At 71.7% G+C, this 115343-nt stretch carries 88 protein-coding genes, 13 tRNA genes, 1 rRNA gene, 1 other RNA gene, 11 pseudogenes and 1 riboswitch (2 of these 115 running past the window's edge); of the genes and pseudogenes, 61 read left to right on the top strand and 53 right to left on the bottom strand.

Annotated features, from left to right (window positions below):
• From KKZ08_RS18945 to KKZ08_RS18920, 6 genes are all read left to right on the top strand, one after another.
• A protein-coding gene (locus KKZ08_RS18945; protein ID WP_223775577.1) for an acyl-CoA dehydrogenase family protein crosses the window boundary here: on the top strand, window positions 1-12 show its end. The gene continues 1032 nt to the left of window position 1, outside the view; only the last 12 of its 1044 coding nucleotides appear in the window; its start codon lies beyond the left edge, outside the window; the stop codon is at window positions 10-12.
• Window positions 13-223: 211 nt separating this feature from the next.
• Window positions 224-631, top strand: coding sequence for a MaoC family dehydratase (locus tag KKZ08_RS18940; RefSeq protein ID WP_223779106.1), 408 nt, complete (start codon window positions 224-226; stop codon window positions 629-631).
• Entirely contained in the window at window positions 628-1794 is a 1167-nt protein-coding gene (locus tag KKZ08_RS18935; protein WP_223775576.1) for a lipid-transfer protein, read from the top strand. The genes KKZ08_RS18940 and KKZ08_RS18935 overlap by 4 nt, the downstream gene beginning before the upstream one ends.
• Before the next feature lie 67 nt (window positions 1795-1861).
• A complete protein-coding gene (locus KKZ08_RS18930) occupies window positions 1862-2767 on the top strand; it encodes a DUF1906 domain-containing protein (protein ID WP_223775575.1) in 906 nt (301 codons plus the stop codon).
• Window positions 2768-2949: 182 nt separating this feature from the next.
• Window positions 2950-3531, top strand: coding sequence for a SigE family RNA polymerase sigma factor (locus tag KKZ08_RS18925; RefSeq protein ID WP_223775574.1), 582 nt, complete (start codon window positions 2950-2952; stop codon window positions 3529-3531).
• A 158-nt stretch (window positions 3532-3689) separates the two neighbouring features.
• On the top strand, window positions 3690-5339 hold the full coding sequence (locus tag KKZ08_RS18920) for a long-chain fatty acid--CoA ligase (RefSeq protein ID WP_223775573.1): 1650 nt from the start codon (window positions 3690-3692) through the stop codon (window positions 5337-5339).
• Between the two features lie 27 nt (window positions 5340-5366).
• Here KKZ08_RS18920 and KKZ08_RS18915 read toward each other — a convergent pair.
• Together KKZ08_RS18915 and KKZ08_RS18910 are read right to left on the bottom strand one after the other, a co-directional pair.
• Window positions 5367-10117, bottom strand: a pseudogene (locus KKZ08_RS18915) (PAS domain-containing protein).
• A gap of 320 nt (window positions 10118-10437) precedes the next feature.
• A complete protein-coding gene (locus KKZ08_RS18910; protein ID WP_223775572.1) occupies window positions 10438-10875 on the bottom strand; it encodes an SSI family serine proteinase inhibitor in 438 nt (145 codons plus the stop codon).
• Between the two features lie 215 nt (window positions 10876-11090).
• On the opposite strand from KKZ08_RS18910, the gene KKZ08_RS18905 reads away from it, so the two are divergent.
• The 10 genes and pseudogenes from KKZ08_RS18905 (at window position 11091) to KKZ08_RS18860 (ending at window position 17818) form a co-directional block, all read left to right on the top strand.
• A tRNA-Ser gene (locus KKZ08_RS18905) sits at window positions 11091-11181 on the top strand.
• Between the two features lie 212 nt (window positions 11182-11393).
• A tRNA-Arg gene (locus tag KKZ08_RS18900) sits at window positions 11394-11466 on the top strand.
• 108 nt (window positions 11467-11574) lie between these two features.
• Window positions 11575-12030: a hypothetical protein gene (locus KKZ08_RS18895; protein WP_223775571.1), complete on the top strand. Its 456-nt coding sequence runs from the start codon at window positions 11575-11577 to the stop codon at window positions 12028-12030.
• A gap of 85 nt (window positions 12031-12115) precedes the next feature.
• A pseudogene (locus KKZ08_RS18890) lies at window positions 12116-13025 on the top strand (DUF2797 domain-containing protein).
• A gap of 120 nt (window positions 13026-13145) precedes the next feature.
• Window positions 13146-13402, top strand: a pseudogene (locus KKZ08_RS18885) (antibiotic biosynthesis monooxygenase); the annotation flags it as partial.
• A gap of 113 nt (window positions 13403-13515) precedes the next feature.
• Window positions 13516-14310, top strand: a complete 795-nt coding sequence (locus KKZ08_RS18880) for a response regulator transcription factor (protein WP_223775570.1) — start codon at window positions 13516-13518, stop codon at window positions 14308-14310.
• Window positions 14311-14370: 60 nt separating this feature from the next.
• Window positions 14371-14783: pseudogene (locus KKZ08_RS18875) on the top strand (HAMP domain-containing sensor histidine kinase); the annotation flags it as partial.
• A 183-nt stretch (window positions 14784-14966) separates the two neighbouring features.
• Window positions 14967-15314, top strand: a pseudogene (locus KKZ08_RS18870) (glycosyl transferase); the annotation flags it as partial.
• A 124-nt stretch (window positions 15315-15438) separates the two neighbouring features.
• Window positions 15439-16941: an MFS transporter gene (locus KKZ08_RS18865; protein WP_223775569.1), complete on the top strand. Its 1503-nt coding sequence runs from the start codon at window positions 15439-15441 to the stop codon at window positions 16939-16941.
• 49 nt (window positions 16942-16990) lie between these two features.
• Window positions 16991-17818, top strand: a complete 828-nt coding sequence (locus KKZ08_RS18860) for a TetR/AcrR family transcriptional regulator (RefSeq protein WP_223775568.1) — start codon at window positions 16991-16993, stop codon at window positions 17816-17818.
• A 47-nt stretch (window positions 17819-17865) separates the two neighbouring features.
• Here KKZ08_RS18860 and KKZ08_RS18855 read toward each other — a convergent pair whose 3' ends face one another.
• The 3 genes from KKZ08_RS18855 to KKZ08_RS18845 all read right to left on the bottom strand — a co-directional run bounded on the left by KKZ08_RS18855 (window position 17866) and on the right by KKZ08_RS18845 (window position 21965).
• Complete coding sequence (locus KKZ08_RS18855) at window positions 17866-18684, bottom strand: YceI family protein (protein ID WP_223775567.1); 819 nt, start codon at window positions 18682-18684, stop codon at window positions 17866-17868.
• A 196-nt stretch (window positions 18685-18880) separates the two neighbouring features.
• On the bottom strand, window positions 18881-21445 hold the full coding sequence (locus KKZ08_RS18850; protein WP_223775566.1) for an MFS transporter: 2565 nt from the start codon (window positions 21443-21445) through the stop codon (window positions 18881-18883).
• A gap of 13 nt (window positions 21446-21458) precedes the next feature.
• Complete coding sequence (locus KKZ08_RS18845; protein WP_223775565.1) at window positions 21459-21965, bottom strand: MarR family transcriptional regulator; 507 nt, start codon at window positions 21963-21965, stop codon at window positions 21459-21461.
• 175 nt (window positions 21966-22140) lie between these two features.
• On the opposite strand from KKZ08_RS18845, the gene KKZ08_RS18840 reads away from it, so the two are divergent.
• Window positions 22141-22344 carry a hypothetical protein gene (locus tag KKZ08_RS18840; RefSeq protein ID WP_223775564.1) on the top strand — a complete coding sequence of 68 codons (204 nt, stop codon included), beginning with the start codon at window positions 22141-22143 and terminating at the stop codon, window positions 22342-22344.
• 81 nt (window positions 22345-22425) lie between these two features.
• Here KKZ08_RS18840 and KKZ08_RS18835 read toward each other — a convergent pair whose 3' ends face one another.
• From KKZ08_RS18835 to KKZ08_RS18795, 9 genes are all read right to left on the bottom strand, one after another.
• Window positions 22426-23241: a hypothetical protein gene (locus KKZ08_RS18835; protein WP_223775563.1), complete on the bottom strand. Its 816-nt coding sequence runs from the start codon at window positions 23239-23241 to the stop codon at window positions 22426-22428.
• Window positions 23242-23353: 112 nt separating this feature from the next.
• The gene (locus KKZ08_RS18830; RefSeq protein WP_223775562.1) at window positions 23354-24217 is read right to left on the bottom strand and encodes an RNA polymerase sigma factor SigF; all 864 of its coding nucleotides are present in this window, start codon (window positions 24215-24217) and stop codon (window positions 23354-23356) included.
• Between the two features lie 244 nt (window positions 24218-24461).
• The gene (locus KKZ08_RS18825; RefSeq protein WP_223775561.1) at window positions 24462-25298 is read right to left on the bottom strand and encodes an RNA polymerase sigma factor SigF; all 837 of its coding nucleotides are present in this window, start codon (window positions 25296-25298) and stop codon (window positions 24462-24464) included.
• Between the two features lie 267 nt (window positions 25299-25565).
• Window positions 25566-25859 carry a Dabb family protein gene (locus KKZ08_RS18820; RefSeq protein WP_223775560.1) on the bottom strand — a complete coding sequence of 98 codons (294 nt, stop codon included), beginning with the start codon at window positions 25857-25859 and terminating at the stop codon, window positions 25566-25568.
• A 46-nt stretch (window positions 25860-25905) separates the two neighbouring features.
• Window positions 25906-26085 (bottom strand): hypothetical protein, encoded by a 180-nt coding sequence (locus tag KKZ08_RS18815; RefSeq protein WP_223775559.1) that lies wholly within the window; start codon window positions 26083-26085, stop codon window positions 25906-25908.
• A gap of 405 nt (window positions 26086-26490) precedes the next feature.
• A tRNA-Ser gene (locus KKZ08_RS18810) sits at window positions 26491-26575 on the bottom strand.
• Between the two features lie 69 nt (window positions 26576-26644).
• Window positions 26645-27088 carry a tRNA adenosine(34) deaminase TadA gene (gene tadA, locus KKZ08_RS18805; protein WP_223779105.1) on the bottom strand — a complete coding sequence of 148 codons (444 nt, stop codon included), beginning with the start codon at window positions 27086-27088 and terminating at the stop codon, window positions 26645-26647.
• Window positions 27089-27184: 96 nt separating this feature from the next.
• Window positions 27185-27739 (bottom strand): hypothetical protein, encoded by a 555-nt coding sequence (locus KKZ08_RS18800; RefSeq protein WP_223779104.1) that lies wholly within the window; start codon window positions 27737-27739, stop codon window positions 27185-27187.
• A 204-nt stretch (window positions 27740-27943) separates the two neighbouring features.
• Window positions 27944-28114 carry a hypothetical protein gene (locus KKZ08_RS18795; RefSeq protein ID WP_199809524.1) on the bottom strand — a complete coding sequence of 57 codons (171 nt, stop codon included), beginning with the start codon at window positions 28112-28114 and terminating at the stop codon, window positions 27944-27946.
• A 99-nt stretch (window positions 28115-28213) separates the two neighbouring features.
• On the opposite strand from KKZ08_RS18795, the gene upp reads away from it, so the two are divergent.
• Complete coding sequence (gene upp / locus KKZ08_RS18790) at window positions 28214-28849, top strand: uracil phosphoribosyltransferase (RefSeq protein ID WP_223775558.1); 636 nt, start codon at window positions 28214-28216, stop codon at window positions 28847-28849.
• A gap of 9 nt (window positions 28850-28858) precedes the next feature.
• Here the strand turns inward: upp and KKZ08_RS18785 are convergent, their stop codons facing one another.
• From KKZ08_RS18785 to KKZ08_RS18775, 3 genes are all read right to left on the bottom strand, one after another.
• Complete coding sequence (locus KKZ08_RS18785) at window positions 28859-29524, bottom strand: LytR C-terminal domain-containing protein (protein ID WP_223775557.1); 666 nt, start codon at window positions 29522-29524, stop codon at window positions 28859-28861.
• Window positions 29525-29658: 134 nt separating this feature from the next.
• Window positions 29659-29955, bottom strand: coding sequence for a type II toxin-antitoxin system VapB family antitoxin (locus KKZ08_RS18780; RefSeq protein ID WP_003999914.1), 297 nt, complete (start codon window positions 29953-29955; stop codon window positions 29659-29661).
• 216 nt (window positions 29956-30171) lie between these two features.
• On the bottom strand, window positions 30172-30753 hold the full coding sequence (locus tag KKZ08_RS18775) for an HhH-GPD-type base excision DNA repair protein (RefSeq protein ID WP_223775556.1): 582 nt from the start codon (window positions 30751-30753) through the stop codon (window positions 30172-30174).
• 183 nt (window positions 30754-30936) lie between these two features.
• On the opposite strand from KKZ08_RS18775, the gene KKZ08_RS18770 reads away from it, so the two are divergent.
• Both KKZ08_RS18770 and KKZ08_RS18765 read left to right on the top strand, forming a co-directional pair.
• Complete coding sequence (locus KKZ08_RS18770) at window positions 30937-32538, top strand: ABC-F family ATP-binding cassette domain-containing protein (protein ID WP_223775555.1); 1602 nt, start codon at window positions 30937-30939, stop codon at window positions 32536-32538.
• Between the two features lie 47 nt (window positions 32539-32585).
• The gene (locus KKZ08_RS18765) at window positions 32586-33146 is read left to right on the top strand and encodes a GNAT family N-acetyltransferase (RefSeq protein WP_223775554.1); all 561 of its coding nucleotides are present in this window, start codon (window positions 32586-32588) and stop codon (window positions 33144-33146) included.
• Here the strand turns inward: KKZ08_RS18765 and KKZ08_RS18760 are convergent.
• The 4 genes and pseudogenes from KKZ08_RS18760 to KKZ08_RS18745 form a co-directional block, all read right to left on the bottom strand.
• A pseudogene (locus tag KKZ08_RS18760) lies at window positions 33101-33405 on the bottom strand (GNAT family protein); the annotation flags it as partial. The gene KKZ08_RS18765 and the pseudogene KKZ08_RS18760 sit on opposite strands and share 46 nt — an antisense overlap.
• A gap of 143 nt (window positions 33406-33548) precedes the next feature.
• Window positions 33549-34307, bottom strand: coding sequence for an ankyrin repeat domain-containing protein (locus tag KKZ08_RS18755; protein ID WP_223775553.1), 759 nt, complete (start codon window positions 34305-34307; stop codon window positions 33549-33551).
• A gap of 104 nt (window positions 34308-34411) precedes the next feature.
• Window positions 34412-35869 (bottom strand): FG-GAP-like repeat-containing protein, encoded by a 1458-nt coding sequence (locus KKZ08_RS18750; protein ID WP_223775552.1) that lies wholly within the window; start codon window positions 35867-35869, stop codon window positions 34412-34414.
• 142 nt (window positions 35870-36011) lie between these two features.
• Entirely contained in the window at window positions 36012-36731 is a 720-nt protein-coding gene (locus KKZ08_RS18745; protein WP_223775551.1) for a GAF and ANTAR domain-containing protein, read from the bottom strand.
• A 233-nt stretch (window positions 36732-36964) separates the two neighbouring features.
• Here KKZ08_RS18745 and KKZ08_RS18740 point away from each other — a divergent pair, with 233 nt between their 5' ends.
• The gene (locus KKZ08_RS18740; protein WP_223775550.1) at window positions 36965-37474 is read left to right on the top strand and encodes a DUF5949 family protein; all 510 of its coding nucleotides are present in this window, start codon (window positions 36965-36967) and stop codon (window positions 37472-37474) included.
• 297 nt (window positions 37475-37771) lie between these two features.
• On the opposite strand, the gene KKZ08_RS18735 is transcribed toward KKZ08_RS18740, so the two are convergent.
• The gene (locus KKZ08_RS18735) at window positions 37772-38059 is read right to left on the bottom strand and encodes a hypothetical protein (protein WP_223775549.1); all 288 of its coding nucleotides are present in this window, start codon (window positions 38057-38059) and stop codon (window positions 37772-37774) included.
• Between the two features lie 282 nt (window positions 38060-38341).
• Between KKZ08_RS18735 and KKZ08_RS18730 the strand changes: the two genes are divergently transcribed.
• Both KKZ08_RS18730 and KKZ08_RS18725 read left to right on the top strand, forming a co-directional pair.
• A complete protein-coding gene (locus KKZ08_RS18730) occupies window positions 38342-38623 on the top strand; it encodes a hypothetical protein (RefSeq protein WP_223775548.1) in 282 nt (93 codons plus the stop codon).
• Window positions 38624-38886: 263 nt separating this feature from the next.
• Entirely contained in the window at window positions 38887-39168 is a 282-nt protein-coding gene (locus KKZ08_RS18725; protein ID WP_223775547.1) for a hypothetical protein, read from the top strand.
• 166 nt (window positions 39169-39334) lie between these two features.
• Here KKZ08_RS18725 and KKZ08_RS18720 read toward each other — a convergent pair whose 3' ends face one another.
• Complete coding sequence (locus KKZ08_RS18720) at window positions 39335-39550, bottom strand: hypothetical protein (RefSeq protein WP_223775546.1); 216 nt, start codon at window positions 39548-39550, stop codon at window positions 39335-39337.
• A 322-nt stretch (window positions 39551-39872) separates the two neighbouring features.
• Window positions 39873-39957: transfer RNA gene (locus tag KKZ08_RS18715), tRNA-Ser, on the bottom strand.
• 120 nt (window positions 39958-40077) lie between these two features.
• On the opposite strand from KKZ08_RS18715, the gene ffs reads away from it, so the two are divergent.
• The 3 genes from ffs (at window position 40078) to KKZ08_RS18700 (ending at window position 42470) form a co-directional block, all read left to right on the top strand.
• Window positions 40078-40176, top strand: an RNA gene (gene ffs / locus KKZ08_RS18710) — signal recognition particle sRNA small type.
• A gap of 44 nt (window positions 40177-40220) precedes the next feature.
• Window positions 40221-41960 (top strand): DNA polymerase III subunit gamma and tau, encoded by a 1740-nt coding sequence (locus KKZ08_RS18705; RefSeq protein WP_223775545.1) that lies wholly within the window; start codon window positions 40221-40223, stop codon window positions 41958-41960.
• Window positions 41961-42206: 246 nt separating this feature from the next.
• The gene (locus KKZ08_RS18700) at window positions 42207-42470 is read left to right on the top strand and encodes a hypothetical protein (protein WP_223779381.1); all 264 of its coding nucleotides are present in this window, start codon (window positions 42207-42209) and stop codon (window positions 42468-42470) included.
• A gap of 392 nt (window positions 42471-42862) precedes the next feature.
• Here the strand turns inward: KKZ08_RS18700 and KKZ08_RS18695 are convergent.
• Window positions 42863-43047: pseudogene (locus KKZ08_RS18695) on the bottom strand (LLM class flavin-dependent oxidoreductase); the annotation flags it as partial.
• A gap of 140 nt (window positions 43048-43187) precedes the next feature.
• Between KKZ08_RS18695 and purD the strand changes: the two are divergent.
• The 4 genes from purD to KKZ08_RS18675 all read left to right on the top strand — a co-directional run bounded on the left by purD (window position 43188) and on the right by KKZ08_RS18675 (window position 49835).
• The gene (gene purD, locus KKZ08_RS18690) at window positions 43188-44441 is read left to right on the top strand and encodes a phosphoribosylamine--glycine ligase (protein ID WP_223775544.1); all 1254 of its coding nucleotides are present in this window, start codon (window positions 43188-43190) and stop codon (window positions 44439-44441) included.
• A gap of 316 nt (window positions 44442-44757) precedes the next feature.
• A complete protein-coding gene (locus KKZ08_RS18685; protein WP_223775543.1) occupies window positions 44758-47142 on the top strand; it encodes a hypothetical protein in 2385 nt (794 codons plus the stop codon).
• Between the two features lie 170 nt (window positions 47143-47312).
• On the top strand, window positions 47313-48800 hold the full coding sequence (locus KKZ08_RS18680; protein WP_223775542.1) for a N,N-dimethylformamidase beta subunit family domain-containing protein: 1488 nt from the start codon (window positions 47313-47315) through the stop codon (window positions 48798-48800).
• 138 nt (window positions 48801-48938) lie between these two features.
• The gene (locus KKZ08_RS18675) at window positions 48939-49835 is read left to right on the top strand and encodes a phosphoribosylaminoimidazolesuccinocarboxamide synthase (protein WP_223775541.1); all 897 of its coding nucleotides are present in this window, start codon (window positions 48939-48941) and stop codon (window positions 49833-49835) included.
• A 58-nt stretch (window positions 49836-49893) separates the two neighbouring features.
• Here the strand turns inward: KKZ08_RS18675 and KKZ08_RS18670 are convergent.
• The 8 genes from KKZ08_RS18670 to KKZ08_RS18635 all read right to left on the bottom strand — a co-directional run bounded on the left by KKZ08_RS18670 (window position 49894) and on the right by KKZ08_RS18635 (window position 54430).
• Window positions 49894-49966, bottom strand: a tRNA-Gly gene (locus KKZ08_RS18670).
• A gap of 23 nt (window positions 49967-49989) precedes the next feature.
• A complete protein-coding gene (locus KKZ08_RS18665) occupies window positions 49990-50598 on the bottom strand; it encodes a response regulator transcription factor (protein ID WP_223775540.1) in 609 nt (202 codons plus the stop codon).
• A complete protein-coding gene (locus KKZ08_RS18660; protein ID WP_223775539.1) occupies window positions 50595-51899 on the bottom strand; it encodes a histidine kinase in 1305 nt (434 codons plus the stop codon). Before KKZ08_RS18660 ends, KKZ08_RS18665 begins: the two co-directional genes overlap by 4 nt.
• Window positions 51872-52651 carry an ABC transporter permease gene (locus KKZ08_RS18655; RefSeq protein ID WP_223775538.1) on the bottom strand — a complete coding sequence of 260 codons (780 nt, stop codon included), beginning with the start codon at window positions 52649-52651 and terminating at the stop codon, window positions 51872-51874. Before KKZ08_RS18655 ends, KKZ08_RS18660 begins: the two co-directional genes overlap by 28 nt.
• Window positions 52648-53625 carry an ABC transporter ATP-binding protein gene (locus KKZ08_RS18650; protein WP_223775537.1) on the bottom strand — a complete coding sequence of 326 codons (978 nt, stop codon included), beginning with the start codon at window positions 53623-53625 and terminating at the stop codon, window positions 52648-52650. The genes KKZ08_RS18655 and KKZ08_RS18650 overlap by 4 nt, the downstream gene beginning before the upstream one ends.
• A gap of 135 nt (window positions 53626-53760) precedes the next feature.
• Window positions 53761-53836: transfer RNA gene (locus tag KKZ08_RS18645), tRNA-Gly, on the bottom strand.
• 79 nt (window positions 53837-53915) lie between these two features.
• A tRNA-Gly gene (locus tag KKZ08_RS18640) sits at window positions 53916-53987 on the bottom strand.
• 125 nt (window positions 53988-54112) lie between these two features.
• Window positions 54113-54430 carry an Lsr2 family protein gene (locus KKZ08_RS18635; protein ID WP_223775536.1) on the bottom strand — a complete coding sequence of 106 codons (318 nt, stop codon included), beginning with the start codon at window positions 54428-54430 and terminating at the stop codon, window positions 54113-54115.
• A 354-nt stretch (window positions 54431-54784) separates the two neighbouring features.
• Between KKZ08_RS18635 and purS the strand changes: the two genes are divergently transcribed.
• The 10 genes and pseudogenes from purS to purM all read left to right on the top strand — a co-directional run bounded on the left by purS (window position 54785) and on the right by purM (window position 63962).
• Window positions 54785-55036, top strand: a complete 252-nt coding sequence (purS, locus tag KKZ08_RS18630) for a phosphoribosylformylglycinamidine synthase subunit PurS (RefSeq protein ID WP_223775535.1) — start codon at window positions 54785-54787, stop codon at window positions 55034-55036.
• Window positions 55033-55713, top strand: a complete 681-nt coding sequence (gene purQ, locus KKZ08_RS18625; RefSeq protein ID WP_223775534.1) for a phosphoribosylformylglycinamidine synthase subunit PurQ — start codon at window positions 55033-55035, stop codon at window positions 55711-55713. Before purS ends, purQ begins: the two co-directional genes overlap by 4 nt.
• Window positions 55710-57454, top strand: a pseudogene (gene purL / locus KKZ08_RS18620) (phosphoribosylformylglycinamidine synthase subunit PurL); the annotation flags it as partial. The gene purQ and the pseudogene purL, both read left to right, overlap by 4 nt.
• A gap of 114 nt (window positions 57455-57568) precedes the next feature.
• A complete protein-coding gene (locus KKZ08_RS18615) occupies window positions 57569-57985 on the top strand; it encodes a helix-turn-helix domain-containing protein (protein ID WP_223779103.1) in 417 nt (138 codons plus the stop codon).
• A 36-nt stretch (window positions 57986-58021) separates the two neighbouring features.
• Window positions 58022-58861 (top strand): M23 family metallopeptidase, encoded by an 840-nt coding sequence (locus KKZ08_RS18610; RefSeq protein ID WP_223775533.1) that lies wholly within the window; start codon window positions 58022-58024, stop codon window positions 58859-58861.
• 5 nt (window positions 58862-58866) lie between these two features.
• Window positions 58867-59505, top strand: a complete 639-nt coding sequence (locus tag KKZ08_RS18605; RefSeq protein ID WP_223775532.1) for a TetR/AcrR family transcriptional regulator — start codon at window positions 58867-58869, stop codon at window positions 59503-59505.
• A gap of 9 nt (window positions 59506-59514) precedes the next feature.
• Entirely contained in the window at window positions 59515-60315 is an 801-nt protein-coding gene (locus tag KKZ08_RS18600; RefSeq protein ID WP_223775531.1) for a maleylpyruvate isomerase family mycothiol-dependent enzyme, read from the top strand.
• Between the two features lie 54 nt (window positions 60316-60369).
• Complete coding sequence (locus KKZ08_RS18595) at window positions 60370-61206, top strand: META domain-containing protein (RefSeq protein ID WP_223775530.1); 837 nt, start codon at window positions 60370-60372, stop codon at window positions 61204-61206.
• Window positions 61207-61316: 110 nt separating this feature from the next.
• A complete protein-coding gene (gene purF / locus KKZ08_RS18590; RefSeq protein WP_223775529.1) occupies window positions 61317-62843 on the top strand; it encodes an amidophosphoribosyltransferase in 1527 nt (508 codons plus the stop codon).
• A gap of 45 nt (window positions 62844-62888) precedes the next feature.
• Window positions 62889-63962, top strand: coding sequence for a phosphoribosylformylglycinamidine cyclo-ligase (gene purM, locus KKZ08_RS18585; RefSeq protein WP_223775528.1), 1074 nt, complete (start codon window positions 62889-62891; stop codon window positions 63960-63962).
• Between the two features lie 89 nt (window positions 63963-64051).
• On the opposite strand, the gene KKZ08_RS18580 is transcribed toward purM, so the two are convergent.
• Window positions 64052-64309: a DUF3073 domain-containing protein gene (locus KKZ08_RS18580; protein WP_223775527.1), complete on the bottom strand. Its 258-nt coding sequence runs from the start codon at window positions 64307-64309 to the stop codon at window positions 64052-64054.
• Between the two features lie 284 nt (window positions 64310-64593).
• Complete coding sequence (locus KKZ08_RS18575) at window positions 64594-65670, bottom strand: Glu/Leu/Phe/Val dehydrogenase dimerization domain-containing protein (protein ID WP_223775526.1); 1077 nt, start codon at window positions 65668-65670, stop codon at window positions 64594-64596.
• Between the two features lie 231 nt (window positions 65671-65901).
• On the opposite strand from KKZ08_RS18575, the gene KKZ08_RS18570 reads away from it, so the two are divergent.
• Together KKZ08_RS18570 and bldC are read left to right on the top strand one after the other, a co-directional pair.
• A complete protein-coding gene (locus KKZ08_RS18570) occupies window positions 65902-66753 on the top strand; it encodes a hypothetical protein (RefSeq protein ID WP_223775525.1) in 852 nt (283 codons plus the stop codon).
• Between the two features lie 468 nt (window positions 66754-67221).
• Window positions 67222-67428, top strand: coding sequence for a developmental transcriptional regulator BldC (gene bldC, locus KKZ08_RS18565; protein ID WP_003949541.1), 207 nt, complete (start codon window positions 67222-67224; stop codon window positions 67426-67428).
• A 545-nt stretch (window positions 67429-67973) separates the two neighbouring features.
• Here the strand turns inward: bldC and KKZ08_RS18560 are convergent.
• The 3 genes from KKZ08_RS18560 to hrpA form a co-directional block, all read right to left on the bottom strand.
• Entirely contained in the window at window positions 67974-68249 is a 276-nt protein-coding gene (locus tag KKZ08_RS18560; RefSeq protein WP_223775524.1) for a DUF6274 family protein, read from the bottom strand.
• A 265-nt stretch (window positions 68250-68514) separates the two neighbouring features.
• A tRNA-Asp gene (locus tag KKZ08_RS18555) sits at window positions 68515-68589 on the bottom strand.
• A gap of 94 nt (window positions 68590-68683) precedes the next feature.
• Complete coding sequence (gene hrpA / locus KKZ08_RS18550; RefSeq protein ID WP_223775523.1) at window positions 68684-72688, bottom strand: ATP-dependent RNA helicase HrpA; 4005 nt, start codon at window positions 72686-72688, stop codon at window positions 68684-68686.
• Window positions 72689-72771: 83 nt separating this feature from the next.
• Between hrpA and KKZ08_RS18545 the strand changes: the two genes are divergently transcribed.
• From KKZ08_RS18545 to KKZ08_RS18530, 4 genes are all read left to right on the top strand, one after another.
• The gene (locus KKZ08_RS18545) at window positions 72772-73131 is read left to right on the top strand and encodes a hypothetical protein (protein WP_223775522.1); all 360 of its coding nucleotides are present in this window, start codon (window positions 72772-72774) and stop codon (window positions 73129-73131) included.
• 142 nt (window positions 73132-73273) lie between these two features.
• Window positions 73274-74059, top strand: coding sequence for a DsbA family protein (locus tag KKZ08_RS18540; RefSeq protein WP_223775521.1), 786 nt, complete (start codon window positions 73274-73276; stop codon window positions 74057-74059).
• Window positions 74056-74913, top strand: a complete 858-nt coding sequence (locus KKZ08_RS18535; RefSeq protein WP_223775520.1) for a cytochrome c biogenesis CcdA family protein — start codon at window positions 74056-74058, stop codon at window positions 74911-74913. The genes KKZ08_RS18540 and KKZ08_RS18535 overlap by 4 nt, the downstream gene beginning before the upstream one ends.
• A 33-nt stretch (window positions 74914-74946) precedes the next feature.
• Window positions 74947-76059, top strand: coding sequence for an ABC transporter permease (locus KKZ08_RS18530; RefSeq protein WP_223775519.1), 1113 nt, complete (start codon window positions 74947-74949; stop codon window positions 76057-76059).
• A 756-nt stretch (window positions 76060-76815) separates the two neighbouring features.
• Here the strand turns inward: KKZ08_RS18530 and KKZ08_RS18525 are convergent.
• From KKZ08_RS18525 to KKZ08_RS18510, 4 genes are all read right to left on the bottom strand, one after another.
• Window positions 76816-76889 (bottom strand) — tRNA-Phe (locus KKZ08_RS18525).
• 24 nt (window positions 76890-76913) lie between these two features.
• Window positions 76914-76988: transfer RNA gene (locus tag KKZ08_RS18520), tRNA-Asp, on the bottom strand.
• 39 nt (window positions 76989-77027) lie between these two features.
• Window positions 77028-77100 (bottom strand) — tRNA-Glu (locus tag KKZ08_RS18515).
• 80 nt (window positions 77101-77180) lie between these two features.
• On the bottom strand, window positions 77181-78710 hold the full coding sequence (locus tag KKZ08_RS18510) for a metallophosphoesterase (protein WP_223775518.1): 1530 nt from the start codon (window positions 78708-78710) through the stop codon (window positions 77181-77183).
• Between the two features lie 71 nt (window positions 78711-78781).
• Between KKZ08_RS18510 and KKZ08_RS18505 the strand changes: the two genes are divergently transcribed.
• Window positions 78782-79132, top strand: coding sequence for a metallopeptidase family protein (locus tag KKZ08_RS18505; RefSeq protein ID WP_223775517.1), 351 nt, complete (start codon window positions 78782-78784; stop codon window positions 79130-79132).
• A 96-nt stretch (window positions 79133-79228) separates the two neighbouring features.
• Here KKZ08_RS18505 and KKZ08_RS18500 read toward each other — a convergent pair whose 3' ends face one another.
• Window positions 79229-79429 carry a hypothetical protein gene (locus KKZ08_RS18500; RefSeq protein ID WP_223775516.1) on the bottom strand — a complete coding sequence of 67 codons (201 nt, stop codon included), beginning with the start codon at window positions 79427-79429 and terminating at the stop codon, window positions 79229-79231.
• A 592-nt stretch (window positions 79430-80021) separates the two neighbouring features.
• Here KKZ08_RS18500 and KKZ08_RS18495 point away from each other — a divergent pair.
• From KKZ08_RS18495 to KKZ08_RS18485, 3 genes are all read left to right on the top strand, one after another.
• A complete protein-coding gene (locus KKZ08_RS18495; RefSeq protein ID WP_223775515.1) occupies window positions 80022-82334 on the top strand; it encodes a DEAD/DEAH box helicase in 2313 nt (770 codons plus the stop codon).
• Window positions 82335-82565: 231 nt separating this feature from the next.
• A complete protein-coding gene (locus tag KKZ08_RS18490; RefSeq protein ID WP_223775514.1) occupies window positions 82566-85634 on the top strand; it encodes a VCBS repeat-containing protein in 3069 nt (1022 codons plus the stop codon).
• A 187-nt stretch (window positions 85635-85821) separates the two neighbouring features.
• Window positions 85822-85894: transfer RNA gene (locus KKZ08_RS18485), tRNA-Lys, on the top strand.
• A 60-nt stretch (window positions 85895-85954) separates the two neighbouring features.
• Here KKZ08_RS18485 and KKZ08_RS38850 read toward each other — a convergent pair.
• Window positions 85955-86248 carry a chaplin gene (locus KKZ08_RS38850; protein WP_223775513.1) on the bottom strand — a complete coding sequence of 98 codons (294 nt, stop codon included), beginning with the start codon at window positions 86246-86248 and terminating at the stop codon, window positions 85955-85957.
• 297 nt (window positions 86249-86545) lie between these two features.
• Here KKZ08_RS38850 and KKZ08_RS18475 point away from each other — a divergent pair, with 297 nt between their 5' ends.
• On the top strand, window positions 86546-88102 hold the full coding sequence (locus KKZ08_RS18475; RefSeq protein WP_223775512.1) for an MFS transporter: 1557 nt from the start codon (window positions 86546-86548) through the stop codon (window positions 88100-88102).
• A gap of 187 nt (window positions 88103-88289) precedes the next feature.
• On the opposite strand, the gene KKZ08_RS18470 is transcribed toward KKZ08_RS18475, so the two are convergent.
• Window positions 88290-89033 (bottom strand): MerR family transcriptional regulator, encoded by a 744-nt coding sequence (locus KKZ08_RS18470; RefSeq protein ID WP_223775511.1) that lies wholly within the window; start codon window positions 89031-89033, stop codon window positions 88290-88292.
• 92 nt (window positions 89034-89125) lie between these two features.
• Window positions 89126-90052, bottom strand: a complete 927-nt coding sequence (locus tag KKZ08_RS18465; protein WP_223775510.1) for an alpha/beta hydrolase — start codon at window positions 90050-90052, stop codon at window positions 89126-89128.
• A 180-nt stretch (window positions 90053-90232) separates the two neighbouring features.
• On the opposite strand from KKZ08_RS18465, the gene KKZ08_RS18460 reads away from it, so the two are divergent.
• The 4 genes from KKZ08_RS18460 (at window position 90233) to KKZ08_RS18445 (ending at window position 94175) form a co-directional block, all read left to right on the top strand.
• Window positions 90233-90306 (top strand) — tRNA-Met (locus KKZ08_RS18460).
• Between the two features lie 222 nt (window positions 90307-90528).
• Window positions 90529-91689: a PP2C family protein-serine/threonine phosphatase gene (locus KKZ08_RS18455; protein ID WP_223775509.1), complete on the top strand. Its 1161-nt coding sequence runs from the start codon at window positions 90529-90531 to the stop codon at window positions 91687-91689.
• A gap of 230 nt (window positions 91690-91919) precedes the next feature.
• Window positions 91920-92067: riboswitch (cyclic di-AMP (ydaO/yuaA leader) on the top strand.
• An 11-nt stretch (window positions 92068-92078) separates the two neighbouring features.
• Entirely contained in the window at window positions 92079-93155 is a 1077-nt protein-coding gene (locus tag KKZ08_RS18450) for a M23 family metallopeptidase (RefSeq protein WP_223775508.1), read from the top strand.
• A gap of 75 nt (window positions 93156-93230) precedes the next feature.
• A complete protein-coding gene (locus KKZ08_RS18445; RefSeq protein WP_223775507.1) occupies window positions 93231-94175 on the top strand; it encodes an aldo/keto reductase in 945 nt (314 codons plus the stop codon).
• Here the strand turns inward: KKZ08_RS18445 and KKZ08_RS18440 are convergent.
• The 4 genes from KKZ08_RS18440 to KKZ08_RS18425 form a co-directional block, all read right to left on the bottom strand.
• Window positions 94172-95554: a PrsW family intramembrane metalloprotease gene (locus KKZ08_RS18440; protein WP_223775506.1), complete on the bottom strand. Its 1383-nt coding sequence runs from the start codon at window positions 95552-95554 to the stop codon at window positions 94172-94174. The two genes, KKZ08_RS18445 and KKZ08_RS18440, sit on opposite strands and share 4 nt — an antisense overlap.
• A 44-nt stretch (window positions 95555-95598) precedes the next feature.
• On the bottom strand, window positions 95599-96456 hold the full coding sequence (gene trmB / locus KKZ08_RS18435) for a tRNA (guanosine(46)-N7)-methyltransferase TrmB (RefSeq protein ID WP_346657885.1): 858 nt from the start codon (window positions 96454-96456) through the stop codon (window positions 95599-95601).
• 336 nt (window positions 96457-96792) lie between these two features.
• A complete protein-coding gene (lhgO, locus tag KKZ08_RS18430) occupies window positions 96793-98001 on the bottom strand; it encodes an L-2-hydroxyglutarate oxidase (RefSeq protein ID WP_223775505.1) in 1209 nt (402 codons plus the stop codon).
• Window positions 98002-98089: 88 nt separating this feature from the next.
• On the bottom strand, window positions 98090-99535 hold the full coding sequence (locus tag KKZ08_RS18425; protein WP_223775504.1) for an MFS transporter: 1446 nt from the start codon (window positions 99533-99535) through the stop codon (window positions 98090-98092).
• Window positions 99536-100346: 811 nt separating this feature from the next.
• Here KKZ08_RS18425 and KKZ08_RS18420 point away from each other — a divergent pair.
• A pseudogene (locus tag KKZ08_RS18420) lies at window positions 100347-102430 on the top strand (asparagine synthase-related protein).
• Window positions 102431-102557: 127 nt separating this feature from the next.
• Window positions 102558-105798 (top strand): annotated as a pseudogene (locus KKZ08_RS18415) (BTAD domain-containing putative transcriptional regulator).
• Window positions 105799-105842: 44 nt separating this feature from the next.
• Here KKZ08_RS18415 and KKZ08_RS18410 read toward each other — a convergent pair.
• A pseudogene (locus KKZ08_RS18410) lies at window positions 105843-107536 on the bottom strand (sigma-70 family RNA polymerase sigma factor).
• A 413-nt stretch (window positions 107537-107949) separates the two neighbouring features.
• Window positions 107950-108723, bottom strand: coding sequence for a helix-turn-helix domain-containing protein (locus tag KKZ08_RS18405; protein WP_223775503.1), 774 nt, complete (start codon window positions 108721-108723; stop codon window positions 107950-107952).
• A gap of 425 nt (window positions 108724-109148) precedes the next feature.
• Here KKZ08_RS18405 and KKZ08_RS18400 point away from each other — a divergent pair, with 425 nt between their 5' ends.
• Entirely contained in the window at window positions 109149-110492 is a 1344-nt protein-coding gene (locus tag KKZ08_RS18400; RefSeq protein WP_320590545.1) for an NAD(P)/FAD-dependent oxidoreductase, read from the top strand.
• Between the two features lie 185 nt (window positions 110493-110677).
• Window positions 110678-112360, top strand: a complete 1683-nt coding sequence (locus tag KKZ08_RS18395; protein ID WP_223775501.1) for an ATP-binding SpoIIE family protein phosphatase — start codon at window positions 110678-110680, stop codon at window positions 112358-112360.
• 4 nt (window positions 112361-112364) lie between these two features.
• Here the strand turns inward: KKZ08_RS18395 and KKZ08_RS18390 are convergent, their stop codons facing one another.
• A complete protein-coding gene (locus KKZ08_RS18390; protein WP_223779101.1) occupies window positions 112365-113651 on the bottom strand; it encodes an MFS transporter in 1287 nt (428 codons plus the stop codon).
• Between the two features lie 122 nt (window positions 113652-113773).
• Here KKZ08_RS18390 and KKZ08_RS18385 point away from each other — a divergent pair, with 122 nt between their 5' ends.
• Entirely contained in the window at window positions 113774-114322 is a 549-nt protein-coding gene (locus tag KKZ08_RS18385; RefSeq protein ID WP_223775500.1) for a MarR family transcriptional regulator, read from the top strand.
• A 679-nt stretch (window positions 114323-115001) separates the two neighbouring features.
• Window positions 115002-115343, top strand: a 16S ribosomal RNA gene (locus tag KKZ08_RS18380); it runs 1174 nt beyond the window's last position.

The following is a 115343-nucleotide window of genomic DNA, read 5'->3' as shown; positions in this document are numbered from 1 at the left end:
GTGGAAGGGTGATGGAGGGGTGACGCATACGACAGGTACGGCGGATACGACAGGTACGGCGGATACGACAGCTACGGCGGATACGACAGCTACGGCGGCTACGGCGGCTACGACGGAGACGGCGGAGACGGCGGAGACAGGAGGGGCCCCGGTGGCGAGCGAGAAGACGGTGGCGCGCTCGGCGGGGGCCGGCGCGTTCACGGAGGGCGGGCCGAGTGTCCCCATGCGGGCGGGAGAGGAGCTGCCGTCGCTGGAGATTCCGGTCACCCGCACCCTGATCGTCGCCGGGGCCATCGCGTCCCGCGACTACCAGGACGTGCACCATGACGCGGAGCTCGCGAAGGCCAAGGGCTCCCCCGACATCTTCATGAACATCCTGACGACCAACGGCCTGGTCGGCCGCTACATCACGGACCACTTCGGGCCCACGGCGGTCCTGCGCAAGGTGGCGATACGCCTCGGCGCGCCCAACTACCCGGGGGACACGATGGTGCTGCGCGGCACGGTCGAGACGGTCGGCACCGGCCCCGACGGCGAGACGGCCACGGTCAGGGTCGTCGGAGCCAACGGCATCGGCAAGCACGTCACCGGCACGGTGACCGTGACCCTTCCCCCGGGGGCCGCCGCATGAGCGTCCGTACGCGCGACGACCTCGGAGGCAGGGCCGCGATCGTCGGCATCGGGGCGACCGAGTTCTCGAAGGACTCCGGACGCAGTGAGCTGAAGCTGGCCGTGGAGGCGGTGCGGGATGCGCTGGACGACGCCGGGCTGTCCGCCGCCGATGTGGACGGCATGGTCACGTTCACCATGGACACCAACCCGGAGATCACCGTCGCCCAGGCGGCCGGGATCGGGGAGCTCTCCTTCTTCTCCCGCGTCCACTACGGCGGCGGTGCGGCATGCGCCACCGTCCAGCAGGCGGCGCTCGCGGTGGCGACCGGGGTGGCCGAAGTCGTCGTGTGCTACCGCGCGTTCAACGAACGCTCGGGGCGGAGATTCGGCTCCGGGGTGCAGCAGCGCGAACCGTCCGCCGAGGGTGCGGCGCTCGGCTGGGCCCTGCCGTTCGGGCTGCTGACCCCCGCGTCCTGGGTGGCGATGGCGGCCCAGCGCTATCTCCACACGTACGGCCTGACCCCGGACGCCTTCGGCCACGTGGCCGTGACGGACCGGAAGTACGCGGCGACGAACCCGGCCGCCTACTTCCACGGCAAGCCGATCACGCTCGCCGATCACGCCGCGTCACGCTGGATCGTCGAACCCCTGCGGCTCCTGGACTGCTGCCAGGAGACGGACGGCGGCCAGGCGATCGTCGTCACCGGCGTGGAGCGGGCCCGCGACCTCCCGCACGCCCCTGCCGTGATCACGGCGGCGGCCCAGGGGGCCGGGCGGGCGCAGGAGCAAATGACCAGCTTCTACCGCGACGATCTCAGCGGGCTGCCCGAGATGAGCGTCGTGGCCCGCCAGCTGTGGCGCACCTCGGGGCTCGCACCCTCCGATGTCGATGTCGGCATCCTCTACGACCACTTCACGCCGTTCGTACTGATGCAGCTGGAGGAGTTCGGGTTCTGCGCGCCGGGCGAGGCCGCAGGGTTCGTCGCCGAGGAGCGGCTGCCGCTGAACACCCACGGCGGGCAGCTCGGAGAGGCGTATCTCCACGGGATGAACGGCGTGGCGGAAGCCGTCCGGCAGATACGCGGCACGTCCGTGAACCAGATACCGGGCGCCGCGCACACCCTGGTCACCGCGGGCACCGGAGTCCCCACATCGGGGCTGATTCTGGGGTCGGACGGATGAACGCGCCGCGTGTCCCGGCTTGAGCCGAGGGGCGGGACCGTTCACTCACCGTATGCGTCACCAAAAGATGATCATTGGACTTGTCCTCGCGCTGGCGACCCTGACCGTCGACCTGACCGCGTCGCCACCGGGCGCGGCGGCAACCCCGGGCCGGGCCCGGGCAGCAGCGGACCCGGCCCCCGTCGAGGAGTACATGGGGCTCCCCGGGCCCGGTGCCACCGGGTCCACCGCGTGGCCCGCCCGGCTGCCCGCCGGGGTGCGGACCTTCCGTGGGCGGGCGTTCGACACCTGTATCGCCCCGTCCGCGGACACCATGCGGCGCTGGCGGAGTTCGCAGTACCGCGCCGTGGGTGTCTACTACGGAGGCCGCGGCCGGGCCTGCAAGAACCAGCCGCACCTGAGCCGGAGCTGGGCACGCGCGGTGAGCCGGATGGGGTGGCGGCTGCTGCCGGTGTACGTGGGTTCGCAGTCGCCCTGTGTCATCGCGAGGAACAAGAAGGGAGTACGCATCGGACGGGACCCCTGGAGCCAGGGGAAGCGGGAGGGACGTGACGCGGTCCGCAGGGCCAAGACGGTCGGCATCCAGACGCGCAGCCCGCTCTACCTGGACATGGAGGCGTATGCCTACCGGAAGAAGGCGTGTGCCCGCACCACGCTCTCCTTCGTACGGGCCTGGGACCGCGAGGTGCGCAGATCCGGTTACGTACCCGGCTTCTACAGCAGCGCCGACTCCGGTGTGCGGCACATGGAGCTGTCGCGGCGGGCGGGTGTGCGGGACCTGCCGTCGGTGATGTGGTTCGCGCGCTGGCGCGTCCGGCCGCACCTGTACCGCGAGCCCTCGCTGAGCCGAGCCGCCTGGAACCCGGCACGACGCATCCACCAGTACGCGGGGAACGTGAAGGAACGGCACGGGGGACGCACGCTGGTGATCGACCGCAATCTGATGCACGCTCCGGTGGCGCGCGTCCGCTAGGCGGCCCCGTCTCCCGGCGGCCGTGCGCCGGGGCGGCTCTCAGGGGTGAACCCTCAGGGGTGCGCTGCACCTCCTCCACCTGTAGGAGGTGCAGCCGGCACCCCTCGTACAACCTGAGGCGGACACCGCTTCGGGACTTGGGGCCGATCCGCAGTGGTAGGGGGCGCTTCTAGCGTGGAGCCATGACCGCATCCATGGTGTCCGTGTGCACCAGCGCATCGAAGGCCGCGACGCGGGGCACGGGTCCGACGCGGGCCGCCGGGCCCTTCGCGTACCCGTCGTTCGCGTCCTATGTGCGGGCCCGCCAGCCCGTACTGCTGCGTACCGCCCGCTCGCTGACCGCGAATCCGAGCGATGCCGAGGACCTGCTGCAGACCGCGCTGACCAAGACGTATGTCGCGTGGGACCGGATCGAGGACCATCGCGCGCTCGACGGCTATGTGCGCCGGGCCCTGCTGAACACACGCACGTCGCAGTGGCGCAAGCGCAAGGTCGACGAGTTCGCGTGCGACGAGCTGCCGGAGCCCGACGTGCTGCCGACCGGGGACCCGGCCGAGCAGCAGGTGCTCCGGGACGCGATGTGGCGCGCGATCATGAAGCTGCCGGACCGGCAGCGGGCGATGGTCGTCCTCAGGTACTACGAGGACCTCAGCGAGGCCCAGACCGCCGAGGTGCTCGGGGTCTCGATCGGGACGGTGAAGAGCGCGGTGTCGCGCGCGCTCGGCAAGCTGCGCGACGACCCGGAACTCACCCCGGTCCGCTGACCCCTCCGCTGACCCCTCCGCTGACCAGTCCGCTGACCCGTCCACCGGGACCGGCAGTTGATCGATCATCCCCTGGAGTAGTGACATACCAAGCGGTATGCGCGCAGAATCAGCGCAACCCTTACCGCCGCGTAGGCGATGTCGCCCAGGAGGACGCCGTGCTGAGCACGATGCAGGACGTACCGCTGACCGTCACCCGCATCCTCCGGCACGGGTCGACCGTGCACGGGACGTCGCAGGTCATCACCTGGACCGGGGAGGGCTCCCCGCAGCGCCGCAGCTACCGCGAGGTCGGCGAGCGCGCGGCCCAGCTCGCCCACGCGTTGCGCGAGGACCTCGGGGTCACGGACGACGAGCGCGTCGCCACGTTCATGTGGAACAACGCCGAGCACGTAGAGGCGTACTACGCGGTTCCGTGCATGGGCGCCATCCTCCACACCCTCAATCTGCGGCTGCCCGCCGAGCAGCTGACGTGGATCGTGAACCACGCCGCCGACCGCGTCATCATCGTCAACGGCTCCCTCCTCGGCCTGCTCGCACCGCTGCTCCCGCAGATGACGACCGTCGAGCACATCGTGGTCTCGGGGCCCGGCGACCGCTCGCTCCTGGCGGGAACCCACGTGCGGGTGCACGAGTACGAGGAGCTGCTCGCCGGCAAGCCCACCGCCTACGAGTGGCCCGAGCTGGACGAGCGTGCCGCCGCCGCCATGTGTTACACCTCCGGCACCACCGGCGATCCCAAGGGCGTCGTCTACTCCCACCGCTCCATCTACTTGCACTCCATGCAGGTCAACATGACCCAGTCGATGGGCCTGACCGATGCGGACACCAGCTTGGTGGTCGTCCCGCAGTTTCACGTCAACGCCTGGGGGCTGCCGCACGCCACCCTGATGACCGGCGTGAACATGCTGATGCCGGACCGCTTCCTCCAGCCCGCACCGCTCGCCGAGATGATCGAGACGGAGCGGCCCACTCACGCGGCTGCCGTCCCCACCATCTGGCAGGGGCTGCTGGCCGAGCTGACCGCGAAGCCGCGGGACGTCAGCTCGCTCGGGCAGGTGACCATCGGCGGCTCGGCCTGCCCGCCGTCCCTGATGGAGGCGTTCGACCGCCTCGGCATGCGGGTCTGCCACGCCTGGGGCATGACCGAGACGTCCCCGCTGGGCACGGTCGCCCGCCCGCCCGCCCACGCGATCGGCACCGAGGAGGAGTTCGGCTACCGGCTCACCCAGGGCCGTTTTCCCGCGTCGGTCGAGGCCCGCCTGGTCGGCCCCGGCGGCGAACACCTGCCCTGGGACGGCGAGTCGGCCGGTGAGCTGGAGGTGCGCGGCCCCTGGATCGCGGGCGCCTACTACGGCGGCGCGGGCGGCGACGTCCTCAGGCCCGAGGACAAGTTCAGCGAGGACGGCTGGCTGAAGACCGGCGATGTCGGTGTGATCAGCTCCGACGGCTTCCTGACCCTCACCGACCGGGCGAAGGACGTCATCAAGTCGGGCGGCGAGTGGATCTCTTCGGTCGAGCTGGAGAACGCCCTGATGGCGCACCCGGACGTCGCCGAGGCCGCGGTGGTGGCCGTGCCCGACGAGAAGTGGGGCGAACGGCCGCTCGCCGCAGTCGTGTTGAGGGAGAACGCGAGCGCCGACTACCAGGCCCTGCGCGCCTTCCTCGCCGAGAGCATCGCCAAGTGGCAGCTCCCCGAGCGCTGGGCGATCATCCCCGCCGTCCCGAAGACCTCCGTCGGCAAGTTCGACAAGAAGGTCCTGCGCAGGCAGTACGCCGACGGGGAACTTGACGTCACCCGGCTCTGACGCCGGGGACCTCGGGCGTCGCGGGCGTCAGTTGGTGCCGATCTTCGCCAGCAGGTCCACGATGCGGCTCTGCACCTCGGTGCTCGTGGACCGCTCGGCGAGGAACAGCACCGTCTCGCCCGCGGCGAGGCGCGGCAGTTCCGTCTCGTCGACGGCGGCGGTGTAGACGACCAGCGGGGTGCGGTTCAGCTGGCCGTTCGCGCGCAGCCAGTCGATGATTCCGGCCCTGCGGCGGCGCACCTGGAGCAGGTCCATCACCACGAGGTTCGGCCGCATCTGCGCGGCGAGCGTCACCGCGTCCGCGTCGCCGACGGCCCGCGCGACCTGCATGCCCCGCCGCTCCAGCGTCGAGGTCAGGGCGAGCGCGATCTCCTCGTGCTCCTCGATGAGCAGGACGCGCGGCGGGTGCTGCTCGCTGTCGCGCGGTGCGAGGGCCTTCAGGAGTACGGCGGGGTCGGCGCCGTACGCCGCCTCGCGCGTCGCCTGGCCGAGGCCCGCCGTGACAAGGACGGGCACCTCGGCGGCCACCGCGGCCTGACGGAGCGACTGGAGTGCCGTGCGCGTGATCGGCCCGGTCAGCGGGTCCACGAACAGCGCCGCGGGGAACGCCGCGATCTGGGCGTCGACCTCCTCGCGCGAGTGCACGATCACGGGGCGGTAGCCACGGTCGCTGAGCGCCTGCTGGGTGGTGACGTCGGGCGCGGGCCACACCAGGAGGCGGCGCGGGTTGTCCAGCGGCTCGGGCGGCAGTTCGTCGTCCATCGGCTGGGGCTGGGGCCGGTTCGAGACCTCGACCGCGCCGCCCGGGCCGTCCAGCGGCTCCGGGCCCTCGTCCGCGTCCTCGTCCGGGGCGCCGATGGCGTACGAACGTCCGGCGCCCTCGGTGGCGGCCGCGATACGCGACTGGGGGTGGCCCGGGGGCGGGGTGTGCGGCTGGGGGTGCGGGCGCGCCGAGGTCTCGGGACGCTCGGCACCCGCGGGTTCGGGCTCGGGAGGCGTGGCGAGGCGACGCCGGCGCCCGGAGCCGCTGGGGGGCTGTGCGTGCGGGGCGGAGGCCGGGGCCTGTTGCGGGGGCTCCCCGGCGCCTTCCGGCACGGGTGACGCCGGAGCCGGGGCCTGCGGCATCGGGCCCGGCATCGCCGTGGGCTGCTCCGGCTGCGCGGCCTGGGGCGGCAACGGAGGCTGCGGTGCCTGCGGCGCCTGTCGGCCCTGCTGCTCGGCGATCTGCTGGCCGAACGGCACGCCCTGTCCGAGCGTACGCACGCTGAAGGCGCGCCCTGCGTCGAGTTGGGGTCACCGGGCCCGGCCTCGGCGGGCAGCGGCTGGGCCGCCGCACGCGCTTGGGTGCCGCGCTCGGGCGGCAGCGCCGTGCCCGCGGCGGGCGACGGAACGCCCGGCGCGGGGTGCCCGTGGAGTGCGGGTTGCCCTGCGCGGGCACGCCACCGGCGGGCGTGGCGCTGTCGGGCCACGGCTGCGGTGCGGGCAGCGGCCCGGCTTCGGCAGCCGGGCGGCTCTTCGGGACGCCGGGGGTGGAAGGGGTTCCGTGGGCGGGCGTTCCTTGGGTGGGCGTCCCCTGGGCGGGCGTTCCCTGAGCGGGGGCGGTCGGGGCCGCTGGGGCCGCCGGGGCAGGCGGCATGCCGGGGGCTGCCGGTGCGCCTGGAGCCTGGGGGGCTTGGGGGACTCGGGGGGCCTGAGGAGCCTGCGGGGCTTGCGGAGCCTGGGGGGCTTGCGGAGTCCGCGGAGTCTGCGGGGCCGCCGGGGTCTCCGAAGCCGCCGGGTCCGTGATCGGGCGGCGGGAGCGGCGGCGGCCCGTCGGAGCCTGCGTGGGGTGCGGCTGCGGCGGGGTGTGGTCGTCGGCGGGGCCGTGCGGGGCGGTGGCGTGCTGCCCGGTGTCCCCCGGGGCCGCCGGGTACCCCTGGCCGAGGGGGCCCGCGACACCAGGCCCCGGGGTCACGGCGCCCTGGCCCACAGAGCCTCGGCTTACGGCGGCCTGGTTCACCACGGCCTGGCCGACCCGGCCCTGGCCTGCGGCACCCTGGCCCTGGCCCACGCCACCGGGGTTCATGCCACCGGGGTTCACGTCGGCGGGGCCCGTGCCGGCGGGGTTCACGGCCGTCGGGTTCACGCCCGCCGGATTCATGACGCCCTGGTCCACCATGCCCTGGCCCACGGCCACAGCGCTCTGGTTCAGCACGGCGTGGCCGACGGTGCTCACCGTCGCCTGGGCGCCCGGCTCTTGGCCCGACGTGTCGCGGTCGGCCGCGGCCGGGGGCAGCGCGAAGACGCGGCCGCTGTTGGCCTCCTCGGCGGCGGCCCGTTCCTGGCCGCGGCCAGCGCGCGTCGCGCCCGCCGCCCCGAGGGCGCGCGGCGTCGCCGTGACCGGCCTCCACCGCGGCGAGTTCTGTGCCCGGGGTGGTGCCGGAGGCCTCGGACGGGCCCGAAGCCAGGGCGGGCAGCGCGTGCTGCTCACCGGCCCGCCGCGCGCGACGCCCGGTCCCGGCAGCGGGAACCGGTACGCCCTGCGGCGGCACGGTCTGACCCAACGCCGCAGAACCGGCCGCGTGTTCGGCCGCCGTCACCACGGAGCCCACGGAACCCACGGAGTTCACGGAACCCACGGAATTCTCGGTGTTCTCGGCGGCACTTGGCCGCCCGCGCCGCCGCCCGGTACCGCCCGAAGCGCCACCGCTCGTCTCCGGAGACTGCGCCTGCGGCACCTGCGCGCCGGAACCGCCGACCGCGCCGTTCGCCGGACCGGCCGCCGAACCGACCTCCGGCCCAGCCTCCGAGAAACCGCCCCCGAGAGTGGCCGGGTTCCCCGAAGCCGAGTCCGCCGCCTCTGCCGCGCGCCGTCCCCTGCGTCGGCCCGTACCGGTCGGCGCCGCGCTCTCCGTACCGCCGGAGGAGTCCGTGGCGCCGGGAACGCCGCTTCCCAGGAAGGAGTCCACAGAGGGACGCCGGGCCCGCCGCCGCCCGCCGCCCGCAGCACCGGCGCCGGAGCTGCCGGACGCCTGCTCGGGCACCGCGACCGCCCCACCGGGGACGGCGACCGCCCCCAAAACGGCACTCTCCGTAGAGCCCACAGACCCCACGGAACCGGCAGACCCCACAGAACCCGCCGAGCCGGAAGCCTCCCCCGACCCCGCCCCCATCGGAACCTCGAGAACGTACGCACTGCCGCTCATACCCGGCACCTCGTGCGTCTGCAGCACGCCTCCGTGGGCCCGCACGATGCCCCGCACGATCGGCTCGTGCACCGGGTCCCCGCCTGCGTAGGGCCCCCGCACCTCGATGCGGACGACCTCGCCGCGCTGTGCCGCGGCCACCACGATGGTCGAGTCGACGTAACCGCCCGCCGCGACGACCCCGGCGTCCGCGCGCGTGTTGCCCGTCGCGTCGATCCCCGCCACGTCGGCGACGAGATGGGCCACCGCGGTGGCGAGCCGCCCCGCGTCGACCACGATCTCTATCGGCGGCGCGTGCACCGCGAACTGCGCCCGCCCGGGCCCGATCAGCTCGACCGCGCCCTCCACGCCGGCGGCGACGACCGCGTCGAGCATGACCGGCGTACGGGAGAGCTGTTCGTCGCCCGCGTCGAGCCGCTGGAAGCCGAGGACGTTGTCGACGAGGGTGGTCATCCGGGCGTACCCGGCGGAGAGGTGATGCAGGACCTGATTGGCCTCGGGCCACAGCTGGCCCGCGTCGTCGGCGGCGAGCGCGGACAGTTCGCGGCGCAGTTCGTCGAGGGGCCCGCGCAGGGACGAGCCGAGGACGGCGAGGAGCTGCTCGTGTCGCGCGGCCAGGCTCTCGTACCGCGTCGTCTCGCGCTCGGCCAGCTCTTCGAAGCGGTCCTTCTCGCGCTCGGCGAGCGCTGCGTACCGCTCCTGTTCGGCGGCGAGTTCCTCCGCGCGCTGCTCCTCGGCGGCCCGGATCTCCTCGGCGCGCCGCTCCTCGGCGGCCTTGACCGCCTCCGCGTGCCGCTCCTCGGCCGCGCGGATCTCCTCGGCGTGGCGGGCGAGGGCGGCCTCGTACTTCTCGGCCAGCTCGTCGTAGGGCCTGCGGTCGGTGAACGTCATCACCGCGCCGACCAGTTGGTCGCCGTCGCGCACCGGGGACGTCGTCAGGTCGACCGGCACCTTGGCACCGCTCTTGGACCACAGGACCTGCCCGCGCACCCGGTGCTTGCGACCGGAGCGGAGGGTGTCCGCGAGCGGGGACTCCTCGTAGGGGAAGGGTTCGCCGTCGGCGCGCGAGTGCAGCACCAGGGGGTGCAGCTCCTGTCCGCCGAGGTCGCTCGCCCGGAATCCCAGTATCTGCGCGGCGGCCGGGTTGACGAGGACGACCCGTCCGTCGGTGTCCGTGCCGACGACGCCCTCGGCCGCGGCCCGCAGGATCATCTCGGTCTGCCGCTGCGAACGCGCCAGCTCGGCCTCGGTGTCCACGGTGCCCGAGAGGTCGCGCACGACGAGCATCAGCAGCTCGTCGCCGGTGTAGCCGTGGTTGTCGTACGCGTGCCTGCCGTCTTCCAGCGGGGAGCTGGTGACCTCGACGGGGAACTCGGTGCCGTCCGTGCGCCGCGCCGTCATGCGCGTGGGCTTCGTCCGGCCGCGTTCGTCGATGGTGTCCGGGCGCCGCATCGAGCCGGGGATGAGCCGGGAGTCGAACTCCGGCAGCAGATCGAGCAGACCGCGCCCCACGAGCGCGGTGCCCGGCGTCTCGAACGCCTCCAGCGCGATCGCGTTGGCGTTCACGACGGTGCCGTTGGCGTTGACGAGCACCAGCGCGTCAGGGAGAGCGTCGAGTATGGCTGCGAGGCGAGCAGCGCCTCGGGATGGCCTGCTGCTCACGACGACGCTTCCTCCCTGGTTACCGCTGCTTGCCGACCCGCTCAGGTCATCTTGCCCCTCGACCCGTGGCGTGTCACGGGAGGGAGTCTACGGGGAGTGGTTGCCCGCGCGACGCCGGATGAGAGGGAGGTCGCACGCAGAAGATGTGAGTTTTCAGTACTGCCTGGTCACAGGAGGGTGGAGGTCACCGGCCGGAGAACGGCGGCGTCACCCTTCATGGCGCTTCATCGCGGGACGACTTCACCCGCCCATCACGAGGTGTGGGGGAGCACCGGCGCCATGCGGTCCCAGCGGGAGATCTCGCAGCCGTTGCCGCGGTTGTACGTCGCGTCCACCGGCCGGCCCTGCCAGGTTCCCGTGATGCGCGCGGTGGCGGGGCCGCCGTACTGCATCGTGCACATCCTGTCGGACGGTACGGGCGCGAACGGGTCGGTCCCATAGACGGTGACCTCGTCCAGCCGCGCGCACGCCTTGGCGGCGGCCGGGTGGGTGCCGCCGGTGGGGTGGCATTTCAGTACGTACGTTCCCTCGCCGTCGCCTCCCGAGTCGGAGACGGTGATGGTCAGCCGGTCGGTCGGGCCGGGGGCAGAGGGATAGGACGGGGCGGCGTGTGCGGTGACGGGGAGGAGGGGGAGGACGGACAGCGCGGCGGCGGAGGCGGCGGCGGTGAGGACGAGGCGGCGCAGCATGGGGTCTCCATGGAGGTCGGAGTGGCGGCATGGACGTCTGGGCCCACGGATGGACCCACCGCCTTTAACGCCGTCCGCCGCGTGACGTTGCGGGGCGGCTGAGGCTTTGCTCTGCGGGCCGCGCGACTAGTACCGTGGAGGACGCGATTGGTGACACCCCGCCTGGCTGTGTCATCATCTGCACGCACCCCCGCGCTCGCGCAGGTGTGCAAGCTGGAGGCGTCGCCTAGTCCGGTCTATGGCGCCGCACTGCTAATGCGGTTTGGGCCTTAAAGCCCATCGAGGGTTCAAATCCCTCCGCCTCCGCAGGTTGAACCCGAAGCCCCGGTCGTCCTCGACCGGGGCTTCGGTCGTGTCCGAGGCGGGACGGGCGCCTGCCCGGGCGGCCGGGCGTGGTGACCCTGAGGTCGTTTGCCCAGCTCAGAGCGGGTGTGGGAAACGGATTTCGCCTCACGGCGCAGGTCATGTAATGTTGTTCTCGCAACGCCGACGGGGCAGAAAAAACCCCGGAAGCACAAGCACTCGTAGCTTAACGGATAGAGCATCTGACTACGGATCAGAAGGTTGCAGGTTCGAATCCTGCCGAGTGCACAGCAGGCGAAAGGCCCCTGGAGATGATCCGGGGGCCTTTCGCGTTGCCCGTGCCCCAGCGAATACTCATCCCGGGACGTGACGGCCGGCGGGCGCACGGGGGTGGCAATGGCTGACGAGGGTGAAGTCGAGGCGCTGCTGCAGATGTGGCGGGAGCAGCATGACCAGGCCCGGCAGTTGGAGGCCCAGCGCGCCACGCTCACCAACATCGTCATCGTCGTGGCGTCTGCCGCGCTGGGGTTCGTCGCACAGCATGGCCTCGAAATGACCATGCTGGTCGTGACGGTGCCCCTGGTGGGACTGGGCTGCTACGGGGTGCTGGCCTGCCTGAAGTACCACGAGCGCCTGGTGCTGCATCACAAGGCGGCCCGCCGGTTCAGCGGCGGGATCGAGGCGCGTCTGCCATCGCTGCTGATCAACGAGACCTGGGCCGAGCTGCACGCGGAGCAGCGACTGCGCTTCCCGAGGTCCTTCAGAGTGCGCTTGTACGTCGTGTGGACCGCGCTGCACGTCGGGGTGGCGATGAGCGGGGCCACGCTGTCGGTCTTGATCCTCGTGGGATGAGGCTGCCCGCCGGGCATCGCGAGGCCGCGGGCCCGATGTCAGTGGCATGCGGCATCGTGGATCGCCTCTCGGGAGGAGTACGGCGATGGAGTGGCGTTGTGCGGGGCTCGGGTGGCCGGGTGGGGGGCCCGTGCTGCGGTGGGCGGGGGCAGGGCAGTGCCCTCGCGTACGGGCGGGTGATCGGCTTCCGGGCCGTCGGTGAGCGGCGGTGCGTGGGAGCGCGCGGCAACCCGTGCCCCCTGCGGGCCGTGGTGCCGGCGCGGGCCACGCAGGCGCGGTGCCCCGAGTGCGCGCGGCTCGACCGGGCGTTCTCCGTGGCGGCGGACGGGGTGCCGGACGATCCGCGTCCGTACCGGGTGTACCTCGCGTGGTTCGGGGCGGGGCTGCTCAAGGTCGGGATCACGGCCGAGGAGCGGGGTGCCGTGCGGCTCCTGGAGCAGGGGGCCGTGGCGTTCTGCTGGCTGGGTCGGGGGCCGCTGATGGCGGCCCGGCGTACGGAGGAGTTGCTGCGGGCGGCCCTCGGGGTGCCGGACCGGGTGCCGTACGCGCGCAAGCGGGCGGTGCGGGGGGCGCTGCCCGGGTGGGCGGAGCGGGCACGGGAGGTGGAGGGGCTGTACCGGCGGGCGGTCGTGCTGGAGGGGTGGGCCGAGGCGCTGGAGCGGGTGGAGTTCGAGGCGGTCGACCACTCGGCGGCGTTCGGCCTGGAGGAAGGGGGGCAAGTGGTGTCCGGCCTGGGGGAAAGGGCGCGCGGGGCCGCCGACGGGGTCGTGCGGGAGGTGGTCGACGGCGGGGTCCTCGCGGGGCGGCTCGTCGCCGCGGCCGGGCCCGATCTGCACCTGGCGGTCGCGGACGGGCGGGTGCTGGTCGTCGATACGCGCGTCCTGGTGGGCTGGGAGCTGGCGGGGGTCGACGCGGGGCCTGGCACCGAGGTGACCGTCCCGGTGGAAGCGCTGGTAAGCGCCGGGGGCGGGAGTGAGCAGGATGGACTCTTCTGAGGGGGGGCGGCCCGTTGTCCTGCCGTGGTTGCTGACCGAACGGTCAAGTCCGGGTGACCGGAGGGCAAGGAGTGGCGGCCAAGGGTGGACACCGCGTGGCCGCGCTCCGAGTGTGGAGGCATGAGTGATCACGCGACGGGGTCGGTCGGGCCCTTCGAACCGCCTTACTACGCCGTCGTCTTCACCTCCGTCCGTGGCGGGGACGGCGAGGGGTACGACGAAACCGCCGGGCGCTTGGACGAGTTGCCGCCGTACCGGGGTTCCTCGGGATGGAGTCCGCCGGGACGCCGGGCGGGCTCGGCATCACCGTCGGGTACTTCCGCGACGAGGAGGCGATCAAGGCCTGGCAGAGCGATCCCGAGCACCGCGTGGCGCAGCGGAGCCACGGCTTCGTGCGCGGGGTGACGGAGGAGAAGGCCGCGCGGAGTTTCTCAGGGAATTCACAGGTTGACGCAAGAGTGCTCTCAGGGGCGCGGCCCACGCTGTGGGTATGACCACGACCACGCCTCAGGCGCGTACCGAACTGCTCAGGGCGGACGGGAGCCCCGTCCGTGTACTCGTGGTGGACGACGAGGCGTCGCTCACCGAGCTGATGTCCATGGCCCTGCGGTACGAGGGCTGGCAGATCCGCAGCGCGGGCGACGGCGCGGGCGCGGTGCGGGTGGCGCGCGCGTTCCGGCCCGACGCCGTGGTGCTCGACATGATGCTGCCCGACATGGACGGTCTCTCCCTGCTCGGCAGGCTGCGCCGGGAGCTGCCGGACGTGCCCGTGCTGTTCCTGACCGCGAAGGACGCGGTGGAGGACCGCATCGCCGGGCTCACGGCCGGCGGCGACGACTACGTGACCAAGCCCTTCAGCCTGGAGGAAGTGGTGGCGCGGCTGCGCGGCCTCATCCGGCGGGCCGGGGCCGCGGACAAGCGCAGTGAGTCCACCCTGGTGGTGGGGGATCTGACCCTCGACGAGGACAGCCACGAGGTGACGCGCGGCGGGGACTCCATCCATCTGACCGCCACCGAGTTCGAACTCCTTCGCTACCTCATGCGCAATCCGCGGCGCGTGCTCAGCAAGGCGCAGATCCTCGACCGGGTGTGGAACTACGACTTCGGGGGCCAGGCCAACGTCGTCGAGCTCTACATCTCGTATCTGCGCAGGAAGATCGACGCCGGACGGGAGCCGATGATCCACACGCGGCGCGGGGCCGGGTATCTGATCAAGCCAGCCGCAACACCCGCCGCAGCGCCAGCCGCAGCACCCACCCCAGCACCCGCCGCCACGCCTTCCTGAGACGCACCGCCCGCCTCGTGAGACGCCCCGGCGGGTGACGGCAGCGGGCGGGCACCCTCCGCGGACGCCAGTCATGAGCTGCGTACGCCGCTCGCCTCGATCCGCGGATACGCCGAGCTGACGCGCCGGGTGCGGGAGTCCACCGGCCGCGACACGCGGCACGCGCTCGGCCGGGTCGAGTCCGAGGCCGAGCGGATGACGGGCCTCGTCGAGGACCTGCTGCTGCTCGCGCGGCTCGACGCCGAGCAGCCGCTGTCGTACCGGAGCGGTGATCTCGCGCCGCTCGTCGTCGACGCCGCCGGCGACGCGCGCGCCGCCGGGCCCGACCACGTCTGGCGGCTGGAGCTCCCCGCCCCCGACGAGCCCGCCCTCGTCCGCGCCGACACCGCCCGCCTCCACCAGGTCGTCGTCAACCTCCTCGCCAACGCCCGGACCCACACCCCTCGCCAGGCACGATGGTCACGGCCCGGGTGCGCGGGGTCACGGGCCGCGCTCGGCGCGGCGTCGGGCGACTCTGCGCACTCCACGGAGCTGGCGGTGCTGATCGCGGCGAACCTCGCGGCGACCGTGCTGCGGTTCCTGCTGCTGCGGGCCTGGGTGTTCCCGGACCACCGCCGGGGCACCACATCCGCCCCCGGGGAAGAACCGAGGAACGCCTGATGACGACCGCCTCCGCCACAGAGGCGAAGAAGCTCCTGGCGGCGGGCGCCGACGACCACACGTGGGCCGCGGCCACCATCGGTGCGCAGAACGCGGCGAGCTGCCAACTGACCACCGGCGAGCCGGTGATGGCCATCGGCGGGTTGAACGGCAGCGACCCGTCCCCGACGCTCGCACGGTTCAAGCCGTACGTGGCGGACGGCGGGATCCGCTATCTGATCGCCGACGGCAAGAGCGGCGGCGAGGGCACCTCGTCCGCGATCACGTCGTGGGTCGAGTCGGCCTTCACCAAGGTGACGGCGGGCAGCGCGACGTTCTACGACCTGACCCGGACGAAGAAGTAGCGACGCCGCGGCCCTGCGCCCCCCTGGGCCGGATAACGGCTTGTACGCCGTATGGGAGCTGTCCTACGGTGTATGAGTCACGCAGCCTCGTACACCGTATAACCACCGAGACCAGGAGCCCCGCATGACGGCGACGACCGCCGAGTCCTCGGCCGCCCCACCCCGGCACCCGCAGCGCTGGCTGATCCTCGGTGTCATCTGCCTCGCCCAGCTCACCGTGCTGCTCGACAACACCGTCCTGAGCGTCGCGATCCCCTCCCTCACCCGGGAGCTGGACGCGTCCACGTCCGACATCCAGTGGATGATCAACGCCTACTCGCTCGTGCAGTCCGGGCTGCTGCTCACCGCGGGCAGCTCCGCCGACCGCTACGGCCGCAAGAAGATGCTGCTCACGGGCCTCGCGCTGTTCGGCATCGGCTCGTGCGTCGCGGCGTTCGCGCAGTCCTCCGCGCAGCTCATCGCCGCCCGCGCGGGTATGGGGGTCGGCGGCGCGCTCCTGATGACCACGACGCTCGCGGTCGTCGTACAGATCTTCGACGAGACCGAGCGCGTGAAGGCGATCGGCCTCTGGTCGACCATCAACTCCCTCGGCTTCGCGGCCGGACCGCTGCTCGGCGGCTTCATGCTGAACCACTTCTGGTGGGGCTCGATCTTCCTGATCAACCTCCCCGTGGCACTGCTGGGCCTCCTCGCGGTCGCCAAGCTCGTGCCCGAGTCGAAGAACCCCCAGGGCGACCGCCCCGACCTGCTCGGCGCGCTGCTCTCCACGATCGGCATGGCCTCGGTGGTCTACGCGATCATCTCCGGGCCCGGCCACGGCTGGACGTCGGCGCAGGTCCTGGTCTCCGCGACGGTCGGCGTACTGGTCCTCGGCGTCTTTGTCCTGTGGGAGCTGCGCATCCCGTACCCCATGCTGGACATGCACTTCTTCCGCAACCAGCGGTTCGTCGGCGCGGTGGCGGGCGCGATCCTGGTCGCCTTCGGCCTGAGCGGCTCGCTCTTCCTGCTCACCCAGCACCTCCAGTTCGTCCTCGGGTACGAGCCGCTGGAGGCGGGCCTGCGGACGGCGCCGCTCGCGGTGACCATCGTGGCCCTGAACCTCACCGGCGTCGGCGCGAAGCTCCACGCCAAGCTGGGCACACCCGCGACGATCCTTTCCGGCATGAGCGCGCTGGCCGCCGGTCTCGCGGTGATAGCGCTGCTCGGCGGCGACGACTACAACGGCATGCTGGCCGGGCTCGTCATCATGGGCGCGGGCATCGCGTTCGCCATGCCCGCCATGGCCAACGCCATCATGAGTGCCATCCCGGTCGAGAAGGCAGGCGTCGGCGCGGGCGTCAACGGCACCCTCGCGGAGTTCGGCAACGGCCTCGGCGTCGCCGTCCTCGGCGCGGTCCTCAACTCCCGCTTCGCCTCCCTCGTGGCGGTCTCCGCGGCGTCCTTCCCGGCGGCCATGGCCGCGGCGAAGTCGTCCGGGGAGCGGGAGCGGATCGCCGACGCGTTCGCCTCAGGGCTGGAGACGAGTCAGCTGGTGGGCGCGGTCGCGGTCTTCCTCGGCGGTGTCCTCGCGGCCGCGTTGCTGCGCAGGGCGGAGAGGGCAGACTCCGTGGGGAAGGCGGCGGCATAGCATCGGGTGACCACCACCCGGGCCCCAGGACCAACCAGGAAGGCGCGCCATGGCCAAGGCAGCCGGCGGCACGAAGAACCCGGCGCGGACGAGTGTCTGGCTGCAGGGCAAGGCCCCCCGCGGCGGGGGACGCAGGGGCGACCAGCCCAGCGGCCTCGACCGGGACCGCATCACCGAGGCCTCGGTCCGGCTCCTGGACGCGGAGGGCCTCGCCAAGTTCTCCATGCGCAGGCTCGCCGCGGAGCTGAACGTCACGGCGATGTCCGTCTACTGGTACGTGGACACCAAGGACGACCTCCTGGAGCTCGCCCTCGACGCGGTGTGCGGCGAGATGCGGCTGCCCGACACGGAGGCGGCCGACGTGTCCTGGCGCGACCAGCTCCGGGCCCTCGCCGACGAGTACCGCGCGCTGCTGATCCGCCACCCCTGGGTCTCGCCGCTGGTCGGCAGGTTCCTCAACATCGGGCCGAACTGGCTGGCGTTCGCCGTCGCCGTGCAGCAGACGGTACGGCGGACCGGCCTGCCCCCGCACACGCAGAACGGCGCGATCTCGGCGGTCTTCCAGTTCGTGTACGGCTTCGGGACCATCGAGGGCCACTACGCGGCGCGGTGCGCGGAGGCGGGCATGACCCAGGACGAGTACTACCGGGAGGCGACCGGGACGGTCGAGGACGAACTCTCCTCGCACGGGATCATGGAGAGCGCGAAGGAGCTGCTGGCGGTGCGCGGCGACGCCACGGTGGAGGAACTGTGGCAGCGGGACTTCACGGTGGCCCTCGACCTGATGATCGCCGGGATCGAATCCCTCCTCGAACAGGAGAAGCGAGGGGAGCGAGCCGGTCGAGGCGAGACGCCGGGCGCCCGCCAGGGACTCTGACGGGCGCCGGCACATCGCATAGATGCGTACGTACCTGCGTACGCGGATCAGGCCTGCGGAAGCGCGTCCCCCTGCACGGCCTGGATGTCCAGCTCCACCCGCAGCGTCGTGCCGATCGCCGAGATGCCCGCCTGCACCACCTGGTTGTAGTTCATGGCGAAGTCCTCCCGCCGCAGCTCGGCCGTGGCCCGGAAGGCCGCCCGGGTGCCGCCCCAGGGGTCCGCGCCGGTCCCCAGGTAGCTCAGCTCCAGGTCGACGGGGCGTACGACGCCGTGCATGCCCAGCTCCCCGTGGACCGTCCAGCGGTCCGCCCCGGCCGGCGTCAGGCCGCTCGACCGGTAGGTGATCTCCGGGTACTGCTCGACGTCCAGGAAGTCCGGCGACTTCAGGTGCCCGTCGCGCATGCCGTTGCCCGTGTCGATCGAGGACGACCTGATGACCGCCTCGACCCGTGACTTCGCCACGTCCTCGGCGATCTCCACGCGCCCCCCGAACTCCGTGAACCGCCCGTGGACGCTGGTGATCCCGAGGTGCTGGGCGACGGCGCCCACGGTGGAGTGCGCCGGGTCGATGGTCCAGGGCCCCGGCGGCGGCAGCTCCGTGCCGCCCTGCCGGGCGAGGACGACGCTGCCGACCTCGGCCCGGCCGCTGGCCGTGACGAGGGCCGTGGAGGCGACGGGCGCGTAGCCGACGGCGGTGACGATGACGGTGTACGGCCCCGGCACCAGGGCCGTGTCATCGCGTACGACGCCCTCCTCGTCGGCCGCCGCGCGCAGCATCTGCGCCCCGGTCATGTCGGTCACCGTGACGACGGCGTGCGGCACGGCCCATCCGTCGCGCGTGCGGATCCGAGCGTTGAGTCCCATCCCGTTTACTCCTTGCCGGGCCCCTGTCAGGAGGCCACAAAAAAGTTCAAGTCCCGTCAGGCCGGGGAACGGACGGCCCCCGGGCGGCGGTGGCCGGCCGTCCCCTGCCGTGAACGCCACCGCCGGCCCGGGGGCCCTTTCCGCGACCGGCCCGTGGCCACGCCTCCGCTCGGGGCGCGGCCACGGGCCGGGGTCGTCACTCGCCCGGGTGGGCGAGCTCGATGTCGTGGCCGTCGACGCCGCTGCCGGTCACCGACAGGCCGGTCGCCACCGGCGGGTAGCCGGTCGCGATGACCGTGTACTCGCCGCTGTCGAGGTCGGTGAAGGCGTACGCCCCGTCCGCCCCGGTGGTGGCGGTGGCGACGACGTTGCCCGCCGCGTCGACGAGCGTGACCCGCGCGTCGTTCAGCGGCCCGCCGCCCGCACGGACGGTGCCGAGCACCCGGGCGCCGGCGCTGAGTTCGACCTCGACCCGGGTGACCCCGGCCCCGCCGACCTCGACGGGCAGGGCCATGGGCCGGTGTCCTGCGGCGTTCACCGCGATGGTGACGGTGCCGGGGACCAGCTCGGCGAAGGTGAACTCGCCCTGCTCACCGGAGAGCCCGGTGGCGAGGACGTCACCGCGCACGTCGGTCACGATGACCATGGCACCGGAGACGGGCAGCTTGCTGTCCGCGTCCCGCACCACACCGCTGAGCCCGCTGGTGCCGCTCAGCAGGATGTCGTACGCGAGGGCGTCCTCGCCCACCACGACGGTCGAGGCCTGTGGCTGGAAACCGTCGGCGGAGGCGATGAGCACGTACGACCCGGCGCCGGGGGCGTCGACGGAGTAGGCCCCGTCGCCCTGGGCGACCGCGCGGCCGAGCTGCCGTCCCCCGAGGGAGATCAACGTGACGGCGGCCTGCGGGACGGGCGCGCTCTCGGCGCCGCGGACATGGCCGTGCACCGGGATGCCGTTGGTGACCGGGGGAAGTCCCCCGGACGCGGCCTCGGCGGCGGACGCCACGGCGGCGAGCCGCTGCGTGCCCTCGGGCCCGGCCTCGGTGCGCGAGGCGACGGAGGCGAGGACGGGCCCCTCGGCGGAGCCGGCGGGAACGGTCGAAGCAGCCGAAGCAGCCGAAGCGGGGGCCGCGGCGTCCGCGGGGGCGTCCCCGGCGGTGGCCTGGGCCAGGGCGCCGGACGTCCGCAGCGGGACCTCCTTGATGAACAGCGTGATCAGGAAGGCGATCAGCGCCATCGGCGCGGCGATCAGGAAGACGTCGGCGATGCCGTGCCCGTACGCGCTCTCCATCACCGTGCGGAACGGCTCGGGGATCTTGTCCAGGTCCGGGATGCCGCCGCCACCGGTGCCGCCGTGGCCGAACTGCGCGGCGGCCTTCGGGCCGAGGTCGGTGATGCCGTCCTTGACGTAGTCGGTGATCCGCGTGGCCATGATCGCGCCGAGCGCCGAGACACCCATGGCGCCGCCGAGCGAGCGGAAGAAGGTGACGACGGAGGAGGCGGCGCCGAGGTCCTGCGGCTCGACCTGGTTCTGGGTGCAGAGCACCAGGTTCTGCATCATCATGCCGATGCCGAGACCCATGAGGGCCATGTAGACCCCGATGTGCCAGTACTCGGTGTCGTACCGGATGGTGCCGAGCAGACCGAGGCCAGCCGTCACCAGCAGACCACCGCTGACCAGCCAGGCCTTCCACTTGCCCGTCTTGGTGATGATCTGGCCCGAGACGGTCGACGAGATGAACAGACCGCCGATCATCGGGATCGTCATGACACCGGACATGGTCGGGGACTCGCCCCGCGCCAGCTGGAAGTACTGGCTGAAGAAGACCGTGCCCGCGAACATCGCGACACCCACGAAGAGCGAGGCCAGCGAGGCGAGCGTGATGGTGCGGTTGCGGAAGAGCCGCAGCGGGATGATCGGCTCGCTCGCCTTGGACTCGACGAGGACGAAGATCAGCCCGAGCAGGACCGATCCGCCGACCATGGCGCCGGTCTGCCAGGACATCCAGTCGTACTTGTCACCGGCGAAGGTGACCCAGACGAGCAGCAGGCAGACGGCGGCGCTGATGAAGAACGCGCCGGCCCAGTCGACCTTCACGTCCCGCTTGACGACGGGAAGCTTCAGGGTCTTCTGGAGGACGATCAGCGCGATGATGGCGAAGGGCACGCCGACGTAGAAGCACCAGCGCCAGCCGAGCCACGAGGTGTCGGTGATGACGCCGCCGAGCAGCGGGCCGCCGACGGTGGCGACGGCGAAGGTCGCGCCGAGGTAGCCGGAGTAACGCCCGCGCTCACGCGGGGAGATCATCGCGGCCATGACGATCTGCGCCAGGGCGGAGAGACCGCCGACGCCGATGCCCTGCACGACACGGCAGGCGATCAGCATCCCGGCGCTCTGCGAGAGACCGGCGACGACGGAACCGCCGACGTAGATGATCAGGGCTATCTGGACCAGGGCCTTCTTGCTGAAGAGGTCCGAGAGCTTGCCCCACAGGGGCGTGGTCGCCGTCATCGCGAGCAGCGAGGCGGTGACGACCCAGGTGTAGGCGGACTGGCCGCCGCCGAGGTCACCGATGATCTCGGGCAGGGCGTTGGAGACGATCGTCGACGACAGGATCGCCACGAACATGCCGAGCAGCAGCCCGGACAGCGCTTCCATGATCTGCCGGTGCGTCATCGGAGCGTTCGCGTCGGGGTGACCGTGGTGGGCTCCGTGCTTGGCATGGCTGCCCCGCACACCGGCTGGTGTGGTTGTTGCCATGGACTTCCTCTTCTTACGCGGGTGTACGGGTGGTCTGTACGTCGTGGGGGGACACGTCGTGGGTGGGGTGGGGCAGCCGGGCCGAAGCCGCGCGGCAGTCCCCGAAGCTGTCGCGCAGACGCGCGAGCAGCGTGCTGAGCTGGACGACCTCGTCGTCGGTCCAGTCGTGCAAGTAGTGGGTGAGGGTCCGGATGGAGAGCTCGGAGAGCTCGTCGACCTTGGCCTTGCCCTCGGGCGTGAGCCGCAGGATCCGGGAGCGCTTGTCCGCGGGGTCGGGATCGCGGACGATCCACTCCCTCTCCGCGACATGCGCGACATGGCGGCTCGTCACCGACATGTCCACGGCGAGCAGCTCCGCGAGCCTGCTCATCCGCATCGCGCCGTGGCGATCCAGCAGGACGAGTACGGCGGCGGACCCGCCGGGGCAGTCGTGGGGCAGACCCCGACCGAGACCGCGCTTCACGGCACCGATGGCGCTGAGCTGTCGGGCCAGCTCCTCGTACTGACGCTGCGCGGCCACGGCACCTCCTGGGTATTTGTTGCTTAGGGCAACGATAAAACCAGTTGGTTGCCACAGGCAAACTAAAACCGGACCAAGGCCCTAAAGAGTCGGCAAAGCTCTGGGGCTGCGCGCGTAAAGTCCCAGGCGGGCGGGGGTTGGGCCGGGAGCCGTGGATTCGCTAGGGTCCTGCTCCATGGCACACAACCCCCAGGGTCCCCGGGGCAACCCCGACCCCGCCGGCAGCACGCAGATGTTCCGCGCCTTCGTCGACGAGGCGCCGCAGGGCCGCCGAGCGGCTGCGCCCGCTTCCTCCTCCGGCCCGCGGGTCGGCCTGATCATCGGCGTGGTACTTGCCGTGGTGATCGTGGCGGGAGTGGCGTGGCTGGCGCTGAAGTAGCGGCGGCGTTCTAGCGGAGACCTGAGCCCCGTCAGGGGCGCGGGAACTGCGCGACCGGCCGAGACGTACCCGCGGACGCCATCACCGCCAGTCGACCGAGACGTCCCGCGTCTCGACATGCATCCCCAGCGGTACGCGCCACGCGTCGACACATATCGGCCAGGTTTCCGTCTTCTTCCGCCCCGCTTCGATCGGGGCCGGAAGCTCCTCGGTCGACTCGACCGTTCCCCAGTCGACGCCCAGCGCCCCGATGATGTGCGTCCCGAAGGTCACCGTGCCCGAACGCACCGGTGATCCCCCGGAGTTGTGGAAGGTGACCGTCACCTTCTCGCACCACCGCTTGGCCGCGGGGGTCCGCTCCGGCTCACCGACACTGAGCACCGCCGGCCCGCTCGGTGGTTCGGCGGGGCGGGGCCTCTCCGTACGCGGGGGCGTCGGGCCGCCACCCGGCGGGGTCCCGGCCGACGGCGGAGCGGAGCCGCTTGGCCCGGTGGGCGTGGCCGAAGCGGGCGGGCTCCCTTGAGCGGTGGGCGGCTTCCCCTCCGTGCCACCCGCCCCGCTGCTTCCGGGAGCGTCCCTGTCCGTCCCGCGCGGCGTCGCTCCCGCCGAGTCGCCGCGGCCGTCACCGGCGCCGCCTCCGGAGTCCTTCGCGCCGCCGGTCCCGCCGCCTCCCTGGCCTCCCTGGCCTCCGGCGTCCCCGCTGTCTCCGTTCAGCGGGATCAGCCGTACGTCACCGGTCGGGCCCCCGGCCTCGCCCGGCGCCTTGTCCGGTACGGAGCCGACCGCTCCGGTCGCCACATGACCGTCGCCGCTCTCGCCGCCGCACGCGGCGAGGAGTCCGCCGAGGCAGAGCAGGGCCGCCGACGCACCGAGCACGTTCCGAGCACCACGTCGCATGGCGGCAGTGTGGCTGACGGACCGTCAATAAGGAACCCGTCAGCAACACGGCTTACGCGGCGCGCGATTGACACGCCGGGCGGTGCGGGAGGTGGGCAGGACGTCCGGGAGGTCAGTCCGAGATGAGACCGTCACGCAACTGCGCCAGCGTCCGCGTGAGCAGCCGCGAGACGTGCATCTGCGAGATGCCGACCTCCTCGCCGATCTGCGACTGCGTCATGTTGGCGAAGAAGCGCAGCATGATGATGCGGCGCTCGCGCGGCGGCAGCTTGGCGAGCAGCGGCTTGAGGGACTCGCGGTACTCGACGCCCTCCAGGGCCGTGTCCTCGTACCCGAGCCGGTCCGCGAGGGAGCCCTCGCCGCCGTCGTCCTCCGGGGCCGGGGAGTCGAGCGAGGACGCGGTGTAGGCGTTGCCCACCGCCAGGCCGTCGACGACGTCCTCCTCCGACACCCCGAGCGCGAGGGCGAGTTCGGACACGGTCGGCGAGCGGTCGAGCCGCTGGGCGAGCTCGTCGCTGGTCTTCGTCAGCGCGAGCCGCAGCTCCTGGAGGCGGCGCGGGACTCGCACCGACCAACTGGTGTCGCGGAAGAAGCGCTTGATCTCGCCGACCACGGTCGGCATCGCGAACGTCGGGAATTCCACGCCCCGTTCGCAGTCGAAACGGTCGATCGCCTTGATCAGGCCGATCGTGCCGACCTGGACGATGTCCTCCATCGGTTCGTTGCGGCTGCGGAAGCGGGCCGCCGCGTACCGCACGAGCGGGAGGTTGAGTTCGATGAGCGTGTCGCGTACGTAGACACGCTCGGGGCTGTCCTGGTCGAGTGCGGCGAGCCGCAGGAACAGGGAGCGGGACAGGGTCCTGGTGTCGATGGCTTCCGGGGCCGTTGAGCTCTGAAGCGCGTCGGGCGCGGATTCGCTCGGGCCCTTGGTGAGCGTGAGCGTGAGCACCTTCGAGCTGCCCTGGTCTGCGGACATGCCACCCCCTTGAGGTCGCGGACGGTCGCGGCGGGCGCTCCCGTCGGAGGAACGCAGCCTCCACCTGAATACCGGAGGTGGGGCTACGGCAAACGCGGTTCCAGCAGAATGTCACATGTCGGCAACGCGCTGTAGTTACTTGTCGACAAACAAGGGTGACATCCGTGCAGGAAAGAGGGGGTCTGCGGCATTTCGGCCAGGCGTACCGTCGGGAAGAGCCCCGACGGCACTCCACTCGATAAGGTTACGCCTCGATCCGATTTGCGGACCGAAGTCGCGCGAAGCTCCTGGCGAGCAGTCTCGACACATGCATCTGGGAAACGCCCAGTTCGGCGCTGATCTGTGACTGCGTCAGATTGCTGTAGTAGCGCAGCAGGAGGATCCGCTGCTCGCGCTCGGGCAGTTGGACGAGGAGATGGCGTACGAGGTCGCGGTGTTCGACGCCGTCGAGCGCGGGATCCTCGTAGCCGAGCCGGTCGAGCAGGCCGGGCAGTCCGTCGCCCTCCTGGGCCGCCTCCAGTGACGTGGCGTGGTACGAGCGGCCGGCCTCGATGCAGGCGAGCACCTCCTCCTCGGTGATGCGCAGCCGCTCGGCGATCTCGGCGGTCGTGGGGGAGCGCCCGAAGGCGGTGGTGAGGTCCTCGGTGGCGCCCGTCACCTGCACCCACAGCTCGTGCAGCCGCCGCGGCACGTGGACCGTGCGGACGTTGTCGCGGAAGTACCGCTTGATCTCACCGACGACGGTCGGCATCGCGAAGGTCGGGAACTGCACCCCGCGGTCCGGGTCGAAGCGGTCGATGGCGTTGATCAGCCCGATGGTGCCGACCTGGACGACGTCCTCCATCGGCTCGTTGCGGCTGCGGAAGCGGGCCGCCGCGTACCGCACGAGGGGCAGGTTGGCCTCGATGAGCGCGCCGCGCACCCGGCCGTGCTCGGGGCTGCCCGGCTCCAGGTCCTTGAGCTGGCCGAAGAGGACCTGGGTGAGGGCCCGGGTGTCGGCGCCGCGGGTGCTTCCGGTGCTCGGTGCGGTCTTCGTGGGTGGAGCCTCGGGCGCAGTACTGGCCGGCACGGTCAACGCCACCCCTTCTCGGTCAAGCCCAGTCAAGCTCGGTCGACCTGAATCGGTCTCAATCGGTCTCAGTCGACCTCGGTCAACTCATCCGTCAAAAGCGGTCATAGCATCACAAGACATGTGCACTGTGTGCAAGCACCCGATAACTACGTGTTGAGGGGCAAGTTGGGGCCGGGAACGCGGAAAGGCCCCGCACCGTCGTGGTGCGGGGCCGTGCGCGGAGCCGTGGGGGCAGGGGTCCGGCGGGTGGCGCGGAGCAGGGGCCTCGGAGGCGGCTCAGAACTCGTAGTCGGCGATCACCCACGTGGCGAACTCCCGCCACATGGCGACGCCCGCCTGGTGGGCCGGGTGCTCGAGGTACCGCTTCAGCGCCTCGGTGTCCTCGACCGCGGAGTTGATGGCGAAGTCGTACGCGATGGGGCGGTCGGTGATGTTCCAGTCGCACTCCCAGAACGTCAGTTCCGGGATCTGCCCGCCGAGCGCGCGGAAGGCGTCGACGCCCTCGACCACGCGCGGCTCGTCGCGCCGCACACCGTCGTTGAGCTTGAAGAGGACCAGATGGCGGATCACGGGCACTCCTTGGAGAGGGCTGGGGCCTGACGGCCTTGGCGGCCGCTCAGTCCTTGCCTCCGTTGGCGACCCACGTCATGAAGTCACCGATGCTCTGAGCGGCGCTCGAAACGCCTTCGAAGCCTATCTGCACGTAGTCGGCGGCCTTGGCGGGGTCGGTGATGATCACGTAGAGAACGAAGACGACCACCACGAAGAGGCTGATCTTCTTCCACTGCACTGCCACGATCTGGCCTCCCCTTACCGCGCCCCGTGTGACCCCTGTGACGGCGGTGAGTCTAACCCGGCGCGTACTCACCGGGCTTTTAAGGACCAACGGCCCACATCCCCAGGTCGTTTGCCTGCCTTCCTCCGGTGGCGCGGAGCGCAGGATGGATGGTGAGCCCGGCGGATCTGGCAGGAATCCACGGGCGAGGGACCGGCCCCACTGCGGAGTCCGCGCCGTCTGCTTCCCCCTGACGGCGGCGCCGACTTGAGGGCTGGTCCTCGTCGGGGGAAGCGGCTTTGTCCCCCCGGTGCCGCTTCCCCCGCCCCTCTCTTCTGGCTCTCTCTTCCGGCCGCTCTCTTCTGGGGTTCTCCCGGCAGCACGACGAAGGGCCCGTCCAGTCGGACGGGCCCTTCGTATCAAGAGCGGTAGCGGAGGGATTTGAACCCTCGGTGACTTGCGCCACACTCGCTTTCGAGGCGAGCTCCTTCGGCCGCTCGGACACGCTACCGAGAGGAACTCTAGCCCAAGATGGCCCGTGGTCAGAAATCCGTTCCGCGCGGCGTCCCGGCGTCCCGGTTCAGCGGCCCCGGTGCCCCTCGCGGAAGAAACGGGTGAGGAGTCCGGCGGCCTCCTCGGCGAGGACGTCATGGATGACTTCGGGGCGGTGGTTGAGCCTGCGGTCGCGTACGACGTCCCAGAGCGAGCCGGCGGCTCCGGCCTTTTCGTCGCGCGCCCCGTAGACGACCCGGTCCACACGGGACTGCACGATCGCGCCGGCGCACATCGTGCAGGGTTCCAGCGTGACGACGAGCGTGCAGCCGGTCAGCCGCCACTGGCCGAGCTCGGCGGCGGCCCTGCGGATGGCGAGCACCTCCGCGTGCGCGGTGGGGTCGCCGGTCAGTTCGCGTTCGTTGTGCCCGGCGGCGAGCACCGTCGTGCCGTCCGGGGACAGCACGACGGCGCCGACGGGGACATCGCCGCCCCGGACGGCCAGCTCGGCCTCGGCCAGAGCGAGCCGCATGGGCGCCCGCCAGCGGTCGCGTACGGGGTCGTGATCGGTGGTCTGGTCGGTGGTCTGGTCGGTGGTGTGGTCGGTCGGGTCGGTCACATCGGGAACCTAGCGGACGGTCTCCAGCACCTCCGCCGCCCCGAGGATCTCGGCGATGTCGTTGAGGGCGTCGCCGGCCTCCAGGCCGAGCAGCTCCTTCTCCGGCACGCCGAGGTCGGTGAGGAGTTCCGCGTCACCGAGCGGACCCGGGGGCACCGCGTCGCCGGTGTCGGCGGGCCCGTCGTCCACGCCGTCGGCGGAGTCCTCCGGTTCTCCGTCCTCCGTGCCGTCGAGGTCGAGGGCGTCGAGGTCGGCGACGGTGTCGTCGGCGCCCGGGTCGCGGCCGAGCATTTCGTCGGTGAGCAGGATCTCCCCGTACGAGCTGCGGGCGGCCGCGGCCGCGTCCGAGACGTAGATACGGGGATCCTCCTCGCCGTCCACGCGGACGACGCCGAACCACGCGTCTTCCTGTTCGATGAAGACGAGCACTGTGTCGTCGTCGTGGTCGGCCGTGGCTTCTCGGGCCAGATCGGCCAGATCCGCCAGGGTCTCCACATCGTCGAGCTCTGTGTCGCTCGCTTCCCACCCGTCTTCGGTGCGCGCGAGCAGTGCGGCGAAGTACACCGTGACTCTCCCACTGGTCATAGGCAGTGCCGGTTGGCGGTTTGGGGTCCCCCCGGCGAGGTCGGGGGGCGGGGAGCTGCTGTGCCGAGCCCCGCCCATTCGGAATCGTGGCAGAAACAGCGCCGTCAGGAGAGGTCTTCGGCCCGCTGTGTCCGCGTCGGCTTCATCCGGTGCCCCCGCGGGACCCGCCGCACGCCGGGGTGGTCACCAGCGGAACGTACGCATACGCATCTGCTGTCGCATCCGTGCCGCCCGGGCGCGGCGCGGCTTCACTCGGTCCCGGAGCTCGATGGCCTCGGCGCGCTCCCGCAGGAACTGGGCGCGGCGCCTGCGGCGCTCGGCGTCGGTCTCGTCATCCGGTTTGCGTTCCGCCATGGGCCACACCACCTCAGTCCGTACGTCCCACCTTCCCCTGGTCGGCGGTATTGATGCCGACGAGGGGCGCGGGGGCCGGGCCCGGTTACTGTTGATGCCATGCGGATCCACGTCGTCGACCACCCGCTGGTGGCGCACAAACTCACCACGCTGCGCGACAAGCGCACCGACTCCCCGACCTTCCGGCGCCTCGCCGACGAGCTGGTCACCCTGCTCGCGTACGAGGCCACCCGGGACGTGCGCACCGAGCAGGTCGACATCGAGACCCCCGTGACGAGGACGACGGGCGTGAAGCTGTCGCACCCGCGTCCGCTGGTCGTGCCGATCCTGCGGGCGGGGCTCGGCATGCTCGACGGCATGGTGCGGCTGCTGCCGACCGCCGAGGTGGGCTTCCTCGGCATGATCCGCAACGAGGAGACCCTGGAGGCCTCCACGTACGCGACGCGCATGCCGGAGGACCTCTCCGGGCGCCAGGTGTACGTCCTCGACCCGATGCTCGCCACGGGCGGCACGCTCGTCGCGGCGATCCGGGAGCTCATCAAGCGCGGCGCCGACGACGTGACCGCCGTGGTGCTGCTGGCCGCCCCCGAGGGCGTCGAGATCATGGAGCGCGAGCTCGCGGGCACGCCGGTGACGGTCGTGACGGCGTCGGTCGACGAGCGGCTCAACGAGCAGGGCTACATCGTGCCCGGCCTCGGCGACGCCGGGGACCGGATGTACGGCACGGCGGAGTAACCGCAGCGGTCAGCAGTTCTTCTCGCCGGACGGTGTGGACGTCGGCTCGGGCTTGGCGAGTGCCGCCAAGGCCTTGTCGGCGTCCTCCTTTTTGGCCAGGTCCTTGAACCGTGTGCCGAGGATCAGGTCGACCTCGCCGCCCGTGCGGCCGTCCGTCCTGTGCTCGGCGCCCGCGAGCTGCGTGCCGAGGACGGGGAGCGCGGTGTCGGCGGCCGTCTTCGCGCCGAGCAGTATCCCGGTGCCCTTGACCTTCTTGTCGTACTGCTTCGTCGCGTTGCCGACCTTGCCGATGGCGAAGCCGCGCTTCTTCAGCTCGTCCGCGGTGTTCTTGGCGAGGCCGCCGCGGGGGGTGGCGTTGAAGACGTTGACGGTGATCTGGGCGGGCCTGGGCAGGGGTTTGGCCTCGACGGCGGGCCTGGTCCCGCTCTTGGTCCCGGTCCCGGGGCCGCCGCGGTCGCAGTGCCGCGCGGACCGGCCCGCGGCCGACGCCTTGTCCGTGCCGGAGAAGACGTGGATGAGCTCCAGCGTGCCCCAGCCGATGAGGCCTATGGCCGCGGCGGAGGCGATGATCGCGAGCACGATCCTGCGGCGCCCGCCGGTGCGGCGCATTCGGGGATATTTGTCCCCCGTGATGCGGTATTTGCCGCCCATGCCGGGGGGAGTGAGCATGCTCATGGGCGCAGCGTAGTGCCGCGCGAAGGCGATGCCTACTAAATGATCATCTACCGGTGAGCAGACCAACCCGAAAGGGTCAACGCGGGGTGGCGTACGGGGCGCGCCCGGTCCTCGCGGCCGTCCGGCCGCTGGCGTCAGTCCAGTTCGAGTACGCGGGCGTGGAGCACCTGGCGCTGCTGGAGCGCCGCGCGCACCGCGCGGTGCAGGCCGTCCTCCAGGTAGAGGTCGCCCTGCCACTTCACGACGTGCGCGAAGAGGTCGCCGTAGAAGGTCGAGTCCTCGGCGAGCAACGTCTCCAGGTCGAGCTGGCCCTTGGTCGTCACGAGCTGATCGAGGCGGACCGGGCGCGGCGCGACGTCCGCCCACTGCCGGGTGCTTTCCCGGCCGTGGTCGGGGTACGGCCGGCCGTTTCCGATGCGCTTGAAGATCACACGGAAAGCCTACCGGTCAAGACTCTCCGGGCGCAGCCATGGCGACGGAGTGTGCCCCTGGGAAATGACGCCTTAAAGCGGGGCAAAAGCGGGGCAAACCGGAAAGTGCCGGGCCGGGAACAGGGGCCGAGGCGAGCGGGAGCGGGCCGAGGCCGTCCACGACGGGGAGCGGAAACCGCCCGAACGAGTCAGTGCGGGTGGCGGGGGTGACGGCGGTCAGGTGCGGGATCTGGCGGCGGCCTTGAGCTGTTGTTTGTGTGCGCGGACCCGGTGCAGGGATTCCGGGCCCGTGATGTCCGCGACCGAGCGGTACGCCTCCGCCGGGCCGTAGTCGCCCGCCGCCTCCCGCCACCCCTTGGGCCGTACGCCCAGCTGCTTGCCGAGCAGGGCCAGGAAGATCTGCGCCTTCTGCTTGCCGAAGCCGGGCAGGTCGTTGAGGCGCCCGAGGAGTTCCTCCCCGGTGGCGGCGTCCTGCCACAGGGCGGTGGGGTCACCGTCGTAGTGGTCCACCAGGTACCGGCACAGCTGCTGGATCCGCTTGGCCATGGAGCCGGGGTAGCGATGGACCGCCGGCTTCGTGGAGAGCAGCGCGGCGAAGTCATCGGGGTCGTAATCGGCGATCTCGTGGGCGTCGAGGTCGTCGGCGTTCATGCGCGTGGCGATCGTGTACGGGCCCGCGAACGCCCACTCCATCGGCACCTGCTGGTCCAGCAGCATCCCGACCAGCGCGGCCAGCGGACTGCGGCCGAGGAGTTCGTCGGCCTCCCGCTGCTGGGCGATGTGAAGGGTGACGTCCATGGGTCGATGATCTCTCGCCGACGGCCGCGTCGCCTCCCCACCAGAGCCTGCCGAAAAAATGCCATGCGGCGGCGGTCCGGCCGCCGCTAGCCTCGAAGGCATGTCTACGCCCCGCATCTCCTAGCCAGGACACCCGCTCTCACGCCACCCGTGTGTCCATTCGCTGTTGCGGAGCGTTACCCCATGATCACCGTACGAGGCATCGACGTACGCGTCGGCGCCCGGATCCTGCTGTCCGGCGCCTCCTTCCACATCGCCCCCGGCGACCGTGTCGGCCTGGTCGGCCGCAACGGCGCCGGCAAGACCACCCTCATGAAGATCCTCGCGGGGCAGGCGGCCCCCGCCGACGGCACCGTCACGCGCACCGGCTCCGTCGGCCACCTCGCCCAGGACCCGGGCGCCGCCGACCCCGCCGTCACCGTCATCGACCGCGTCCTCGCCGCCCGCGGCCTCGACGAGGCGGTCGCGGCCCTGCGTACCGCCGAGGCCGCCATGGCGGACGCCGCGGACCCGGCCGCTCAGGAGCGGGCCATGGCCGCCTACGCCCGCGCCGACGACCGTTTCCAGGCGCGCGGCGGTTACGCCGCGGAGGCGGAGGCCGCCCGGGTCGCCGCCGGGCTCGGGCTGCCCGAGCGGGCCCTGCAACGGGCCGTCGGTGAGCTGTCGGGCGGTCAGCGGCGTCGCGTGGAGCTGGCCAGGATTCTCTTCTCGCGGCACGACACGCTGCTCCTGGACGAGCCGACCAACCATCTCGACGCCGACTCGGTGGGCTGGCTGCGCGGGTACTTGTCCTCGTATCCCGGCGGTCTCGTGCTCATCAGCCACGACACCGGGCTCCTTGCCGACACCGTGAACCGCGTCTTCCACCTCGACCCCCGGCGGGCCGCCGTCGACGTGCACAACACCGGGTGGCACACCTACCTCGCGCAGCGCGCGGCGGACGAGCGGCGGCGCACCCGTGAGCGCGCCAACGCCGAGCGGAAGGCCGCCTCGCTGCGCGCCCAGGCCGACAAGATGCGCTCCCACGTCGCCACCGCCACCGCCGCGAAGAACATGGACCGGCGTGCCGAACGCATGCTCGCCGGCACGGAGCCGGTGCGGCGCGGCGAGAAGGTCGCGCGCATCCGGCTGCCCGAGCCCGCGCCGTGCGGCCGGATACCGCTCGGCGCTATCAGCCTCACCAAGTCCTACGGCTCCCAGCGCGTCCTCACGGGCATCGACCTGGCCGTCGACCGGGGCAGCCGCCTGGTCGTCCTCGGGCTCAACGGCGCGGGGAAGACCACGCTGCTGCGGCTCCTCGCCGGGCGGGAACGCCCGGACGCGGGGCGCGTCGTGGCGGGGCCCGGGCTGCGGCTCGGCTACTTCGCCCAGGAACACGACACCCTGGAGGGCGCGAAGACCGTACGGCAGAACCTCGCGGGCGCGGCCCCGCAGCTGACCGACGGCGAGGTGCGGCGCGTCCTCGGATCGTTCCTCTTCGGCGGCGACGACGCCGACAAGCCGGCGGCCGTCCTGTCCGGCGGCGAGAAGACGCGCCTCGCGCTGGCCGGGCTCGTCCACTCGGGCGCGAACGTCCTGCTCCTGGACGAGCCCACCAACAACCTCGACCCGGCGTCCAGGGACGAGGTCCTCGCCGCCGTGGGCACGTATCCGGGTGCGATCGTGATGGTCACGCACGACGAGGGCGCCATCGACGCACTGCGCCCGGACCGCGTACTGCTGCTCCCCGACGGCTCCGAGGACGTGTGGAGCCCCGACTACCGGGAGCTGGTCGGCCTGGCCTGAGCGGGCACGGCGGGACCTCGTGCGTCCCGCTGTGCTTCCATGCTCCGATGAGACGAGACCATGTCGCCCCCGGCCTCCGGGTGCGGGAACGTGCCGGTGAGCGTGACCTGGAGGCGTGCGTCGGCGTGCTGGCCCAGGTCCACGAGTCCGACGGCTACCCCGTCAACTGGCCCTCGCGGCCCGGCGACTGGCTGCTCGGAGCCGCCACGCTCGGCGCCTGGGTGGCCGAGCTCGACGGGCGCGTCGTCGGGCACGTGAGCCTGTCCAGGAGCGCGCCGGACGACGCTGCCCCCGGGCTGTGGAGCGAGCGGGCAGGCGTGGGCGTCGAGGCGTCGGCCGTGGTCAGCCGCCTCTACGTGGCGCCGACCGCGCGCGGCCACGGCATCGGCGCGCTGCTGGCGCGGCGCGCCGTGCGGGAGGCGCGGACGCGCGCCCTGCATCCGGTCCTGGACGTGGTGTCCTCCGACACCGCGGCCATCGCGCTGTACGAACGCATGGGCTGGGAGCTGCTGGCCGTCGTCGAGCGGGAGTGGGATCCGGGGCAGCGCGTGGCCCTGCGCTGTTACGCGGGGCCTTCCGACACCGGCAGTCCCCGCAGCGCCGGGTGAAGGGGTGACCCGTCAACGGAGCGGACGTGCAGATGGCCCGCCCCGGCGAACGGCGCCCGCGCGTCGAGCAGTTCCGCGAGCGCGTACCCGCTCTTCTCAGCGACCCGGCACGATGCGGGGTTCTCCACCAGGTGCAGCAGCTCCAGGCACCGCTGTCGCCGTACGAGGCGAAGGCCCCCTTCGTGAGGATCTCCAGCGCCTGCGAGGCCACCCCGAGGCTCCGCGCGTGCGGAGCCGTCCAGTATCCGACCTCGGCGGTCCCGGGCGTGGGGACCGCTGCCTTGAGCGCGACGTCGGCCAGGAGCCGCCCCTCGCCGCCGCCATCCCCCTCGTCCTCGCGCCACGGCCGCAGCAGCAGGGCGGGCACGGCCTCCGTGACGGGGCCGCGCAGGACGGCCGGGGTCACAGCTCCGCGCCCGTTCTCGCGCCCTGCTCCCGCAGCCACGCGGCGACGTCGTCGGCGTCGTCCGTCGCGACGGCGATGTCCAGCGGCGTCATGCCGTCGTACCCGACCCGGTCGAGCGCGGCGCCCCGCTCCAGGAGCAGCCGGGCGGTGGCCAGGTGCCCACCGTGGCAGGCACCCCAGAAAGCCCCGTCGAGGTCGTCGGCGTCAGGGGTACGCGACATGTCCGGTGTGTCCGCCGCGGCTCCCGTCAGGCGGGCCCGTACGCGGTCGAGCAGCCCGAGCGCCGCCTCGTCCCGCAGTGTCGTCCGCGCGCCGTGCTCCACCAGCCGCCGCGCCGCCCGCCACTGGCCGAACCCGCGCGCGTCGGCCAGCGGTGTGCCGCCCCCGATGACCCCGCCGTCCGCCTCGATGTCCGCACCGGCCGCGAGAAGGGCGTCGATCGCCGCGACGTCGTCGCTGGAGGCCGCCCAGTGCAGCGGCGTCTCGCGGTGGGCGCCGACGAAGCGGGCGTCGGGGTCGGCGCCGGCCGCGACGAGGACACCGATGACCTCGGGCCCCGCGGGGAAGTGCCCCGGCCAGTCCGTGGCGATGTGCAGCAGGGAGCGCGTCCCCGCGGCCTCGCCCTCCTGTCTGATCCACGAGGCGGCGAGGCCCGGGCGGGCCCCGAGGAGCTCCTGGAGCGCGAATACGTCACCGGAGCGGATCGCGGCGGTCACCGCGACGGCCTGCGGATCGTCCACGTCGAGAACTGCCATGCCGGGCCTCCTGATCGACTGCCGCGATTCTGCCGGCGGCCACTGACAACGGCGGGCGTCCTCCGGCGGACGGCTCGCGTCCGGTCCACGCCCGCCGCCCGGTGTCAGCCCTGGAGCACGTCACCGAAGTACGACGTGCCCGCGGGCCCGCCGAGCCCCGGGCCGCTGACCGACTTCGAGCCGGTCGCCGAGACCCCGGCAGAGGTGCTCTTGAAGAGCCAGACGGCGCCGGCGCCGTCGTTCTCCCCGTAGGCCCCCGCCACGAGCTCGGCCCGGCCGTTGCCGTCGGCGTCCGTCAGCTCGACCGAGGCGCCGAAGCAGTCCGAGGTCTCCGCCGTGCCGGGGACGCCCGAGGTGTTCTGCGAGAACGCCTTCGAGCCCGCGCCGGTCAGGCCGCCCGCCGAGCCGCGCAGGACGACGACCGAGCCGGCCTTCTTCGCGGAGCCCAGCGTCTCGGTGGCCGCGCCGACCGCGATGTCGGCGTAACCGTCACCGTTGGTGTCCCCCGCCGCCAGGCTCCAGCCGAAGGAGTCGCCCTTCTCCGCGGCGCCGGGCACGCCCGCCGTGTCCTGGGTGATGCGCACCGGGGTGCGGGTGCTCAGGCCGGTCGCGCTGCCGTAGGTGACGGTGACCGCGCCACCGGGACCGCCGTTCGGCTCGTCCGCCGACTTCTCCATGAAGTTGCCGGTGACGATGTCGCCGAAGCCGTCCTTGTCGACGTCGGCGATCGTCGCGGCGTAACCGCCCGCCACCTTGCCGGCCGGCTTGGGCGTCGTACCGCCCCGGTAGAGGACGCTGCGCGTGCGGTAGCCGCCGGCGCTGGTCTGCTCCTGCCCCATGACCAGCAGGTCGGTGGCCGCGTCGCCGTCGACGTCACCGGTGACGATCTTGTCGGTGTTGATGCCGGTCGCGTCCTGGGTGTCGATGCCGGTGAGTGCCGCGGCCTTGCCGGTCCGGGAGATCGGGCCCTTGAAGATGTTCAGCCCCGGCGAGGCGTTGTTGGCGGCCGCCAGGTCGGTCTTGCCGTCGCCGTCGAAGTCACCGGTGGCCACCGACCAGCCCAGCTCGCTGCGGTACTCGGGCAGGGGCGAGGAGATGTCGGTGCCCGTGCCGAGCCCGCTCGCGCCGCCCCAGACCACGGTGAGCGCGCCGAAGTCGTCGGTGCTGCCGATGCGCTCGGCGTGTACGCCGACGATCAGGTCGGTGTAGCCGTCGTCGTCGAGGTCGCCGGTGGTGATCCGGTCGCCGAAGTAGTCGCCGGTCTCCGGGGTGCCGGGGATGCCGGCGGTGGCCTGGTCGATCAGGGTCCGCTTGGTGGTGTCGAGGCCGGCGGCGGTGCCGTAGACCACGGAGACCTGGCCCGCGCCGGACTTGCCCGCGACCTTGGCCAGGGGAGCGGAGATCGCGAGGTCGCCGTAGCCGTCCCCGTTGAAGTCGGCGCGTATCCGGTCCGCCCCCGGGGCGGGCGCCGCACCGGCCGGAGCCGACCCCGCGGCCAGCAGCGATCCGGTCAGAGCGGCCGTGGCGGCTCCGGCCAGGGCCATACGGAACTTCTTGGGCATGCGTTTCTCCTGCGGCGGCATGCGGAACACCCGCGATTCGGGCATCCCATGGTGATGGGGCTGCCGAGCGCATGGCGCACCGGCGCACAGGAGACCTTCGATGCGGCGCGAGGGTTGTATGGGACTGATGGGCGGCGCCCGCTCACGGCGAGGGCCAGGAGGGACCACCGGAGGGCGTGTCGTTGATCTCCCGGGCGATCTCCGGAAGGGGCCGCCCGGTGACGAAGGCGGATGCCCGCAGGCGCGCGAGGGCTTCCTCGGGGGAGATGTCCAGGTGGGCGGCGAGCTTGTCGCTGGCCTGGTGGGTGGTGCCCCAGTGCGTGTCGATCTGGTCGGAGGGCTTCCACAGCGGCAGTTCACCGTGCGCCAGCAGCCGCCAGAAGGAGGGCAGCATGACCCGGGAGACGGCCCGCGCGGCCGCTTCCGCCTGCCGGACCATCTCTCTGTCCGACGCGTCGTCCTCCAGGGAGACCGGCTCGTGGCGCATGAGTTCCACCGTCCCGAAGACCTTGTCGTCGAAGGTCAGGGGAAGGACGTGGACGGCTCCGACCTGCTCCAGCTCGTCCGTCATGACGGTTTCGAACAACGGCCAGCGCGTCAGCGGCCGCCGGAAATCCTCGACCAGGACCGGCTTGCCGCTGATCGCGGCGGTCACGCAGGGCCCCTCGTCCGCCAGGAACTGGAGTTCCTCCAGGCGGAGCGTCAGCGGATCCGTGGCGTGGAGCAGCTGGCGGTAAGGGGTCTCGGTCAGAAAGGCCAGGCTGGCTCCGTCGGCGGGCAGCCCCTCGCAGAGCGCCCGGCACAGTCGCAGGGGCAGTCGCTCGGGCTCTTCCCGGGTGGCGGACAGCACCAGATCCACCACCGTGCATCCATGTGTCATAGCGGTTCAGCTCCCGCGCCCACCGGCGCTCATCTTTACGAAAGGGCCGTTCCTGAGTACCCCTGGCCCCGAGGCGCACGCCTGCGGCCGGGGGCGGATCGTGGGGCCGCTCACCGGGCCGGTTACCCGGCCGGGGGAATCAGCCCGCCAGGTGTGGGCCGAACGGGTGTAAACGCACCCGAAGGACCAGGAAGGCGCCACTAGCATCCGCGGGCATGACCTCTTCCACCGCCGTAACGCCGGAAAAGCAGGGCTCCCTCCTGGGCACCCTCATCATCGTCCCGTGGGCCAATGAACCCGCACCCGACTCCGAGGGCCCCGTGACGCCGTTCCTGCTGGTCTGTTCGCGCGGGGACGGCCGTGAGGGCCCCGAGGCGGGCACGAAGGCGCTGCGGGCCGAGCTGGAGAAGGCCGGCCTCCCGGTCGGCGAGAACATGACGGACCTGACGCGCGAGACCCGCAGCTCGGTCTCGCTGCTGGTGGAGGCCGAACAGGCGGTGCTCACCCTGCCCTTCCTGCACGTCCAGTGCCCGGTCTCCCCGCAGTGGCAGAAGGCGGCCTACGAGAGCGGCTCGGCCTACCTGATGTGCGCGCTGCGCCCGTGGCCCGAAGCCGTACAGGGAAAGCCGGTCGGCGCGGAGCAGCTGCGGGCGTTCGTCTCGGACGAGCAGATGGTGCCGACCAGCGCCCGCTGCCTGGTGCCGGTCCGCAGGGTCCGTACCTGACGCCGAAGAGCGAAAATACGCTCTCGGAAATCACGCCCGCGAAAACCACGCCCTCGGAGATGTTTCTCCGGGGGCGTGCCGCCTTTTGGCTACGCGGGTATGTGACCGCACAGCTATGCCCCGGGAGACGACGGATATCCGTCGTCTCCCGGGGCAATCGCTGTTCCGCCGTACAGGGATCCGTACCGGCTTCACCGGGCGGTGGTCACCCTCACAGTGCCGCTGACATACGCGTACCACCCGGTGAATTCCGGTGCTTCACCCCGCGGGGCGGAAGCCGGGACGTCGAGAAGAGCGTCAGTTCTGGACCTTGCCCAGGATCGGCAGCGCGGGGGCGGCCGAGTCATCCGAGTAGTGCGACTTCTGGCGGATCTCGTTGCACTGGAAGGCACGCGCTTGGTCCAGCAGCTCAATGGTGAGGATGTCGATGTCCTGGATGGTCGGGCAGACGTCCCGAATGACCTGGATGCTCTGCGAGTAGTGGCCGTGCACTTCCTCGTCGGCCGAGGCCGGCGTGACCGCCATGCCGGTGGCCGCCAGGGTCAGCATCGTCCCCGCCAGCACCTTCTTGTTCTTCGAGTTCATATTTCTGAGCACTCCTTCCCGGATACATAGCACCCGGTCCGGGTGCCGACGCGGGACCCAACCGCCGGGCGGTGTCAGAGGTTGCGCGCCCCGAGACCCTTTCACCCAATTGCACGCTCACACTGTCCAAAAGTGTGATGACGCTATGTTCAATAGAAGTATGGATGCGGTAACCGGGTGATTATGGCCTTCCCGCAGAAACGTGATGGCAGTGCTCGCGGTTAGGAGTGGTGCTGGCGCACTCACTGGGAGACGCCCACTAATGCTAGGAAGGTACACACCATGAGTGTGAAGAAGATTGTCGCCGGTTCCATGCTGACCCTGACCGCCACCGGTATGGCCGTTACCCCGGCCATGGCCGACGAGGAAGTCCACGGTCACTACTCGCAGAACATCGAGATCATCCGCGACATCTGCCCGACCATCCAGGACATCGACATCCTCACCATCGAGGTGCTGGACGAGGCCCGCGCGTTCCAGTGCAACGAGATCCGTCAGAAGTCGAAGGTCCACGACAGCTCGTCCGCTCCCGCGCTGCCGCTCCTCGGCCAGGTGCTCAACTAAACAGCTTGGGCTCCGACGCGGCGCTCTTGTAATTCCCCTTTACCGAGGGAAATGGGCCCCGGGTTCGCGGACGACCGCGAACCCGGGGCCCATTGGGTATGCGGGCCGGTTGGACCGGCATATCGAGCAACCGGTGCCTGCTACTGCAAAAGAGTGAACAAGTTTAGAGGGACGGAACCCCTGCTGCCGCAGGACAGTTAGTGAATCTGTCGGCGCCCACTGAAAGCGCCACAGCTACCCGGACGCAAGGAAGGCACATAACAATGAACGCCAAGAAGATTCTCGCCGGCTCGATGCTGACGCTGACGGCCACCGGCATGGCCGTCACCCCGGCCATGGCCGACGAGGAGGTTCACGGGCACTACTCGCAGAACATCGAGATCATCCGCGACATCTGCCCGACGATCCAGGACATCGACATCCTGACCATCGAGGTGCTGGACGAGGCCCGTGCCTTCCAGTGCAACGAGATCCGCCAGAAGTCGAAGGTCCACGACGACTCCTCGGCTCCCGCGCTGCCCATCCTTGGCGCCGTCATCGACTGACGCCGACGCAGTCCGGCGGTAGGCGAGGCCCTACTACGGACCCCGGGGCCGCTGTTCTTCAACAGCGGCCCCGGCGTTTGTTTTTGTGCTATTTAATTTGCTGCCGGCTCTCCACGGTCGATGGTTACATCTCGTGGAGAGCCGATCAGTGCGGCGGCGACTCTACTCAGCGGTGGCCGTGGACTTCGCCGTGGTGGCCCGAGCCGCTGAAGATTCCGGTGCCGGACGAGGACTTGAGAACGTCGAAGTTCCCGCCACCCCACTCGGCACTGAAGCGGTGCTTACGGTCGTCACCGTCGCGGTCGTGAGCAGCGGCCGAGCTCGTACCGACTGCCATGGCGGCGGCAACAATGGCCGCGCAGGTAATAACCTTCTTGATCATTTCTGCCTTCGGGTCGAATGTCCGTGCCGCCCCATATGGGGAAGCATTTGTGGCGATTCTTTCCCGCGCTTCCCGGTTGTGCGGGGCCGGATACGCCGGGGCCACTCCTTCGGAAAGCGTCATTGCGCTATTTGGTCGCAGCTGGGGAGGGATTTGTCCCGCCGGATGGTGTAACCGCCCGGCTGCGGCCGGTCCGTACCCGATGAGGTCGCGCCGCACGACGGGCCGACCGGAGCGGCGTCCACGTCCGCGGGGCCCCCACGACGACGAAGGCCCCGACCGCTGAGCGGTCGGGGCCTTCGTCTGCCCTGACGGGCGAGTGCGGAGGATACGAGATTCGAACTCGTGAGGGGTTGCCCCCAACACGCTTTCCAAGCGTGCGCCCTAGGCCACTAGGCGAATCCTCCGCCGCAAACAATACAAGACGTTGGGCAGTGCTCGCGAACACGATCCCGCCGCCGGCTTCCCGGGCTCGGGAGGAGGCCTCCCGGCGTCGCTTCCGGCCCCCGGGATCCGCTAGGGTGGGGCTCAGCCCCTCACGTGGCGCTATCTGACTGAACTCCCCCAGGGCCGGAAGGCAGCAAGGGTAGGTCGGCTCTGGCGGGTGCGTGGGGGGCGCTTTGCGTTGGGGCGGTCCGGGTTGTCAGTGGTCGCCTATAACCTCGTATGCGTGTCGTCTCTCGCGTTGTACCGCCGTTATCGCCCGGAGTCGTTCGCCGAGGTCATCGGGCAGGAGCATGTGACCGACCCGCTGCAGCAGGCGCTGCGGAACAACCGGGTCAATCACGCGTACCTGTTCAGTGGCCCGCGCGGCTGCGGCAAGACGACGAGCGCGCGCATCCTGGCCCGCTGCCTCAACTGTGAGCAAGGTCCCACCCCCACGCCCTGCGGCGAGTGCCAGTCCTGCCGCGACCTGGCGCGGAACGGCCCGGGATCGATCGACGTCATCGAGATCGACGCCGCGTCGCACGGTGGCGTGGACGACGCCCGTGACCTGCGCGAGAAGGCCTTTTTCGGCCCCGCGAGCAGCCGGTACAAGATCTACATCATCGACGAGGCCCACATGGTCACCCCGGCGGGCTTCAACGCCCTGCTGAAGGTGGTCGAGGAGCCCCCGGAGCACCTCAAGTTCATCTTCGCGACGACCGAGCCCGAGAAGGTCATCGGCACGATCCGCTCGCGTACGCACCACTATCCGTTCCGCCTGGTGCCGCCCGGAACCCTGCGGAGCTATCTCGCCGAGGTCTGCGGGCGCGAGGGCATGGCCGTCGAGGACGGTGTCCTTCCGCTGGTCGTGCGGGCCGGTGCCGGTTCCGTGCGTGACTCGATGTCCGTCATGGACCAGCTCCTGGCCAGCGCGGGCGAGGCGGGTGTGACGTATGCCATGGCCACGTCCCTGCTCGGGTACACGGACGGTTCGCTGCTCGACTCCGTGGTCGAGGCCTTCGCCTCCGGGGACGGCGCAGCGGCCTTCGAGATCGTGGACCGCGTCATCGAGGGCGGCAACGACCCGCGGCGCTTCGTCGCCGACCTCCTGGAGCGGCTGCGGGACCTGGTGATCCTCGCCGCCGTGCCGGACGCCGCCGAGAAGGGGCTCATCGACGCTCCCGCCGACGTCGTGGAGCGGATGCAGGCGCAGGCCGGTGTCTTCGGAGGCGCCGAGCTGAGCCGCGCCGCCGACATCGTCAACGAAGGCCTGACCGAGATGCGCGGCGCCACCTCGCCCCGCCTCCAGCTGGAGCTGATCTGCGCCCGCGTGCTGCTCCCTGCGGCGTACGACGACGAGCGCTCCGTCATGGCCCGCCTCGACCGCCTGGAGCGCGGCGGGAACTTCGTGGCGGGCGGTCAGGGCCCCGGCCCGGCGATGGCGTACGTCCCCGGGCCCGAGGCGCACGCGGGCATGCAGCAGCCGCCCGCGGTGGCGCCGCAAGGACCTCCGGTTCCTCCGGGAGGCGGTCCCGCCGCCGCACGCGCGGCGGTACGAGGGCAGGGGCACCGCAGGGCGCCCCGGCCCCGGAAGCCGCACCGCCGCCACCGCCCGCCCCGGCGGCTCCGGCCGCGCCCACCGCGCCTCCCGCCGCCCCGCCCGCGCCTCCCGCCGCTCCTGCGGGTGAGCGGCGGCCCGGCGGCTGGCCGACGGCCTCGGCTCCGGGCAGCGGTCCCGCGTCGCCGTCCGCCGCTGCCGGTCCCGCTCCCGCTCCCGCTCCGGAGTCCGCGCCCCGGCCGGGCGGCTGGCCCACTGCGGCGGCCACGGGCAGCGGAGCCCCGGCTTCCGCCCCGCAGGCCCCTGCCCCGGCGGCTCCCCAGGCCCACGCTCAGCCCCAGGCCCCCGCGCCCATGGCCCCCCAGGTGGCTCCTGCGGGTGGCCCGGACCCGCGCAGCCTGTGGCCGAACATCCTGGAGGCGGTGAAGAACCGCCGCCGCTTCACCTGGATCCTGCTCAGCCAGAACGCCCAGGTGGCGGGCTTCGACGGCACGACGCTCCAGATCGGCTTCGTCAACGCCGGGGCGCGGGACAACTTCGCCAGCAGCGGCAGCGAGGACGTGCTGCGGCAGGCCCTGTCCGAGCAGTTCGGCGTGCAGTGGAAGGTCGAGGCGATCGTCGACCCCTCGGGCGGCTCCGCGCCTCCACCGGCCGCGGGCAACTTCGGCGGCGGTGCCCCCGCGGCCCCCCGCCCGGCGGCCCCGCAGCACCAGCCCGCCCGCCCCGGCGGCGATCCCGGCCCGGCAGGCCCCGCCCGCCCCGGCCCCGGAGCCGACACCACCGCCCCGCTCCGCCCCCGCCCCGGAACACGTCTCCCCCGAGGACGACATCCCCGAGGACGACGACCCGGACCTGGTCGAATCCGCCCTCTCCGGCCACGACCTGATCGTCCGGGAGCTGGGCGCGACGGTGGTCGACGAATACCCGAACGAATAGCCCGGCCGTCTCCCGCCGACCCCGCCGGGCCCACGGGCCAGCTTCCGCAGGCCTACTGGGTTGTCTCCCACCGGCCCCTCGGCCGTCTTCAGCCGGGGCCCAGGGAGCTGGGCCGGCCCCCGGATCTGGTCGGGCGCCGGGGTTTGGCCGGGCCTGCGGGGTTTGGCCGGGCCTGCGGGGTCTGGTCGGGCTGCGGGGTCTGGTCGGGCCTTTGGGAGCTGCGCGGGCTCCGGGAACCGGCCGGGCCCTTGGGACCTGGCCAGGCACTCGAGGACGGGTCGGGCCCCGGGGATCTAGTCGCCCCCCCCCGGGAACGGGCAGGGCCCCGGGGATCTGTCGCCCCCCCCAGGAAGGGGCCGGACGCCAGGGATCTGGTCGGGCCGCGCGAACTGCGCGGCCCTCTGCGCGTCGATCGTCGCGTCGATGACCGGCCCGCGCCGCGCGAAGTCGGCGCCGAGCGGCTCGAACTCCTCTCCGGTACGTGCCCGGCGCTGACCCCGAGGCTCAGGCGGCCGCCGCTTTGGTGGTCCAGGGTCGCGTACTGCTTGGCGGCGAGGAGAGGGTGGCTCAGGCCCACCCGCCGGGCTCCCCGCGAACTTGGCGGATCCCGGAGGTGGAACTGCCCCCCCGGAAACTGGACGAACATACAAGAGCCGCAGGGCCCGTACTCGGCAGCCCGTACAAGGCCCTGCCGGCCCGCGGGCTAGGCTGACCACCGTGAAGGTCCTCGTCATCGGCAGTGGTGCCCGCGAACACGCCCTGTGCCGCTCTCTGTCCCTCGACCCCGACGTCTCCGAGCTGCACTGCGCCCCCGGCAACGCCGGTACCGCGGAAGTGGCCGAGACCCACCAGGTCGACGCCCTCGACGGCGCCGCCGTGGCCGCCCTGGCGGCCGAGCTCGGCGCCGGGCTGGTCGTCGTGGGCCCGGAGGCCCCGCTCGTCGCCGGCGTCGCCGACGCCGTGCGCGCCGCCGGTATCCCCTGCTTCGGCCCGTCCAAGGAAGCCGCCCGGCTGGAAGGCTCCAAGGCGTTCGCCAAGGACGTGATGGCGGGCGCGAGCGTGCCGACCGCCCGGTCCTACGTCTGCACCACCGCCGAGGAGGTCGACGAGGCCCTCGACGCCTTCGGGGCGCCGTACGTCGTCAAGGACGACGGGCTCGCCGCCGGCAAGGGCGTCGTCGTCACCGACGACGTCGAGGCGGCCCGCGCACACGCCCTCGCCTGCGAGCGCGTGGTCATCGAGGAGTTCCTCGACGGCCCGGAGGTCTCGCTCTTCGCGATCACCGACGGCGAGACCGTCGTGCCGCTGCAGCCCGCCCAGGACTTCAAGCGGGCGCTGGACGGGGACCAGGGGCCGAACACCGGGGGCATGGGCGCGTACTCGCCCCTCCCGTGGGCCGACCCCGAGCTGGTCGACGACGTCATGCGGAGCGTGCTCCAGCCGACCGTCGACGAGCTGCGCCGCCGCGGCACCCCGTTCGCCGGACTGCTCTACGCGGGTCTCGCGATCACCAGCCGGGGCGTACGCGTGATCGAGTTCAACGCCCGCTTCGGCGACCCCGAGACCCAGGTGGTCCTGGCCCGTCTGAAGACCCCGCTCGCCGGGCTCCTGATGGCCGCGGCGACCGGCAACCTCGCCGACCTGCCCCCGCTGCGCTGGAGCGACGACTCCGCGGTGACCGTGGTCGTCGCCTCGCACAACTACCCCGGCACGCCTCGCACGGGTGACCCCATCGAGGGGCTCGACGAGGTAGCGGCACAGGATGCGCCCCACGCGTACGTCCTGCACGCCGGGACCCGGCGTGACGGCGACGCCGTCGTCAGCGCGGGCGGCCGCGTGCTGTCCGTGACGGCGACCGGCGACGGCCTCACGGAGGCGCGTGAACGCGCGTACACCGCGCTGTCCCGCATCCGCCTCGACGGCTCGCAGCACCGTACGGACATCGCGGCGAAGGCGGCCGCGGAGGCGTGAGCCACCTCGCTGCCGCGTGACCTTCAGCCGTCAAAGGCCCCGGATCCGACACTGGATCCGGGGCCTTTGCGGTCTCCACCTTTAGCCAAAGCCATTCCATCGAGTGACCGCTGACCCATCCGGCTGACGACACCCGGTACCCCAACTAGGGTGCGGCGCAAGCGTTCAAGGTGCCCAGAGCCAAACAGACCACCGGCATTGCGATGTCAGTGGCGGGTGCCACAGTGGGGGAGTGAGCAAGACCAACGCCATTGATGTGTGCCGTCGGCCCCGGCCGTCGGCCGAGCGGTAGGGCAACCAGGGGGTGCCATCGGTCGTGACAGGTACGGGTGTGGAGGTCGGCGCGCAGGCCGCGCGCTCCCGGGCCCTCGCCGTGCTGCGTCTGCGCAGCCGGGCGCTGGCCGTGGCCCTGTTGCCCGCGGCCGCCGCCGTCGTGCTGCTCGCAGGCGGGGCCACGGGCCATATCAGCGGCGGGAGTTGGGACGTCGTGCGCTGGGTGGTGACGGCGCTCGCCCTGCTCGTGCTGCTCGCCGCGGCGGGCGTCGCGCTGGTCGTCGCCCGGGCGAGGCCCGCGCTGAGCCCCACGGTCCCGATCGCCGAGGAGTCCGCGCCCGACCTGTACCGCCTGGTCCGAGACCTCGCCGACCGCCTGGACGTGCCCGCGCCCTCGGCGATAGCGCTCACCCCCGACTGCGACAGCTGGCTGGAGGACCGCACCCATCCGGCACACGGCCCGCCCGCGCGGGACCGGGACGCCTCCGCCGTGCGCGGTGAGGTCTCCGGCGGTGCGCGCGATGTCCGTGTCGCTCCTGAGCGCCGGCCGTCCGCCGCCCCCGTGCTCGTGATCGGCTCCCCGTTCCTGTGGTGGATGCGGGTCGGCGAGCTGCGCGCGGTGCTCGCCCCCGTCGTGGCGGGCACGGGTCCCTCCGCGCATCCCGACATAGCCGCCGCCCGGCGTTTCGTGCGAGGGCTCGACGCGGCGGTGGCGGTCGCCTCGGCCCCGGGCCGCGGCCCTCTGGTCCGTACGGTGCTCGCCGGTGTCGGCTGGGTCGCCCGGCTGCTCCTGCGCAACTGCCGGGTGCATGCCGCCGAGATGGAGCGCGGGGTCGCCGCGGCCGCCGCCGAGCGCGCCCAGACCGTGGACTACGGCGTGCGGATCGTCGCCCAGGAGCAGGTCGGCCTCGCGTACGCGGGCTGGGACCGGCTGCTCACCCGGGTCGCGCTGCCCGCCTGGCGGATGGGCCGCTGGCCCTCCCGGCTGGACGCGGGCGTGGTCTCCGCGCTCACCGAGCTGTCCCGCAGGGACCGCCTGGCGGAAGGCTTCGCCTCCCGCTTGGGCGAGCGCCCCGCCTGTGACCTGCTGGAGGAGCCGGGTTCGGTGGACGAGGCGGCATCACTGCTCGCCGCCCGCCTCTTCCACGGCGGCCCCGCGGAGACAGGGCCGGACTGGGCGCCGGTGGCGTGGCAGGAGTATCCGGAGGAGGTCGTCGACCGCAAGTGGCGCATGGACGCCGCCCGCCTGCACCGCGTCCTGGACTCCCTGGACGTGGCCCACCGCGCGGACCCCGCGGCCCAGGGCCCCGAGGGCCCGACGCTCGCCCGCATCCTGGACCACCTGACCTCCGCGGGGGCGAGGAACGGCACCTCCGCGGCACCGGAGGCCGACGGCTTCGACCTCCGGGCCGGCGGCGAAGCCGACGAAACCCGCGAGGCGGACACCGGCCGCGAGCCCGGCGCCGCCGAGGCCGGCGGCGCCCGCGAGGCTGACGTGGGCGCGCTCACTGCCCGGCCAACCTCCGTTTCCGGCGCCGCCGAGGCCCACGACGTCCGTGAGGCCGACGCGAACACGCCCATCACTCGGTCAGGTCCTGCTTCCGACACCGGCGCCGCCGATAACGCCCACGGCACCGGCGGCGCCCGCGATGCCGACGTGGGTGCCCCCACCGCCCGGCCAGGCTCCCCTTCCGGCGCCGATGAGACCGGCGACGCCTGCGGTGCCGACGCGAACGCGCCCACCGTCCGGCCAGGCCCCGCTTCCGACGCCGACCTCGAAGCCGTCCCCCATGGCAGCCACGACGGCCACCACGGCCCTGACAGCCACGACGGCCCCGGCGCCAGCCACGACGGCCCCGGCGGCCCTTCCACCCCCATAACCGCCCCCGCCCCCACCACGCACCCCGCGCACCCCACCACGCTCACCTCTGCCCCCGACTCCGACCTCACCCCCAACAACCCCGACACCCCCGACACCCCCAACGACCCCTACGCCCCCGACAACCCCGACACCCCCGACCCCCGCGACGAAACCCCCACCGGCATCCTCGCCGCCGGCCTCAGCGCCGAGCTGGCCCGTGAGGAGGCCGCGGCCCCGCCGCACCCCGCACCCGCCGGGCAGGGCCCGGACGAGGCGCTCTGGGACGACGGCGCGCTGCCACTGTTCCCGCTCCAGCCGCCCCGCACGGGCCGCGAGCTGCTGGCCGACCACGTCACGGCGATGGTCTGCTGCGCGGCCGTGGACACCGCGGGCGCCGCTCCCGGCCTCGACTGGCTCGACGGTCCCGCCCTGCTGGTCGACGGGGAGCGCGCGGCGGACCTCGCGCCCCGCGTCCTGCGCCTCGTCGAGCACGGCGACCCGTTCCCGCTGCGGGAGTGGCTCGCGCGTCTCGGTGTCCGTCAGGAGAAACCGGTCCGCCTCGTCTGACCCCGCCGTCACGCCCGCTTCGCACCGCGATCCGGAAGCTCCCCTTCCATTCCCGCCAATTAGCGACGAACGGTGACGGAGTGCGTGCGTAATGTGATGTGCTGGGTTCCATCGCCGGACGTACACATCCACCGGCGCCGCAGGCTCGGGGGAGCGAGGGAGGGGAAGACATGGGGCAGGAGCCGATCCGCCGCTGGGAATCGGGCGCGCTGGCGCACGCCGTGTCGGACCCCTTCGGTCAGGGCCCGCTGCCCTGGCTGCGAGGATCCGAGCACTACTTCGACGACACGGGTCAGGTCGTGCCCTGGTACGTCGACCACGCCCCGGCCCCCGGGGCGAACATCCCGGCGCCCCGCACCGGCGGCCCCCTGACCGCCGATGACGTGAGCTGCCAGATCAAGGGCTTCACCTCCATCGGCGCCGCCGCCCCGGGCGAGGCGATCGACTTCCACGTCACGGTGGACCCGCCCCAGCAGTTCAGCGTCGACATCTACCGCATCGGGCACTACGGCGGCGACGGCGCCAGCAAGATCACGACCAGCCCGCGCCTGTCCGGCATCGTCCAGCCGAGGCCGCTCACCGCGGACCGCACGGTCTCCTGCCACCACTGGTGGCTCTCCTGGCGCCTCCAGATCCCGAGCTACTGGAACATCGGGGCGTACGTGGCGGTGCTCACCACCGCCGACGGCTACCGCTCGCACGTGCCCTTCACGGTCCGCGACAGCCACCCCGCCGACCTTCTGCTCCTCCTGCCGGACGTGACCTGGCAGGCGTACAACCTCTATCCGGAGGACGGCCGCACCGGCGCCAGCCTCTATCACGCGTGGGACGAGGAGGGCCGCCTGCTCGGCGAGAGCGAGGCGGCCGTCACGGTCTCCTTCGACCGGCCGTACGCGGGCGCGGGCCTGCCCCTGCACGTGGGCCACGCCTACGACTTCATCCGCTGGGCCGAGCGGTACGGCTACGACCTCGCGTACGCCGACGCCCGCGACCTGCACGCGGGCCGCATCGACCCGACCCGGTACCGGGGCCTGGTCTTCCCCGGCCACGACGAGTACTGGTCACCGGCGATGCGCCGCACCACGGAGCTGGCCCGTGACGGCGGCACCTCCCTGGTCTTCCTCTCGGCCAACACCATGTACTGGCAGGTGGAGTTGGGCCCCTCCCCGTCCGGCGTCCCGGACCGCCTGCTGACCTGCCGCAAGCGCCGAGGCCCCGGCAAGTCGGCCCTCTGGCGCGAGCGGGACGGCGACAACACGGCCGAACAGCAACTGCTCGGCATCCAGTACGCGGGCCGCGTCCCCGAACCGCACCCCCTGGTCGTCCGCAACGCCGACCACTGGCTGTGGGAGGCGACCGGCGCGCACGAGGGCGATGAGATCGAGGGCCTGGTCGCGGGCGAGGCCGACCGCTACTTCCCGCGGACGGCGCTCCCCGAGCACCAGGACCGCATCCTGCTCGCCCACTCGCCGTACGCGGACGCGGAGGGCGTCACGCGCCACCAGGAGACCTCGCTCTACCGCGCGCCCTCCGGCGCCCTCGTCTTCGCGTCCGGCACCTTCGCCTGGTCCCCGGCGCTCGACCGCCCGGGCCATGTGGACACCCGCGTGCAGCGCGCCACGGCCAATCTCCTGGACCGCATCTGCAAGCGGGACTGATCATTGGTCCGGGCCGGCGCAAGGCCCGGAGCGATCCTTGCGCCGGGCCGACGCGAGGCCAGGACCGACCCCTGGCCAAGACTTCCCCCTCGATACGGGAGAATCGATACCACTTGGTCGGAATCACTGGAGGGAACCGTGTCCGGATTCGTAGAAAAGCCCGAGCCGCTGCACGTGCCGGGCCTGGTCCACCTCCATACCGGCAAGGTGCGCGACCTGTACCGCGACGAGTCGGGCCGGCTCGTCATGGTCGCCAGCGACCGGCTCTCCGCCTATGACTGGGTGCTGCCCTCGGAGATCCCCGACAAGGGCCGCGTCCTCACCCGGCTCTCCCTGTGGTGGTTCGACCAGCTCGCGGACATCATCCCGAACCACGTCCTCTCCACCGACCTGCCGCAGGGCGCCCCCGCCGACTGGGAGGGCCGCACGCTCGTCTGCAAGTCCCTGGAGATGGTCCCGGTCGAGTGCGTGGCCCGTGGCTACCTCACCGGCTCGGGCCTCCTGGAGTACAACGAAACCCGCACCGTCTGCGGCCTCGCGCTGCCCGAAGGCCTGGTCGACGGCTCGGAGCTGCCCGGGCCGATCTTCACGCCCGCCGCGAAGGCCGCCGTCGGCGAGCACGACGAGAACGTGAGCTACGAGGACGTCGCCCGCCAGGTCGGCCCCGAGACCGCCGCCCAGCTGCGTCAGGCGACGCTCGCCGTCTACAGCAGGGCGCGGAACATCGCGCGTGAGCGCGGCCTGATCCTCGCCGACACGAAGTTCGAGTTCGGCTTCGACGACGGCGCGCTGTTCATCGGCGACGAGGTCCTGACGCCGGACTCCTCGCGGTTCTGGCCCGCCGACCAGTGGCAGCCGGGCCGCGCCCAGCCGTCGTTCGACAAGCAGTTCGTCCGGGACTGGCTGACGTCGCCGGCCTCCGGCTGGGACCGCAAGGGCGAGCAGCCGCCGCCCGCGCTGCCGCAGCAGGTGGTGGACGCCACCCGCGCCAAGTACATCGAGGCGTACGAGCGGCTGACCGGGACGTCCTGGTAGCGCGGACGCCAGGAAGAACGCGAAAGGCCCCGCTCCGAGGAGCGGGGCCTTTCATCTGAGCGGACGACCAGGTTCGAACTGGCGACCTCAACCTTGGCAAGGTTGCGCTCTACCAACTGAGCTACGTCCGCGTTGCGCCGTAACGCGAGGACTACTATACCCAACCTCGCTCGCGAGCGAGACGCACCGCCGTATGCCGGTTCTCCGCCCCGATCTTGGTGACCGCGGAGGAGAGGTAGTTGCGGACGGTCCCCGGGGAGAGCTTGGCCCGCTCGGCGATCTCCGCGACCGGCGCCCCGTCGGCGGCGAGTTCGAGCACCTCGGCCTCGCGCACGGTCAGCGGCGAGTCCCCCGCGGAGATGGCGTCGGCGGCCAACTCCGGGTCCACGTAACGGTTTCCGGCATGCACGGTGCGGATGATCTCGGCGAGCCGCTGCGCGCTCACCGTCTTCGGCACGAAGCCGCGTACGCCCACCGCGAGGGCCCGCTTGAGATGTCCCGGTCTGCCATGACTCGTCACGATCATGGTGCGGCAGTGCGGCAGTTCGTCCCGCAGGGATGTGGCCACACTCACACCGTCGGCGCCCGGCATCTGGAGATCGAGCACGGCGACATCGGGCCGGTGGGCCCGCGCCATGGCGAGCGCCTCGGGCCCGGTGGCCGCCTCCGCGACGACCACGAGGTCGTCCTCCAGGGCGAGCAGCGCGGCGAGCGCGCCCCGGATGAGGTGCTCGTCATCGGCGAGCAGTACACGCAAGCTCACAGCAGGGCCTCGCTCCGGTCGGTCGGTGTCGGCACCGCGCTCCCCGGGAGCAGCGGTACCGCCGCGGTGAGGCAGAAGCGCCCCTGCCCGGCCGTGAAGTCCAGGGTGCCGTCGACCTCGGCCAGCCGTTCCCGGAGCCCGGCGAGGCCCGAGCCGCCGCCCGACGGCACGGCATCGGGCACGCCGTTGTTCTCGACGGTCAGTGTCGTACGACCGTCCGTCACCGCCAGGGTGATGTCGCAGCGCGTGGCGTCGCCGTGCCGCAGCACGTTGGTGGCCGCCTCCCGCACGACCCAGCCCAGCGCGGACTGCACGGGCGCCGGCAGCCCCGCCGCCGATCCCGTGACCCGGCAGGTGATTCCGGCCGCCTCCAACACACCCTGGGCACCGAGGAGTTCCACGCCGAGGTCGATCTCGCGGTAGCCCCGCACCACCTCCCGCACCTCCCGCTGCGACTCCTGCGCGATCCGCTGCACCTCGACCATCTGATCCACGGCCTCGGGCCGCCCGCGGCGCGCGAGCTGCACCGCCAGCTCGCTCTTGAGGGCGATGACGGCGAGGTTGCGGCCCATGACGTCGTGCAGGTCCCGCCCGAACCGCAGCCGCTCCTCGGCGACCGCGAGGCGCGCCTCCACCTCGCGTGACCGGTCGGCCTCCCACATCACGGAGAGCGTCCAGGCGCCGCAGCGCGCGGAGATCAGCGTCAGGACGCCGGCGAAGCCGATGAGGGCGGCGTATCCGGCGAGCCGCCCGCCGGGCACGCCGACGGCGGCGAACCCGGCCAGGGCGACGGCGTCGATCACCACGATGTGCAGCAGGAACGCCCGGACGGAGACGGCGAAGGCGAGCGACTGGCCGAACGGCACGACCAGGTACAGCGTCGTGAAGCCGATCATGCCCTCGGCGGCACCGTCGACCGCTTCGAGGCCGAGGCTGAGCCCCAGCGCGACGGCCAGCAGGACACCGGAGACGGCGAGGTCGCGGCGTGGCATGCCGCACCGCTTCAGGTAGTGGTCGACCGACCGCCGCAGGGACCGGTTGACGTGGACGCTCTGCGCGGCGGCCACCGCGATCAGCGCCCAGCCGAAGATCAGTGCGGCGGGCTCGTGGCGCAGGCTCAGGCCCAGGGGCAGCGAACCCCAGCTGAGGAAGAAGATCCAGGGCATGGCGTGCCACATGACCATGCTCTGGAACTCGACCCTCTCGATCTTGCTCCGGCCGTGCCAGCCACGCTGCCAGGCCCGTATCCGGCCGACCACGCGGACCGCCTCCCTCAGTGCCGGGGTTCCCAGCGGAACCATCGCCGTACAGCAAACACCGACAGCAGGGTCCAGGCCACCGCCGTGGCGAGGGCACCGAGCGTGTCGGCCGTCGAGAGGTGGCCGGCCCAGCCGCCGCGGATCAGCTCGATGACCGAGGAGAGCGGGAGCAGCTCGCAGAACGCGGCGAGCTTGTCGGGCATGACCTCGAACGGGATGAAGAGCCCGGAGCCGATCATCGACCCGAAGATCAACGGCATGCTCATGACCTGGGCGGACTCGGTGGACCGGCTGAAGCTGCCGGTGACGGCCGCCAGCGCGGCGAACATCACGAGGCCCGCGGCGATGCCGAGCACCACGAGGTGGGGCGCACTCGGCGCCCCGGCGTCCAGGAGCACCGCGCAGCCGATGCTCAGCACCAGGCACTGCGCGATCCCGATGGTGACCGACGGCAGCGCGGCGCCCGCGAGTATCTCGGCGTCCCGCAGCTCGCCGGTGCGCAGCCGCTTGAGCACCAGTTCCTCGCGCCGGGCGACGTAGACGCCGGTCAGCGTGGCGTACACGGCGAAGAGCAGCGAGAAGCCGAGGGCGCTCGGCAGCACGACCGTGCCGAGGGAGAGCCCCGTGCCCTTCAGGTCCAGGCCTTCGGTGGCCTGCCGCATGCTGAGCGGGAGGACGAACGGCACGAACAGTGCCGCGAACAGCGAGCCCTTGCTCCGCCCGAGCAGCGTCAGCTCGGCGCGCGCCAGCGCCCGCATCCGTCCCGCGGGGGTCGTCGACGCCACCGTGCTCATACCGTCATCTCCTTCTCGGCCGGGCGCCCGCCCCGCGTGTTTTCCGCGCCGTCCGTGTTCGTGCCGGGCCTCGCGATCCGCAGGAACGCCTCCTCCAGCGAGGCCGCCCGCACGTCGAGCGCCCCCAGTTCGACCTGTGCGTCCCGGGCCCACAACAGCAGCCCGGTGGCGGCTCGTTGCAGCTCGTGCGTACGCAGCTTCACCCGGCGCCCGGAGGTCTCGTGCCCGCTCACGCCCAGCTCGGCGAGCGGCGGCAGATCGCCGACGAAGTACCCCTCGGGGAGTTCGAAGGAGACGTGGGAGGGCTGCGCCGCGACCACGTCGGCGACGCGCCCCTCGGCGGCGATCCGCCCCTCGTGCAGGATCGCGAGCCGGTCGGCGAGCTCCTCGGCCTCTTCCAGGTAGTGCGTGGTGAGCAGCACGGTCGTGCCGTTGTCCCGCAGGTCGCGGACCAGCTCCCAGGTCTCGCGCCGCCCTTCCGCGTCGAGCCCCGTGGTGGGCTCGTCGAGGAAGAGCACCTCGGGCCGCCCGATGAGCGCCATGGCCAGGTCGAGCCGCCGCTTCTCGCCGCCGGACAGCTGCTTGACGCGCACACCGGCCCGCTTGCCGAGCCCCACGGTCTCCAGGGCCTCCGCGACGGGCCGGGCCCCGCTGGTGCACCCGGCCCACATCCGCACGGTCTCGGCGACCGTCAACTCCGCGGGTAAGCCGCCTTCCTGGAGCATCACGCCGATGCGGGGCCGCACGGCGCTCCGCTCGGTGTACGGGTCGTGCCCGAGCACCCGGACCCGCCCGCCGGCCGGCGCGGCGAGGCCTTCGAGGAGCTCCATGGTGGACGTCTTGCCGGCGCCGTTGGTGCCGAGCAGCGCGAACAGCTCGCCCCGGCCCACGCCGAAGGAGACGCCGCGTACCGCCTCGAAACCGCCCCCGTACACGCGCCGGAGATCGGTCACGTCGATCACTTGGTCAGTCATGGGTAGAGCGTCCCCCGGCCCGGGGCGCGGGAGCAGTGCGCGCTGTCACCGGCCCGCATGACAAATGTCAGAAGCCGGCGGTCCGCCCGCGCGCACGAAGAAGGCCCCGGTCGGATCGACCGGGGCCTTCTTCGATGGAGCGAACGACGAGGTTCGAACTCGCGACCTCAACCTTGGCAAGGTTGCGCTCTACCAACTGAGCTACGTTCGCATTGCCTCCGACCAGCTCTCACTGATCGGCGCGAGCACCAGCTTACCGCAACCAGATGACTGGTCCGTAAGCGATGCGGAGCGGGTGACAGGAATTGCACACTGCGCCTTCCCCCTGGAAGGGGGATGTTCTACTACTGAACTACACCCGCACGACTCCGTGAGGTCCGGCCTTTCGGCCTTGCCCCTCGGCGTGCTCCAGACTCTAGCTGACCAGCGGGGGTGCAGCGCAAGTCGGTTGCCGCGAGGGGCTCGGGGGCCTGCGGCGGCCGCCAGGTCAGTTGGCCGCTTCGAAGGCCTCGTAGACCCTCTTGGGGATGCGGCCGCGCGGCGGGACGTCCAGCTGGTGCGAGCGGGCCCAGGCCCGCACCGCCGACGGGTCGGGGGAGACGGCCGTGTGCCGGAACGCCTTCCCGGACTTCGACTGCTTCCGGGCCGCCTCCAGGTAGGGGGCGAGCGCGGTGCGCAGTTTCTTGGCATTGGTTTGGTTGAGGTCGATCTCGTACGACTTGCCGTCAAGACCGAACGCGACCGTTTCCGCCGCTTCCCCGCCATCCATGTCGTCAAAGAGAGTGACTACGACACGCTGCGCCACGAATATCGGTCCCTTCGTGCGGCTCCACCACGCTGACGTGCGGTGACGCCGACTGTCCGGCTGTTATGGGCAAAGTATCGACTATTGCCATTTCCTTTGTACAGTGCCCGGCATTGCATTGTGAAGTCCGGCCGAATACCTCCGCGTGTCCGATCGCAATGGTGATGCGTGATCTTTTCCTGGATTCCTCGTGAAGGTGTCCTGTTCGATACCCGCCCAGAACCCCGGAACGTGACCGCCATCACGTAGGTTTCTACGAATCTACGCGAGTAGAAATTTTGTGCCGGTAGTCTGAAGGAACCTGCTCAGCACCATGCAAGCAGCACACGCCAGCACCACACACCGGGAGTGCCAGTGGCACGCGTCGTAGTCGACGTCATGCTCAAGCCGGAGATCCTCGACCCCCAGGGCCAGGCGGTGCAGCGTGCACTGCCGCGCCTCGGTTTTGAGGGCATCTCCGACGTACGTCAGGGAAAGCGTTTCGAACTCGAGGTGGACGGGCCGGTCGACGACGCGGCCCTCGCCCGTATCCAGGAGATGGCGGAAACCTTCCTCGCCAACACCGTGATCGAGGACTTCGTCGTAAAGGTGGAGGAAGAGAAGTGACCGCTCGAATTGGCGTCGTCACTTTCCCCGGAACCCTCGACGACCGCGACACCCAGCGCGCCGTCCGCGTGGCGGGCGCCGAGGCCGTGCCGCTGTGGCACAAGGACAAGGACCTCAAGCAGGTGGACGCCGTGGTGCTGCCCGGCGGGTTCTCCTACGGGGACTATCTGCGGGCCGGTGCCATCTCCCGCTTCTCGCCGGTGATGGAGTCCGTCATCGAGCAGGCGAAGGGCGGCATGCCGGTCCTCGGCATCTGCAACGGCTTCCAGGTCCTCACCGAGACGCACCTCCTGCCGGGCGCGATGCTGCGCAACGACCACCTGCACTTCATCTGCCGCGAGCAGAAGCTGCGCGTGGAGAGCGACCGGACCGCCTGGACCGCCGACTACACGGCCGGTCAGGAGATCTCGATCCCGCTCAAGAACATCGACGGGCAGTACACCGCCGACGAGCGGACCCTGGACATGCTGGAGGCCGAGGGCCGCGTCGCCTTCCGGTACCTGGACGGCAACCCCAACGGCTCGCTCCGTGACATCGCCGGCATCACCAACGAGGCGGGCAACGTCGTCGGTCTCATGCCGCACCCCGAGCACGCGGTCGAGCCGCTGGTCGGGACCGGCCGCACCGACGGCCTCGGATTCTTCACCTCGATCCTGAAGAAGCTGGTCAACGCATGACTCTGGACACCGTCAAGCACGCAGCCGAGACCCCCGACGTCAAGCTGCCCTGGGCCGAACTGGGCCTGAAGGAAGACGAGTACGAGCGCGTCCGCGAGATCCTCGGCCGCCGCCCGACCGGCGCCGAGCTCGCCATGTACTCCGTCATGTGGTCCGAGCACTGCTCGTACAAGAGCAGCAAGGTCCACCTGCGGCAGTTCGGCGAGAAGGTGCCGGAGGCTGATACACCGGGAGGGGGCGCGATGCTCGTCGGCATCGGGGAGAACGCCGGTGTCGTGGACGTCGGTCAGGGCTACGCCGTGACCTTCAAGGTCGAGTCGCACAACCACCCCTCGTACGTCGAGCCCTACCAGGGCGCGGCCACCGGCGTCGGCGGCATCGTGCGCGACATCATCGCGATGGGCGCCCGCCCGGTCGCGGTCGTGGACCCGCTGCGGATGGGCGACGCCCACCACCCCGACACCAAGCGCGTGCTCCCCGGCGTCGTCGCCGGCATCGGCGGCTACGGCAACTGCCTGGGCCTGCCCAACATCGGCGGCGAGCTGGTCTTCGACGCCTGCTACCAGGGAAACCCCCTGGTCAACGCCGGTGCCATCGGCGTCATGCGGCACGAGGACATCCACCTGGCGAAGGCGTCGGGCCCCGGCAACAAGGTGATCCTCTACGGCGCCCGCACGGGCGGCGACGGCATCGGCGGCGCCTCGATCCTCGCGAGTGAGACCTTCGACGACACGAAGCCGTCGAAGCGTCCCGCCGTCCAGGTCGGCGACCCCTTCCAGGAGAAGCTCCTCATCGAGTGCACCCTGGAGGCCTTCGCCGAGAAGCTCGTCGTCGGCATCCAGGACCTCGGCGCGGCCGGACTCTCCTGCGCGACCTCGGAGCTGGCGTCGAACGGCTCCGGCGGCATGCGGGTCGAGCTGGACGACGTACCGCTGCGCGACTCCACGCTCACTCCCGAGGAGATCCTCATGAGTGAGTCGCAGGAACGCATGTGCGCCGTGGTCGAGCCCGACAAGGTCGACCGCTTCCTGGAGATCTGCGACAAGTGGGACGTCATCGCCACCGTCGTCGGTGAGGTGACCGACGGCGACCGGCTGGAGATCTTCTGGCACGGCGAGAAGATCGTCGACGTCGACCCGCGCACGGTGGCGCACGACGGCCCGGTCTACGAGCGCCCCTACGCCCGCCCGTCCTGGCAGGACGCCCTCCAGGCCGACGACGCGAACAAGCTGGCCCGCCCGGCGGACGCGGCCGAGCTGCGCGAGCAGGTCCTGAAGCTGGTCGCCGCCCCGAACCAGGCCGCGAAGTCCTGGGTCACCGACCAGTACGACCGCTTCGTGCAGGGCAACACCGTGCTCGCGCAGCCCGAGGACTCCGGGATGATCCGGATCAACGAGGAGACGGGCCTCGGCGTCGCCATCGCCACCGACGGCAACGGCCGGTACGCGAAGCTCGACCCGTACAAGGGCGCCCAGCTCGCGCTCGCCGAGTCGTACCGCAACGTCGCCGCCTCCGGCGCCAAGCCGCTCGCGATCTCGGACTGCCTGAACTTCGGTTCGCCCGAGGACCCGGACGTCATGTGGCAGTTCGCCGAGGCCGTCCGCGGCCTCGCGGACGGCTGCTGCCTGGGCTGACGGCGGATCGACCGGCGGCGTCTCGCTCGACCAGACGGCGGCGAAGCGATCGCACTCCGACGCCGGTCGTCGCCGTGCTCGGCGTGATCGACGACGTGGCCCGGCGCGCCGATCGTTCAGCGGAACGCTCTCCTGCTCGGCTGAGACGCGCGAGGAGACATCGCGCCTGGTCGCAGGTGGTCCACGTCACGGGGGCCGGGGGCTGCCGTAATCTCGTACCCGTGGAACTTGAAGAGCGCGTCGCCGAGCTCGAACGGCGCATGGCGGAGTTCGCAGAGGGCGACTTCTGGGCCCTCGACGCCCTCGGCACGATGACGCGACGGCGGCGATCGACATCGCCGACTGGCACGGCCGACCCGGTGTTCGAGGGCGACTGGTCGGATGCGGCCGAGTCGTTCGCCGCGCTCGGCCATCCCGTACGGCTGCGGCTGCTGCGGGAGATCCTCGGCGGACTGCGCACCGCCGCCGAGCTGGCCGCGCTGGACGACGTCGGGACGACCGGCCAGATCTACCACCACCTGCGCCAACTCACCGGCGCCGGCTGGCTGCACACCTCGGAGCGCGGCCGGTACGAGGTGCCCGCCGGGCGGGTGGTGCCCCTGCTCGTGGTGCTCACCGCCGCGCGCCCGGTGACCTGACCAAGGTTTCGAGCTGTATCTACTCAAGGGGGAGTCATGTCCATAGGCCTGCGCAAGTTCGCCGCGGTGCTCCATCGAATGCTGTGGATGGTGTTCTTCGGCCAGTTCGTCGTCAGGCTCTTCACGGACCTGCCGTACAACTACTGGCTGAGCTGGCTGCCCGCGCTCGGCGCGATCGCCGTCAGCACCACGCTGTCCCGCTCCGCGCGCCGACGGATGGAGGTGGAGCCCCCGGCTCCGGTCGAGGTCGCGCCCCCGGTCATCGGCCGCTGGTCCGCGCTCAACAGCCCCGCCGACAAGGTGCCGAGCCACGGCACGCACTACCTGGCACAGACGTACGCCATCGACATCACGGCCGAGCCGGAGGACGGACCCGCACGCCCCGGTCCCGTCTGGTTCTGGCCCGTCGCCCGGCGCGGCCGGGCCTATCCCGCCTTCGGGGAGCCGCTGTACGCGGTAGCCGACGCCACCGTCGTGCACGCCGAGGACGGCCAGCGCGACCACCTGAGCCGCAGCTCCCTCCTCGGGGTGCTGTACTTCTGGCTGGTCGAGGGCGTCGGCAGGACGCTCGGCGGGGGCCGCCGCGTCATCGGCAACCACGTCGTGCTCGACCTCGGCGGGGGGACGTACGCCCTGTACGCGCACGTCCAGCGGGGCTCTCTCACGGTGCGGGCCGGTGACGAGGTCACCGCCGGGCAGCGGATCGGCGGCTGCGGCAACTCCGGCAACTCCACCGAGCCGCACGTCCACTTCCAGCTGATGGACGGACCCGACCCGGAGACCGCGCGGGGCGTGCCGTTCAGCTGGCGCGGGGTCGGGGTGCCCCGCAACCGCGAGACGTTCACGGTGCGGGAAGAAGCCACCCAGGTACCGTGACCTGCATGACTGAGGAGCTGGGCCTGCGCGCGCGCAAGAAGAGGCAGACCGCCGCGCGGATCTGGAGCGTCGCCGTGGACCTCTGCTCCGAGCGGGGCTTCGACCACGTCTCCGTGGCGGAGATCGCCGAGGCGGCCGACGTGTCGAAGATGACCGTCTTCAACTACTTCGGCACCAAGGAAGGCGTGCTCGTCGGCCCCATGGAGGAGCACGCCGGGGACCCGGCCCGCGCGGTGCGCGAGCGCCGGCCCGGCGAGTCCGCGGTGGCGGCCATGCGCCGCCAGTTCCTGGCCCAGGTCGCCGAGCGCGACCCGTCGATCGGCCTCAGCGGCGACCCGCGCACCCTCAAGGTGCGCCAGCTCATCAACGAGACGCCGACCCTCGCGCACCGCATGGTGATCTTCCACATGCGCAGCGTCCAGCTCCTCGCGGACGCCCTCGCCGAGGAGACGGGCGACACGCTCCTCGCGCGGGTCGCCGCCGCCCAGCTGACCGGTGCCCGCAACGCGCTCATCATGGAGAACCACCGGCGCACCATCGTCGGCGAGCCGCTCGACGACATCGCGAAGGACTGTGCCGCGTCCGCCGAACGCGCCTTCGACCTGGTGGAAAAGGGACTTCAGGGGTACCCCGGAAACGCTTAGGCTCGGTCCATGCCACCGGCCAAGAAGCGCACGCGTACGTACGACTCCGCCAAGATCCGCACCGCCGTGCTAGCCCAGTTCGGCAACGTACGAGAGGCGGTACGCACCCTCACGCCCGAGCAACTGGCCCGCCCCACCCGCCTCGGCGAGTGGACCGTCCACGAACTCGCCGCCCACATCGCGATGGTGCTCGGCACCGTCCACCGCTATCTGGGCGTCCCGGAACCGGCGAAGCACGAAGTGCCGCTCATGGACTGGCCGTTCGCGACCGTCACCGCCGCCGCCCAGGTCGACGAGGACACCCGGGCCATCGCCGAGAGCGCGGGCACGGAGCTGGACGAACTGTTCACGCGCACGCTCACCGGCATCGAGCAGTCGCTGGCGGCCGCGCCCGACGGACGCCTCGTGCCGTCTCGCTTCGGCGCCATGACCCTCGGCGACTTCCTGGTCACCCGCACGGTCGAACTGACCGTGCACACCGACGACTTGAACGACGCCGTGCCGGGCCTCGACGTGCCGTACGACCGGCAGGCCCTGGCCGCCTGCACCCGCCTCCTCGCGGACGCGCTCGCGCTGAAGGCGCCGGGTGCCGCCACGGAGGTGCGCGTCCCGCCGTACGCGGTGGTGCAGTGCGTCGAGGGCCCGCGGCACACCCGCGGCACCCCGCCGAACGTCGTCGAGACCGACCCGCTGACCTGGGTCCGCCTCGCCACGGGACGCGCCGACTGGGCGAGCGCCCTGGACGCCGCGAAGGTCAGCGCGAGCGGGGAGCGGGCCGACCTGTCGGGGCTGCTGCCGATCATGGGGTGACCCGGCCGGTGGGGCGGATGGAACCGACACCCCCACTTGTCCCGTCACATTGCCATGCACACGCAGCGTCTGACCCTGACCCTGACCGCGCTGGCCTCCGCCGGGCTGCTGCTCACCGCATGCGGCACCGAGTCCGGGGCCGGCTCCGAAGGCGGCTCCGGCGGCCGTTCCGTGGAGACGGAGCCGCTCCTCACGGGCGTCCGGTGGAACGTCGACAGCCTCACCGTGGGCGGCAAGACGTACGAGGCCCCCGACGACGCCCACCTCGAGATCGGCAAGGACGGACGGGCCGGTGGCAGCTTCGGCTGCAACTCCGTCGGCGCCGACGTGACGATCAAGGGCGACACCGTGGACTTCGGCGAACCGCTGATGACGGAGCGGGCCTGCGAGGGCGACGGCCGCATGAGGTTCGAGAAGAACGTCGTACGCGCCCTCGGCAAGGAGAAGTTCACCGCGAGGGTCGACGGCGACCGGATGACCCTCACCACCGCCGAGGGGGACCGCATGGCCTTCACCTCACGCCCCGACGGGCCCGAAGCCCCGCTCACCGGCACCAAGTGGACCGTGCGGGCCGTGGGTGACGCCAAGAGCGCCGCGCCGCTGCCGAAGGACGTGGCCGACAAGGTCCACCTCACCTTCGGCGAGGACGGCAAGGTGCGCGGCAACCTCGGCTGCAACGACGTCACCGCCGACGCCGAGGCGAAGGACGGCCGCATCACCTTCGGCACCCCCGCCACCACCCGGAAGATGTGCCCCGGCAAGGCGATGACCACCGAGCGCAGGCTGCTGAAGCTCTTCGACGGCACGGCACGCTACGAACTGGAGCGGAACACCCTGAGGATCACCGCCGCCGACGGCACGGTGATCGACGCGAACACCGCGGAGAAATAGGGTCGCCGCCCCCGCCGTGGGCAGGCCGTGACCACGGCCGTCGTCACCGTCCGTACAGGGCCCGTATCCCCAATTCGGACCAGTGGTCGATCTCGCCTACACTCGAAGATGTGCCACGTGGTGACGGTCGACTCAATCACGATCTGCTTCCCGGCGAGAAGGGCCCCCAGGACGCTTGCGGCGTCTTCGGTGTCTGGGCTCCGGGCGAAGAGGTCGCAAAGCTCACTTACTTCGGGCTCTACGCCCTCCAGCATCGGGGCCAGGAATCCGCGGGAATCGCGGTCAGCAACGGCTCCCAGATCCTCGTCTTCAAGGACATGGGCCTCGTTTCCCAGGTCTTCGACGAAACCTCTCTCGGCTCGCTCCAGGGTCACATCGCGGTCGGTCACGCCCGCTACTCGACCACCGGTGCCTCCGTCTGGGAGAACGCCCAGCCGACGTTCCGTGCCACCGCGCACGGCTCCATCGCGCTCGGGCACAACGGCAACCTCGTCAACACGGCCCAGCTCGCCGAGCTGGTAGCCGACCTGCCCAAGGAGAACGGCCGCGCGACCCAGGTCGCGGCGACCAACGACACCGACCTGGTGACGGCTCTCCTCGCGGGCCAGGTGGACGACGACGGCAAGCCGCTGACCATCGAAGACGCCGCCATGAAGATCCTCCCGCAGGTTCAGGGCGCCTTCTCCCTCGTCTTCATGGACGAGCACACGCTGTATGCGGCCCGCGACCCGCAGGGCATCCGCCCGCTGGTGCTCGGCCGCCTGGAGCGCGGCTGGGTCATCGCCTCCGAGTCCGCCGCGCTCGACATCTGCGGCGCCTCCTACGTCCGCGAGATCGAGCCTGGCGAGTTCGTCGCCATCGACGAGAACGGCCTGCGAACGTCCCGATTCGCAGAAGCGAAGCCTAAGGGCTGCGTCTTCGAGTACGTCTACCTGGCGCGTCCCGACACCGATATCGCCGGGCGGAACGTCTACCTCTCGCGTGTCGAGATGGGCCGCAAGCTCGCCAAGGAAGCCCCCGTCGAGGCCGACCTCGTCATAGCTACGCCCGAATCCGGCACCCCCGCCGCGATCGGGTACGCGGAAGCCTCCGGCATCCCCTTCGGCGCGGGCCTGGTCAAGAACGCCTACGTGGGCCGGACCTTCATCCAGCCCTCGCAGACGATCCGCCAGCTCGGCATCCGCCTCAAGCTGAACCCCCTCAAGGAAGTCATCAAGGGCAAGAAGCTGGTGGTCGTCGACGACTCGATCGTCCGCGGCAACACCCAGCGCGCCCTGGTCAAGATGCTCCGCGAGGCCGGCGCCGCCGAGGTCCACATCCGGATCTCGTCCCCGCCCGTGAAGTGGCCGTGCTTCTTCGGCATCGACTTCGCGACGCGCGCCGAGCTGATCGCCAACGGCATGACCATCGAGGAGATCGGCACGTCGCTCGGCGCCGACTCCCTCTCGTACATCTCCATCGACGGCATGATCGAGGCCACGACCATCGACAAGCCGAACCTCTGCCGCGCCTGCTTCGACGGCGAGTACCCGATGGATCTCCCCGACCCCGAACTGCTCGGCAAGCAGCTCCTGGAGACGGAACTGGCCGCGGGCCCGGCGAGCACTGCCGCCGCCGACGCGATCCGCCGCCCGTAAGACCCCCCGCAGTACGAGCAGTACGACACGAAAGTTCTCACCGTCATGTCTGAGACCACTGGTGCCAGCTACGCAAGCGCGGGCGTCGACATCGAGGCGGGCGACCGCGCCGTCGAGCTGATGAAGGAGTGGGTCAAGAAGACCCAGCGCCCGGAGGTCGCGGGCCTCGGCGGCCTCGGCGGCTTCGCCGGGCTCTTCGACGCCTCCGCCCTCAAGCGCTTCGAGCGCCCCCTGCTCGCCTCCGCCACCGACGGCGTCGGCACGAAGGTCGACGTCGCCCGCCAGATGGGGGTCTACGACACCATCGGCCACGACCTCGTCGCGATGGTCATGGACGACATCGTCGTGTGCGGCGCCGAGCCGCTCTTCATGACCGACTACATCTGTGTCGGCAAGGTCCACCCCGAGCGCGTCGCCGCCATCGTGAAGGGCATCGCCGAGGGCTGCGTCCTCGCCGGCTGCTCGCTCGTCGGCGGCGAGACGGCGGAGCACCCGGGCCTGCTCGGCCCCGACGACTTCGACGTGGCGGGCGCCGGCACCGGCGCGGTCGAGGCCGACCGCCTGCTCGGCCCGGATCGCATCCGTAAGGGTGACGCGGTCATCGCCATGGCCTCGTCCGGTCTTCACTCGAACGGGTACTCGCTCGTCCGGCACGTGGTCTTCGACCGCGCGGGCTGGGCCCTGGACCGGCAGGTCGAGGAGTTCGGCCGCACCCTCGGCGAGGAGCTCCTGGAGCCCACCAAGATCTACTCCCTGGACTGCCTGGCGCTCACCCGCACCACGGACGTCCACGCCTTCAGCCACATCACAGGCGGCGGCCTTGCGGCGAACCTCGCCCGCGTGATCCCGGACGGCCTGCACGCGATCGTCGACCGCGGGACCTGGACCCCGGGCGCGGTCTTCGACGTGGTCGGGAAGACGGGCCAGGTCGAGCGCCTCGAACTGGAGAAGACGCTGAACATGGGCGTCGGCATGATCGCGATCGTCCCCGAGGAGTCGGCGGACGCGGCGCTCACCACCCTCGCCGACCGGGGTGTGGACGCCTGGGTCGCGGGCGAGATCACTGAGCGCGGGGAGCACACCACGGGCGCCGCCCTGATCGGTGACTACGCCAAGTAGGCCCGTGCGGAGGGGTTCAAGGCAGCACAAAACCCGGTCCGGTGTGGTGACCACCCCGGACCGGGTGAAGTGCAGTCGCTACAACGAGGTCAAGCGCCGCGGCGCTGCGACGACGGACCGGACTCATCGGTCGAGTCCTCGTCGTCGTCGACGTTATACAGATCCGCGTACTGGGCGTACGGGTCGTCTTCCTCGTCGTCGTCCTCGAACGGCTCGCCATTCGGCGGCTGTTGCGAAGTCGAAGCGCCCAGCTCATTGGCCAGACGCGACAGGTCAGTCCCGCCGCTGCTGTACTTCAGCTGGCGGGCGACCTTCGTCTGCTTGGCCTTTGCCCGGCCGCGCCCCATGGCTCGACCCCCTCGGATACGGGGCTCGACGGCCCCAGAGTCTTGACACGCGTTCATGATCTAGGACGGACTCTCCTCGGAGAGACCGGTCCGTAGGGCTTCCACGGTACCTGCTCCTGCGGCCATACGGTACGTCGCCCGCAGGACGCGCCTCGGCGCAGAACCCGCGAGGAGCCCCGTCCTCGCTGGTCAACTGCGATTTTAACCTCTTCTTGCCGGGCGACCCGCCGACGGGGGTGAGTCTTGTCTCCTCAACCGAGTCGGCGGGGCCCTGGGCGGTGATCTCAGCAGGCGTCGGCCATCCGCTGCTCGGCGATCCTGTCGGCCGCCGCGGCCGGCGGAATGCCGTCCTGCTTTGCGCGAGCGAATATCGTCAGTGTGGTGTCGAAGATGTTCGCCGCCTTCGCCTTGCACCGGTCGAAGTCGAAGCCGTGCAGTTCGTCGGCGACCTGGATCACGCCGCCCGCGTTCACCACGTAGTCCGGCGCGTAGAGGATCGACCGGTCGGCGAGGTCCTTCTCGACGCCCGGGTGCGCGAGCTGGTTGTTGGCGGCGCCGCACACCACCTTCGCGGTCAGCACGGCCACGGACTCGTCGTCGAGGGCGCCGCCGAGCGCGCAGGGGGCGTAGATGTCGAGGCCCTCCGTGCGGATCAGCGCGTCCGTGTCCGCCACCGCCGTCACCGACGGGTGTCTGTCCAGGACGCGCCGTACGGACTCCTCGCGCACGTCGGTGATCACGACCTCGGCGCCGTCCGCGAGGAGGTGCTCGACCAGGTGGTGGCCGACCTTGCCGACGCCCGCGACGCCGACCTTGCGGTCACGCAGCGTCGGGTCGCCCCACAGGTGCTGGGCACAGGCGCGCATGCCCTGGAAGACGCCGAAGGCGGTGAGGACGGAGGAGTCGCCGGCGCCGCCGTTCTCCGGGGAGCGGCCGGTCGTCCAGCGGCACTCGCGGGCGACGACGTCCATGTCGGAGACGTACGTACCGACGTCGCAGGCCGTCACGTACCGGCCGCCGAGCGAGGCGACGAAGCGGCCGTAGGCGAGGAGGAGGGCCTCGCTCTTGATCTGCTCGGGGTCGCCGATGATCACGGCCTTGCCGCCGCCGTGGTCGAGACCGGCCATGGCGTTCTTGTACGACATCCCGCGCGCGAGGTTCAGCGCGTCGGCGACGGCCTCCTCCTCGCTCGCGTACGGATAGAAGCGGGTGCCGCCGAGGGCCGGGCCCAGGGCGGTGGAGTGGAGGGCGATGACGGCCTTGAGGCCACTGGCGCGGTCCTGGCAGAGCACTACTTGCTCATGGCCGCCCTGCTCCGAGTGGAACAGGGTGTGCAGGACGCCGTTGTCTGCTTCGGTCACGGTGGTGACTCCCGGTCGAGTAGCGGCGGTGGGCGGGCTCCCGTACGGGTGGCGGGGCCCGATGGGCATGAGACTAAAGCCTGTCCACCGCATCTGAGTGCCCGGCGGCGAGGATCACCCGTCTCGCCGAGCGCGGGCCGCGTGAGGGAGCGGCGCGGCGGGCTTCGGCCATGGCACGATCGGCAGTGATTTCGGGGTTGTCCGGTCGGAACGCGGGGGAGAGAAGCAGCCGTGCCCAAGGTGTCATCGGTGACGGTCCCGTACGCGTCCTACTTGCGCGTCTATGAGCCGCTGGCCGCCTTCCCCGAGCCGGAGCGCGGCCACTGGGCGCGCTACGCCCGCCGCTCGGACCACCCCTCGTACCAGGACGAACTCCGGCGCTCCCTGGCCGATTTGGTGCCGACGCCGCCCGTGCCCGTGCCGGTGCACGAGAGCAGCGACGCCTTCGTCCTGGAGATCGACGGGGTGCTGTGCGTCTGCCCGTGGCGGACCCGGCTGCGCGGCTGGCAGGCGATGGGGGAGCTGGCCGGGCAGCTGCCGGCGCCGGTCCTCGACGCGGTGCTCCCGCCGGTGCTCCGCAGCCAGACGGCCGCGGACTACGAGCAGTGGCTCGCCCGCAACCCCGACGCGCGCCCCTGGATCCGTACGTCGACGTGGCAGGTGCCGCTGCACTGGTTCGTGCTCGTGTCGGACGAGGAGCGCTGCTACGACCGCGGCGAGGAGGGCGCGCCCGGTGCCTCACCGGTCCTCCGCTACCGCACCCCGATGGTCCAGGCCCGGCGCCGGGTGGCGCGCGGTCTGAAGACGCTGCGGGACGCGCTGGACGAGGCGCCGCTCATCGAGGGCCTCGTGGACGTCGGCCGGTGGCTGGAGGAGTTCCACCCGCGCTCCCTGGTCGAGCTGGACTACGGCGGCCTCGTGCACGCCCTGCCCGCCGACGAGCTGGACGAGGACCACTCGGCGGCGGATGTGGCCGAGGGGATCGAGGCCCTGCGCAACGGCGACGGCGAGGGGGCCGGCGAGGCGTATGCGAGGCTCGTGGAGCGATGGCGGGCGGTCCGGGACCTTCAGTTCGCGAACTGAGGGACCGTGAGCCGACGGGTGGCAGGACGTAGGTCCCGATCCGGGCCTTTGTGTCAAGCGTGACGGACCGCACTTACGGGGCCCTTGCGCCCATCGCCCCTCCTCATGCCAAAATAGGACAAGGAGTCCGGGGAGGGCTCCTTCCGCCCAAGTAAGGGCGGAATGCTCAGCATTGCACTGTATGGGGGGTCCTGTTGACTCCTGATCGCTCTGTGACTGATCGTCACGGTGGCGTGACTGTCCGCTATGGCATGGTCCATCGGCTTCCGTCGGTGATGAACACCTGGGAGGGCAATTCCATCGGTTTGGCCGACGCGGCTGGACGGATGGTGTAGTTGTAGTGCCGAGGACAAGCCGTTCGTCCTATAACCGACTCGACTCGCGTCCGCCATTTCGGGCAACGCGGGTCAAGGTGCAGAATTTAGAGGAATGAACCGAGAAGGTTCGGTTCTCCCGAGGAGGCCGCTCATGACCGCTCGCACCCCTGATGCCGAGCCGCTGCTGACCCCGGCTGAGGTCGCCACGATGTTCCGCGTCGACCCGAAGACGGTGACGCGCTGGGCCAAGGCTGGCAAGCTCACGTCGATTCGCACGCTCGGCGGACACCGCCGTTACCGCGAGGCTGAGGTCCGCGCACTGCTCGCGGGTATCCCGCAGCAGCGCAGCGAGGCCTGACGTACGCCTGAAGTACCGCTCAACCAGCAGTAACCCGCACAACCCGGGCGAATAGCACCACTGCTGTCAGGTCCCCCAACCTGGCCGTACGTCCGACATATAGCTACACGCGACGCGGGTCCCGCCCCAACGGGATCCACGCCTGAGCCTCATGGGTGAGTCGTTCGATCGCGCTGGACTCCGCCGGGTCCAGCGCGATCTTTTTTTGTGCGCCGAAGAGGTGCTGGTGGGCACGCCCGTGAGCGTCCCTGTTGGTCTCTGGGGAGTCCCCGCGGGGGCACTTGGGGCGTGGCTGGGGAGTGCGCGGAGTGCGCAAGGGGAACGCGAGGGGAGTGGCTCGAGGGTGGTGCAATTGCACATATTAAATTGGCCCGTTGTAGGGAGGGTGTAAGTTCGGGTGTTTCCAAAACCTGTTCGGTGACACCCGTCACATGCCGCGCGCCTTGTTGCGTGCGATGCCCCTGCGCTAGAGGGACTTCGGCGGTACATCGAGCCCTACGCCTCTCAGCCTCCCACCGAGGGGACGGCCCGCGCGTCGGCTTTGGTCATGCCTTGGCGGGACTTTCGTCCTCGCCGGGCACGGCTTCGCCCTCGGCGCGCTCGTCGCCCGCTGCTTCCTCCAGGACGAAGCCGGCGTCGGACAACGCCTCGCCCTCGCCGGGGCGGTGCGGCGAGGGCTCCAGGGCGAGCCTCAGGAGCCGGTGGCAGATCGCGCAGTGCCGCGTCAGGTGGCGGTAGCTCGTGGCCGCCGCTAGGTGGGCACGCAGCAGGGCGCGGGTCTCGTGCCGCGCAGCCGCGGAAGGAACAGAAGAAGCAGACATGCGTCACCTCCGGAGGAGTCTGCCGCCGACTCCCTGCTGTCTGGGGTACCGGCGGAATGTGACGCAGTCAAGACGCGCACGCAAGAACGGGCCGCATCGGAATCGATGCGGCCCGTTCTCCAGCAACTGCGGTCCCGACGGGATTTGCTGTGTCTTTTCGCGGCTGCGCCGCGGGTGCGGCCTCTGGCCGGGTGGGGTGGTCGCCTGGTGCGGAAATGTGGAACGGGCCGCTCCCCCAGGGGATGCGGCCCGTTCTCCTCAACTGCGGTCCTGACGGGATTTGAACCCGCGGCCTCCACCTTGACAGGGTGGCGAGCACTCCAAACTGCTCCACAGGACCTTGCTCGCGGCACGTGTTGCTCCGTTGTGCTGCGAGACGAGACTCTACAGCAGCGCAGGCCCGGCGGTCGAACTCACCCTGCGTGCCCTGCCGGTCACGGCGCGGCCGCGTCGATGGCCTTCACGATCCGCTTGTCCGAGACGGGGTACGCCGTGCCCAGCGCGTGCGCGAAGTAGCTGACGCGCAGCTCCTCGATCATCCAGCGGATGTCCAGCACCTCCCGGGGCACGGGACGTCCTTGCGGCAGCTGCTCCAGAAGCCACAGGTACTCGTCCCGCATCTCGTGGACCTTCTCCATGCGCGAGGTGTCCCGCTGGACGTTGGTCGGCATCTGCTGGAGGCGGCGGTCGGCGGCCACCATGTACCGCATCAGGTCCGGCAGGCGCTCCAGGCCCGTCTCCGTCACGAAGCCCGGCTTGATCAGGGAGTCCAACTGCTCCCGCACGTCCGCCAGATTGGCGAGGAGCACCGGGCTCCTCACCGACTTCAGGCGCCGCTCACAGGCCTGCCAGGCGGCGAGGACCTGCTGCACCTGTCCGACGACCCGCACGGTCGTGTCGACGATCTCCGCACGCACCTTGTCGAAGAGCTTGCGGTACGACTCCTCGTCCCAGGCGGGCCCGCCGAAGTCCGCGATCAGCTTGTCCGCCGCGGCCATCGCGCAGTCGTCGAAGAGCGCCTGCATGGAGCCGTGCGGATTCGCGGACAGGGCGAGCTTCTGCTGGTTCGTCAGCTTGTCCGAGGCGAACTTTCCGGGGTTGACCGGGATGTTGCGCAGGATGAGCCGGCGGGTGCCCTTCCACATCGCCTGCCGCTGCTCGGCCTCGGTGTCGAAGAGGCGTACGGAGACCGTGTCCGCCCCGGGCCCTCCGTCGTCCACCAGGGCCGGGTACGCCTTCACGGGCTGTCCCGCCCTGCGGGTCTCGAAGACGCGGCTGAGCGTGCCGATGGTCCAGTCCGTGAGGCCCGTCCGCTCGACCGCCGAGCCGCCCGTCCGCTCGGCGGTCGCGGCGGCGGCCTGGGAGAGCGCCTTGCGGGCCTTCGGGCGGAGCTGGAGCTTCAGGGCCTCCAGGTCCTTGTCCTCGGCGAGCTTCTTGCGCCGCTCGTCGGTGATCCGGAACGTGATCTTCAAGTGGTCCGGTACGCGCGTCAGATCGAAGTCGTCGGGCGTGACCGGCACGCCCACCATCCGCTGGAGCTCGCGCGCCAGCGTGACGTGCAGCGGCTCCTGCAACGGAACCGCCCGCTCCAGGAACGCCTTCGCGAAATTCGGCGCCGGGACGTAGTTCCGGCGGATCGGCTTGGGCAGGGAGCGGATCAGCTCGACGACCACGTCCTCGCGCAGACCCGGGATCTGCCAGTCGAAGCCCTCGTCCGTGACCTGGTTCAGCACCTGGAGCGGGATGTGGACCGTGACGCCGTCCGCGTCCGCGCCCGGCTCGAACTGGTACGTCACCTTGAACTTCAGCGGACCCTGGCGCCACGAGTCGGGGTAGTCGTCCTTGGAGACGTCCCCCGCCTTCTCGTTGATGAGCATCGACCGCTCGAAGTCGAGCAGTTCGGGCTCTTCCCGCTGCTTCTTCTTCCACCACGAGTCGAAGTGCGCTCCGGAGACGACCTCTTGGGGGACCCGCTGGTCGTAGAAGTCGAAGAGCGTCTCGTCGTCGACGAGGATGTCGCGGCGCCGGGCGCGGTGCTCCAGCTCCTCGACCTCCGTGAGCAGCTTGCGGTTGGCGGCGAAGAACTTGTGGTGCGTACGCCAGTCGCCCTCGACGAGGGCGTTGCGGATGAACAGGTCGCGGGAGACCTCGGGGTCGATGCGGCCGTAGTTCACCTTGCGGTCGGTGACGATCGGGACGCCGTACAGCGTGACCTTCTCGGTCGCCACCACCGCCGCCTGGTCCTTCTCCCAGTGCGGCTCGCTGTACGTGCGCTTGAGGAGGTGCTGCGCGAGCGGCTCGACCCACTCGGGCTCGATCTTCGCGTTGACACGCGCCCACAGGCGGGAGGTCTCCACCAGCTCGGCCGACATGATGAAGCGCGGGGGCTTCTTGAAGAGCGCGGAGCCGGGGAAGATCGCGAACTTGGCGTTGCGGGCGCCGATGTACTCGCCCCGCCCGCCGCGCTGCTTGGGGTCCTTGCCGTCCTTGCCGTCCCTGTTCTCCTTGGAGTCCTTCACGTCCTTCAGCCCGATGTGGGAGAGGAGGCCGGCGAGGAGGGAGATGTGGACGTGCTGCTCGGGGGCGTCTTCCTCGTTGAGGTGGATGCCCATCTGCTTGGCGACCGTACGCAGCTGCGTATAGATGTCCTGCCATTCGCGAATGCGCAGGAAGTTGAGGTACTCCGCCTTGCACATCCGGCGGAACGACGACGAGCCGCGCTCCTTCTGCTGCTCGCGGACGTACCGCCACAGGTTCAGGTACGCGAGGAAGTCGCTCGTCTCGTCCTTGAAGCGGGCGTGCTGCTGGTCGGCCTGCGCCTGCTTCTCCGCCGGGCGCTCGCGCGGGTCCTGGATGGAGAGCGCCGCCGCGATCACCATGACCTCGCGCACGCAGCCGTTCTTGTCGGCCTCCAGGACCATGCGGGCGAGCCGCGGGTCCACCGGCAGCTGGGCCAGCTTGCGGCCCTGCTGGGTCAGCCGCTTCTTGGGGTCCTTCTGGGTGGGGTCCAGCGCGCCGAGCTCCTGGAGGAGCTGGACGCCGTCGCGGATGTTGCGGTGGTCCGGCGGGTCGATGAACGGGAACTTCTCGATGTCGCCGAGACCGGCCGCGGTCATCTGGAGGATGACGGAGGCGAGGTTCGTACGGAGGATCTCCGCGTCCGTGAACTCGGGGCGCGAGAGGAAGTCGTCCTCGCTGTACAGGCGGATGCAGATGCCGTCCGACGTACGTCCGCAGCGGCCCTTGCGCTGGTTGGCGCTGGCCTGGCTGATCGCCTCGATGGGCAGCCGCTGCACCTTCGTACGGTGGCTGTAGCGGGAGATGCGGGCCGTGCCCGGGTCGATCACGTACTTGATGCCGGGGACGGTCAGGGACGTCTCGGCGACGTTGGTGGCCAGGACGATTCTTCTGCCGGTGTGCTGCTGGAAGACGCGGTGCTGCTCGGCGTGCGAGAGGCGGGCGTAGAGCGGCAGGACCTCGGTGAACCGGTAGTTCTTCTTGTTCAGCGCGTCCGCGGTGTCGCGGATCTCGCGCTCTCCGGAGAGGAAGACGAGGATGTCGCCCTTGCCCTCGGCCTGGAGCTCCTCGACGGCGTCGGTGATCGCGGTGATCTGGTCCCGGTCGGAGTCGTCGGAGTCCTCTTCGAGGAGGGGGCGGTAACGCACCTCGACGGGGAAGGTGCGCCCGGAGACCTCCACGATCGGCGCGTCCCCGAAGTGCCGTGAGAAGCGCTCGGGGTCGATGGTCGCCGAGGTGATGACGACCTTCAGGTCGGGGCGCCTGGGCAGCAGCTGGGCCAGATAGCCGAGCAGGAAGTCGATGTTGAGGGACCGCTCGTGGGCCTCGTCGATGATGATCGTGTCGTACGCGCGCAGCTCGCGGTCCGTCTGGATCTCGGCCAGCAGGATGCCGTCCGTCATCAGTTTGATGAAGGTGCCGTCCGGGTTCACCTGGTCGGTGAAGCGGACCTTCCAGCCGACGGCCTCGCCGAGCGGGGTGTCCATCTCCTCGGCCACGCGCTCGGCGACCGTACGGGCCGCGATGCGGCGGGGCTGCGTGTGGCCGATCATGCCGCGCACGCCCCGGCCGAGCTCCAGGCAGATCTTGGGGATCTGCGTGGTCTTGCCGGAACCGGTCTCGCCCGCGACGATCACGACCTGGTGGTCGCGTATCGCGTCGGCGATGTCGTCCTTCTTCTGGCTGACCGGGAGCTGCTCGGGATACGTGATCGCGGGCACGCGGGAGCGGCGCTCGGCCATCCGCGCCTCGGCCTTCTCCACGTCCGCCGCGATCTCGGCGAGGACTGCGGCGCGGGCCTCGGGTTTGCGGATCCGGCGCGCACCCTCCAGCCGGCGGCCGATCCGGTGCTCATCGCGCAGCGAGAGCTCGGACAGGCGGGGGGCGAGGGTGTCGAGGGTGAGGGCGGGCTGCGTAGACATACGCCGTCCAGGATCTCACCCGCCGCTCGGCAGTGGCGAACCGATTTCTCCGGCGGGGCGGCCCGGCACGTACGATTCCGGGCATGTTGACCCGAGTGCGTACGGCGTGGTGCCCCTTGGTGGCGGTGCTGCTCGTCGTGCTCGGGGGGTTCTGCGGGCCTGCGGTGGCCAAGGCCGCGGCGCCGGTCACCACGGCGGCGCACGTGGCGGAGCGGCCCGCCGGGCCCGGCTGCGGCAAGGGCGGTCAGCGGGACGCCGGGCAGGCGCCTGCCGCTCCGGCGCGTTCCAGCTCCGCGTCCGAGTTGCTGCCCGCGCTGTACGAGGCCCACGGGGCGTCCGGTGCCTGGGCCGTCGACCAGGCGGTCCTTGAGCTGACGCCGGTGCGGGGGCCGCCGCCGCTCGTGCCGCCTTCTCCTGTGGATCTCTCTGTCCTGCGGGTGTAGAGGCCCTGTCCCCCCAGGGCCCTTCTCCATCACGTACAGGAACAGCACGTACGCATACGGGAACAGCACGTACGCGGACACGAACAGCACGTATGCGTACAGGAACAGCACGTGTGCGTACAGGAACAGAGAGAACCTTCTGATGCCGCAGAGCAACAACAAGAGGAAGAACATCGCGATCGGCGCGGGCGTCGCCGTCGCCGCCGCGCTGCTCGGTGTCGCCTCCTACACGGCGACCAAGCCCGCCGACTCCGCCGACTCCCCGGGCACCGCCCGGAAGGACGCGGCCGCCGGCGCCGAGCCCTCCGCCGAGCAGCGGGCCGGTGTCCACCCCGAGCTGGAGAAGCTCGCCCGGCGCGACGCCAGGGACCCCCTCGCGCAGGGCCGCGTGGACGCGCCCGTCGTGATGATCGAGTACGCCGACTTCAAGTGCGGCTTCTGCGGGAAGTTCGCCCGCGACACCGAGCCCGGTCTCGTGAAGAAGTACGTGGACAAGGGCGTCCTGCGCATCGAATGGCGCAACTTCCCCATCTTCGGCGCGGACTCCGAGCGGGCCGCGCGCGGCGCGTGGGCGGCCGGGAAGCAGGGGCGCTTCTGGCAGTTCCACCAGGCCGCGTACGCCGAGGGGGCCAAGGAGAAGGGCTTCGGCGAGGACCGGCTGAAGGAGCTGGCGAAGGAGGCCGGGGTCAAGGACGTCGGGCGGTTCGTCTCCGACGCGGAAAGCGACGCGGCCGGGGCCGCCGTGAAGAAGGACCAAGAGGAGGCGTACGGCCTCGGCGCCACCTCCACGCCGTCCTTCCTGGTCAACGGGCGGCCCATCTCGGGCGCCCAGCCGGACGAGGTGTTCCGGCAGGCGATCGAGGCGGCGGCGGGGCAGGCGGGCGGTAAGGGGGCCGGGCAGGCAGGCGGTCAGGGGGCTTCCGAGTGACCGCCGATGTGGGGTACTTCGCCGCGTTTCTGGGCGGACTGCTCGCTCTGGTCAGTCCATGCAGCGCGCTGCTGCTGCCCGCCTTCTTCGCGTACTCGATCGACTCGACCTCGCGGCTCGTCGCGCGGACCGGCATCTTCTACGCCGGGCTCGCCACCACCCTGGTCCCGCTGGGCGCCGCCGGGTCCTACGCCGGGCGGTTCTTCTTCGGCCACCGTGACCAGCTGGTGCTCGTCGCCGGGTGGCTGATCATCGGGCTCGGCGTGCTCCAGGTCGTGGGGATGGGCTTCGCCTCACGGAGGATGGCGGAGCTGTCGGGGCGGATCCGTCCGACCACCGCCTTCTCGGTGTACGCGCTGGGGGCCGTGTACGGCCTCGCCGGGTTCTGCGCGGGGCCGATCCTCGGCAGCGTGCTGACGGTCGCGGCGGTGAGCGGGAGCCCTGTGTACGGCGGGCTGCTGCTCGCCGTCTACGCGCTCGGCATGGCCGTGCCGCTCTTCCTGCTCGCGCTGCTCTGGGAGCGGTTCGATCTGGGGCGGCGGAGGTGGCTGCGCGGGCGGGCCTTCCGGCTCGGGCGGTTCGAGCTGCATACGACGTCGCTGCTCTCGGGGTTGTTCTTCGTCGCGCTCGGGGCGCTTTTCCTCGCCTACGACGGGACCACCGCGCTGCCGGGGCTCTTGGACGTGGACGATTCGTTCGCGGTGGAGCAGTGGGCCGGGGGGGTTGGCAGGGCCGTGCCGGATTCCGTGTTGCTGGTGGGGGTCGTGGTGTTGGTGGGGGGTGCTCTCTCGGTGCGGGGGTGGCGGCGGAGGAGGAGTGAGTCCGCTTCGTCGGAGTTGCCTTTCTCTGAGTGAGAAGGCTGCGTATGCGTGGTTTAGCGTGTTCGTATGTCTGATCATGAGTCGGGAGAGCAGAGTCAGCATCCGCACGGTGCGCATGGCGCGCATGGCGCGCACGGCCGGGTTCCGACACCTGGGGAGCGGTGGGCCGCCTTCAAGCGGTCGCCGTTCCTGCCTGCCCTCGTGCTGGTGTTCATCCTGGCCGCCGCCGCGGGGCTCTTCGCCGGCTCGTACACGTACTCGATGGCGAACCCGACTCCGCACCATGTCCCCACGGCGGTCGTCGGTACGCCGGACGCCGCGCACGGCAAGGCGTTCCTCGGCGGCATGGAGAAGGCGCTGAACGCTTCGCTGGAAGTGCGGCGGTACGACAGCGTGGCCGCGGCGCGGCGGGACGTGGAGGAGCAGAAGGTCTTCGCGATCGTCGAGGTGGGCGGTGGTGAGGACAAGAAGGTCACGATGGACGTCTCGGGGGCGTCCGGGGCGTCCGTCGCGCAGGTTCTCGCGGAGACCGCGCCGAAGGTGGGCGAGCGGGTGGGGGTCCCGGTCGTGGTGAAGGACATCAAGCCGTTGCAGGAGGGTGATCCCCGGGGGCTCGCCATCTTCTACATCTCGCTGGCCGCGGTGATCATCGGGTTCGTGGGGGCGATTCAGCTGAGCGTGCACGCGCGGGGGCTGAATCCGGCGGAGCGCATCGCGTTCACGGCGATGTACGCGCTGCTGGGGGCCTTTGTCATCGCGGCGGTCGTCGACTGGTGGCTGGGGGCGGTGCGGCTGCCGTTCGTGGAGTCGTGGCTGATCCTGGCGCTGACGATGTTCGCGTCGGGGATGGTCTTCACGATGTTCAACACGTTGTTCGGGCGGTGGGCGATGCTGCCGACGTGGGGGCTGATGGTGCTCCTCGGGAATCCGTCGTCCGGGGGTGCGGTGTCGTGGCCGCTGCTTCCGTCGGTGCTGGGGCACATCGGGCAGTGGTTGCCGCCGGGGGCGTCGGTCAACGCGCAGCACACGGCGGTGTACTTCGGCGGTCACCAGCACGCGTTTCCGTTCCTGGTGCTTGGGGGGTGGGCGCTGGTTTCCTCGGCGGTGTTCTGGGTGTGGCGGCATCGGCATCCGGGTGGGCGGGGGGTGGGTGCGGCGCACGCGGCGCATGGGGCGTAGGGGCGAGGGTGTGTGGGGCCGTGGTGGTCGCCTGGGGTGCGGCTTGGGGGCGGGGCCGCGGGGGTATGTCCGTGCTCGCCATCTTGGCGCGGGCGATTTGCTGCTTCGGCCCCCTCATGACCACCACTGTGCTCCGCGCGCACATACCCCCACGTCCCCTCGGGCGCGCGGGCGCCTGCGGGCCGTCGCTGCTTCCTGTCTGTCCCGCGTCATCGGTGTTTCGCTGCCGGGTAGTGGGCGTCCCCGCCCGCTCCTGCCTTGAGGTCTCGCCCCTGCTTCGAGGGTTTCGACGTTGAGTGACGGGCCTCTCCGCCTGCCCTCACCTGGCCATCTCGACGCGGGGTCACGGACACCCCTGCCTGCCCCCACCTGCCACCTCGATGCCGGGTCACGTCACGGGCACCCCCGCCCGCCCCTACTTCGACGTTTCGACGTTGAGTGACGGGCCTCTCCGCCTGTCCCCGCCTTGCCGTCTCGATGCGGGGTCACGGGCATCCTCGCCCGCCCCCACCCCCGCCACCTCGATGCCGGGTCACGGACACCCGGCCCGCCCCCACCCCGCCATCTCGACGCCGGGTCACGGGCACCCCGCCCGCCCCTGCCCCGCCCGCCATCTCGATGCCGAGTAACGGGCGGGTGGGGGGAGACATCCGGCGCGGAGCGGCGGGGTAGGGGATGCCGCCGGGTGCGGACAGGCGGGCGTGACCGTCCGGGGGACGACGAAGGCCCCGTCCAGGGGACGGGGCCTTCGGGAAGTGGCTGGGGCCGGGATCGAACCGGCGACCTATCGCTTTTCAGGCGATCGCTCGTACCAACTGAGCTACCCAGCCACGCGATCCGCGTGGAATCGCAAGCGGTCCTGACGGGATTTGAACCCGCGGCCTCCACCTTGACAGGGTGGCGAGCACTCCAAACTGCTCCACAGGACCAAGCATTGTGCGAGCACTAGTCTCGCACAAGGTGTTGCGTGCCCCCAACGGGATTCGAACCCGTGCTACCGCCTTGAAAGGGCGGCGTCCTGGGCCACTAGACGATGAGGGCTAAGAGGCCCGCCTGGGCGCTTTGCAGCGCGTCGGGGACGTGAGAAGCATATGGGATGCGAAGAGGTATCGCCAAAACGGTTATCGGCTGGGCCGTGCCCCGGGCTGGTTCTCCTTGGGGAGATGGCGGCTGACCTCCGCCTTCGTCAGGCCGAGACCGCCCAGCCGGATCTCGTCCCAGGCCTGTAGCCGCTTGCTCGTACGGTCCAGGTAGAGCACGGAGGCCTCGACCGGATCGGGGTACTTGCCCTCGACCGCCCGCAGCCCGCTGCCGCCCGTCGACCCCTCGACGCGCAGCCGCGTGCCCCCGTCCATGACCTCCATCCGCTGGCGGTGGACGTGGCCCGCGAGGACCAGCGGCACCTCGCCGTCCGTCTCGCGCGCCGTCGTCGGGTTGTGCGCGATCGCCACGTCGACCGGGGTGCCGGCCGCCCGCTCGGCGCGCAGGGCCGAGGCGAGCCGTATGCCGGCCATGTGGTGGACGGAGTCGCCGTCGGGCTTCACGGAGCGGTCGGGGGTGTACTGCGGGTCGCCGATCCCGGCGAAGCGCAGGCCGGCGACGGTCTCCGCCTTGCCGTCGTCGAGCACGTGGACGTTCTTGAAGCGCTCCAGGTAGCGCTGGGTGGTGAGCGAGTCGTGGTTGCCGCGTACCCATACGTAAGGGGCGCCGAGGTCCTCGATGGGGTCGAGGAAGGGGTTCTCGGCCGCGCTGCCGTGGTCCATGGTGTCGCCGGAGTCGACGATGACGTTGATGCCGTACTGCTCGACGAGGGAAGCGATGATCTTCCAGCTCGCCGGGTTGAGGTGGATGTCGGAGACGTGCAGGACCCGCATGGTCGTGGGGTCCGGCTGGTACGCGGGGAGCGTGGAGGTGACGTCGTACAGCTTGGTCACGTTGGTGACCAGGCGGGCCAACTCCTGCTGGTAGACGTCGAATTCGCTGACGATGCTGCGGGCGTCGCCGACGACCGACGGCGCGCTGCTGAGCAGGCCGGAGAACTTCGGTTCCAGGACGGACTTGGGGTTCCAGGTGGCGTACGCCGCCGTGCCCGAGGCCGCGAGGAGGGCGAGGGCCAGGCCGCCCGCCGCGAGCGCGCGGCGCGGGCGGCGGTAGACCGCGAGGCCGAGTGCGGTCGCGCCCGAGACGACGGCGACGCAGGAGCGTACGGCCAGGTCGAGCGTGCCGTGGCCGACGTCACGTGCGACCTCGTCCTGGAGCCCCGCGAGTCGCTCGGGGTGGTCGACCAGGGCCTGGGAGCGCACCGGGTCGAGGCGGTCCACGTCCACGTCGAGGCGGATGGGGGCGGTGTGGGAGCGCAGTTCCAGGGCGCCGAGCGGGGAGACGTTGATCTTCGTGCCGCCGGAGACGGAGGGGCGGAGCGTCATGCGGGTGTCCATCGGGCCGACGGGCGCGCGCACGCTGCCGACGATCAGCAGGCCGAGCCAGGCGCCGAGCAGGACGACGGTGATCAGGCCGAGGGCGCGGGCGTAGGGGTGCGGGGGGCTGACCAGTTCGCTGACGGGGTGGGTGCGGCGGGCGCGGTAGTGGCCCGTGAGGGCGCGGACCGCTCTTCGTACGCCTTGGGGAACGACCGTGACGTCGCGAGCCATTGGTCCCGTATGCCCAGTTGCGGCGGGAGGTATGCCGGGACGCCGCTGACGGCGTGGCCGACAATGGGGGAGTGCTGGAGATGACGCGTGAGGAGTTCGAGGAACTGGTCGGCGAGGCTCTTGACCGGATTCCGCCTGAATTGACGCGGTTGATGGACAACGTGGCCGTCTTCGTCGAGGACGAGCCGCCCGCCGAGGATCCCGACTTGCTCGGGCTCTACGAAGGGACGCCGCTGACCGACCGGGGCGAGTGGTACGCGGGTGTCCTGCCGGACCGCATCACCATCTACCGGGGCCCCACGCTCCGGATGTGTGATTCGCGTGAGGACGTGGTCGCCGAGACGGAGATCACCGTCGTGCACGAGGTGGCCCATCACTTCGGGATCGACGACGCCCGGCTGCACGCGCTCGGGTACGGGTGAGCGAGAGCGCCCGGCCGCGGGTGCGGGGCCGGTGCGGGCGCGGGTGAGTCCGTGTCCTCTTGCGTGCCGCGGGAGTTGGACAGGGCGTCCCCATTCTCAGCGCCTCAGGAGGTGCTCGGTCGTGCGCCAGTTGTACGTTCCCGTCCGTTGGGCCGCGGTCGCGGTGGCCGTCGCGGCGACCGCGGGCTGCATGAGCATCGGTGACGACGGGGACGGGCCGCGGCCCGGGCGCTCCGCGAGGGACGGCGGCGGGTCCGCCGTGTCCGACGGCAGGCCGGTGGCCCGGAGCGGCGACATCGCGTCCGGCGGTGAGCGCGGGCAGGGCCGCGAGAAGGGCAAGGCCAAGCGCAAGGGCAAAGGCAAGGGCAAGGGCGGCGGCGCCTCCGGGGGCGACGACTCGGCCCCCGGGGGTGGGGAGGCGTCGGAGTCCGCCGAGGAGGCGCCGCCCGCGGCCACCCCGAAGCCGACGAAGAGGCCCGACGAAGCCCTCGTCGACCCCGACGCCCGTCCCGACCACCCCGGAGCCCTCCTCCTCGGAGCACGACGGGCCGGGGCAGGGCGCGCAGCTCCAGCGCCGGAACGCGGACGCCGAGGAGCGCGAGCCGTCTCCCGAGGCGGGGCCGCGGTAACTGTCGTGGGGAGCTCGTCGGCGGTGCGGGCAATCGCGTATGCGCAGGTGGGAGGCTGTTTGAGAGGGGCCGTTTGCCATATGGGGTGGGGGGTGCGTATGGTGGTAGATCGTTTGATCCCATTTGCCCGGCGCCGACACAGAAGAGCGCCGCGTGGCGCGTACTCTCCCTTGCCGTGGCTGACCGCATCGAGGCGGTCCATTGCGAAATCACGGAGTTGACGGGCGCGTGCCGAGACTCCGGAAGGTTTCGCATTTCGCATGTCCATTTTCAGTTCTGACCACGCCGTCCTGCCCGAGAACCAGAACCAGAGCGAGAACCAGAACGTGATCGTCGAGGTTCCCGAGACGGTTGAGGTCGTTGAGGTTGTCGAGAGCGCTGAGGCCGTCGAAGCCGCCGAAGCCGTCGAGGTCGCCGGTGACAGTGACGCCGTCGAGGCCCAGGTCGACGCCGACGCCGAGCCCGAGATGACCTTCGCGGACCTCGGTCTGCCCGAGGGCATCGTCCGCAAGCTCGCGCAGAACGGCGTGACCACGCCCTTCCCGATCCAGGCCGCGACCATCCCGGACGCCCTGGCCGGCAAGGACATCCTCGGCCGTGGCCGCACCGGCTCCGGCAAGACCCTCTCCTTCGGTCTGCCGATGCTGGCGACCCTCGCCGAGGGCGGCCGCACCGAGAAGAAGAAGCCCCGCGGCGTCATCCTCACCCCGACCCGTGAGCTCGCGATGCAGGTCGCGGACGCCCTCCAGCCCTACGGCGACGTCCTCGGCCTGAAGATGAAGGTCGTCTGCGGCGGTACGTCCATGGGCAACCAGATCTACGCCCTGGAGCGCGGTGTCGACATCCTCGTCGCCACGCCGGGCCGTCTGCGCGACATCATCAGCCGCGGCGCCTGCTCCCTGGAGAACACCCAGATCGCCGTCCTCGACGAGGCCGACCAGATGTCCGACCTGGGCTTCCTGCCCGAGGTCACCGAGCTGCTCGACCAGGTTCCGTCCGGCGGCCAGCGCATGCTGTTCTCGGCCACGATGGAGAACGAGATCTCCACGCTGGTCAAGCGCTACCTGACCAACCCGGTGACGCACGAGGTCGACAGCGCCCAGGGCAACGTCACGACCATGACGCACCACATCCTGATCGTGAAGCCCCGCGACAAGGCGCCCGTCACGGCCGCCATCGCCGCGCGCAAGGGCCGCACGATCATCTTCGTCCGCACCCAGCTGGGCGCCGACCGCATCGCCGAGCAGCTCTGCGACTCCGGTGTGAAGGCCGACGCGCTGCACGGCGGCATGACGCAGGGCGCCCGTACCCGCGTCCTCGAAGACTTCAAGAAGGGCTACGTCAACGCCCTCGTCGCCACCGACGTCGCCGCCCGCGGCATCCACGTCGACGGCATCGACCTGGTCCTGAACGTGGACCCGGCCGGTGACCACAAGGACTACCTGCACCGCTCCGGCCGTACGGCCCGTGCGGGTCGCAGCGGCACGGTCGTCTCCCTCTCCCTGCCGCACCAGCGCCGCCAGATCTTCCGCCTGATGGAGGACGCGGGCGTCGACGCCACGCGCCACATCATCAACGGCGGCGGCACCTTCGACCCGGAGGTCGCCGAGATCACCGGCGCCCGCTCGATGACCGAGGTGCAGGCCGACTCCGCGGGCAACGCCGCGGCCCAGGCCGAGCGTGAGGTCAAGGAGCTCACCAAGGAGTTGGAGCGCGCGCAGCGCCGCGCCGCCGAGCTGCGCGAGGAGGCCGACCGCCTCACCGCGCGTGCCGCCCGCGAGCGCGGTGAGGACCCGGAGGCCGCCGTCGCCGAGGCCGCCGCCGCGGCCGAGGCCGTCGTGGAGGCCGCCGTCGTGTCGGTCCCCGAGCAGCCGACCGCCGAGCGCCCGGTCCGCGAGGAGCGCTCCTCCTCGTACGAGAACCGCCGTCCGCAGCGTGATGAGCGCGGCAACTACGAGCGTGACCGCCGTGGCGACCGTGGCGGCTTCAACCGTGACGACAGCCGTGGCGGTGACCGCGGTGGCTTCCGTCGCGACGACCGTCCGTCGGGTGGCGGCTTCAACCGTGACCGTCGTGACGACCGCGGTGGCGACCGTGGCGGCTTCCGCCGGGACGACAACCGTGGTGGCGGTGACCGTGGCGGCTTCCGTCGCGACGACCGTCCCTCGGGCGGCGGCTTCAACCGCGACCGTCGTGACGACCGTGGTGGCTTCCGTCGCGACGACCGTCCGTCGGGTGGCGGCTTCAACCGTGACCGTGGTGGCGACAGCCGTGGCGGTGACCGTGGTGGCTTCCGTCGTGACGACCGTCCGTCGGGTGGCGGCTTCAACCGCGACCGTCGTGACGACACCCGTGGTGGCGACCGTGGCGGCTTCCGCCGTGACGACCGCCCCTCCGGTGGTCACCGCGGCAGCGACCGTCCGTTCAACCGTGACCGTCGCGACGACCGTCCCTCCGGCGGCTTCCGCTCCGGTGGCCACGAGCGTCCCGCGTACAACCGCGACCGCTCCGGCACCGGCACCGGCTCCTTCGGCCGCCGTGACGACAAGCCGCGCTGGAAGCGCAACGGCTGAGTCCCAGCAGTGAACCAGTGGCCCCCACCCGATCCGGGTGGGGGCCACTGGCCTGTCCGGGGGCGAATGTACGATCAGGGAACTTTGGGGAGGGGCACGACGGCCGGGGGCCGGATCGCCGCCTGCGACAGGCGCCTCCCGGCACCCTGGGGAGGGCTTCCGTTGGTTTCCTTGACTCGTCATGCCTGGGCACATCACCGTCGGGCGAGACGTCTCGGCATCGCCGTGGCCGTGTCCGCCGCCGTCGTGGCGGGGGCGGGCCCGCTGACGCCGCAGGCCTCCGCGGCGCCCATGGGCTCCGAGGCGGTGGTGCCCGCGGCCGAGCGGACCACGGACCTCTCGGCGTCGTTGTTCGCCCCGGAGCAGATGCGGGGTGCGGACGGGGCGGGCGCCAAGGGCGTCTTCCACCGCATGGAGGGCTTCAGCGGCCTGGTCTGGACGCGTTACGCGGACGGGAAGACGTTCCCCGTGCCCGCGGACGTGGGGGCGATCGAAGCGGCGCCTACCGGGAGCGACCTGCTGGCCAGGCGGCCCGGCGGCGGCAGGGTCGTCGAGCTGTGGGACGCGGTGGACCGGACGTCCCGCACGCTGCCCATCCCGGAGGGCCAGATCCACCTGGCGACGTACGGCTCCACGGTCATCACGCACACGAAGACGGCCGACGACCCCGGACCCGACCCCGACACCCTGCACCTGCTCTCGCCGGGCGCGGACGGCTCGCCGCATGACGTGACGGTGCGCGGGCTGCCCGAGGGAAGCGTGGTCGGCCCTCCGCTGGGCGGTGACGAGTCGTCCCTGTTCTTCCTCGGCAAGGTCGCGGGGACCAGCCGGGTGTTCGAGGCGGACATGCGGACCGGGCAGGTCAAGGGCTGGTCCGACGCCGTGCCGTCCGGGCATGTCTTCGCGTCCATCTCGCCCGACCGCGTCGCCGTGTACAGCAGGTACGCGGCCGAGGTCCTCGTCCTCGACCGCTCCGACCTGTCGGCCGCTCCCACGACCGTCTCCCTCGAAGGCGGCACCTTCCAGCCGCGCGATGCCCTCGCGGTGGTCGGCGACTGGCTGCTGTACCGCCCGCGTACCGGCAGCGCGGCGGGTTCGGTGAAGGCCGCGCCGATCGCGGGCGGCGACCCGGTGACGCTGGTGGGGAAGATGAACCGGCCCGCCATTTCCGTCGGCCCCGGCGGCACGGCCGTCGTCATCGGTCCGTCGGGCGGGCAGCAGGCCATCCAGCGCATCACCGCCGACGGGTCGGGCCGGCCGGTGGTCACCGTGGTCAAGCCGCTGCCCCGTCCCAAGGCGGAGATTCGCGGGCTCGCGCTCGCCCAGGGCAGGCTGCTGGTCACCGACTCCTCCAGCGGCCGCCGCGACGATTACGCCCGTACGGTCGACAGCCCGCTCCCGGGCGGCGCCCCGGCCTTCGGCGAACGCTCCTCCTTCACGCCGGGAACGAACGTGCTGATCGGCAGTGCCTGTCCGGCGAAGGACGTCGGCTGCTCGCAGGTCCACGGCACCACCGACGGCCGGATCGCCTGGCTGGAGCACGAGCAGGCCGACGACCGGATCCGGGTGAACGGGCCGGGTTCCACCGACCTCTTCGAGAAGAGCGTCCCCGCGGGCGGCGTCATCACCGACCTCTCCGGCAAGTACGTGATCCACACGGTGGACGGCAAGCAGTCCGTCTACCGCCTCGGCAACTACGCGCCCGCCGTGGTGACCCGGGACGCGGGCGCCGCGGCTCTGTGGGGGGACGACCTGTGGACGCCCGGTACGGCTCCGGGCACGGTCACCGCGTACGACCTGACGGCGAAGAAGACGGTGGAGGAGGTCTCCACCGGAGCCGACTGCGCCCCCACCGAGCTGCAAGCGCTGGGGCGTTGGCTGTACTGGAGCTGCGGCGTCGACGGGCCCGCGGGCGTGTACGACCGTACGGAGAAGCGGACGGTCGCCGTGCCCGGGGGCGAGGCGCTGCTCGGCGACGGTTACGTGGTCACGCACGACAAGAAGGCCGGGAAGCTCTCCCTGACCGAGGTGGCGGACGGCACGGCCACCACCCGGCACATCGGCGACCTGCCCGACACGGGCGTCTCCCAGCGCCATGTGCGGTGGACCGTCGACAAGTCGGGCGCCACCGTCGCCTACGTGGACGAGCAGGAGCGCGTGCACCTCGTGCCGTCCGGTGAGCCGACGCAGCCGCTGGAGCTGATGGCACCGGCCGACGACGCCGCGTCGGTCCGCGCGACCACCCGGGAGGCCGTGCCGGACACCCTCACCACGCTGCTCCTCTCCAAGCCCGCGGCGGGCTGGAAGCTGACGGTCCGCGCGCACGGGACGGGTGACGTCGTGGCCACGGAGGAGGGCGGCACGACGCGGGGCGAGCTGGCCGTGGGCTGGCACGGCGCCGGCCCCGACGCGCCGCTGCCCACCGGCCGCTACGACTGGACGCTGACGGTGCGGCCCGCGGACGGTTCCGGGCCATCGCTGGAGACCCGCGGCACGGTCGCGCTGCACCAGGGGACGCCCGTGCGCCACGACCACGTGGGCGCGGGCGCCGAGCCCGACGGCACCGGTGACCTGCTCACCCTCAACTCCTCGGGCGGGCTGACCTTCCAGCAGGGCGACGGGAAGGGTGGCTTCTCGGGCAAGGTGTCGGCGAGCGGCTGGCCGGCGAAGGCGCTCGCCGTGCCCTTCGGCGACCTGGACGAGGACCGCTGCAACGACGTGCTGGTCCGCATGACCGACGGTTCCCTGCGCGGCTACCGTCCGGAGTGCGGCGGCCCGCTGACTCCCTCGGCCCCGTACACGAAGCTGGGCACCGGCTGGAACGCGTACGACGTGCTGACCTCGCCCGGTGACCTGACCGGTGACGGCCGGGCGGACCTCCTCGCCCGCAAGGCCTCGACCGGCGACATCCACGTCTTCGCGGCCAAGAGCGACGGGACGCTCGCCGCGGGGAAGAAGATCCGGTCCGCGTGGAAGTCGTACACGAAGATCGTGGGGGCCGGTGATCTGAACGGTGACGGGATCGGGGACGTCCTCGCCCGGCACACGGACGGCACGCTGTACCGGTACGAGGGCAAGGGCGACGGCACCCTCAAGGACAGGGCCAAGGTCTTCACCGCCTGGGGTGCCTCCTACAACGCGGTGATCGGCGTCGGTGACATCACCGGCGACGGCAAGGCCGACCTGGTCGTGCGCGACACGGCCGGGAACCTCTACCGGAACGACGGCAAGGGGAACGGTTCGTTCACCGGGCGGACGAAGATCGCCTCGGGGTGGGGCGGCTACCAGGGCCTCTTCTAGCGGCACGACAGCGGCCGTGACACGGTGACACCTTCGAACGGGGCCCCTGGAAACCCTCAACTGGGGTCCCGGCCGGGGGCCTTGCCGCCCCCTTTTCCGCGGCGCCCGGGTGGCCGGACGACTTCCGACGGCGATACCCGATCGGATGGCGGGGCGCGTCCCGCTATGCTCGGGGGTGCACCACCGGGGACCGTTAGCTCAATTGGCAGAGCAGTGGACTTTTAATCCATTGGTTGTGGGTTCGAGTCCCACACGGTCTACGGGACGGGCCCCTGGTCGGAGGAATCCGATCAGGGGCCCGATGTCGTTTCCGGGGGCGGTCAGGTCGGTTCGCAGACGTTGCCGACCGCGGGGCTGGGCACGCCGACGACGTTGATGGTGTTGCCGCAGAAGTTGTACGACGTCTTCACGGGGATCTGTACGAGGTTGCCGCTGCCGTAGCCGGGCGAGTTGCCGACCGAGCCCTGCATGGTGTCGTCGGGGCGGGGGTCGGCCGCGGCGGGCATGGCGCCGCACACCAGGGCGAGCGTGGTGAGCGCGGCCGACGCGAGGGTCCTGCGTCCGCCCTTGGGGCGCCTCCAGCCGTGCATATAGCTGTGCATATAGCGGTGCATGTGGTGCCTCCGAGTCTGGCCGTCGCTTCTTTCCGGGGGGTTCTTCCTGCCCCCGAGCCTCATCCCGGCCGCACGGCGGCGACATGCCGGTGACCCGGCGGCCGTAAGGGAACCGCTCGTTCGTGGGCCCGGGGTGCGGGCGCCGCGGGACCGGGCCATGGTGCGCGTATGGCGTTCGCTCATTGCGCACAGCGTGCGCTGTGCGTACAGTGTTCGCAAGAGGGGCACGGCGTACGCGCCGAAGTTCCCGGCCGGTCTCCGTCCGCGTCACACGTCTATGTCTTGAGGGGTTCCACGATGGAAGAGCGCCGTCATCCGCGCCGCTGGCTCATCCTGATCGTGCTCTGCCTGAGCACGCTCGTGCTGGTCGTCGACAACATGGTCCTGACCGTCTCGGTCCCGCCGATCGCCGAGGACCTCGGCGCGGACGCCCAGGACATCCAGTGGATCATCGAGTCCTACATCCTGGTCTTCGCCGGCCTGCTGCTCACCGCGGGCAGCCTCTCCGACCGGTTCGGGCGGCGGCGGGTCATGATCGCGGGGCTGGTGCTCTTCGGGGCCGCGTCCCTGCTGGCCACCGTCGCGCAGAACCCCGAACAGCTCATCGCCGGGCGGGTGTTGATGGGCATAGGCGGTGCCCTGGTGATGCCCAGCACGCTGTCGATCCTGATCACCGTCTTCGACGACGAGGAGCGGCGCAAGGCGATCGGTGCCTGGAGCGCGGTGGCCGTGGTCGGTCTGGTCGGCGGGCCCGTGCTCGGCGGTGTGCTGATCGCCCACTTCTGGTGGGGCGCCGTCTTCCTGATGAACGTTCCGATCGCCCTCCTCGCCGTCGCCGCCGCCCTCGTCCTCATGCCGGAGTCCAAGGGCCCCGCCCGCAAGGCCGACCCGCTGGGCATGGTGCTCTCGATGGCCGGGATGACCGCGCTGGTGTGGACGATCATCGAGTCCGCCAAGGCCGGGCTCGGCGGGACGAGTACGCAGGTCTCGCTCTCCGTCGCCGTCGTCTCCCTGGTGGCCTTCGGGATCTGGGAGGTCCGCTGCGATGCGCCGATGGTCCCCCTCGGCCTCTTCCGCGACCGCGTCTTCAGCGGCGCCAGCTTCTCCCTCGTCCTGCTGACCTTCGCCAACGGCGGCCTGATGCTGGTCCTGACCCAGTACCTCCAGTTCGTGCTCGGCTACTCGCCCACCGAGACGGGCCTCGCCTTCGCCCCCATGGCCGTCGCCACGCTCCTGTTCAACGGCGTCGGTGCCACCCTCGGCAACAAGATCGGCAACCGGCCCATGACCGCCGCCGGCCTCGCCGTCATCGCCGCCGGGTTCGGGGTGCTCGCCTCGCTGCCCTCCGACGCCGGGTTCGGGATGCTCGCCGCCGCGATGGTGCTGATCGGCATCGGTGGTGGCCTGGCGATGCCCGCCGCGACCGCCGCCCTGATGAGCGCGGTCCCCGCCGAGCACGCCGGGGTCGGCTCCGCGCTCAACGACACCGTCCAGCAGGCCGGCGCGGCCCTCGGCGTCGCCGTCCTCGGCACGGTCCTCTCCCGCACCTACACCGGAGCCATGCCCGACGCCGCACCCGCCGGGGCGAGCCACTCCGTGTCCGACGCGCTCGCCCTGGCCGCCGCCACCGGTGACTCCGCGCTCGCCGCGACGGCCCGCGAGGCCTTCACCGAGGCGATGTCCGCCAGCTTCTGGGCCGGGGCGGCGGGCGTCCTGGCCGCGGCCGCCCTCGCCGTCATCCTCATCCGGGACCGCGAGGCCCCGGCCGGGGAGGACACCTCGGCGGCCGGGGAGCACACCGCCCCGGACCGGCAGGACGTCACCCGCGACGCCGAACTGACCACCGCCGCCTGAGGCCGCCGGCACCCCTGACCAGACGTATGCATGTATGGACGTGTGACGTATGGACGTATGACGTACGGATGTCTGACGTACGGACGTATGGCAGTACGTACGGCACCGCAACGCCCCGCCCGGATTCGTTCCGGCGGGGCGTTGCGCGTGTGCGTCGACCGGCGGGCGGGACCGGAGCGGGGCGGCCTCAGCCGTCGTGCTCGGCAGCGGTCCGGCGCCGCTCGGCGCGCTGGGACAGTGTTTCGAGGATGCGCTGCCAGGCCGGTGACGCCTCCCCGAAGATCCGGGAGAAGACCAGCTTCGGGCTCCCCGGCCGGCCACCGTCCCGTCCGTGCCGCTTCTCCCATGCGTCCAGTTCGTCGATGAGTCGGTCCAGGCGCGGATCGTCGGGGTCCCAGTCCACCGCCCGGTCGCAGGCGAGATACAGGCGCGTCGTCTCGGGGTCGTCGAACCGGGCGCTCTTGTCCCGTATCCGCCTCGGCATGGAGGACGGGTCCAGCGCCTGCGTCAGGATCCACGAGTCGCGCTCCAGCCGTACCCTGCGCTCGCTGACCCCGAGGCCGCGCATCCGGTCCAGGATGGCGACCACCTCGGGGGGCAGGACGAGCCGTTCACCGCTGTCCAGTTCGGCGATCCGGCGGCGGTACTCGCTGAGCTGCTCGATCTTGCGCCCCAGCTCGGCGTCGATGTCGGTCAGGGCCGAGGCGAATTCGGCCGGCCGCGCGTGCAGCAGCGCGTCGATACGGGCCAGCGGGACACCGGCATCGGCGAGGGTCCTGATCCGGATGAGATCCACCGCCGCCTGCGCGCCGTAGCGGCGGTAGCCGGAGGCATCGCGCTCGGGCTCGGGCAGCAGGCCGAAGTGGTGGTAGTGGCGAACGGTGCGTACGGTCACTCCGGCCGCCGCCGCGAGTTGGCTGATCGTAAGCACCGTTCACCTCCGGGCTGTGGGCGCGACGTGACGTGACGCGACGTGTCGTGTCGTGTCGTGATCATCCGTGCCGGGAGTTTAGGCGGCGGAGGTCAGGGCCGGTACAGGGCCGGGGCCGCCCGGTCGATGACGTCGCGGACGGCCTGGATCACGGCGTCGGGACGGTCGAAGCAGAGCCGGTGGTGGAAGGTGTCGTCGAGGACGCGCTGTTCCCCGTGCGAGACCGCGCCCACCAGGGCGGCGTCCATTCTCGTCCTGCCCTCGCGCATCTCTCGCGCCGTCCGCTCCGGCACCGGCGCCTGCTGGGCGGGGTCGTCGCCCACCACGGTGAGGGCGACCACCGGGACGTCGGGTATGTCCGGCCCGGCCTTCAGCTCGGCGGCGAGTCCGGCGAGGCCGCTCCGCTCGGCGACACCGGAGCGGAGCCACGCGTCGCTCTCCTTGGCTTCGAGCAGCGGCTGCCGCAGGTGCTCCGGGTGGTTCGCGAGCAGCTCGGCGTGCATCTCGCGCAGGGCAGGGCGCATCTGTTCGAGCTGCGCCACGTCGGGTGCCATCCGCTCGGCCGCGGCCAGGCTCGCCGCGGGGGGCATGAAGTCGTCCCAGTCACGGTGGAAGGCGTCCAGCCAGACCAGGCCCGCCACGTCCTCGGGGAACAATTGTGCGAAACGGTGCGCGTAGGCACCGCCCAGGGAGTGCGCCGCGAGTACGTACGGGCCGGCGATGCCCTGGGCGCGCAGCAGTTCGCGCAGCTCCGTGGCGACCTCGGCGGCGGTGCGCGGCAGCGGGAGGGGGTCGCTGTAGCCCGTGCCGCCACGGTCGTACACCACGGCGGTGGTGAACCGCGCGACCCCTTGCTGCGCACCGGAATAGTCCAGGCCGACCGCGCTGGCGCCCGGCAGGAACACGACGGCCGGCCCGCCGCTGCCCGACCGGTGCACGAAGAGGCGGCGGCCGTCGATCTCCTGGAACCCGCCGACCGGTGGAGCCGGCCGGGCCGTGGAAGTGCTGTTGTTCGTCATGCGACGAGGCTGCAACGTTGACGCAGCGTCAGGGTCAAGCCCCTATCGCCCTCGCCCGAGTGCCGCAGCGCCTCGATGCCGACGTTGCCGCCAGAGCGCCGCTAACGCCACGCGGCAGGGGTGCCCGGAGGGTATTGGTTCGCCTCACCCCCTCGGATGGCGTACTGTTGTGTTTACCGACGCGGGGTGGAGCAGCTCGGTAGCTCGCTGGGCTCATAACCCAGAGGTCGCAGGTTCAAATCCTGTCCCCGCTACTCAAGGCCGAAGGCCCGGATCCAGTGATCACTCACTGGATCCGGGCCTTCGGTGTTTGCCGGGTTCTGGGTTCCGGGGTTTTCGGGCTCTCTTCCAGGGCGGTGTGCCCTTCTTCCCGCCTCCCGTCACCCGTCCGGCCCACACCAGCTAGCACCCGGACCCCTCTCCAGGAAGCCTGGGTGCAGCGCGGCGATGGGCGCGGGATCGGCGGGAGACAAGCGGTGGGGCAGCGTGGAGGTACCGGCGGCAGCGGAGCCACCGCGCACGAGCGGACCCTCGTACGGATACTGCCCGTCCTGCTCCTCGTCGTCGGAGTCGTGTACGACGCCCTGACCCCGCCCGAGTTCACCGCCGCCCCGCTCTTCACGGCGGCCCCGCTGATCGCCGCCCCCTTCTACTCGCTGCTCGGCACCGTCCTGACGGGCGTCGCGGCCTCGGTCGCGGTCACCGTGCTGCACTACGGCAGCTCCGTCGGCGGCCATGTCGAGGCCGTCACCGAACTGCTCACCGTGGCGACCGTCGCGGCCCTCGCGATCTTCATCAACCGCGTCGTGCGCCGGGGCAACGACCGGCTCGCCATCGCCCGCTCCATCGCCGAGGCCACCCAGCGCGCCGTGCTGCCGCAGCCCGATCCCCGCATCGGCGGGCTCGACCTCGCGGCGCGGTACGAGGCCGCGCAGGCCGACGCGTTCATCGGCGGTGATCTGTACGCCGTACAGGACACCCCGCACGGCGTACGGCTCATCGTCGGCGACGTCCGTGGCAAGGGCATGGGCGCGGTGGCCGCCGTCGCCGTCGTCATCGGCGCCTTCCGTGAGGCCGCCGAGCAGGAGACCACCCTGGAGGCGGTGGCGCAGCGCCTGGAGCGGGCCCTCGCGCGGGAGGGCACCCGGCGCGACGGGCTCGACGCCTTCGAGGGGTTCACCACCGCCGTCCTCGCGGAGATCCGGGTCGGCGACGGCTGCGTACGGCTGGTGAACCGGGGGCATCCGGAGCCGCTGCTGCTGCGGGGCGACGGCCGGCTGTGCGTGCTCTCCCCGAGCGAGCCCGCGCTGCCGCTCGGCATGGGGGAGCTCGGGGCGTGGCCGGACCGGGCGGACGAGTCGGAGTTCCCGCCCGGCGCGATGCTGCTCTTCTACACGGACGGTCTCTCGGAGGCGCGCGACGCGACCGGGGCCTTCTACGACCCCGCGACCCGGCTCGCCGGGCGGATCTTCCCCGGCCGCGAGGGCCCGCACACGCTGCTCGCCACGCTCACGCAGGAGGTGCGGCGGCACACCGGTGGCGCGGCGACGGACGACATGGCGCTGCTCGCGGTGCGGCGGCCGGCCACCGGGGACGGGAAGGCCGCGGCGGAGAGCCGTGTCACTGGCCGTGACTGAAGTGCGGCCCTCCGCATCACAACTGACGTCCTGTCAAGGGAATGTGAAGTTCCGGTGTGTGACTTCCTCGGGTGACGCACGGTCAACTCGACCCGGTAAGAGCCCTCGTGCCCCTTAAGTCCCGCCCGCGAGCGTTAATGATCAATCGGAACAGCTTGGAATACGGCACCGCTGTCTATTAACGTTCGATAACGCAGCGCGGTCGTCCCAGCCGTCACTAGAGGCGGCTCCGTGCGCACACGCCTAATCCCGCAAGGGAGCCGGGGAACCACCAACTTGGGGTGAATCGGGCAGCTGTGCATCCGTGCCGGTTGTCCGTAGGAGACCTTCCTGCTCCGAACCCGTCAGCTAACCCGGTAGGCGAGAAGGAAGGAAAGGAGTGCGCCCCAGTGGCGTCCAACCGGCCTGCTCCCCAAGCCGCGTACGTACCGAATGACGACGACTTCGGTGGTTACGACCAGGAGACCTGGGAGGAATGGAATCCCACCGAGGAGTCCGTCCGTCCCGTCCGCGGCAGGCACCGTGTGCACAAGAAGGGCGGCGGCGGGCTCGCCCGCAGCTCCACCGTGCTGGGCGTCGGCGTCATCGCCGCCGTCGGCGCGGGCGGCATAGCCACCGCGCAGGACGGCAAGGCGCCCGTCTCCATCTCGATGCCCGACCTCGGCGCCGTCGCCGACTCGCTCCCCGAGGCCGAGTCCCTGCCCGGCGTGGGCTCCCTCCTCTCCGACGACTCCGCCGCCCCCGCGGGCTCCGAAGCCGTCATGGCCGCGGCTCCGCTCAGCGCCGCCGGTGTCAGCTCCACCGACGCCGAGCAGGGCGCCACGGACGCGGGCGAGGCACTGCGCGCCCGCATCATGCAGCAGGCCGAGAACCAGCAGGACCAAGCGGACGACGCGGTGCGGACCGCGGCCGAGGAGGCCGCCGTCAAGAAGGCCGCCGAGGAGGCCGCCGCCCAGCAGAAGCTGGCCGAGCGGAAGGCCGACGCCAAGGCCGCCGCCAAGAAGAAGAAGGAGCAGGAGGCCCGCGAGGCCAAGGCCCTGGCCGAGCGCCGGGCCAAGCTCGCCAAGAGCTACGCGCTGCCCACCTCCTCGTACACCATCACGTCGCACTTCGGTGTCGCCGGCTCCATGTGGTCCTCCGGGCACCACACCGGCCTCGACTTCGCCGCACCGACGGGTACCCCGCTCAAGGCCGTCCACACCGGCACCGTCAAGGAGGCCGGCTGGGCGGGCGCGTACGGCTACCGCACCGTCCTGGAGCTGAGCGACGGCACCGAGGTCTGGTACTGCCACCAGTCCTCGATGAACGTCAGCGCGGGACAGAAGGTCAGCACCGGCGATGTCATCGGGCGCGTCGGCGCGACCGGCAACGTCACCGGACCGCACCTCCACATGGAGGTCCACACCGCGGGCGGCTCCACCGTCGACCCGCTCGCCTGGCTCCAGAGCAAGGGCCTCAACCCCTGACCCGAAGCGGACGACTTGACGTTCATTTGGGGGAGTCGCCGGAATTCCGTTTCCGGCGGGTCCGTTGAGGAACGCATGACTTCTCTTCGCACGCTTGGCTCTTCCGACCTCGAGGTCTTCCCGCTCGCCCTCGGCGGCAACGTCTTCGGCTGGACCGCCGACCGGACGGCGTCCTTCGCCGTCCTCGACGCCTACACCGCCGCGGGCGGCAACTTCATCGACACCGCCGACACCTATTCGAGCTGGGTGGAGGGGAACGAGGGCGGCGAGTCCGAGACCCTCATCGGCGAGTGGCTGGCCGAGCGCGGCAACCGCTCCGACATCCTCCTGGCCACGAAGGCCGGCGCCCACCCCGAGTACAAGGGCCTGGCCCCGGACACCATCAAGAGGGCCGCCGACGCCTCGCTGCGCCGCCTCGGCACCGACTACATCGACCTGTACTACACCCACTTCGACGACCCCTCGGTCCCCGTCGAGGAGATCATCGGGGCGCTGGACGAGCTGGTCACGGCCGGCAAGGTGCGCGCCATCGCCGCCTCCAACATCTCCCCCGAGCGGCTCCAGGAATCCCTCGACTTCTCCGACCGCGAGGGCCTCGCGCGCTATGTCGCGCTCCAGCCGCACTACAACCTTGTCTCCCGCGACACCTACGAGGGCCGGCTCCAGGAGCTCGCCTCGCGCTCCGGCCTCGCCGCCATCCCCTACTTCGCGCTCGCGTCGGGCTTCCTCACCGGCAAGTACCGCCCCGGCACGCGCGTCGAGAGCGCGCGCAGCGGCCGGGTCGAGGAGTACGTGGGCAGTGAGCGGGGCGACCGGGTCCTCGCCGCGCTCGACGAGATCGCCGAGGCGCATGACGCGGAGGTCGCGACCGTGGCCCTCGCCTGGCTCGCGGCGCAGCCCACCGTGGCGGCGCCGCTCGCCTCCGCGCGCACGGTAGAGCAGCTGCCCGCGCTGCTCGCGGTGGCGGACCTCGCCCTGACGGACGCCGAGCTGTCGGCGCTGACGGCGGCCTCCGCCTAGGTGCGGTAGGGGTTGTGGGCCGGGTGGCCGTAGGCCGGACGGGGCTGCGGCTGCCCGTACGGAGCGGTGGCGTACGCGGCAGGGGCGTAGGGGGTGTACGGGGCGTGCGGGTACGCGGCGTGGGGGTGGCCGTACGGCGCGTACGGCATCGGGAGCATGACCGGGGCGGTGGCGCGGGCCGCGTAGGCCAGGGCGGGCCGGGCCGGTTCGCGGCGCTCCCAGAGCTTCTCGAGCAGCTCCCGCTCGCGTACGACGAAGTCGGCGCCCGCCCGGCCGCGGCGGCCCCGGTGGCGCAGGAACGCCAGTGACGTCGCGTACGTCTCGTACTCCATGACCGCCCGGCCCGCGGCCTTCCCCCAGGCATACGAGGCGTAGTCGCGGGCCAGCGCGCGGGCCCGCATCGAGCCGAGCGCGTACGGCTCGGGCGGGGTGAGCCAGCCCGCCGCCGCGTACACGGGCAGTTCGGCGCGGATCATGCGCAGCTCGCGCTGTCGGGTCCAGATCGCCAGCCAGGTCAGCAGCCCGAACGAGGGCAGCATGAAGAGCGCGTACACGGCGAAGAACCCGTACTGGCCGAAGACCGCGGAGCCGTTCCACAGCGCGTGCATGCCCATCGCGAGCAGCAGTCCGCCGAGCGGCAGCAGCGCGCGGCGCAGGCGCATGCGCTCCGCCGAGAAGGCGGCGATGCCGAAACCGATGCCGGTCAGGACGGTGAAGAGCGGGTGCGCGAACGGCGACATGACCACGCGTACGAAGAACGTCGCGGCCGTCACGGAGGCCAGGCCGCTGTCGCGGCTGAGCTGGTCGGTGACGAAGGCGTTGCCGAGGTAGAGGATGTTCTCGGTGAACGCGAAGCCCGTCGCGGTCACCCCGGCGATGACCATGCCGTCGACGATGCCGGTGAAGTCGCGTCTGCGGAAGAGGAAGACGAGCAGGATGGCGGCGGCCTTCGCGGACTCCTCGACGACCGGCGCGATGACCGTGGCGCCGAGGGTGTCGGCGCTGTGCGGGTCGGCGGTGGCGGTGGCTATCCAGCGGATCGCGAAGCTGTTCGCGACGATCGCGATGAGCGCGGCCGCGCAGGCCCCCCACGCGAAGGAGAAGAGGAGGTTCCGCCAGGGCCCCGGCGCCACCCGGTCCAGCCAGCGGAACGCGGCGACGAGCAGCGGCACCGGCACGGTCGCGAGGCCGAGCCCTACCAGGAAGCCCTCGGTGCCGGTCTGCTCCCTGACCAGGGCGAGGATCACCAGGCCCGAGAGCGCGAGCAGCGTGACGAGTCCGGCCACGCGTATCGCGCGCCGCTGCCACCAGTGGGCGCGGCGGAGTTCCCCCGGGGCGGGCGGCTCGGGGGGAATCGGATACGGAGGACTGGTGGCCACGTCGTTGACCCTAACGAGGGATGGGGGTGGCCGCGACGGGGCCTTTACTTGCCGGTGCCCGTCCCGAGCCGCTCCACACGGCGGAACAGCAGGTCGTGGACCACGTGTCCCTTCTTCAGGCCCTGGCCCTCGAAGCGGGTGAGGGGGCGGAAGTCCGGGCGCGGGGCGAAGCCGCCGCCCTCCTGGGTGTTCTCGAAGTCGGGGTGCGCGGTGAGGACCTCCAGCATCTGCTCGGCGTACGGCTCCCAGTCCGTCGCGCAGTGCAGGAGCGCGCCCGGCTTCAGCGAGGGCGCGGCCAGGGTGAGGAACTCCGGCTGGATCAGGCGCCGCTTGTGGTGGCGGGCCTTGGGCCAGGGGTCGGGGAAGTAGACGCGCAGTCCGGCGAGGGACTCGGGCGGGAGCATCTCGCGGAGCAGGATGATCGCGTCGCCGTTGGCCACGCGGACGTTCGTCAGGCCGCCGCGTTCGGCGAGGCCGAGGAGGTTGCCCTGGCCGGGGGTGTGCACGTCGACGGCGAGGATGCCGGTGTCGGGGTCGGCGGCGGCCATCTGCGCGGTCGCCTCGCCCATGCCGAAGCCGATCTCCAGGACGACGGGGAGGTCGGGGCGCGGGCCCCGCTCGTCCGCGAACAGCTCGCCGAGGTCGAGCTTGCGCAGCCCGTCGATGTCCAGCCCCCAGGTGGGCCAGAGCCGTCGCAGGGCGTCGCCCTGGCTGGTGGTGACCCGGCTGCGACGCGGCTGGAAGCTGCGGATCCGGCGCTCGTGGTGTGACCCGGCGGGGTCGGGGGAGGGGCCGCCGGGAAAGCGGGGGGCGGCCTGCGGACGGCCGGACCGCCGGGGCCCGTCCCCCTCGGGGGTGCCGGACGCTTCGGGGGCTTCGGGGGTTCTGGGTGACTCAGACACAGTGCGGCCAATTTTACGGGGCGCGGGAGTGGGGTGGTCCGGCTGTCGGTGCGCTGCGGGTCGGCTCTGCCCCGTCAGGGGCGCGGGGAACTGCGCGCTCAGCCACGTCGGACCCGCAGAGCACCAAGCACCGCGCCGCATCGACGCATGCAGACCGGCGGCAGAGCGACCGGGCAGAGCCGCTGAACCCGGCAGTCACGAATCCCCGGCTCCGCCGAAGGCAACCTGGCAGAGCCGCTGAACCCGGCGGCCACAAACCCCCGGCTCCGCCGAAGGCGACCCGGCAGAGCCGCTGAACCCGGCGGTCACGAAGCCCCGGCAGCCGCGGAGCCCGCCTCACCCCAAGACGGCCAGCGCCCGCCGGGCGACCTCCCGCCCGATCGGCAGCGAAGCCGTAGCGGCAGGCGACGGCGCGTTCAGGACGTGCACCGTGCGCGCGCCCTCCCGTATCAGGAAGTCGTCGACCAGCGTGCCGTCACGCAGCACCGCCTGCGCGCGGACCCCGGCCGGGGCGGGCACCAGGTCGTCGGGGCCGATCCCCGGCAACAGCCTCCGCACCGCTTCGGTGAACGCCGACTTGGAGGCGGAGCGGCGCAGCTCACCCGCCCCGTACCGCCAGTGGCGCCGGGCTATGCGCCACGATCCCGGCCAGCCGAGCGTGCCGGCCAGCTCGCGGGGGTGGACGACCGACCAGGCGTACCCCTCGCGGGCCAGGGCCGGCACCGCGTTCGGCCCCACGTGGACGCCGCCGTCGATGCCCCGGGTGAGGTGGACGCCGAGGAAGGGGAAGGCAGGGTCGGGCACGGGATAGACGAGGCCGCGCACCAGCTCGGGGCGGCCCAGCTCGTAGTACTCCCCGCGGAACGGCACGATCCGCATGCCGGGGTCGTCGCCCGTGAGCCGCGCGACCGTGTCGCAGTGCAGCCCCGCGCAGTTCACCATGACCTTGCCGCGCACCACGGCGCCGTCGGCGGTGCGGACGGCGACGCCGAGGCCGGGGCGGCGGTCCACGCGCACGACGTGCCCGGCCGCGCCATAGCGGATCTCGGCGCCGGAGGCCTCCGCCAGGTGCCGCGCCACCGCGCCGTAGTCACAGACGCCGGTGGTGCCGACGTGGATGGCGGCGAGGCCCCGCACCTCCGGTTCGTACTCCGTGATCTGGGCGGGGCCCAGCTCGCGCACCGGAATGCCGTTCTCCCTGCCGCGCTGGACCAGGGCGTGCAGGCGGGGGAGCTCCGCGCGCTCCGTGGCGACGATCAGCTTGCCGGTGACCTCATGCGGAATGCCGTACTCCGCGCAGAATTTGATCATCTCGGCGGCGCCGCGCACCGCGTATCTCGCCTTCAGGGAGCCGGGGCGGTAGTAGATCCCGCTGTGGATCACCCCGCTGTTGCGGCCGGTCTGGTGGCGGGCGGGGCCGCGCTCCTTCTCCAGCACGGTGACACGGGTGCCGGGGGCGGCGCGCGTGAGGGCGTACGCCGTCGCGAGACCGACGATTCCGCCGCCGATCACCAGCACGTCGCAGTCGTTCGCGACCTTCTTCACCGCGCCTCACCTCCCACCACAGATACTGCCCTGCGCCACTGACAACGCCCTCAAACCTGGGGTGGGTGTGTGCTTGATCGCCGCGCGACTACGCGGGAGCCATCAGCAGCGGCCTGGCGCGCTCACGGAGCTCCACGACCCTCGGCTCGTCCCCGTACGGTTCGAGGCGGTGCAGGAGGTCCTTCACGTACTCGGTGGTCCGCGCGGAGGAGATGCGGCCCGCGACCTCAAGCGCCCGGGTGCCCTGCTCGCACGCCGCGTCGAGGTTGCCGGACTCCAGCTCGGCGACGGCCGAGACGACCAGGCGCAGGCCGTGGGAGCGTACGAACTCCTCCGTGGGGCGGGAGAGCGCCTGTTCCGTGAAGCGGCGGACCTGCCGGGGCGCCTTCAGGTCGCGGTAGCACTCGGCGGCGTCGGCGGCGAAGCGGTCGTAGCCGTAGAAGCCGAGCCAGGTCGGGTCGTTGTCGCCGTCGCGGGCCCGCTCAAGCCAGCCCTCGGCGGCCCGCAGCGCCGTGCCCGCGGCCTGCGCGTCATGGGCACGCGCGTGTGCCCGTGCCTCGACGAGGCGGAAGAAGCTCATGGTGCGGGCCGTCGCGAGCCCGCGGTTGCGCTCCAGGGCGGCCTGCGCGAGGTCGACTCCCTCGTCCCCGAAGCCGCGGTAGGTCGCCTGGAGGGACATGGAGGCGAGCACGTACCCGCCCAGGGGCACGTCGGCCGCCGCGCGGGCGAGCCGCAGCGCCTGGATGTAGTAGCGCTGGGCGGCCTCCTGCTGGCCCGTGTCGAAGGCCATCCACCCGGCGAGACGGGTCAGTTCCGCGGAGGCTCCGAAGAGGGCGCGTCCGACCTCGTCGGAGTAGGAGCCGAGGAGCAGCGGCGCCGCCTCGACGCGCAGGCACTCCGGGACCATGGAGGAGCGCCAGTCGCCGCCCCCGTACTTGGAGTCCCAGCGCCGCGCGTCCTCCGCGGCCTCCCGCAGCTTCAGTACGTCGCTGTGGCCGACCTTCATCGGCGCGCCGCCGTCGTCGGCGTGCGCCACGTCGCGCGGCATGTCGTGGGAGGCGTCGCGTGCCACGGAGCTGTCGGCCGGGGTTATGAGCCAGCGCGAGGCGGGCGTCGCGTACGCGCTCACCGCGAAGGAGCCGGCGAGGGACTGCCAGATGCCGCCCCCCGCGCGCCGGCCCGCCAGATCGAGGCGGTACAGCTCGGTGGCCGACTTGACTGCGGCCCCCACGTCACGGGGGAAGGCGAGCCCCACTTCGGGCGCCGGGTCGGCGTCCGCGAGGCCGATCTCGTGCAGGGGCACCGGGCGGCCGAGCTTCTGCCCGATGGCCGCCGCGATCAGGTGGGGGGCGGCGCCCTGCGGCACCATGCCCTTGGACACCCAGCGGGCCACGGAGGTCTTGTCGTATCGAAGCGTCAACCCGCGTTGTGCGCCGAGGTCGTTGACCCGGCGTGCGAGTCCCGCGTTGCTGATTCCCGCGAGGGCGAGAACGGTGCCGAGTTTTTCGTTCGGCCCGCGTTGCTCCCTGGACATGCGCCACCCCTCGACACAGACGGCTGCCGGGCGATGGCTGGACCGCTCGGCATTCGTGCTGCGTTCCCCCCGGGGGCAAGCGCTACCCATGGCCGCGGCCGCCGTGGCGTGAGCCTCGGACACCGTGGCCGGATTCGCGGCCGCAAGAGCGTTTGGCCGATCCTCCAGGTATATGCCTCCGTTGAAAACATCAGCACACACAGGGTAGTTCGCCGCATCCCAAGCGTTAAGGGGCACAGTTCCGTATGGCGAGATTGTTGTCCGTACGGAAGTGCGGCGGGGCCCGCGCGTGCTCCCGGTGTGTGGCCGTGCGCCCGTCCGTGCGCTCTTCTCCGGCCATGACGGGAGCGCTTCCATTGGCGATGCGTGGGTCGGCCCGCTGCGCTGGAGTCAGTGGGCTGGGGGACACCGCCGCCTCCATCCCCGCGGGCGGCGGACCGGTCCGGGAGGCGAACACCGCCTCCCGGGCTGTGCGTTGCCTTCGAACGGTTCCGCCCTGGGCGCATCCCAGGCCGATTTGGCCGAAAACCACCCACACGAAGGAACGGGCATTCCGCCCCTTTACGGGCCCATCGTGCGGTGAGCGCGGCCCGCGCGAGGAGAGTCGAGTACGGCACGCGCAAGGAGAGGGGCATCCACCGCCCTTCAACCACCGCCCGACCCGGGCGGATTCACCGCCGCACAAGCGGCCCCGCGGCCCCTCCCGTGTGCCTCCTTCGTGGCAGCATGGGTCCCCAGTCCTTCGGTGCACCGGTCGGCCGTGCCTCTCGGCGCCTCGCCGACGGTCCGTCCACAGCCTGTGGAGGCAGCGATGCGGTGGTTGGTGGGGTGGAGCAGTGCCGCCGCGAGGCCCTCGGCGGCGGGCTCGGCCGGGGCCACCGGCGACGGCGGCGAGACCCTGCACCCCGTGGGCTCCCAACTCCTGTGGGGCGACCCGGATCCGCTCTGGGCGGTCGGCGACTGGCGCCCCGACGAGGTGCGGACCGTGACGGTCGACGCGCGGACCCGCATCGCCGTCCTCGGCACCTGCGGGGCCTCCGACGAGGAGCTGCGGGTGGGCCTCTTCGCCGCGCGCGGCGGCGCGCTGCGCCATCTGACCGCCTGGTCCGGCAGTTACACGGCGGTCGTCCAGGTCGGCCGCCGTGTCATGGTCGCCGGTGACCTCGCGGGCGCCCGCCCCGTCTTCCACACCCCCTGGGCGGGCGGTACGGCCTACGCCACCGCCGCGCTGCCGCTGGCCGACCTCGTCGAGGCCCACCTCGACATCGGCCACCTCGCGGCGCTGCTCGCCGCCCCGGACGTCCCCGAGGCGCTGCACGACTCGACGCCCTACCAGGGCGTGCGGCGTGTGCCCCCGGGGCACGCGCTGATCCTGCGCGCGGGCGCACGGGAGGTCGCCGGGTACGAACCGGTCGCCTCGCTCGCCGTCGCCGCCCCCGCCGCCGACGCCGCGAGCGCCGTGGACGCCGTCCGTGACGCCCTCGTGGAGGCGGTACGCGCCCGTCTCACGGCCCCGCGCCACGTGCCCGGCACCGATGTCGACCCGGGTCCGGTGCCCGGCATGGGGCCCGCCGAGCGGCGCGCGGCCCGCGGCATGCCGGTGCCCGGCATCGGAGCGGACCTCTCCGGAGGGCCCGCCTCGGGAACCCTCGCTCTCCTGGCGGCCGGTCTGCCCGGCATGCCCGGCACCGTCCTCGGCCACGGCACGGGCGCCGGGGAGCGGCTCCTGGCCGTCACCTTCAACGACCTCGCCGTCAACGGCCGCGAGGCGGAACTGGAACGGGCCGGAGCCATCGCCGCCAACCCGCGCCTGCACCACGTGGTCGTCGCCGCCGGTGAGGACGCGCTGCCCTACGCCGACCTGGACGGGCCGCTGACGGACGAACCGAGCAGCACCCTGGTGCTGGCCCAGCGCCACCGCGCCCGGCTCTCCTCGGGCAGCGCGGACCACTTCACGGGCCACGGCGCCCGGCAGGTCCTCGACGCCCATCCCGCCCGCCTCGCCGACCTCCTGTTGGACCGCAAGCGCCGCCACCTGGTACGCCCGGTGGCCGCGCTGACGAAGGCCGACGGTTCGGTGATGGTCCCCGCGCGCGTGTACGGCGCGGCGCGCAAGCTCGCCCGCATGCCGCACCGCGCGGGCGTCGAATCGCTCGCCGACCGGCTGCTGCACCGCCGCTTCGAGGAACCCGGCGGAGCCGTGGGGGCGTCGCTGGCCGCCCTCGCGTGGGCCAGACCGGGGCCCGCCGCGCGCTGGCTGACCGGCGAGGCGCTCGCTGAAGTATCGGTTCGTCTGAACGACACGACCATGCGCCCGGGCGGCCCCGGCCAGCGGCCCGGCGAGTTCCGCGCGCGGGCGGCCCTCGCCCGGCACGCCGCGGACCTGCGCATCCTCGAACAGGCCGCCGAGGTCCGCTTCCAGCGGCTGCACGCGCCCTTCCTCGACAACCAGGTCGTCCGCGCGTGCCGGGCGCTCCCCGAGGCCCTGCGCGTCCAGCCCGGGGCGCGGGCCGCGATCCTGCGCACGGTCCTCGAGGGCGCCGGGGTCACCGATCTGCCGCCCGGCTGGGGCGCCCGTCCCACGCGCCGGGCGCCGCGGCCGCCCGCGCCGGCCTGCGCCTGGCGGTGGAGCACCTGATCGCCCTCTTCGACACCCCGCTGCTCGCCCAGGCGGGCCTGGTCGAGGCCCGCGTCGTCCGCAAGGCGCTGCGCGAGGCCGCCGAGGGGGCGCCGCTCCCGCTGGACGGCCTGGCCGACCTGGTCGCCACGGAACTGTGGCTGCGGCGGCTGCTGTCGCGCCGAGGGACATGCTGGACGGGGACACCGGCCAGGCAGCGAGCCGTCCCTACGGGGAGCGTGGTTCCGCAAAGGGGCGCGCTGGGAGCGGGGCGCTAGGAGCCGGTCGCCAGGAGTGGGCGTTCGGAGCGGGTGCTCGGAGCTTCCGGGGGCTCCTCGGGGCCCGCGACTCCCCTCGCGCGGTAAAGCCCGGGCCTCGCGTGGGCCCGCCAGGGAGAATGGCCCGGTGCGGTACGGAATCCTGGGCGCCACCGAGGCGTACGACGATCGAGGCGCCCCCCTGCCCGTAGGGGGCCGGCGGCTGCGCGCCCTGCTCGCGGCCCTGGCGCTCCACGCGGGCCGCGCGGTCGTCGTGGGGACCCTCATCGACGAGGTCTGGGCCGACGAACCGCCGAGCGACCCGCAGGCCGCCCTGCAAGCCCTCGTCGGCCGGCTGCGCCGCGTCCTCGGCAAGGACGCCATCGCCTCGGCCCCTGCGGGCTACCGCCTGGCCGTCGCCCCCGAGGACGTCGACCTGCACCGCTTCGAGCGCCAGGCCCGGGAGGGCAGGGCGGCCCTGGACCGCGGCGACCCGGCCGCCGCCGCCCGCGTCCTGCGCGAGGCGCTCGCCCTGTGGCGCGGCCCCGCCCTCGCCGACCTGCCCGACCGGGCCGCCGCCGCGCCCCGAGGCCCAGCGCGTCGAGGCGGTGCGCGCGAGGATCGAGGCGGACCTGCGGCTGGGCCGCGCCGCCGACGTCGTACCGGAACTGCGGGAACTGACCGCCGGACTGCCGTACGACGAGACGCTGCGCGCGCTGCTGATCCGCGCCCTGCGGGACGCCGGGCGCGGGGCCGACGCGCTCGCCGCCCATGAGGACGCCCGCCGCGCCCTCGCCGAGGGGCTCGGCACGGATCCGGGCCCGGAACTGCGAGCACTGCACGAGGAGTTGCTCGGCCCGGCCGAGGCGGCCCCGCGACCGTCCGGTGCCGCGCGGCGGGGCCCCTCGCGGCTCGACCAGCCCGAGCGGAAGGGGAACATCCGTAACCGGTTGACCTCTTTCGTCGGGCGGGAACCCGAGCTCGCCGCCATCCGTTCTGATCTGCGCAGGGCCCGCCTGGTCACGCTCACCGGACCGGGCGGTTCAGGAAAGACCCGCCTCGCCGAGGAAGCCGCCGCCGGGCATCCGCAGGCATGGCTGGCCGAGCTCGCCCCGCTCGACCATCCCGAGGCGGTGCCAGGCGCTGTCGTCAGTGCGCTCGACCTGCGCGAGACCGTGCTGATGACCAGCGAGTTGACCGTCCCCCAGGACGACCCGGTCGCCCTGCTCGTCGAGTACTGCGCCGCGCGCAGCCTGCTCCTGGTCCTTGACAACTGCGAACATGTGATCGGCGCCGCGGCCGAGCTGGCCGAGACCCTCCTCACGCACTGCCCCGGCCTCACCATCCTCGCCACCAGCCGCGAACCCCTGGGCGTGCCGGGCGAGTCCGTGCGCCCCGTCGAGCCCCTCCCGCCCGACCTGGCGTACCGTCTGTTCACCGAGCGGGCCGCTGCGGTGCGGCCCGGCTTCGCGCCGGACGAGGACGCCGAGGCGGTCGCCGAGATCTGCCGCCGCCTGGACGGCCTGCCGCTCGCCATCGAACTGGCCGCCGCCCGCCTGCGATTGCTCACCCCGCGCCAGATCGCCGACCGGCTTGACGACCGCTTCCGCCTCCTGACCAGCGGCAGCCGCACGGCCCTGCCCCGCCAGCAGACCCTGCGCGCCGTCGTCGACTGGTCCTGGGAGCTGCTCGGCGAGGCCGAGCGGACCGTGCTGCGCGAGGTGTCGGTCTTCGCCGGCAGCTGGGACCTGCCCGCGGCCGAGGCGGTCTGCGCCGGCCACGCCACGGACCTGATCGGCGCCCTGGTCGACAAGTCCCTGGTCGTGGCCGTCCCGGGCGCCGGGCCCGAGGACGGCGGCATGCGCTACCGCCTCCTGGAGACCATCCACGAGTACGCAGTCGAGCGCGCCGCCGAGACCCCCGCCCTGCTCACGGCAGCCGAGCAGCGCCACGCCGCCTGCTTCCGGGCGCTGGTCGAGCGGGCCGAGCCGCTGCTGCGTTCCGCCGAGCAACTGCCGTGGATCAGACGCCTGGAGACGGAGCTCGACAACATCCGGGCGGCCTTGCAGCACTCCATCGAGACCCGTGACGCGGAGACCGCGATCGCCTTCGCCCTGAACACCGGCTGGTTCTGGTGGCTGCGCAACTACCACCGCGAGGGCTGCGAGTGGATGGGCCGCATCCTGGAGCTGGCCCCGAGCCGTGGTTCGTCCGGTCCCCTGACCCTGCCCGACGAGGACGACCCGCTCTACTGGCCGTGGATGAACCTCCGGCTGCTGCACCTCTTCCTGGTGACGGAGTCCCGGTCCACGGCGGCGGGCGCCGAGCACGACTGGACGGACGTCCGCTACGTCGACCGGGTGCGCGCCGTCTTCGCCCGGCCCGGCCCCCACTCGGCCCGGTTCCCCGGGCTGATCTGGCCGTTCACCATCTTCTTCACCGGCGGCACGCTCGACGACACCCGGCCCGCCGTGGACGAGGCGGTCGAGAACTGCCGGCGGTACGGCGGGGACTGGGAGCTCTGCGTCATGCTGATGTTCCGCGGCCACATGGCCATCGACATGAACGGCAACCTCTCGGGCGTCGACGAGGACCTGGCCGAACTGCGGACGCTGAGCGGGCGGGTGGGCGACCGGTGGATGCGCGCCCAGGTGAACAGCGCCGTGGCCGAGGCCGCGATGGCCCGCGGCCGCCACGACGAGGCCCGCGCCGCCTACGACGAAGCGCTGCGCCTCGCCTTTGAGGTGGGGGCGTACGCGGAGATGTCGTTCCTCCTGGCCCGGCTCGCCGAGATCGCCTACCGCGAGGGCGAGCGCGACACGGCTCAGAAGCTCCTCGAAGAGGCGAGCACGGAGGCGGACCGCCATGCCGTGCCGGACGCACGTGCCTTCGTACGGATGCTGCGCGCGCGACTCGCGCTGGACGACGGCGATCCGCTGCGGGCCCGGGAGATGTGCGAGGCGGCCCGTGACGTCGCGGCGCACGGCACGCCGCCCCCGCAGTTCAGGGCCGGGCTGCGCGGTGTGGAGGCGCAGGTCACCGCCGCCGAGTCCGGCCCACGGGTGGGCCTGCGCGAACTGGCCGAGGCGCTGGACGAAGCCGTGGCCGCCCACTGCTCCGAGATGATCGTCGCGACCCTCGTGGACGTCGGGGCCACGTTCGCGGGCCAGTTGGGCGACCACGCGCGTGCCGTCCGCCTGCTCGCGGCGGCCACACGCCTGCGGTGCGGCCACCCGCGCCCCCTGCCCGAAAGGACCGCCGCGGAGGACCTCATGGCCGCCGCGTCGGCCGCCCTCGGCGAACGGCAGTACGAGACACGGTGCGCCGAGGGCGCTTCCCTCACGACGGCGGAACTGTCCGCGGAACTGACCGAGGCCGCCGGGGCCTAGGCCCACCGGACTGCCGGACTGCCGGACTGCCGTGCTGCCGTGGGCTACGTGCAGCGCATCTTCGACTGGGCCCAGTCCGCCAGCGCCGCCGAGGAGAAGGGCGTGTGCGGCTCGACGGCCAGTCGGATGGTCTTGCGTCCGGTGAGGTTCACCTGCACCGGCAGCGCCGGATCACCGCCCTTGATCACCGGCGATCGCCACAGCCGCGCCCCGTCCGCGTAGACGGAGAAGCGCACCCTGCCGAGCTCCATGGTCATGTCGTCGACGCCGACGAGCGCGTCGTACGTCGTGCAGCTGCGGTTCAGGTCGATCGTCACGGAGGACGCGCCGTGCACGGTCACGCCGTGGGAGTACTGCTTGCCGGCGATCGTGAGGCCCCGGCGCTGCCACACCCAGCTGCTCTCGCCGAGCCGCATCTCGGGCTTCGTGCCGTCGCCCACGGTGCCGTACCGGAGCTCGCTCCACTGGTAGACCACGGGCGCCGGAGGCGGGGGCGGCGGTGGCTTCGGCGCGGGCTTGGTCGGGGTGGGCCGCGGCTTCGGGGGCGGCGGAGGCGTCGGCCTCGGCTTCGGCCTCTCCTTGGGCGGAGGCGTCGGCGTGGGCGTCGGTGTGGGCTTCGCGCTCGGCTTCGGCGCGGGCGGCGGCGGTGTCGGCTCAGGCCTGGGCTGCGCCCTCGGCGGCGCCGGCGGTGGCTGCTGCGGCACGATCGACTCGGACGCCGCGGGCCCCTCGGCCTTCGGCGGCGGGTCCTCCTTGGGCTTGCCGTCACCACCGGTGAGGGCGATCGCCGCGACGACCCCGGCCGCCACGACCACGCCCGCCGCGATACCGGCCTTCGCGGGGCACCGAGCCCTCGGAGGCGGCGGCGCCGCGGCCGACCCTCCGAGGACCCGCCCGCGGCGGCGGCACCCGCGGCGCCCGCGGCCCGCGCTCGCGGTGCCGCCCCGACGAGCGCGGCCACCTTCGCGTACCCGGCGGCCCCGAACCAGCCGATGACGGCGATGGGCACGACGGCGGGGATGCCGCCCGCGACTTCCTTGATCTGGCCGGCGGCCAGGCGGCACTTGGCGCACTCCTCCAGATGCTTGCGCAGACCTCGCTCGGCGCGGCTGCGCAGGCCGCCGCGGGCATAGGCGCCGAGGCGGTCGGCGTAGCGGGCGCACTCCTCGCTCTCGGTGAGGGTGGCGCTCACGTGCGCCTGGAGGTAGGCCTGCTTGAGGCCTTCGCGGGCGCGGCTGGCGAGCACGCGCGTGCCGTTCGCGTCGAGGCCGAAGAGGGTGGCGACCTCGCTCGGGGACTCCTCCTCGATCTCGGTGTGCCACAGCACGGCCTGCCAGCGCTCCGGCAGGCTCCGGAACGCCTGCATGGCCATCGACTGCTCGGCCTCGTGCATCGCGCGGACGTCCGCGCCGAGTTCCAGGGTGTCGTCGTCGCGCACCTCGGAGCCGCCGCGCGCGGCCTGCGCGGCGAACACCGCGAAGTCGTCGACCAGCTGCTCCCGCTTCGCCGACTTCGTCCACCCGGCGGCGACGCGCCTGACCGTGGTCAGCAGATAGGCGCGCACCGCGTGCTCGGGCCCGCTGCCGCCACGGACGGCCTGGAGCATGCGGGCGAAGACCTCGGCGGTGAGGTCGTCGGCGGTGTGTGCGTCGCGGCAGCAGGTGAGGGCGTACCGGCGGACGGCTTCGGCGTGCCTGCGGTACAGCTCCTCGTACGCGGAGTCGTCGCCCGCCCGCATCCGCGCGATCAGGTCGGCGTCGGACGTCGGCGTGTCCTCCCCGGCGGGGAACGCGGTGGCCGTACCGCCTCCGCGCTGCGGGGGCACACCGGCGCCGGGCGCCGTGGAGGCTATGTCGGCGGGGTCGGAGCTGCCGGGATCGCCCTGGAGCGGCACCTGCCGGGCGGACGGCTCGTCCCGATCGTCAACACTCATCCGTCAACACTCATCGCGGAACGCCCCCGGCTGCACCCTCGGACCCGAACACCGGGAAAGAGTGCCACAGGGCCGTGCTCCCGCAGGGGCCGATCGCGGGCAACCACTCGTCCGAGGTGACTTCCCGCAATGGAGCACTATCGTTCACCCATTCGGGGAAGGCTCAACCGCCGTCGCACGCAACGGAGTTGAGCCTTCCGCCGTAGGCGCATCCACCGCTAGGGTCGCGACCGCAGCCCTTCGAGCAGGATGTCGAGCAGCCGCGACGACGCCGCCGCCTGCTGTGCCGCGTCCGGCAGCGAAGGCGCCGCCGTCGCGATCACCAGCAGGACGTCCGACACCGTCACGTCCGCACGGAGCTCACCCGCCGCACGGGCACGCTCCACGAGACGCCCGACGACGTCGAGGAGCGTCGCCGTCCCCGCGTCGTCACTCACCGCCGAGGAGACCGTCTCCTCGGCAGGCGCCTGGCGCTGTTCCACGAGGCGCAGCTCGGGGGAGTCAGGGGCCGGCTGCCGCTGCTGCGGCACCCTCGCCCCGTCGTCCTCGGCGGCGCCGTCCTCGACGCCCACCCGCAGCACCTGCGGCGGCAGCAGCCGCCCCGCGCCCGATGCCACGGACGTCCGCAGGAAGCGCGAGAGCGCCGACCACGGCTCGTCCTCCTGCCCGAGCGCCGCACGTGCCTGGTCGGTCAGCCGGGAGGTCTCCTCCTCGGCTATGCGCCGGACCAGGACGTCCTTGCTCGGGAAGCGGCGGTAGACGGTGCCCACACCGACCCGCGCGCGGCGCGCCACGTCCTCCATCGGCGCGCCGTAACCCAGCTCGCCGAAGACTTCGCGTGCCGCACGAAGTACATGCTCGAGATTGCGCTGTGCGTCGACACGCAAGGGTGTCGTGCGCGCTCCTTCCCCCATGTCACGTCCGTTCCCGCTGAGGCCGACGGCTGATGCCGACGCGGCAGCGGAAGTCCAGTGGGTCTCCTGAATGCTCATACACGTTCCCCCGGTAATGACGTCTCCCCCCGGAGACACTCCCCGCCATTGGCTACCGGCGTGTTGAGGAGTGATCCCTTCCGCGAGCCCGGAAATGCGGCTCGACGGGCGCATCCCCCGACACCCCGACGTCCCACGAACATAGTTGAGCCTGAGTCAATTCAGAAGGGGTGGGTTCCGCACGGAGCGCCCCCCGATCGGAGTACGCACCGTTTCAAGCCTTATTGCACCCCAAACGCATACCCCCCTCACAGCTGCTGACCTGCGCTCCTTCCGCGCGCCGCCGCAAGCCGCGGAGCGCCCGCCGCGCGCCGCCGCCGGTCACACAAATTGCCGGGCCTGTGGACAAACTCCGGAGCCGGGTGCGTCATGGGAAGGTGAAGGCTGCGATCTCCAGCGGGACCACCCCCGCATCTCCGGACTGTGTGCGCATTCTCGTCGTCGGCGGCGGCTACGTCGGCATGTACACCGCGCTGCGGCTCCAAAGAAAGCTGAAGTCGGAGCTCAGGCGGGGTGAGGCCGAGATCGTCGTGATCACCCCCGAGCCCTACATGACGTATCAGCCGTTCCTGCCCGAAGCGGCGGCCGGCAACATCTCGCCGCGCCACGTCGTCGTCCCCCTGCGCCGCGTCCTCGACAAGTGCCGCATCGTCATCGGCGAGGTCGAATCCGTCGACCACGCCAAGCGCACCGCCACCTTCACCACTCTCGCCACCGAGGAGGAGGGCACGGGGCCCGTCGGCATCACATACGACGAACTGGTCCTGGCCCCCGGCTCCATCTCGCGCACGCTGCCCATCCCCGGCCTCGCCGACCACGCCATCGGATTCAAGACCGTCGAAGAGGCGATCGGCCTGCGCAACCACGTCCTCGAACAGATGGACATCGCCTCCTCCACCCGCGACCCCGCGATCCGCGACGCGGCCCTGACCTTCGTCTTCGTGGGAGGCGGTTACGCGGGCGTCGAAGCGCTCGGCGAGCTGGAGGACATGGCGCGCTACGCGGCGCGGTACTACCACAACATCAAGGCCGAGGACATGAAGTGGATCCTCGTCGAGGCCTCCGGGCGGATCCTGCCCGAGGTCGGCGAGGAGATGGGCAAGTACACCGTCCGCGAGCTGCGCAGGCGCAACATCGACGTGCGCCTGGAGACCCGCCTCGACTCCTGCGAGGACCGCGTCGCCGTCCTGAGCGACGGCGCGCGCTTCCCCACCCGCACCGTCGTCTGGACGGCGGGCGTCAAACCGCATCCCGTCCTCGCCGCCTCCGACCTGCCGCTCAACGAACGCGGCCGCCTCCAGTGCACCGCACGGCTCTCCGTCGACGGCGCCACGCACGCGTGGGCCGCGGGAGACGCCGCCGCCGTCCCCGACGTCACGGCCGACGAGCCCGGCAAGGAGTGCGCGCCCAACGCCCAGCACGCGGTGCGCCAGGCCAAGGTCCTCGGCGACAACATCGTCGCGACACTCCGGGAGCGGCCGCTTCAGGAGTACCGGCACAAGTACGTGGGCTCGGTGGCGTCACTCGGGCTGCACAAAGGTGTCGCACACGTCTACGGACGCAAGCTGAAGGGCTACTGTGCCTGGTTCATGCACCGCGTCTATCACTTGAGCAGAGTGCCGACCGTCAACCGCAAGTCCCGTGTGCTCGCCGAATGGACCCTCTCCGGGCTGTTCAAACGCGAGATCGTCTCCCTGGGGTCGCTCGAACACCCACGCGCGGAGTTCGAACTGGCGGCCGGTGGTGAGCGCCCGAAGGAGTCCTCCTGACCGGCGTCAGGAACTCCCCGCGCGGGACCCACGTCTGATGGATGTCCGTCCGCACCCACGGATGTCAGACCGGTCGGCGAGACTGTTCGTGTGACCATGGTCCGGCCGCAAGGCCGACACCAGGGACGTCCGCCCTCGACAAGCTGTGTTCCCGATCCAGAAGCGACACCACGAGGCCTACCGCAGTGAACTTCACGCGCTGGAGCGCCCGGCTCCCCGGAACGCAGCGCCGCGCAGCAGCGCGGACCGAACAGACGATCCCCGCGACCCCGCGCACGGACGGCGCCGTGCCCGCGGCCCGTGCCGAGCGGCGCTCGGACGGAGTACGCCCGCCGTACGCCGACGGCAGCGGCAGCAGTATCGACGAACTGCCGGCCCGGGAGGTGCTCGACCGCATCCCGGCCCTGGTCGCCCTCGTGCACGGCGCCGACCACCGCCTCGCCCACGTCAACGACGCGTACGTCGCCGCCTTCGGCCCCCGCCCCGTCGGCGAACCCGCGCGCGTGGCGCTGCCCGAACTGGCCGAGCTGGGCCTGCTGCCCCTCCTCGACCAGGTCCTGCGCAGCGCGAAGCCACGCACCGTCAAGTCCCGCAAGGCGCCCGGCGGACGCTCGTACACCTTCACCTGCACGCCCGTGACGCTGCCCCTGGGCGGGGCCGCGGCCGGTCCCGAAGCGGGCGGCGGCGTGCTCGTCTTCGCGGCCGACGTCACCGACCACGCCGAGGCCGCCGAGCGGCTGCGCGCCAGCGAGCGCGCACAGCGCGAGACGGCCGTCACCCTCCAGAAGTCCCTGCTGCCCCAGGAGCTGGAGCAGCCCGACGACCTGCGCATCGCCGCCACCTACCAGCCGGGCGGCACCGAGGCCGCGGTCGGCGGCGACTGGTACGACGTGATCACCCTCGGCGGCGGCCGCACCGCCCTCGTCATCGGCGACGTCATGGGCCGCGGCGTGCGCGCGGCCGCCGTCATGGGCCAGCTCCGCACAGCCGTACGGGCCTACGCCCGCCTCGACCTGCCCCCGCACGAGGTCCTCCAGCTCCTGGACGGCCTCGCCTCCGAGATCGACGCCAGCCAGATCGCCACCTGCGTCTACGCCGTCCACGACCCGAGCGAAGGAAGCCTCGTCTACTCCTCCGCCGGGCACCTGCCGATCCTCGTACGCGACGAGAACGGCACCATCCACCGCGCCGAGGAACCCACCGGTCCGCCGCTCGGCACCGGCGGCTGGCTGCACACCTCGGGCTCCGTGCCCCTCGGCCCCGGATCGACCGCCGTCCTCTACACGGACGGCCTGGTCGAGAGACGCAGCGAGGACATCGACGAAGGAGTGGCCTCCCTGGAGCGCGCCCTGGCCGGCGCCACCGGCACGCCCCAGGTGGTCTGCGACCGCCTGATCCGCGCCCTCGGGGTGACCGCAGACCACGACGACGACGTCGCCGTCCTGGTCCTCCAGCACCCCGCCCGCACCGGCCCGGACGCCGACCTGTTCCGCAACGCCGCCCTGGAACTGCTCGGCGGCGTGGAAGCAGCGCCACGCGCGCGTGCCTTCGCCACCGGCGTCCTCGCCAGCTGGCGCTTCTCCCCCGAACTGCACGACCTGGGCGTCCTCGCGGCCGGGGAACTGGTCGCCAACTCCCTCCAGCACGGCACGCCGCCGATGCGGCTGCGCCTGCGCCGCACCGACCGGCGCCTGATCATCGAGGTCACCGACGGCGACGACCACCTGCCGCGCCGCCGCCGCGCCGAACCGGCGGACGAGGCGGGACGCGGCATCGCCATCGTCGCCACGATCGCGTCGAACTGGGGCACGCGCCGCACACCGGGCGGCGGCAAGGCCGTCTGGTGCGAGTTCGCGCTGCCGCGCTAGCCGGTCAGGCGTTCGCGGCCGCGGGCTCCGTGGCGGCCGGCCCGCCCTGCGCCACCACCGGGCTCTTGGCCAGCGAGGGCTGGTTCTGCACGGGAGTGAGCCCACGCCCAAGCCGCACCGCGAGCACCGTGATGCCGAGCGAGAACAGCACGAACGTCACGATGTACGGGACGTGCAGCGCGGCGCCCATCGGCCCGCCCACGGCCGGCCCGACCGCGAGGGCCAGCTGCTTCACCAGGGCGAAGGCCGAGTTGTACTGACCGACCATGCCGCCCGGCGCCAGATCCGCGACCAGCGGCGCGACGGTCGGCGACAGCATCGCCTCACCGAGCCCGAACAGGGCGTACGTCGAGACGAACGCGGCGGTGGCCATCGCCTGGCTGCCGTGGCCGAGCCCGGCGTACCCCGCGAGGAGCCACGCGAAGGCCCAGATGAGACCGACGGCCGCGATCACCCGGGACCGCTTGCGCCGCTCGACGAACTTCAGGACGGCGAACTGCGCGATCACGATCACCGCCGTGTTGGCGGCGAGCGCGATGCCGAGCGTCGACGGGGTGATCCCCGCCGCCTCCACGCCGTACGCGGAGAGCCCCGACTCGAACTGGCCGTAGCAGGCGAAGAAGATCACGAAGCCGAGAACGCACAGCTGCACCATGGCCTTGTGCTTAAGGAGCGCGCGCATTCCGCCGCGCGGGGCCGAGGCGTCCTTGGGCATCGTGTCCTGGATGGACGGCGCGTGCGGCAGCCGCACGGTCAGCGCGATCGCCGCGAGCACCAGGAACATCACGGACTCGATGGAGAACAGCAGCGTGAAGCTGCTGGGACGGTGCTCGTCGACGATCTGGCCGCCGATGAGGCCACCGATACCGAGCCCCAGGTTCTGCAGGAAGAACTGCATGGCGAAGGAGCGCGTACGAGTGGTCGGCGTCGAGGACCAGACGATCATCGTCGCGAGCGCCGGCTGCATGACGGCCGTACCCGCGCCGAGCACCGCCGCCGAGAGGATGGCCGACGTCTCACTGGCGGCGAGGCCGAGCGCGACCGCGCCCACGGAGGCGACGACCGCCGAGCCAACGAGCACCGGGAGGGGGCCGCGGCGGTCGATGACGCGGCCGGTGATGGGCAGGACGATCAGCGCGGCCATGGCGAAGGCGGCGAGCACGATGCCCGCCGTACTGGACCCGAGTCCCCGTACCTGTGCCACGTAGACGTAGAGGAACGGAACCGTGAACCCGATGCCGAACGCGCTCAGCGCGCTGCCTGCCTGAATACGACGCATCGCTGCGCCCATCGCCCTGGTCACTTTCACCTGCCTTAGGAGTTAGAAGTGAAGACTTCGAAGCTAAAGTTAGGATCTAAACAGTACACAACGAAGGACTTCGATGCCAAGTGGGGGCGTGCCATACTGCGGCCATGGGTGACACCCCCGGCCCGAGCGAGCCGACACTTGAAGAGCAGATCGCCGCGTACCAGCGCGAGTTCCAGGACCTCGACCCCCAAGTCGAGAAGATCGTCTCGGCCCTCGGCCGCCTGAACCGCCGTATGAACGTCGCCTACGGCCGTCAGACCGCGACCCTCGGCATCAGCAACGCCGAGTGGGAGGTCCTCAAGGCCCTCGTCCTGTCCGGCGCCCCGTACCAAATGGGCCCGGGGGAGCTGGCCAAGCGCCTCGGCCTCACACCGGCCGCCATGACCCACCGCATCGACCGCATGGTGGGGGAGGGGCTGGTCACCCGCGACCGCGACGAGACCAACCGTGTCCGCGTGATCGTGGAGCTGACCGCCGAGGGCCGCGAGAAGTGGCTGGAGGCGATGCGTCTGGCGACGGTCTTCGAGGAGGAGCTCCTCCAGGACCTGTCGGCCGACGAGCGCGGCGTCCTGGACGAGCTGCTGACCCGTCTCCTGCGCCGCGTGGAGCACGCGCAGCCGGACGCCGGCGGACGCCTCTCCGACCTGGACTGAGGCGACCACCTGGGGCTCCACGGAGGGGGGTTGACAGTCACTCCCTGGACCCGTAAGGTTCTTCGGGTTGCCACGGAGCCGTAACGGTTCTGCGGCAGCACTCCCGCCGCTGATCGAGCGGCAAACCAAACTCTGCACGACCTCCCAACGGAACGCATTCGGCATGCCCGAATTCAATTCCAGGACTCGATTATGAGTCGCCGGGAAAACCCGCTAGAGTTTGAGACGTCGGAACGGCCCAACAGCCGCGAAGACACCGCCCGCTGACTGGGAATCAGGCCCGAAAGGATCTGATAGAGTCGGAACCGCCGGAAAGGGAAACGCGAAAGCCGAAAGGCCGGAGCGGGAACCGGAAGGCGCCGAGGAAATCGGACACGAAAGAGTCTGATAGAGTCGGAAACGCAAGAACAAAAGAAACACCGAAGGGAAGCGCCCGGAGGAAAGCCCGAAAGGGTGAGTACAAAGGAAGCGTCCGTTCCTTGAGAACTCAACAGCGTGCCAAAAGTCAACGCCAGATATGTTGATACCCCGACTCACTTCGGTGAGTTGAGGTTCCTTTGAAAAAGTCCTGTACGGCAATTTGATCGTGCAGGCGACACAGCGAGGACGCTGTGAACCGGGAGATTATTCCTCTCCTTGGTTCCGCTCTCGTGGTGTTCATCCCGATTACGGGAAAACATTCACGGAGAGTTTGATCCTGGCTCAGGACGAACGCTGGCGGCGTGCTTAACACATGCAAGTCGAACGATGAACCACTTCGGTGGGGATTAGTGGCGAACGGGTGAGTAACACGTGGGCAATCTGCCCTGCACTCTGGGACAAGCCCTGGAAACGGGGTCTAATACCGGATAACACACGCTCAGGCATCTGAGTGTGTTGAAAGCTCCGGCGGTGCAGGATGAGCCCGCGGCCTATCAGCTTGTTGGTGAGGTAGAAGCTCACCAAGGCGACGACAGGTAGTACCTGAGAGGGCGACCGGCCACACTGGGACTGAGACACGGCCCAGACTCCTACGGGAGGC

Origin of the sequence: Streptomyces sp. 135, from assembly GCF_020026305.1 — a bacterium.
In the GTDB taxonomy this organism is placed as follows: Bacteria; Actinomycetota; Actinomycetes; order Streptomycetales; family Streptomycetaceae; genus Streptomyces.
This window is presented reverse-complemented; position numbering and strand designations above follow the sequence as displayed.

What these genes read in the sequence shown, in the direction of transcription:
- KKZ08_RS18940 (WP_223779106.1), top strand. Translation starts at nt 224, where the DNA reads ATGCGGGCGGGAGAGGAGCTGCCGTCGCTGGAGATTCCGGTCACCCGC.
- KKZ08_RS18935 (WP_223775576.1), top strand. Translation starts at nt 628, where the DNA reads ATGAGCGTCCGTACGCGCGACGACCTCGGAGGCAGGGCCGCGATCGTC.
- KKZ08_RS18930 (WP_223775575.1), top strand. Translation starts at nt 1,862, where the DNA reads ATGATCATTGGACTTGTCCTCGCGCTGGCGACCCTGACCGTCGACCTG.
- KKZ08_RS18925 (WP_223775574.1), top strand. Translation starts at nt 2,950, where the DNA reads ATGACCGCATCCATGGTGTCCGTGTGCACCAGCGCATCGAAGGCCGCG.
- KKZ08_RS18910 (WP_223775572.1), bottom strand. Translation starts at nt 10,875, where the DNA reads ATGCTGCGCCGCCTCGTCCTCACCGCCGCCGCCTCCGCCGCCGCGCTG.
- KKZ08_RS18895 (WP_223775571.1), top strand. Translation starts at nt 11,575, where the DNA reads ATGGCTGACGAGGGTGAAGTCGAGGCGCTGCTGCAGATGTGGCGGGAG.
- KKZ08_RS18880 (WP_223775570.1), top strand. Translation starts at nt 13,516, where the DNA reads ATGACCACGACCACGCCTCAGGCGCGTACCGAACTGCTCAGGGCGGAC.
- KKZ08_RS18865 (WP_223775569.1), top strand. Translation starts at nt 15,439, where the DNA reads ATGACGGCGACGACCGCCGAGTCCTCGGCCGCCCCACCCCGGCACCCG.
- KKZ08_RS18860 (WP_223775568.1), top strand. Translation starts at nt 16,991, where the DNA reads ATGGCCAAGGCAGCCGGCGGCACGAAGAACCCGGCGCGGACGAGTGTC.
- KKZ08_RS18855 (WP_223775567.1), bottom strand. Translation starts at nt 18,684, where the DNA reads ATGGGACTCAACGCTCGGATCCGCACGCGCGACGGATGGGCCGTGCCG.
- KKZ08_RS18850 (WP_223775566.1), bottom strand. Translation starts at nt 21,445, where the DNA reads ATGGCAACAACCACACCAGCCGGTGTGCGGGGCAGCCATGCCAAGCAC.
- KKZ08_RS18840 (WP_223775564.1), top strand. Translation starts at nt 22,141, where the DNA reads ATGGCACACAACCCCCAGGGTCCCCGGGGCAACCCCGACCCCGCCGGC.
- KKZ08_RS18835 (WP_223775563.1), bottom strand. Translation starts at nt 23,241, where the DNA reads ATGCGACGTGGTGCTCGGAACGTGCTCGGTGCGTCGGCGGCCCTGCTC.
- KKZ08_RS18830 (WP_223775562.1), bottom strand. Translation starts at nt 24,217, where the DNA reads ATGTCCGCAGACCAGGGCAGCTCGAAGGTGCTCACGCTCACGCTCACC.
- tadA (WP_223779105.1), bottom strand. Translation starts at nt 27,088, where the DNA reads ATGCGGCTCGCTCTGGCCGAGGCCGAGCTGGCCGTCCGGGGCGGCGAT.
- KKZ08_RS18795 (WP_199809524.1), bottom strand. Translation starts at nt 28,114, where the DNA reads ATGGCGGAACGCAAACCGGATGACGAGACCGACGCCGAGCGCCGCAGG.
- upp (WP_223775558.1), top strand. Translation starts at nt 28,214, where the DNA reads ATGCGGATCCACGTCGTCGACCACCCGCTGGTGGCGCACAAACTCACC.
- KKZ08_RS18785 (WP_223775557.1), bottom strand. Translation starts at nt 29,524, where the DNA reads ATGAGCATGCTCACTCCCCCCGGCATGGGCGGCAAATACCGCATCACG.
- KKZ08_RS18775 (WP_223775556.1), bottom strand. Translation starts at nt 30,753, where the DNA reads ATGGACGTCACCCTTCACATCGCCCAGCAGCGGGAGGCCGACGAACTC.
- KKZ08_RS18770 (WP_223775555.1), top strand. Translation starts at nt 30,937, where the DNA reads ATGATCACCGTACGAGGCATCGACGTACGCGTCGGCGCCCGGATCCTG.
- KKZ08_RS18765 (WP_223775554.1), top strand. Translation starts at nt 32,586, where the DNA reads ATGAGACGAGACCATGTCGCCCCCGGCCTCCGGGTGCGGGAACGTGCC.
- KKZ08_RS18755 (WP_223775553.1), bottom strand. Translation starts at nt 34,307, where the DNA reads ATGGCAGTTCTCGACGTGGACGATCCGCAGGCCGTCGCGGTGACCGCC.
- KKZ08_RS18750 (WP_223775552.1), bottom strand. Translation starts at nt 35,869, where the DNA reads ATGCCCAAGAAGTTCCGTATGGCCCTGGCCGGAGCCGCCACGGCCGCT.
- KKZ08_RS18740 (WP_223775550.1), top strand. Translation starts at nt 36,965, where the DNA reads ATGACCTCTTCCACCGCCGTAACGCCGGAAAAGCAGGGCTCCCTCCTG.
- KKZ08_RS18735 (WP_223775549.1), bottom strand. Translation starts at nt 38,059, where the DNA reads ATGAACTCGAAGAACAAGAAGGTGCTGGCGGGGACGATGCTGACCCTG.
- KKZ08_RS18730 (WP_223775548.1), top strand. Translation starts at nt 38,342, where the DNA reads ATGAGTGTGAAGAAGATTGTCGCCGGTTCCATGCTGACCCTGACCGCC.
- KKZ08_RS18725 (WP_223775547.1), top strand. Translation starts at nt 38,887, where the DNA reads ATGAACGCCAAGAAGATTCTCGCCGGCTCGATGCTGACGCTGACGGCC.
- KKZ08_RS18720 (WP_223775546.1), bottom strand. Translation starts at nt 39,550, where the DNA reads ATGATCAAGAAGGTTATTACCTGCGCGGCCATTGTTGCCGCCGCCATG.
- KKZ08_RS18680 (WP_223775542.1), top strand. Translation starts at nt 47,313, where the DNA reads ATGGGGCAGGAGCCGATCCGCCGCTGGGAATCGGGCGCGCTGGCGCAC.
- KKZ08_RS18660 (WP_223775539.1), bottom strand. Translation starts at nt 51,899, where the DNA reads ATGGTTCCGCTGGGAACCCCGGCACTGAGGGAGGCGGTCCGCGTGGTC.
- KKZ08_RS18655 (WP_223775538.1), bottom strand. Translation starts at nt 52,651, where the DNA reads ATGAGCACGGTGGCGTCGACGACCCCCGCGGGACGGATGCGGGCGCTG.
- KKZ08_RS18650 (WP_223775537.1), bottom strand. Translation starts at nt 53,625, where the DNA reads ATGACTGACCAAGTGATCGACGTGACCGATCTCCGGCGCGTGTACGGG.
- KKZ08_RS18610 (WP_223775533.1), top strand. Translation starts at nt 58,022, where the DNA reads ATGTCCATAGGCCTGCGCAAGTTCGCCGCGGTGCTCCATCGAATGCTG.
- KKZ08_RS18605 (WP_223775532.1), top strand. Translation starts at nt 58,867, where the DNA reads ATGACTGAGGAGCTGGGCCTGCGCGCGCGCAAGAAGAGGCAGACCGCC.
- KKZ08_RS18600 (WP_223775531.1), top strand. Translation starts at nt 59,515, where the DNA reads ATGCCACCGGCCAAGAAGCGCACGCGTACGTACGACTCCGCCAAGATC.
- KKZ08_RS18595 (WP_223775530.1), top strand. Translation starts at nt 60,370, where the DNA reads ATGCACACGCAGCGTCTGACCCTGACCCTGACCGCGCTGGCCTCCGCC.
- purM (WP_223775528.1), top strand. Translation starts at nt 62,889, where the DNA reads ATGTCTGAGACCACTGGTGCCAGCTACGCAAGCGCGGGCGTCGACATC.
- KKZ08_RS18580 (WP_223775527.1), bottom strand. Translation starts at nt 64,309, where the DNA reads ATGGGGCGCGGCCGGGCAAAGGCCAAGCAGACGAAGGTCGCCCGCCAG.
- bldC (WP_003949541.1), top strand. Translation starts at nt 67,222, where the DNA reads ATGACCGCTCGCACCCCTGATGCCGAGCCGCTGCTGACCCCGGCTGAG.
- KKZ08_RS18560 (WP_223775524.1), bottom strand. Translation starts at nt 68,249, where the DNA reads ATGTCTGCTTCTTCTGTTCCTTCCGCGGCTGCGCGGCACGAGACCCGC.
- hrpA (WP_223775523.1), bottom strand. Translation starts at nt 72,688, where the DNA reads ATGTCTACGCAGCCCGCCCTCACCCTCGACACCCTCGCCCCCCGCCTG.
- KKZ08_RS18545 (WP_223775522.1), top strand. Translation starts at nt 72,772, where the DNA reads ATGTTGACCCGAGTGCGTACGGCGTGGTGCCCCTTGGTGGCGGTGCTG.
- KKZ08_RS18540 (WP_223775521.1), top strand. Translation starts at nt 73,274, where the DNA reads ATGCCGCAGAGCAACAACAAGAGGAAGAACATCGCGATCGGCGCGGGC.
- KKZ08_RS18530 (WP_223775519.1), top strand. Translation starts at nt 74,947, where the DNA reads ATGTCTGATCATGAGTCGGGAGAGCAGAGTCAGCATCCGCACGGTGCG.
- KKZ08_RS18510 (WP_223775518.1), bottom strand. Translation starts at nt 78,710, where the DNA reads ATGGCTCGCGACGTCACGGTCGTTCCCCAAGGCGTACGAAGAGCGGTC.
- KKZ08_RS18500 (WP_223775516.1), bottom strand. Translation starts at nt 79,429, where the DNA reads ATGTCGCCGCTCCGGGCCACCGGCCTGCCGTCGGACACGGCGGACCCG.
- KKZ08_RS18495 (WP_223775515.1), top strand. Translation starts at nt 80,022, where the DNA reads ATGTCCATTTTCAGTTCTGACCACGCCGTCCTGCCCGAGAACCAGAAC.
- KKZ08_RS38850 (WP_223775513.1), bottom strand. Translation starts at nt 86,248, where the DNA reads ATGCACCGCTATATGCACAGCTATATGCACGGCTGGAGGCGCCCCAAG.
- KKZ08_RS18475 (WP_223775512.1), top strand. Translation starts at nt 86,546, where the DNA reads ATGGAAGAGCGCCGTCATCCGCGCCGCTGGCTCATCCTGATCGTGCTC.
- KKZ08_RS18465 (WP_223775510.1), bottom strand. Translation starts at nt 90,052, where the DNA reads ATGACGAACAACAGCACTTCCACGGCCCGGCCGGCTCCACCGGTCGGC.
- KKZ08_RS18445 (WP_223775507.1), top strand. Translation starts at nt 93,231, where the DNA reads ATGACTTCTCTTCGCACGCTTGGCTCTTCCGACCTCGAGGTCTTCCCG.
- KKZ08_RS18425 (WP_223775504.1), bottom strand. Translation starts at nt 99,535, where the DNA reads ATGTCCAGGGAGCAACGCGGGCCGAACGAAAAACTCGGCACCGTTCTC.
- KKZ08_RS18405 (WP_223775503.1), bottom strand. Translation starts at nt 108,723, where the DNA reads ATGAGCATTCAGGAGACCCACTGGACTTCCGCTGCCGCGTCGGCATCA.
- KKZ08_RS18390 (WP_223779101.1), bottom strand. Translation starts at nt 113,651, where the DNA reads ATGGGCGCAGCGATGCGTCGTATTCAGGCAGGCAGCGCGCTGAGCGCG.
- KKZ08_RS18385 (WP_223775500.1), top strand. Translation starts at nt 113,774, where the DNA reads ATGGGTGACACCCCCGGCCCGAGCGAGCCGACACTTGAAGAGCAGATC.